The sequence below is a fragment of the Paeniglutamicibacter antarcticus genome, assembly GCF_039544305.1.
GTDB classification, from domain to species: Bacteria; Actinomycetota; Actinomycetes; order Actinomycetales; family Micrococcaceae; genus Paeniglutamicibacter; species Paeniglutamicibacter antarcticus_C.
Map to the genome: position 1 here is coordinate 56,731 of NZ_BAABLK010000006.1, position 92,942 is coordinate 149,672.

The window sequence follows — 92,942 nt, forward strand, 5'->3', positions numbered from 1 at the left end:
CGGGGTTTCCTCGCTTGGTTCGGATGTCGAGCTCAGTCAGGCTGTCGGCTCTTTCTTGGGAGCCGGGCATAGCTTGTTTCCGCTTTTTCGTTGCAGACGGCCCCGGTGATTGGACTCGGGTGGGCCGGAGAGAGCCAAAGGACGGGTGTGGCCAGTACCGTGATCCCCCAGCACCACGGATATGGGGTCCTTGGGCTTGCAGCGCAGCTCGCGCCGTTTGGGCAAGTGGAGATAGTGGTTGACCGGGTGCTTGTTCACCGGCGTTGCGCTCCGGTGCCCGTATCCAAGATGTTGGCCGTTGCCCTGCGGCCTTTGCTTGCCGCCGGGCGGTGGGCCATCGTTGCGTCGGCTTGGTTCCAGTGCCGGAGGCCTGGGCTCCACGGCAACGTACGTGGCGTGGGCCGAACAGGGGGCATTGCCTAAACGTTTGGCTTTCTGGCCAAAGGGATAACTGCGGCTAGACGGACTGGTTGAAAACGTGGCGCCGCACCCACGCATGCATCGCAATTCCCGCAGCGGAAGCGGCGTTGATCGAGCGCGTGGAACCGAATTGCTCGATCGAGAGGGTCGTCTCGGCGCTGCGGTGGATTTCTTCGCTGAGCCCTGGCCCCTCTTGGCCGAAGACCAACACGCAGTTGCGCGGCAATTCGTAGGTTTCCAGCTTTTGCGAATCCGGGAAGATGTCGATCCCGATGATCACAAGGCCTTCACCCTGGGCCCAGGCAACGAATTCTTCCACGGTGGGGTGGTGGCGGACGTGCTGGTAGCGGTCGGTGACCATGGCACCGCGCTTGTTCCACCGCCGGCGTCCGATGATGTGCACTTCCTTGGCCAGGAAGGCGTTGGCGGTACGCACCACGGTGCCGATGTTCATGTCGTGCTGCCAGTTCTCAATGGCGATGTGGAAGTCGTGACGGCGCGTATCTAGGTCGGCGATGATCGCCTCCATTGACCAGTAGCGGTATTTGTCGGCGACGTTGCGCCTATCCCCCGACCCCAGGAGCTCGGGGTCGTAGTGGTCCCCGACCGGCGGCTCGCCTCCCCACGGGCCGACCCCCACCTCCGGGCGTTCTTCATGGACGGGGTCGTATTCGAGGGTCTGAGGCTCAGTGGGGTTCACGGCAGAAGTCACTCCCCAAGGATAGTCGCCATTGTTCCCATGACGGTTTCTCCCGCAGGACACCGCCCCCGGGAAAGTTGTATCGGTGCTCGCATCGCCCCTGATGATGGCAAACTGAACTAAAGCACTTTTGGTCCGTCGGGGATTCTCCCGTCCGGTTACGCGAGGAGGGGCCATGCCCATAATTGACAATGCGATTTACGTTCAGGGCAAGCGCGTGATCCATCCTCCGGACCTCAACTCCACCTTCGAGTCCATGAGCGAATCCGGTGGCATGGGATGGCTTGGCCTTTATCGCCCGAATGAGCAGGAAATGCGCGAAGTCGCGGAGGAACTGGGACTCCACGAACTGGCGGTCGAGGATACGCTCGCCGGACACCAACGTCCGAAACTTGAACACTACGGCGATCACCTCTTTGTCGTCCTGCGCCCGGCGCGATACCTCGACGATGTGGAAAAGGTCGAGTTCGGGGAACTCCACGTCTACGTTGGATCGCGATTCGTGGTGAGCGTCAGGCACGCTGAATCCCCCAAGATCGCAGAGGTCCGCAAGCGTCTCGAGGGGGATCCCGAGCTGTTGGCCATCGGCCCGGAAGCCGTCCTCTACGCGGTACTCGACCAGGTCATCGACGAGTACGAGCCGGTTGCCAATGGGTTGGGCAATGACATCGATGAGATCGAGGACCAGCTCTTTTCCGGGAAGACCGATGTTTCGCGGCGGATCTACGAACTTTCCCGAGAGGTCATAGAGTTCCAGCGGGCCGTTGCGCCACTGGACGGGGTGTTGGAGCGGCTTCGCTCAGACATGAAGCTCGCGGACCTCACACCGGAGGAATCCGTGGAACTTGACCGAAAGCTCATGGATGTCCAGGACCACGCACTTCGCGTGGCCGAACGCGTTGCAGCGTTCCGGGCCCTGTTGACCAACTTGCTCTCGCTTTCCTCGACCCTCGCCTCGCAGCAAGCAACAGAGGCAGGCGTGAACCAAAACGAGCAGATGAAGAAGATCTCTTCCTGGGCGGCGATCCTCTTTGCACCAAGCTTGATCGGCAGCATCTACGGGATGAACTTCGCCAACATGCCCGAGTTGGACTTCAGGTTTGGCTACCCGGCGGCGCTTGCCCTGATGGTGGGCCTCAGCGTCGGTCTATTTGTCATCTTCAAGAAGAACAATTGGTTATAGGCGCCTGCAGGCTTCGTACAGGGCCATGGAACCTGAAAGACTTGGTCATCGCAGGTTATCTATTGAAGGGAACACCCACTCGTGCCAACGCATGAAGCACGCAACGTCCACGACCTTGAATGCTGGCTCACGGACATGGACGGGGTGCTGGTCCACGAGAACCATGCCATCCCCGGGGCAGCAGAGTTGATTGCGCACTGGGTCGCCACCGGCAAGCGGTTCTTGGTGCTGACCAACAACTCGATCTACACCCCCCGCGACCTGCGAGCGCGGCTGTTGACCTCCGGACTTGATATCCCCGAAGCGAATATCTGGACCTCTGCCATGGCCACGGCTGAGTTCCTGCGACGGCAGCGTCCGGGCGGGCGGGCCTTCGTGATCGGAGAGGCCGGACTGACCACCGCCCTGCACGACGCCGGGTTCATCCTCACGGACCAAGATCCCGACTACGTGGTGTTGGGTGAAACCCGCACGTACTCGTTCGAGGCGATCACCAGGGCGATCAGGTTGATTGCCGCCGGCGCGCGGTTCATCACCACCAACCCCGATGCCACCGGCCCTTCCCCCGAGGGGTTGCTTCCCGCCACCGGGTCAGTGGCGGCCTTGATCACCCAGGCCACCAACCGCGAGCCCTACGTGGTGGGCAAGCCAAACCCGATGATGTTCCGTTCGGCGTTGAACCGGATCGACGCGCATTCCGAAACCACGGCAATGATCGGTGACCGCATGGACACCGACATCATTGCCGGCATGGAGGCCGGGCTGTTGACCATCCTGGTGCACACGGGGATCACCAAACCCGCCGATGTCGCATTGTTCCCGTTCCGCCCGGACATGGAGCACACGTCGGTGGCCAGCCTCCTGGCAGAGCTCCAGGAAGGTCCCAGCGGCGAAACCATGGACTCCGGACCGCACGAGGACTGATTGCATCGCGACGTCTCGTGGTGGCCGGACCCTGAGGGTGCGCGGCCGTCCCCGTACCAAGGTCACGACCTGCTAGAGAAGTTCGAGCTGGTCCGCCACGACACGGCCGTCATGGATGACGGTGCGGTCGGTGCCGCGGTCCATCACCGCGCTGGTCACCGTTTCCCCGGCAAGCAAGACAATGTCCGCACGGTCTCCCACATTGAAGCCCGGACGCTCGCTGGTTGAACGCAACCGGCGAAGGCCCGGGTCCATGATGCTTGCCCCGCCCCAGGTGGCGATGGCCGCAGCATGCTCAATCAGTTCGTCCTGTCTGAGCCCATGGGTAAAGGCCAATTGCCACGTGCGCGAGAGCATGTCACAGTCCCCGTAGGGGCTCCAGTAGTCCCGCTGGCCGTCCTGGCCCAGCCCTACACGGATGCCTGCCTCGGTCATTGCTGCCAGGTTGAACTGCTTTCCCTTGGTGGCGGGGGCGATTGTCGCCCACGAGATATCCAGGGCGCTCATCGCCTCCATGACCCGGGCCGTGGCCGCCTCGGAAACGTTTCCCAGCTCGTAAGCGTGCGATAGCGTCACCCTGCCCTCCATACCCAAGGCCCTGGTTCGCTCCAGGATGAGCTCGGTGCTGAAATGCGCAAGATGCCCGGGCTCGTGAAGGTGGATGTCAATGTCCACCTGGTGCTTTTCGGCCAACCGGAACACGATGTCCAGGTGCTGGACCGGGTCCCTGTCCAGTTCGCAGGGGTCGATCCCGCCCATCACGGTGGCTCCGAGCTTCAGTGCTTCTTCCATATAGGCCACGGTGCCCGGTTCACGCAGCAACCCGGCCTGCGGGAATGCCATGATCTGCACCTCGGCGCCGGCTGCGTGCTTTTCCTTGGCCGCCAGGACGGCCTCAAACTTTTCAAGCTTGCAGTTGGCATCGATCTGCGCGTAGCTACGCACCCGTGTGGTGCCGTAGGCAATCATCCGCTCGAGGGTCCCGGCAACCCGCTCGGGCAGTGGCACCTCGGCATCACGCCAGTTGTTGCGGTCGTTGAGCATCATGCCCCAGACACCGGGGCTCCCGGTATGTGCGCGGAACGGCAACCCGATACGGGTCGAGTCAAGATGCACATGGACATCGGAAAACCCCGGAATGGCAAGCCGGCCGCGGCCATCAACCACCCCGGCGTCGGGGAGGTGTGGATCGTGCGGAGTGACGGCGCTGATCAGCCCATCAGTGATCTCCAGGTCAACTGCCTCTTGGCCCCAAGGCCGGGCATTGCTTACAAGCACCGTGTATCTCCCTCTTTTTCTTCTGCCTGCCGTGTCTTTCCGCCAGCATAGAGCCTAGCCGTTCAGCGAAGGCAAGACCCGGGAACCATCCTCGGCGCCGTCACCTAGCTGGTTTCCTGGCCTCTGCTGGCTGCAGCAATGTGCGTCATGGATTTCCAGACAAGCAGCAGGATGATCAATGAGCCGACGAACCCCGCATAGAACGGTGCCCGGTAGCTGAAGGCCTGGCCCAGCACACCGCCCAGCAGTGAACCCAGTGCGATTCCTCCCACGCCACCGAGCATGTACACCGAGTTAACCCGGCCGCGCAGCCGGTCAGGCACCAGGCGTTGGCGCACCGTGGAGGATACCGAGCCCCAGACCAGGGTATGGGCCCCGAAGAGGAACAGGACGCCCATCGCCACCCATGCCTGGTGGGTGAGCACTAGGGCAAGGTGGGTGAAGGTCTCCAGAACCAACCCCGTCCGCAGCAGCGTGGCGTAGCTGAACCTGCGTTCAAGCCATGGGAACAGCAACGACCCAATAATGCCGCCCACGGCACTGGCGCTCAGCAAAAGGCCGTATCCGACGTCGCCGAGCCCCAGCTGCCCAGTGGCATAGAGCACCAGCATCGCCAGCGTCGCCCCGAAGGTGACGTTGAAGGTGGTGATCAAGATGGCCAAGGTGCGCACCGCGAAATGTCGGCGCATCCAGCCAAGGCCCTCGCGGATTTCACGCAACATCGAGGCCTTGGCCGCCGGGACGCTCCCTGCCTGAGGCAACGGGACTGCAACCCGCGAGTAGAGCACCACCGCGATCGCCAGCAATGCCGCGAACCCCGCATAGGGAAGTGCGTAACCGAGGGCAAAGAGCACGGCACCAAGCGGCGGGCCCGCTAGTTGGTTGGTCACCGTGATGGTGCCAAATAGCCGTGAGTTGGCCAGCCCCAGTTGGCGGCTTGGCACCAATGAGGGGATCAGCGAGGTGGACGCGTTATCCGCAAAGGCCTCGGCTGTTCCCAGCACAAATAGGCAGCCATAGAGCACCGGCAGGCTCAAGGCCCCGGAAAAAATGACCAAGGCCAGGCCGATGAGCGCCAGCATCCGCAAGAGGTTTACCAGGATCATGAGCTTGCGCCGGTCAACCCTGTCCACGACGGCACCGGCGAGAAGCCCGAAGAGCACCCACGGGATCTGCTGCGCAAAGGGCGCCAGGGCAACAGCCAACGGGTCGCGGCTGATGGTGGTGACCAGCAGCGGACCTGCGGCTAGCAGCATCCCGTCACCGAGGTTACTGACGCTGGCACCGGCCCACAGCCAGCGGAACGGGACCGGCAGCGAGTTGCTAGAGGACTTGGTGTTCACGGGCTACAGCGTACGCGCTTGTCCCGTTGCGCCATGTCATCTCGCACAATCTTTGATTGCCGCGCCGGGCGATTCCTGCTGGTTTAGTGCTGCGGGTGCTCGGGGTGCAAGTCAGAATGAGGTGCCTGCATTTGGTGAAGCAGCCGGTGGACCTCTGGATTGCTCAGCGTCCAGCGGCGGTAGCGGCCGTCGGTGCGCACACTGACCACTGCTGCCTTGTGCAAGGTGGCCAAGGCCTGGGTCACCGTGTTGGCACCCAACGCGGTAGCGGCGGCCAATTGGCTCACCGAGGAGTCGGGGGCTGCGTGCATGGCAATAAGGATCTTCATCCGGGTGGCGTCGGCACACAGTGCAAAGACGTCGATCCATTCGGGCATGTTCTGCTCGGAACGGGCCACTGCGTCTGCCCCGATCTTGCTCCGGTCCGTTTCCGGCATGTGCGTCGCTCCAGTCCCGTGCTGCTGTCCAGCGTGTTAATATATCGGACATATTTCGCCAACAGATCATCTGTCCAGACAGACAGATGTACTGTGGAAGCATTCCCGTCTCCCTCCTGCCCGTTGACCTGGGTGAAAGGACATGTCCTGAAGGTGACCATACTTCAACGCCCGCTGTCACTAGTCTTCCTTGGCTCCATACTATTGGCCAGCACCGGATGTGCCTCTGCACCTCCCGGGCAGGGCGCCCCAGTCCCCAGCGACTCATTGGCCTTGCTCACCGCGGCCCTGCCCGAAACGTTGAACCCACTGGCGGGGTTCGACAACAACGGCACCGGCAAGGTCAACGAATCGCTGTACACCCTCCAGGGCACCGCCGACCAACTGCCGGATATCGTGCCGCTGCTGGCCTACGGCGAACCAACCGTGTCGAGTGATGCGCGAAGCTGGACCGTCCCGTTGCGCCAGGATGCACGATTCAGCGATGGAACAGACTTTGACGCAGCCGACGTCGTGGCCAGCTACAAGACCGTCATGGACCCGGCGAGCGCTTCGCCGATCATTGGAACGTTGAGCAACCTCAAGGACGTCAAGGCGCTGGACTCCCATACCGTCAAATTTACGCTGCACGAATCACAGGTTTCCTTCAAGACCGCCCTGCTCATCGGCATCGCCCCCTCCGAAAGCATCGAGCCCGGCCAGCGCGTCGAGGACTCCGCGTTGAACCGCGCGCCGGTGGGCACCGGACCCTACACCGTGGATGCGATCTCCCCGGCACGGCTGGTCTTAGTGGCCAACCCGGATTTCCGTGACGGAGAGGCCGCGCTCAAGCGCGTGACCTACGAAGCCGCGCCCGATGACAACGCCCGGGCCCAACGCATGATGGCCGGGGATTTCCACGGCACCGTACTGCCCCCTCGCCTGGCCCAGACGTTCGCATCCAACCCCGAATTCGACCTCGTGAACGCCACCTCCGCAGACTGGCGCGGGCTCTCGCTTCCTGCCGGGAATCCCCTGACAAAGGACCCGAAGGTCCGCCTGGCAATGAACCTTGCGGTGGACCGCGTGTCGCTCATTGACGGTGTGCTGGCCGGATCCGGACGCCCCGCCAACACCTTCGTATCCCCCGAATACGGTGACGCATTCGAGTCCTCGGCGGTATTTGCCCATGACCCGCCGCGCGCGGCTTCCCTGCTTGATGATGCGGGCTGGGACACGGGGGACGATTCCATGCGTTCGAAGGACGGCACTCCCGCCGCATTCACGCTCATGTATAGCCCCGGCGATCAACTACGCCGGGACCTGTCACTGGCATTTTCCGCCCAGATGAAGCAGCTGGGCATCGACGTCTCGGTCGAGGCAGCGACCTTCGACCAGGCCGAGCCGAGAGTGGGCACCGACGCGATCATGCTCGGCGGAGGCGACACCCCCTATGACGTGGACACCCAGCTGTACAAGATGCTGCACTCTTCCTACCCGGCCACCGGCGCCTACTACGACAACCCGAGCAAGTTCTCCGATCCGGCGATGGACCGCGCACTGGAGGCCGGTCGCACCACCCTAGACCCGTCCAAGCGTGATGCCGCCTACCGCGAGGTCCAGCGTCTGTACGTCAGCGAACCGTCAATGGTCTTACTCGCCTTCGTCGACCACACCTATATCCAGCGTTCCTCCGTCTCCGGGTCGTGGCAAGGCACCGGGACCCTGCTCGAACCCCACGACCACGGAACCGCATGGGGTCCGTGGGTAAAGATCGGCCAATGGGCACCCAAGCAATGAGCATGCACCACCGGGTGACGGGTCTTGCGGCCCCGCGTTCGCGTGCCGGTGAGGTCATTGCCCTGCTGGGCTGCCGAGCCTTCGTAGGCTTCCCCGTCACCGTGGGTATCACCGCCGCGGTCTTTTGGCTCGCTTCCCTGGCACCCTTCAACCCGTTGGCCCTCTACATGGGCTCGCAATACGAACAAGCGACTCCCGCCCAACGCGAGGAACTGGCCCAACAGCTAGGCCTCAACGATGTCTGGTATGCGATCTGGGGACGCTGGGCGGCAGCGGCATTGCACGGGGACTGGGGAACATCGCGGGTGTTTGGCCAGCCGGTAGCCCAGGTCCTCTCCGAGCGGTTGCCCTACACTGCACTGCTGGTGGGTCTGGGGTTGCTGACCGCCATCGCCTTGTCAGTGCTTTTAGCCGTGGGTGCCGCACGTCGTCCTGGTTCGCTCGTTGACGGCCTAGCCTTGGGTCTTGTCCATATCGCCCAGGCCATCCCTCCCTTCGTGATGGGATTGGTGGCCATCGCCATCTTCGCGATCCACATGGGCCTGCCGGCCGGCGGCGCGAGCGCTTCAGGAGCCGATCCCACGCCCGGCGGCCTCGCCCTGCACTTGGTGTTGCCAGTGGGAGTGCTCGCCGTGACCCTGCTGCCGTGGCTGGTGCTGAACCTGCGGGCCTCGCTGCTCGAGGCGTTGGACAGCGACGCAGTGCTCGCGGCGCGCGGACGCGGGCTGGGTGAATCCACGGTGCTGCGCACCCACGTGCTGCCGGTGGCGTTGCTGCCGTTCGTGACGGTGGTTGGTGCCCGGATCGGTGAACTCGTCACCGGTGCCCTGCTCATCGAAGCGGTGTTCTCTTGGCCGGGGCTGGCCTCGGCGACCGTATCCGCGGCGAGCGCAGGCGACTTCCCGCTGCTGGCCGCCGTCACGGCACTGACCTGCGCTGCGGTCTTTGCCGGCTCTGCAGTGGCCGATGCCTGCTATCTTCTCCTCGATCCACGGGTAAGCGATGTCTAGGCGACGCGCGCTTGCGCTGCTCCTGCTCGGGACTGCTGCCTTGTTCGCCTTGTTGGTCCCGTTGCTGCAACCGCTTGATCCGCGCGCGGTGGATCTTGAAGCGGTGTTGCAGCCGCCCTCGGCCGAACACTTCTTTGGCACCGACCAATTGGGGCGTGATGTGTGGGTCCGCTCCGCCCAGGGCCTGCGCATGTCCCTGCTTTTGGCATTGGTGGCTTCGGTTTTCTCCACCGTCTTGGGAGTCGGGGCGGGACTGCTGGCGGCGTGGTGCGGCGGCATCGTGGACCGCGTGTCCATGCGTGTTGTCGACGCGACAAACGCGTTGCCGCACCTTTTGTTGTCGGTGGTCGTTGTGGCGTTGTGGCGTGGGCAATGGTGGGCGATCGTACTTTCGATTGCCTTGACGCACTGGACCCAGGTGGCACGGATCGTGCGTTCGAGGCTGCTGAGTGAACGCACCACGGACTACGTGGCGCTGGCTCGGGCCTCGGGCGCCGGAACCGCCGCCATCTGGTTCACCCACCTGCTTCCGGCAGTTGCACCACAGGCGGCCATCGCCTTGGTATTGCAACTGCCTCACGCGATCTGGCATGAAAGTGCGCTGTCCTTCCTGGGCGTGGGGCTACCGCCCGAATCAGCGTCACTGGGTTTGCTGCTCGAAGACGCCCGGGGAGGTCTGCTGGCCGGAGCCTGGTGGCTTCTGGTGTTCCCCGCCGGGATCCTGATCCTGGTCAGCTTCTCCACCACTTCGATGGTGGACACCGCGGGAACCAGCCGACTGCGTCCCGCTCTGGCACGGGCGTTCACTCGCGGTCCGCGGTCTGCGGCATCGGCAGTGGCCCGGACGGCCCGTCCTGAGACCCATGGGCAGCGCCCCGGCAGCCCCGCGATTCTCGCGCAGGACGTGGAACTGTGGCTGTCCTCCAGCGCGAATCCCGGCGTGGGCTCGAGGGTGCTCAAGGGCCTTGATTATCGCGCCGAGGCCGGGTGCATCAACGTCATTCTCGGTGATTCGGGTGCCGGCAAGTCCCTGCTGCTGCGCACGCTGACCGGGCTCCTTCCTGCCGGTGCCCGCTTCACGGGCACGATCGCGATCAACGCGCAGATGCTTGATACCTCGGGGCTGGCCGACGCGCGGGGCACCGAAACGGTGCTGGTTCCTGGCTCGGCCGGCACCGCCCTGAACCCCGTAAGGACCGTTGCATCGCAAATGCGGCAAATGCTCAAGGCCGCCAGCCGACCCTTCGCCCCCGTCGATATCATCGAGGCCCTCGGAGTTGCAGACATCGACAGCTCGTTGGCCAACCGATACCCCCACGAGCTTTCCGGCGGGCAGGCCCAACGGGTGGCCCTCGCCCTGGGTGTCGCCGTCGGCGCTCGTATCCTCTTGGTGGACGAGCCAACCAGCTCCTTGGATGCCCAGACGGTGGAGCACATTGAGAGGCTCCTGCACTCCCAGGCCGGTGCCGGGCGCACGGTTGTCATGGTGACCCACGATGTCGCTTTGGCCCGCCGCATCGCCGACTTCGTGGCCGTGGTCAAGGACGGAGTAGTCGTTGAGTCCGGTCCGACCGACAGCGTCCTGGGCAAGCCCCGGCATCCCGCCACGTGTTCACTCTTGGGTGCGCTGAGATGAGCCTGGAGCTTCGCGACATCGACTTCAGCCATCCGGGTACCGGTCCGGGCCCAGGGAAGCTGCTTGACGGAGTCCATCTGGTGGTGCGTGCGGGGGAAATCACGGGGCTCGGCGCCCCTTCCGGCGCCGGGAAATCGACGTTGCTGCGTATCGCGGCATTGATGAAGCCGGCAGATTCGGGCTCGGTTCTCATTTCCGGACAGGCCTTTTTTCCAGGGTCCTCGGTCCCGGTGGCGGCACGTCAATCCGTGGGAGTGGTACTGCAGTCACCGCGCACCTCAGCCGATCCCCGCTTGCGGCTCGACTCCTTGATCAGCGCGCCACTGGCCTTCCGCGATCGTGCCGTTCGCCCCCGCCCTCAGCGCTACGCGCAACGATTGGCCGAGCTAGCAGAACTGGTCCACTTGGAACCGGCCCTTTTGCGTCGCTACCCGCATCAGGTCTCGGACGGGCAGCTCCAGCGGGCCATGCTGGCACGCGCCTTGGCCTTGGAGCCAGCGGTACTTCTTTGCGACGAGCCCACGGCCCAACTCGACCCGGGAACCACTGCTTCCATCCTCGGGGTATTGGCGGGCCATGCCGCGGCAGGGGCTGCCGTGCTGGTTGCCTCGCACGATTACACCGCCCTGGCCAGTGTTGCCCACACGATGGTGGAGCTCGCGCAGATCAATGGCGCCCCTAAAGATCAAACGGGCCGGTCCCGGGCGTCGTGAGAGCGAGCCTCACCAGGGAGCGTTCCGGAAAGAAGCGGGATCAGGGGCGCGCGGCAGGCCCATGCCCCACGCTGTCCCTTGGCTTGGAAACCTGTTGCCCGCTCCGCAGCGAGAGCGGGCCCCTGGCGGGATTTTGGCCCCAGGATACGGACGGGGGTCGCCAGCCATTTTCCAGTGGCGCATCGTCTCGGTGCTCAACGTGTCATAAAACGGAACCTCAATCCAAGACCTGATAACTTCCAACGTCCCGAGAACGAAGAAACCGGTCAGCAGCCTATCGGTCGGCGAATGAACCCAGGTTAAATACAGCCACAGCAAAGGCCATGGGGGTGTCCTATTTCCGAGAGATTCCCGATGGTGCTCTCCGGGGTATGGCCAGTTCCACCGCGGAGCACCACGACCAACAAGATCGATGCAACCAACCAACAGCTCGGGGCTACGAAGATGATGCGCAACAAGTATCTTGGGAGCGTTCGGCGCATGTGGAATCGTCGCGCATCTTAATCCCACATCATGGCCCCGCGATGTCCACCAGCGCAAAGGCAATCCACCACGAGCCGGTGATTGCCAGGCCTACCCCAATCGTGGAAAGCCCCACGGCAACACCGGCCTAAGGACCCAGCAGGATTACAGCTATTGCGATACCCTCCATGTCGAAGCAGAGCGGTAATTCCAGCCAACCCACAAGGGCGAGTCCCAGGACGTTCAAGAGAATACCTGCCAAGAAAAGGATGGATTTTCGTCTCTTTCGCTGCGCCCGCACCCACAGCAATGATGCACTGCGGGACTGGGCGCGTTGGTCCCGGTCCGACGACCAGAACCGGATCGAGCGTCATCGTCGGGGTCTGCGCGGCATCCGGGCTATGCTCTTCCCATTGGGTTGCTTCCAGGTCCGATGACCCCAGGAAGCGGACGATTAAGCCGACAAGCTTGGGGGCTGGCTCCCGTTCCTCCGATTCGGCAGGCGTCGTAGCCAGTGGTGCGTGCGCGGCACCTCTTGCTGGTCTCCACGGTGCTGCGTTTCCTGTGGAACGCAATCCGGCGAACTACCTCGGCGTAGGAATATCTCCGGCGGCAAAGTGGGGATTGGGCCTAGTATTTGCGCAGATTCAACGGTTTTTGACCTCGCAAGTGGTGGCGAAGGTCGTCAATGACTGCCACCAGGACGGCATTGATGGCCTCGGTGGAGTGTGACAGTGCGCGCACCGCGACGCCGGGTCCCGGCACTTGGCTGATACCCAGGTGCACTTCGCTGCGCTGGGCATCACCGATCCGGTAGGCCAACTCACGGATGCGTTCAACATCATCGCTGCCGATATTCGCATCGATGCCCAGCAGCATCCCCACATGTGTGTAGTCCTGCAGGAACAGCAACGAATCCAGCGAGTCCTTGCCCGGTTTAACCAGCAAGTTATCCAACACCGCCAGCCGCCCGTTCACCGAGACCTCGGTGCGCAGGCGCACCTGGTCATAGCGGAAACGTTTCCCGTCCGGACTCCAACCGGGGGTCAGCACCTCACAGATCAGCAGGCTGGAGTCCTGCTCCATTGCCACCTCGGTGAACTGCCGATAGTCGGCGCCGCGGTAGGCAATGAGCTGGTCGGGAATGTACTCGAGCACCGCACCGGCACCCAGGCGTACCAGCATGTCCTGCCGGGCGTGGGTATCCGGAGTTTTGTACACTTTCGTTGCCGACTGGGTGGTCAGCAGGAGGCTGGTTTCCTCGTCCACGGAGATTTCGATGCCATAGTTGTCCCCACCGAGGTATCCTCCGCCGGGGTTCACGATGGTGTAGCAAACCTGGGCGGTGTCATCGAGGTAATGAGGGCGCAGGATCCGCAGCGCACCCTGGTGGTATTGCCTGGTGGCGATCGCTTTCCCTGCGCGGGTTCCGACCTGAAGGCGCAGTTCCCCGACTAGTTTTCTCCCGGCAAAGGGCGAGGGGCCCAGTTCCCTGATCACGCCCGTCGGGATCGTTGGTGGCATGGCGGTTCCTAGCCGAGGTCCAGCATCAAGACCTCGTGCTTGAGCCAGTCAATAACTGCATCCAGGCCATCGTCGGTCTTGAGGTTGGTGAAGCAGAAGGGGCGATCGCCACGAAATTCCCTGGAGTCGCGTTCCATCACCGTAAGGTCGGCACCCACGTAGGGTGCCAGGTCGGTCTTGTTGATGATGAACAGATCCGACTTGATCATGCCTTGGCCCGCCTTACGCGGGATCTTCTCGCCCTGGGCCACGTCGATGATATAGATGGAGAAGTCAACAAGTTCCGGGGAGAACGTTGCCGAGAGGTTGTCTCCCCCGGATTCAACGAAGATGACCTGCAGGTCAGGGTGCTTGGCCTTGAGCTCCTCGATGGCGGCCGAGTTCATCGAGGTGTCTTCGCGGATGGCCGTGTGCGGGCAGCCACCGGTTTCGATGCCCACGATCCTGTCCAGCGGCAGCACCCCGTTGGCCGCCAATATCTTGGCGTCCTCGATGGTGTAGATGTCGTTGGTGATCGCCGCCATCGAGATCTCGTCGTTGAGCCGCCGGGTGACCCGCTCGATGAGCTGGGTCTTGCCCGCTCCCACGGGCCCACCAATGCCAATGCAAATCGGTTCCATCTTTGTACTCCTTCGAATCGTAGGTTTCCTGAAATCCGTTCGCCGGTTCTCCGGCTAGGACATGAACATCCGGGCACGCAGGTGCTCGTGGCGCATTTGCGCAATTTCCAGCCCCGGTGCCGCGACCCCGAGGTCTTCTTCTTTTAGCGTGAAGATCATTTCCACGGTGTCCAGTACCTGGGCATGCATTTTACGCTGCACCCGCTGTCCGGCGTCCTGTCCGATGGGGATCCCGCGGATCGCGTTCTGCGTCATCGAGGTCACCGTGGAAAACAGGTAGGCTGCCACGGTGTCGGCGCACGGGGCACCTGCACCGCGAGCCCCCAGTGCGAAGGCAATGCCCGGGTGCCCGGCGCAATGCCCCGCAGCCACCTGCCGGCGGTACTCCTCCACTTCGGGCGTCGGGAAGACGCTGGTTGCCACATGCAGCATGCGCGCGCCCATCTTTACCCCGGCCTCGCGGATCTGCCGCGGCACGGCAGCGCCATGGACCAGCGCATCGATGCGTGCGAGCTCGTCACCGCTCGTCGTTTCGTGTGCCAATCGCACCGCCAGCCCGTCGGTGTAGGCCAGCGACTGGGAGAGGAACTTGCCCAGCCACGTGCTGAAGCTTGCTTCGTCGTGCACCATGCCGGTGGACAGGTAGCTCTCCAAACCCAGCGAGTGGCTGAACGCGCCGGTGGGCAGCGCCGAGTCGCTAAGCTGCAGCAGCGTGAGCAGATGGCCCGCCGGGGAGCTAGTGGGTGTGTTCTGCATGGCGGAACGGCACCGGCATCACGCGTTCCTGACGCCGGTAGTCGGTGCCCTGGTGCTTGAGGAAGTCCTCGACGGTGTGGTCGTACTGCACCACCATCACCGCCGCGGCATAGTCCGAATCGGTGTCGAAGAACTGGGCCTGTAGGTGCCTGTTGCCCAGCGCGTGGGCCACCTGTCCCATTTCGAAGACGCTTCCCGGTGCAATGACCAACACGTCGGTGGCCAGCACCGAGATCGTGATGATTTCCTTCTCGTTGCGCAGCAGGATATCCCCGTCTTCGAGGTCCGGCCCGGGAGCCAACCGGATCCCCAGTTCCTTGCCATGGTCGGTCTTGACGCGTTGTATGCGCTTGACCAGGGCGGAGGAAGGCAGCACGACCTTCTCTTCGTGAAGGTGCGCCAGCTCGGCATCGGGGACATCGCGTTTGTTGCCCAAGAGCTGATCGATAATCATGAAACTCCTTGTGGATTGGCGGCTGTGGCCTAAAAGAGGAAGTAACGCTGGGCCATGGGCAGCACGGTCGATGGCTCGCAGGTGGCCAAGACACCGTCGACGCGCACCTGGTAGGTTTCCGGATCGACCTGGATGTCCGGGGTTTCCCCGTTGTACTTCAGGTCGGCCTTCGTAAGTTTGCGGATCCCGTGCACCGGCCGGATGACCTTACGAAGCCGAAGGCGTTCAGGAACGCCCTCCTCGATGGCCGCTTGGGACAAAAATGTAATGGAAGAGGCGTGGACGGCCGTTCCCAGGGCCCCGAAGTTGGGGCGCAGCGTCCGCGGCTGCGGGGTGGGAATCGATCCGTTGGCATCACCCATCAGCGACTGCACGATCAGCCCTCCCTTGATCACCATGTCCGGCTTGACTCCGAAGAATGCCGGGTCCCATAGCACCAGGTCGGCGAACTTGCCTTCCTCGATGCTGCCGATGGTCTCGGCGATTCCGTGGGCGATGGCCGGGTTGATCGTGTACTTCGCCACGTAGCGCTTGAGCCGGAAGTTGTCCCCCACCTCAAGGTCCCCGGGAAGCTTGCCGCGCTGGCGCTTCATGGCATCGGCGACCTGCCAGGTGCGGGTGACCACCTCGCCGATGCGGCCCATGGCCTGCGAGTCGGATGAGGTGATGGAGAAGACCCCCAGGTCATGCAGGACGTCCTCGGCGGCGATGGTCTCGGCGCGGATGCGCGAGTCGGCGAAGGCGACGTCTTCGGGGATATCCGCGTTGAGGTGGTGGGCCACCATGAGCATGTCCAGGTGCTCATCGACGGTATTGATCGTGTAAGGCAGGGTGGGGTTGGTGGATGCGGGCAGCACGTTGGGCTGGCCGGCCATCTTAATGATGTCCGGGGCATGCCCTCCCCCTGCGCCCTCGGTGTGGAAGGTGTGGATCACCCGTCCGGCGATTGCCGCGATGGTGTCCTCCACGAAGCCGCATTCGTTCAACGTGTCGGCGTGGATGGCGATCTGTACGTCGAACTCGTCGGCGATCTTCAGCGACATGTCGATCGAGGAGAGGGTGGATCCCCAATCCTCATGGATCTTCAGGCCGATGGCCCCGGCACGGACCTGTTCAGCCAGCGGGCCACGCGCGCTGGCATGCCCCTTGCCCAGAAAGCCGATGTTCATTGGAAGATTCTCCACGGCCTGAAGCATCCGGGAGATGTGCCAGGGGCCGGGGGTCACCGTCGTTGCCTTCGAGGCGTCCGAAGGACCGGCGCCTCCTCCTATCATGGTGGTGATTCCCGATCCCAGCGCCACGGGAACCTGGTCGGGACTCACGAAGTGCACGTGGGTGTCGATGGCGCCAGCGGTGAGGATCTTGTGTTCCCCGGCGATGATGTCCGTCGCGGTGCCTATGGTGATGTTCACCCCGTCGGTGATGTCGGGGTTTCCGGCCTTCCCGATCTTGAAGATATGACCGTCGCGCAGGGCAACGTCCGCCTTGTAGATCCCGGTGTAGTCGAGCACCACCACGTTGGTGATGACGGTGTCGGGGATGTCCTGGTCGCGGGTGAGCTGGCCGTTCTGGCCCATTCCGTCGCGGATGACCTTGCCGCCGCCGAAGACCACTTCGTCGCCGTAGTTGGTGTAGTCGTGCTCGATTTCCGCGAACAGCTCCGTGTCGGCCAGGCGGATGGCGTCCCCGGTGGTCGGTCCGTACATTTCCGCATAGTGCCTGCGGCTCATCTCAAAGCTCATGCTTGGCCATCCTCCGTGGACTCTTTCGTCGAGGCCTGTTCTTTCTCGGTTTGCTCGTTTTCCTGGGTGGCGCGCCGGACTTTCTCCGGGTGCGAGGGCAGTGAATCATCCACGGGGTCCACGCCGAAGTCGGTGTGGAAGCCAACGGATTCACCACCGAGGTTGGGCAAATCGATGTCGTAGTCGGAGAGGAGTTCGGCCTCGGTCAGCGGATTGATGCCGGCCGAGCCACCGATGGCCTGGGTTTCCACCACGGGGATGGTTACGCCCAGTGGCCCGTTGACCCGGTTCTGGAATCCATAGACATGTCGGCGACCGGCGAATTCAACCAGGTGCACTGTTCGTGCGTCCCCTGGCTCGAAGCGCACGGCGGTTCCCGCGGGGATATCCAGGCGGAAGCCGCGGGCGGCTACCCGGTCAAGATCCAGCTGTGGGTTGACCTCGGCGAAATGGTAGTGCGATCCGACCTGGATGGGGCGGTCCCCGTGGTTGACCAGGTTCAGGATGCGGGTTTCGAGCTCAGCGTTGCAGAGCACGGGTTCATCACGCAGGATGTATTCTCCCGGTTTCATGTTCTTTTCTCCCTGGCCTAGCGAATCGGGTTGTGGACGGTGACGAGCTTGGTTCCGTCGGGGAAGGTCGCTTCGACCTGCACATCGGAAATCATCTCTGCCACGCCTTCCATGACCTGTTCACGGGTCAGGATGGTGGTTCCGTAGCTCATCAGGTCCGCCACCGTGCGCCCGTCGCGGGCACCTTCGATGAGTTCATAGGTGATGACGGCAATGGATTCCGGGTGGTTGAGCAGCAGGCCGCGGGATTGGCGGCGGCGTGCCAGATCGGCGGCGACAACCACCATGAGTTTTTCGTGCTCACGCGGGGTTAAATGCATCAGGGCTCCAGTTCTCAGCAACGGTTATACAAATCACCACCCGTTATCTGCAACCGGCTTCGAAGTTCGCCGGGAGGTCCGTGGATAGGGCAAGAATAGCAGAACGAATGCGGTGAATACGCGCCGTTGCCCCCGCGGCCCGGCCGGTGTGTCCACCTCGGTGAGTGCGAAGCTCAATTAGCTCCGCAGCCCACTTCCCAACGGAACCCTGGCCGTGGGTTCAAGCATGGAGCGCCGCATTTTTCGCCTCGGGTGGCTCCCCGAGGCACCGTGCCCATTCCCGTGTTGCTCGCGGGACCTTAGAGACCCAGCTCGTCCTTGCCGAAGGCGTAGAGGTACGGAACCTGCGCCTCTGCCTCGATGCGCTCCTTGGAACCGGTATCACGGTCAACGATGACGGCCACTGCAACCACGTTCCCGCCGGCTTTGCGGACACCCTCAACGGCGGCCAACGCCGAGCCACCGGTGGTCGAGGTGTCCTCCAGGACGACCACGTTGCGTCCCTCGACGGATGGCCCCTCGACCTGGCGGCCCATCCCGTACGATTTTTGCGCCTTGCGCACCACGAATGCGTCGATTGGTCGCCCCGCATGTCCCGCTGCGTGCATCAAAGCGGTACCGACCGGGTCGGCCCCCATGGTCAGGCCCCCTGCATTGGTGAATTCGATGCCTGCCTCATCGAGCATCTGAAGCATGACGGAGCCGACCAGGGGTGCGGCTTCGTGGTGCAAGGTGATGCGGCGAAGATCTATGTAGTAGTCGGCTTCCTTGCCGGAGGAAAGAATGACCTTGCCGTGGACCACGGCAAGTTCCTTGATGAGTTCGAGCAGGCGTGTGCGAGCAGCAGTGTTGTTCATGTTTTCAATTCTAGTTTGGAGATCGTCCTTGCAGCGATCGCAGCGGCAGCATGTCTTGGTCCGGCATGCATCCACGGCATCCTTCGGCCTGCCCGGTTGTTGCCCCGAACTTGCTACAGACAGGCAGGTGGTCCCCGGGTTAGGCTGAGGGCATGACCGATTCTCGCCCTCTGGGTTACTGGCTTAAATTGGTTGACTCGCTCATCTCCGAGCAGTTCGCCAACTCCCTCGAAGAGCACGGCGTCACGCGCCGGCAGTGGCAATTGCTCAATGTCCTCTCCCGCGGGCCCGCAACCGGCGGCCAGCTCACGGCGGCACTGGCCCCCTTTTTCGGGGAGGCCCCGGCCGAGGACGAACCGACAAGCCCCTCCGAACATCTCTCCGAGCTCGTAGATTCCCATTGGGTTGCCGAGGACGGGCATACCTTCATGCTCACCGAACGCGGCTCGGTCTCCCTTGAGCGGCTGACCGAGATCGTTGATGAAATGCGCGAGGAATCCAGCGCAGGAATCACCACCCAGGAATATTCAACGACCCTTGGATCGCTAAAGAAGATGGCCACCAACCTGGGCTGGGATCCGGACAAGCCACCCGCCGACCTCTAGACCTGGGGTCGTTCACCTCGCCTCCTCACAACGACAAGATAGGCTTGGGGCATGCGTGAACTACAGGCCATCATCATCCATGAGATGGGCGTCAAACCCCAGATCGATCCCGCTGCAGAGGTCCGCTCCCGCATCGATTTCCTCAAGGAATACCTCGCGACCACAGGAACCAAGGGGTTCGTGCTTGGCATTTCCGGCGGGCTGGATTCCACGCTGGCCGGACGCCTGGCCCAGTTGGCCGTTGAGGAATTGCGCGCAGCAGGAACCGCCGCCACCTTCGTGGCGGTCCGGCTGCCCTACGGTACCCAGCTAGATGAGTCCGATGCCCAGTCCGCCATGGAGTTCGTGGCAGCCGACGTGAAGCGGACCATCAACATCTCGGCATCCGTCGACGGATTCGAGTCCGCGTTCCGCGAGGCAGTCGATTCCCCGATCTCCGACTTCAACAAGGGCAACATCAAGGCACGCATGCGCATGATCGCCCAGTACACCCTGGCCGGGGAAGGGAACCTCTTGGTCATCGGCACCGACCACGGTGCCGAATCGGTCACGGGGTTCTTCACCAAGTACGGTGATGGAGCTGCAGACGTCCTTCCCCTCTACGGTCTGAATAAACGGCAAAACCGCGAGTTGCTGCGCCATTTGGGCTCCTCAAGGCTGTTGTGGGAAAAGGTCCCTACCGCCGACCTGCTTGATGGTCAGCCCTTGCGCACCGATGAGGACGAGCTCGGCATCACCTACGAGCACATCGACGACTATCTTGAAGGCAGGGAGATCCCGGAGGAAGCGGCAATGAACCTGGAAGGGAAGTTCCTGCGTTCGCGCCACAAACGCACCACCCCGGCCAGCCCTCTTGACTCGTGGTGGCGGAAGTAGATCGCCGCAATGCCGCATAGGCTGGATCCCGTGGAAAACGCCCCGAACGACCCATCCTCGCCAGTGCTCCCCGGTGGGGACTTCCCGGAACCAACCGGTGAACTGGTCCAGCCGATCATCTTGCTTGTTGACCGCGAAGAACCCTGCCCCGAGGACGAGGGAATTGCTGTCGCGGCCTTGGCATCGGTCAAGGCACTGCTGGCAAACCCGCGCCACCCGTATTGGCGGATTTGGGCGCAAGGGGCATTTGCAAAAAGCGTCCGCCGTGCCGACTCTAAGATGTTCGCCAAGGTCACACTGGAATTCCCCGACCACGAACTGGCCGAAATCGGGACGGCAAGGGCCCTCGGTTTCGCCCCCATGGAAGCGGGTTCGCTACCCAAGCGTCTGGCCAAGCTTCAAGTATCAGGCACTGTGCTGCCGCCGGGAGAGCCGATGGAACCAACCTCGGTTCGCATTGTGCTCGATGACTCCCTGGGCATGAGCACCGGGAAGGTAGCGGCGCAGGCCGCCCACGCACTGTTTGCCTGGGTCCTCGAGGGCAAACCGGAGGAACTTGACGCCTGGCGTGCAGCCGGTTGCCCCCTTTCAATAGAACGCATCGATTCCACGGCGTTCAGGAAGAATGCACGCACCGCCGATGGACCGGTGATCCGCGACGCCGGGCGAACCGAAATCACCCCGGGCTCCGCCACTGCGTTCGTGAGCGTTAGCCCACGAACGCAGAGACGCCCGTGACGGCCCGGCCGACGATCAGTGAATTGATCTCATAGGTGCCCTCATAGGTATAGAGGATTTCAGCGTCCCCGAAAAGCTTGGCCATCTCATAGTCACTGCTCACCCCGTTGCCTCCGAGCAGAGCCCTGCCCTTGGCTGCGGATTCACGCGCGAGCCGGGTGGTCGTCGATTTCGCCATGGCTGCCTGCACCATCTCCAGGTCCCCGCTTTCCTGGATCCTGGCGAGGTCCGACATGAGCGAAAGACTCGCCATGGCATTGCCCAGGATCTCTGCCAGCGGCAACTGCACCAGCTGGAAGGCGGCGATGGGCCGGCCGAATTGACGGCGCGCAAGAGCGTAGTCCCGGGCAACGTCAAAGATCCCCAGCTGCACTCCTGCAGCCTGCCAGCCGACCCATGCCCGGGAGTGCTTGAGCAATTCGTTGGCCGCAGCAAAGTTATTGGCACCGGGAAGCCTGTTGGCCTCCGGAACACGAACATCATCCAAGCTGATGTCAGCGTTTTGCATGATGCGCAACCCAACCTTGTTGGAAATCTTGGTGGCGTTGAACCCGGGCCGGGTGGACTCGACGATGAAGGCCTTGATTGCATCGTCATCGGTGTCACGGGCCCACACCAGGGAGAAGTCGGCCACGGTGGCCGCACCGATCCAACGCTTGGCCCCGTTGATGACCCACTCGTCGCCTTCCCTGGTGGCGGTGGTGGAAAGCCCCCCGGCAATATCGGAGCCGTGGTCCGGCTCTGTCAGGGCGAAGGCACCCAGTGCGGTGAATTGGGTCAACCCGGGCAACCATTTTTCTTGTTGCTCAACCGAACCCAATTCGAGGATCATGCCAATAATGAGTTCGTTATGGATCCCGACCAACGCTGAGAGCGAGGCGTCCGCCCGAGCTGCTTCGACGTAGACGAGCCCCTTGAACAACTCGCTGCTGCCGTCCAGCTGGAGTGCCCCGAGCCCATATGCGGCCATTTCGGGCAAGAGATGGCGCGGGAATTCCTCGCGGTTCCAGTAGTCGATGGATTCGGGGCGCACCCGTTCCTGCAGGAACGCACGAATCCCACTCAACCGTTGGCGTTCATCCGGTTCAACGAGGTGCCAAACATGCATGAGGTCAACGTCGGGAAACGGCAGTTCGCCGGCGTCCTGCAGGGGGCCGGCTTCGGTGGATGTTGCGTGGTTCTCACTTAGTGGCATGAGGTCCGTGGCTCCTGTCCGTGAAATATTCGGCTCGGTGGTGTCGCGCTCTTCCAAACCCTTGGATATCAAAGTATATTTGCTAGTGATTCAAATCACTAGGGCTTCCTACTATTTAGAACCCGGGCGAAAGGACGGCAATGACCGTTACCGAAGAATTCCGTGCCGCACGTGACCGTCTCCTTGAACTGCGCACCGACTACGCCGGAGCCAAACAGGAGTTCCGATGGCCTGAATTCACCGAGTTCAACTTCGGACTCGACTGGTTCGACCAGATCGCCAAGGACCCTGCCCGCGCCCGCACCAACGCGCTGGTCATTGTGGAGAAAGACGGTTCATCAACGCGCTGCACATGGGCGGAGCTATCGGCCCGGTCCAACCAGGTCGCCAACTGGATGCGTTCAATCGGGATGAAACGCGGCGAGAAAATGATCGTCATGCTCGGCAACCGGGTGGAACTCTGGGAAATAATGCTCGCGGGCATCAAGCTGGGCATGGTCATGATCCCCACGACCACACAGATGACCCCCGCAGACCTGCAGGATCGGGTTGATCGCGGCGATGCCCGCTGGGCCTTGGCCGGAAGCGCAGACACCGAAAAGTTCAGCAAGGTCCTCGGGGACTACACGGTGATCCACGTGGACGCCGACGCACCCCAGGACGCCATCAGCTACGCCGACAGCAGCGGTTTTCCAACGGAGTTCGTTCCGGAGGTTCCCACCAAGGCCGACGAAACCCTCCTTCTGTACTTCACCTCCGGCACCACATCAAAGGCGAAACTGGTCGAACACACCCATACGTCGTATCCTGTCGGGCACCTGAGCACGATGTTCTGGATAGGACTGGAGCCAGGGGACGTGCACCTGAATGTCGCTTCGCCCGGATGGGCCAAGCATGCCTGGAGCAACTTCTTCACCCCGTGGATCGCCGAAGCCACCGTCTTGCTCTACAACTATGACCGGTTCGACGCCAAGGCGCTCATGGCCCAGATGGATGCCGAATCCGTCACCAGCTTCTGCGCACCGCCCACGGTGTGGCGACTGCTAATCCAAGCCGACCTCACAGCGCTCAGGCATCCCCCGGCCAAGCTCGTCTCTGCCGGCGAACCACTGAACGCCGTGGTCATCGACCAGGTCGCCCGCGCCTGGGGCCAAACGATTCGTGATGGCTTCGGGCAGACCGAGACCACCGTGCAGATCGCCAACCCTCCGGGGCTCCCCATCAAGATCGGCGCCATGGGCCGCCCGATGCCCGGCTATGACGTCGTGCTCATCAATCCGGGCAGCGGCGAGCCCGGCCCGGAGGGCGAAATCTGTTTGCGGATCGATCCGCTCCCGCTGGGACTGATGAAATCCTACTTCGGCGACGCGGAAAAGACAGCGGATGCCTTCCGCGACGGGGTTTACCACACGGGGGACATGGCCGAGATCGACGATCAGGGGATCATCACCTACGTTGGCCGCGGTGATGATGTGTTCAAGTCCAGCGACTACAGGCTCAGTCCCTTCGAACTGGAGTCGGTGCTGATCCAACATCCGGCGGTGGCGGAGGCAGCGGTGATTCCCTCCCCGGACGCACTACGGCTCTCTGTCCCCAAGGCCTTTGTGGTCACGGCCGAGGGCTATGAGCCATCAGCAGAGATTGCCGAGAGCATCTTGCTCCACTGCAGGGAAAACCTTGCCCCCTACAAACGGATCAGACGCCTTGAATTCACCGAACTGCCAAAGACCATTTCGGGAAAGATCCGCAGGGTGGAGCTGCGCCGAACCGAGGCCGCGCGCTACGAGGGCGCCTCCGAACTCGCAACCGAGGGCGTCGAGTACCGCGACGATGACTTCCCGTCCCTGAAATCCTGATCCGGCACGGGGCTTGGATAAGCTGGGGCACGAGTTCGAATCGGAGTGAAAATTGAGCCAACCACTATCGCGCGATCCCATTCTTGAAGCCCAACGCAATTGGGAGCGCCACGGATGGGGCGACGTTGCCGAACCGATGGCCGCGATCACCGCCCTGATGAGGACGCAACAGATCTTTTTGCAGCGCGCGGAAACAGTGCTCAAGCCTTTTGGCCTCACTTTCGCCCGTTACGAGATGCTCGCGCTGCTCAGCTTCACCCGCGACGGCGCCTTGGCCATGAACAGGGCCAGCGCGCTGCTCCAGGTGCATGCAACATCGGTGACCAACGTCGTGGACCGTCTGGAACGCGCCGGGCTTGTGGCTCGAACCAAGCACCCGACAGACAAGCGAACCACGCTCATTGCCCTGTCCGAACAGGGCCGGGACTTGGCCGCCGCCGCTACCCTTGAACTCAATACGCGGGTCTTTGCCGAGTCAGGCCTCTCCGACCGTGATATCGGCACGATGATCCGGATATTCGCGAAATTCCGTCGGGATGCCGGGGATTTCTCCGACCAGCAAGACAGCGAATAGCGCGCACCACCCTCACACGCCACGGGCAGGGCCGATTTCTAGAAACGTCGATGTGCAGCTGCCCCGATTCGCCGGTGGCACCCGTCAACATTCCAATGGTGTCGCACCCGCACGCCCTTCCCCCAGGCGCAACCAACAAGGACGGTCCGGCTTCGGTCGAGCCTGGCGGAGCGCATCACTGCTCGACCTACATGAGGCGCTCGTTGCGCCGGCGCGCCAGGCCCGGTCCCCTTCGCCGCACTTGGGATCAGGTCAAACGAACTCGCCCCGGAACGATCCCGATGGACGCCGGAAGAACTTGTGCACAGGCAAGACATCGGGCTCAGGCCAGGCCCCTCGCCGCTGTGCGTCGTTGGCCATCCCGGACCGATTCCCCGCCCAAGCACATCCTTCCCATGCCTGGTCTTCGTCTTTCCACTGAAAGTACGTCTATCCGTACTTTTAAGTTCGTGATGTGGTACTACTATATGTAGTGCCTATTCCTTATGCCCCCCACAAGGGGTAGTGCATCACCGAGACACCGGCACGCGAAAGAAGGAGCTCCTATGGGTCCCGAAACAATGGCTCTGGCAGATCCAGGCCTACATCCGACGGCGCTTCAGCCCGAAGGCACTCCAGACCTCGTACTCTTCTCAAGCGCTTCGCAAAACACCCTGCGCTTCGTGGACCGTCTCGATCGACCTGCCGCACGCATACCACTGCGGCCCCGTCTCGAAGCAGGCCTTCAGGTCACCCGGCCATTCGTGCTCGTCGTGCCGACATACGGAGGCGGAGCTCACTCGGGAGCCGTGCCGAAGCAAGTCGCCAGCTTCCTGAACGACCGGCAGAACCGAAAACTGCTACGCGGAGTCATCACTGCAGGAAACACAAACTTCGGCGAGCACTATTGCTTGGCCGGACCGGTAATCTCGGCCAAATGCCAGGTCCCGGAACTGTACCGGTTCGAGCTGCTGGGCACGGATCGCGACGTTGAACGAGTCAATGACGGCCTCACCAGGTTCTGGGACGAAGCCGCAATCCGAGAGAAGGACAAGAAGTGACTATCACCGCCCCCGCCATCGAGAAAACCACGCAAAAGGGGATCGGAGCACGTGCGGACCATCATGCCCTCAACGCGGCACTGAACCTCTTCGCTTCCGATGGCTCAATCCAGTTCGAGAAGGACCACGAGGCACTTCGGGCCTATTTTGCACAACATGTGCTGCCGAACACGCTCCGTTTCGACAGCCTTGAGGAAAAGGTCGCTTTCCTGATCGAGAACGACTACTACGAGGAAGCGTTCATCCGATCCTGGGACTGGGGATTCGTCAAGGACCTCTACCTGCGCGCCACCGAAGCGAACCACAGATTCGCGTCGTTTCTCGGCGCATTCAAGTACTACAGCTCCTACGCCCTGAAGACCTTCGATGGCTCGCAGTACCTGGAGGACTACGCAGATCGCGTTGTGACAACCGCCCTTTTCCTCGGCCAGGGCGACGAAAAGCTCGCGACGAAATTGGTTGATGAGATCATCTCGGGCAGGTTCCAACCTGCCACCCCGACGTTCCTCAACGCCGGTAAGAAGCAGCGAGGCGAGCTGGTCTCCTGTTTCCTGCTTCGGATGGAAGACAACCTGGAATCCATTGGCCGCAGCGTCAACTCCGCCCTGCAACTGTCCAAGCGTGGCGGCGGAGTCGCACTGCTGATGACCAACCTGCGCGAGGCGGGTGCACCGATCAAGCAAATCCAGAACCAGGCCTCCGGAGTCGTGCCGGTCATGAAGATCCTGGAAGATTCCTTCTCCTATGCAAACCAGCTCGGGGCCAGGCAAGGCGCCGGTGCCGTGTACCTGCACGCGCACCACCCGGACATCCTCCAGTTCCTCGACACCAAACGGGAAAACGCGGATGAGAAGATCCGGATCAAGACCCTTTCCCTCGGCGTCGTGATCCCCGACATCACCTTCGACCTGGCGCGCGACAACAAGGACATGCACTTGTTCAGCCCCTACGACGTCGAACGTGAATACGGCATTCCGCTGTCGGACCTCTCGGTGGGTGCCAACTATGCCCAGATGGTCGCTAACCCGCGTATCCGCAAGACAACAACAAGTGCCCGGGGGTTCTTCAGGACGCTCGCCGAGCTCCAGTTCGAATCCGGCTACCCGTATGTCATGTTCGAAGACACCGTGAACCGGGCCAACCCCATCTCCGGATGGATCAACATGTCCAACTTGTGCAGCGAGATCCTGCAAGTCAACACCCCCTCAAGCTATGACGCGGCCATCGGTTACAAGCATGTGGGACGGGACATCTCCTGCAACCTCGGCTCAATGAACATCGCCCAGGTGATGAAGCAGGGGGACTTCGGGGCAACTGTCGATACGGCGGTGCGCGGCCTGTCCAGCGTGTCCGACCAGTCGGACCTCGACGCCGTGCCCTCGGTGGCTGCCGGTAACGCCGCCAGCCACGCCATCGGCCTGGGCCAAATGAATCTCCATGGCTACCTAGGATCCCAGCGCATCAAATACGGCAGCGCCGAGGGGGTCGATTTCACCAACATCTACTTCTACACGGTGACATACCACGCACTGCTGGCCTCCAACCGGATCGCACGAGAGCGGGCTGCCACGTTCGCTGGTTTCGCCGACTCGGCCTATGCCGATGGCAGCTACTTCGAGAAGTACACCGAACAGACATGGGCGCCGGCCACCGAACGCGTCCGCCAGCTTTTCTCCGCTTCCGGCGTGCACGTCCCCACCCAGCACGACTGGCGTGAGCTAAAGGCCTCGGTCCGGGAACACGGGATCTACAACGCGTACCTGCAAGCAGTTCCACCCACCGGGTCGATCTCCTACATCAACAACGCCACCGCCTCGATCCACCCCATTGCGGCGAAGATCGAGATCCGCAAGGAAGGAAAACTCGGACGCGTCTACTTCCCCGCCCCGCACATGGACAACTCAAACCTCGAGTTCTTCGAGGACGCTTACGAAATCGGCTACGAAAAGATCATAGACACCTATGCAGCAGCCACCCAGCACGTCGACCAGGGGCTCAGCTGCACCCTGTTCTTCCGAGACACGGCAACGACTCGCGATATCAACAGGGCCCAGATCCATGCGTGGCGAAAAGGCATCAAATCCCTCTACTACATCCGGATGCGCCAACTCGCACTCGCCGGAACCGAGATCGAAAACTGTGTCTCTTGCACCCTCTGATCACTACAGACAAGGAATAACCACCATGACGACAACCACGAACTCGACGGCCACGAACATGTCGGCTTTCGCAGCCTCCGTCACTCCTCCGGGCTACCGCCTGGATCCCTCCGCCCGGCTGCGCCCGATCAACTGGAACCGGATCATCGATGACAAGGACCCGGAAGTCTGGAACCGGTTAACCGCAAACTTCTGGCTTCCCGAGAAGGTCCCGCTGTCCAACGACATCCCGGCCTGGAAGCGGATGACCCAGGAGGAACGGACCCTCACCATGAGGGTCTTCACGGGGCTGACGATGCTCGACACCATCCAGGCGACCGTCGGTGAGATCTCCCAGATCCAGGACGCACAAACCGAACACGAGGAAGCGGTCTACACGAACATCGCGTTCATGCAGGCAGTGCACGCACGCTCCTACTCCAGTGTCTTTTCCACGCTCGCCAGCACCCCGGAGATCGATGATGCCTACCGATGGGCAGTGGGCAACGACCTTCTCCAGGAACGCTCAAAGAAGGTGCTGCAGCACTACTACGGCAACGATCCGCTCAAGCGCAAGGTGGCATCGACCCTCCTGTCCTCGCTCCTGCTGTATGCCGGCTTCTACCTTCCGTTGCATTTCTCGGTGCACGCGACACTGACCAACACCGCCGACATGGTCAGGCTCATCCTGAGGGACAAGGCCGTGCATGGCTATTACTCCGGATACAAGTTCCAGCGTGGCCTTGAAACCAAGACCCTGGCCGAGCAGGAGGAGATACGCGGGTTCACCTACACGCTCCTGGAAGAGCTCTATGAGCTGGAGCTCCAGTACTCCGGCGAGCTCTACGAACCCCTGGGACTCATGGACGATGTCGCCGTCTTCGTTCGCTACAACGCCAACAAGGCGCTGATGAACCTGGGCTACCCGGAACGGTTCTCCGCCAAGGAGACAGAGGTCAACCTTGAGATCCTTGCGGCGTTGTCCCCGGGGTCCAACGAAAACCATGACTTCTTCTCCGGTTCTGGCTCCTCGTACATCATCGGGAAGGGGGAAGACACCAGCGACGACGACTGGGATTTCTAGAACCCGGAAAGGATGGACACGGCAGCAGGTCTCGGGAACTGCCAAAAGTGCTTGCCGTGGCTCTCGCTACCCGGCACGGAGAAGGGACCCTGGAATCACCCGGACCGCTTCCCACTACGTTTTCACAGGACGACACCGACACAAATGCCACAGCCCAACAAGCGTGGGACTGTGGCATCCGGGAGCACCGGAACGGTTCTCTTCTAGGCTCCGACTAGCTCCGGCAGTGCGAGGATCCCGTCGCGCATGGAAGCAACAGAGTCGGTAAGCGAAACAAATTCAGTGTCGTGCGTGACCATGACGGTGGCCACCGAGAACTCCTTGGTCACCTGCACCAGAAGACGCACGATGGACTCGCTCCGGGTATGGTCCAAGGCAGCGGTGGGCTCATCCACGAGCAGCACCTTCGGCTCTCCCATTAGCGCCCGGGCAATGTTGACGCGTTGGCGCTGGCCTCCGGAGAGCTGGTGCGGGCGTTTCTTGGCGCTGTCGGCCAGCCCCACGATATCCAACAGTTCCAGGGCCCGCACCTTGGCCGGCTTCAGCGGTTTTCCGCGCAGATGGTCGGAAATCATCAGTTGTTCCACTGCTGTGAGCGAAGCGAGCAGATTGGGCTGCTGGAAAATGATGCCTACCTTCTCGCGACGCAACGTGGTCATCTGGGAGTCATTCAGATCGCTGGCCGTTGTCCCGTCGATGATGACCAATCCGCTGGTGGGGCGGATCAATGTTGCCGCGGCGGCAAGCAGGGAGGACTTGCCCGAACCCGAGGGGCCGATCAGCGAGAGCACCTGTCCCGCTCCGACCGCCAAGTCGACGCTGTCCAGAGCCTTGATGGTGCCCTCACCGTCGGGGTATTCAAGGCTTAGATCGATCAGTTGCAGGGGCATGTTGCCGGTTGTGGTCTTCGGGGTGGTGGCGGTGGTATCCATGGAAATCCTTTACGGAGCTAACGGGGAGGAATGGGGAAAGCACGAAGCGGTGCGTGGCGCTTTGAGCGGTACTAGTTGCCGCCCAGGGCAATCAGCGCATCGACCTTGGTGACCCGGGAAACGGCGAGCGCCGCTCCGGCGAGGCCCAGGACTACGACCCCTAAAATCGGCAAGAGCGTAGTGGCTGTGCTGAGCAGGAAGGGCGCGGCCTTGGCAGCAAAGGCGCCGCCGAGTATACCGATGCCTCCGCCGATCCCGGCACCCAGCAGCAACACGATGCTTGCCTGGGTGATGGCGTCCTTCAGGACGTAGCTGCCCGAGCCGCCCAGGGCCTTGAGTACGGCGATGTCGCGGGTGCGCTGTACGGTCCAAACCGTGAGGAACGCCAAGATGACCAGAGCCGAGATTCCGTAGAGGAAGGCCTGCATCATCAGCAGCGAACCGTTTTCGCTCTTGTAGGAGCCCAAAGCGGCGTATGAACCGGTACGCGTCGTGCTCACGGTGGACGCTGCGGCGTTTGCGGCGTCGGTGTCAACGGTTGCGCCGTCCTGGTTGGTGACGGCTATAACGGTTCCTGCCTGGGTTTCATCGCCCAGGTGGGCCAACTTGGTCCACGAATCTTGGTCTGTATAGGCCACCGAGTTGTGTGAGTACCAGCGATCCGCGTCAATTCCGCCGATCCTTAGGTTGACTCCAGCCATCGAGACGGTGTCTCCGATGTGCAGCGAAAGGTCCTTTGCCACAGATTCACCGATGACAACTTCCCCGTCCGCCACGGGTAGGGGTGCTAGGGAACTGCCTGCCGGGATGCCGAAGACAGCGACGTTGGTGGTTCCGGTACTGGTCTTGGACCCGGCAGCCGAACCCTGGAAGCGCGTCTGTGTGATGCCGAGGGCCTCGGCCGAGGCGACGCCTGGACGGTTGGCCCATGCGGTGACCTGTTCGGAGGTGACCTGGCTTTCGGTGAACGAGGCCTTGGGGTCGTTGCCGCTTGCTGCGCCAAAGACGACCGAGTCCACCAGCTTCGTCGCGGAACCAAGGTTCTTCAATGCGGAGGTGGATTGATCGCCTAGGCCGGCGGTCAACCCGGAAAGCATGACCAACAACAGCGTGATGAGAGCGACCACCGAGCCCATAAGCGCGAAGCGGCCCTTGGCGAAACGGATGTCGCGTATTGCAAGAAACACGGTAGGAATTCTCTTTCGGTGGATGGTTCGGGGCATTTGCCACTGGCAAGTCCCCCTTCTCTTATCTCCATCCTCCGTTTTTCCGGTCCCCTGCACATCGACCATACGGTCGATTGATCCAGAGATTCCGCTATTCGGCCATTTCCCCGTTGACCCATGAAATATACCGACGCAACGACCAGTCCACCGTCTCGCGGGCACCCTTCTCCAGGGTGCCGAAGGCGGTGTAGAGACCCTCGAATTCCAGGGGCAGCACCGTATCCAGGATCCGTTCGATGGCCCGGGCAGGCAACGGGATGTTGTTCACGTAGCTGCGCATGGCGTGGGCCGATTTCCTGTCTCCGCCCACCCCTATCGTGTCCCCGGTGAGCAGAACTCCCGCTCCCCCACGACCCGCGGGCCAGTGAACCACCGAGCTTCCGGCGAAGTGCCCTCCGCATTGGTGCATGATCACGCCGGGGAGTAGTACGGCACTTCCCTCCCAGAGGATGATTGCCGTATCCGGTCGGCGGATCCATGGTTCATCGGCACGGGCCACGTACACGGGCGCATGGTTGAAGGCGTGGCTGTATTGGATCGAGGAACCGGTCAGGTGCGGGTGGCTCGAGGCAATCACCGAGACACCGCCGAGCTCTTGCAGGCGCGCGATCGCGGCTTCGTCAATGAATCCGGGCGGCTCGAACAAGAGGTTCCCTGCCTCCGTGCGCAGCAGCAGCCCGCGCTGTCCGATGCCAAGTTTGGGTTCGGTGCGCACGGCGTACAAATCCGTTTCGAGTTCCTCGATGAGAACGCGGTAGCCGCGTTCGACGAGCTGTTCACGAGTGACCCATTGCTGCCCGGCAACAGGAACCCATTGCCGCTCGTCGCTGCATATTTTGCACACCTCCGGTGGCAGCGTGCTATCGGGATGCTCGATCGCACAGGTTGCGCACGTATGGATGGCCATCTGTTCCCCTTCCCAGGTGCCGCGTTGTCCCTAGTCCTGGGACTTCCCCCTGATCTCAGTGATGATTCCGGAGAAGTCGCGTCCGGCTCCTCCTTCGTCGGAGAACTTACGGTAGATCTGTGCGGCCAGCGGACCCAATTGCGCAGCGACTCCGGCATTTTCCAAGGCGTTCAATGCCAGGCCCAGGTCTTTGGCCATCAGCGCCCCGGCAAATCCAGGAACGTAGTCGCGGTTGGCCGGGGAGGCGGGCACCGGTCCGGGGACCGGGCAGTTGGTGGTAACCGACCAACATTGGCCCGAGGCCGTGGAGATCACGTCAAAGAGCGCTTGGTGGCTCAATCCCAGCTTCTCTCCCAGTACGAAGGCCTCGGCCGCACCGATCATGGAAATGCCAAGGAGCATGTTGTTGCAGATCTTCGCTGCCTGTCCGGCCCCGTGACCGCCGCAATGCACCAGTTTCTTGCCCATGACCTCCAGCAGCCCGGTGAGCTGCTCCATGTCGTGGGCCTCGGCACCGATCATGAACGTCAAGGTCCCTGCCTCGGCACCGACGACGCCGCCGGAAACCGGTGCATCCGCCGAGCGGTGCCCGGCGGACAGCGCAAGGGCCGCCGCTTCGCGGGCCTGGGCCACGTCGATGGTGGAGCAGTCAAGGAACAGCGTGTTTGGTTCAGCGATCTCCAGCAGCCCGGGTTCACCCACGCCGTTGTAGGCATCGAGCAAGATGGCGCCGGAGGGGAACATCGTGAGCACGACCGCCGCCCCAGTGGCGGCCTCGACCGCAGTGGATGTGCAGGGAACGCCCGCTTCGGTCGCCGCGGCGACGGCTGCGGGGATCACGTCGAAACCCACCACGTCAAACCCTGCCTTGATGAGGTTCACCGCCATCGGTCCGCCCATGTGCCCGAGTCCCAGGAACGCGATCCTGCCCGCGGTGGCGGGTGTCTTCTCAGTCATGTCCGTATCTCCAGTCCTATTCAACTACGTCGCTCAGGGCGCGTGGGTCCAGTTTGAGTTCTCGATCCCCGAGGGAGGCGAAGCTGGATTCCAGAATCGCGGTGTCGACCTCTTCCAGCTTTGCCGGGTTCCATGCCGGGGAGTAGTCCTTGTCAATGACTTGGGCGCGGATTCCCTCGGGGAAGTCGTGGGATTCCAGGATGCGCAATCCCACGCGGTATTCCTGTTCGAGCGTTTCCTCCAAGGTGCCCAGCTCCTTGGCCCGGCGCAGCGAGGCAAGGGTGAGCTTGAGAGCCGTCGGGGACTTCCTGCCCAGCGTTTCCACTGATTTGCCGGCTTCCTCGTTGCCTTTATCTGCCAGTGCCTGCAGGGCGGCAACGATGTCCTCGACCTTGCTCGATGCGTAGGCCGCATCCATCCAATTCCGCCAGGATTCCAGGTCCGAGGCAGGCGTGGGAAGGATGTAGCTGCGCAGTGCTTCATCGACGGGCGTTTCCTCCAACGCGGCGAAGAGTTCCTCGGCACGTTGGAAGTCGATCAGGTGGTCCGCCAGGCCCAGGTAGAGCACTTCGGCGGCGCCCAGATGTTCTCCTGTCAGCGCTGCGTGGGTGCCGCTTTGCCCCGGGGCGCGGGAGAGCAGGTAGGTGCCTCCGACATCCGGGACGAACCCGATGGTGGTTTCCGGCATGCCGCTTCGGGTCCGGGTGGTGACCAGCCGGTGGCTGCCATGGGCGGAAACCCCCACTCCGCCGCCCAACACCAGCCCGTCCATGTAGGCGATGTAGGGCTTGGAGTAGGCGTTGACCAAGGAGTTGAGCCGGTATTCGGTGGCCCAGAAGTCTTCGGTCGCCGTGCCGCCAGCGGTGACGTCGCGATAGATCGCCACGATGTCGCCTCCGGCACACAACCCGCGCTCGCCCGCCCCGCGTACCAGCACCTGGCTCACCGCCGGGTCGACGGCCCACGCCACGAGGGTCTCGAGCATCGCCGTGGCCATGCCGGCGGTCAACGCGTTGACGGCCCGGGGCCGGTTCAACGTGATGACCCCCAACGTGCCTCGCACCTCGAAAAGGACTTCGGGTTCGCTCATGGGATCAGCTGCCATCGGGCATCACGAAACTTGCACCTTCGCGGATACCCGATGGCCAGCGCGTGGTGACGGTCTTGGTCTTGGTGTAGAACCGGAAGCCGTCGCCGCCATGCTGGTTCAGGTCCCCGAATCCGGAGGCCTTCCACCCGCCGAAGGTGTAGTAGGCAATCGGCACCGGAATCGGCACGTTGACCCCGACCATGCCGACCTGCACGCGGGAGGTGAAGTTCCGGGCGGTGTCCCCGTCCCGGGTGAAAATGGAAACACCGTTGCCGAATTCGTGCTCGGAGGGCAACCGCAGCGCTTCCTCGTAGTCCTTGGCGCGCACCACGCACAGGACGGGTCCGAAGATCTCTTCCTTGTAGATCCGCATGTCCTCGGTGACCTTGTCAAAGAGCGTGGGACCGACCCAGAACCCTTCCTCATGGCCGGGGATGTTCAGCCCGCGACCGTCAATGAGCAGCGAGGCGCCCTCGTCCACGCCCAGCTGGATGTAGTCTTCGATACGGTCCTTGGCGCTCTGGGCCACCACTGGACCAAAGTCGGAGCTCTCGTCCATCCCGTCGCCGACCTTGAGCTTGCCGATGCGTTCGACGAGTTTTTCAATCAGGGAGTCGGCGGTGGCCTCGCCGACCGGGATTGCGACGGAAATCGCCATGCAGCGTTCACCGGCCGATCCGTAGCCGGCTCCCATCAGGGCATCGGCCACCATTTCCAGGTCGGCGTCGGGCATGATCACCATGTGGTTCTTGGCCCCGCCGAAACACTGGGCGCGTTTTCCATGCGCGGCGGCGGTGGCGTAGATGCTTTGGGCGATCGGGGTGGAACCGACGAATCCTATGGCTTGCACCCGTGGATCCTCGAGCAATACGTCCACGGCTTCCTTGTCGCCGTTGACGACGTTGAACACGCCGTCGGGCAGTCCCGCCTCGGTGAATAGCTCGGCCAGGCGCAGCGGCACCGAGGGGTCACGTTCGGAGGGCTTGAGGATGTAGGAGTTTCCCGAAGCCAGTGCGGGCCCTGCTTTCCACAGCGGGATCATGGCCGGGAAGTTGAACGGGGTGATTCCTGCGACCACGCCCAGCGGCTGCCGCATCGAGTGCACATCGATGCCGGTGCCCGCGCTGTCGGAGAACTCGCCCTTAAGCATGTGAGGGGCTGCGGCACAGAATTCAATGACTTCGAGTCCGCGCTGGATGTCCCCCTTGGAATCCGGGAAGGTCTTGCCGTGCTCGCTGGTCAGCAAGGCGGCGAGACCGTCCATGTTTTCGTAGACGAGTTCCACGAACTTGTTCAAGATCCGCGCCCGGCGCTGCGGGTTGAGGTTCGCCCATTCAACCTGCGCGGCCTCGGCCACGGTGATGGCTTGGCGGACTTCCTCGCCCGAGGCCAATGGAAGCCTCGACTGCACGGCGCCGGTGGAAGGGTTGTACACGTCGGAAAAGCGGCCGGATGTTCCCTCGATGTGGGCGCCGCCCACGTAATGGGTCAGTTCACGAGTCATGTGCTTGGTGCTCCTATGCAAAATACGCCAAAACGCGGCAGCTTACCTGTGATGCGCACCACGCCTGATACCCAAAAATATACTCGGACTTCCTACTAAATTGCTAGGGCCGGAGCTCATCCACGATTTCACCGCACACAAACCTGACCCCGTTGGCCGAAGTTGATAGGTTGGGAAGGTGAAGATAGCTACTTGGAATGTAAACTCCCTCCGTGCCCGTGCCGACCGCGTCGAGGACTGGCTACGCCGCTCCGACGTCGATGTCTTGGCCATCCAGGAAACCAAGTGCAAGGACGAGAATTTCCCCTGGGAGCTATTTGAGAACAACGACTACGAGGTGGCCCACTTCGGTTTCAGCCAATGGAACGGTGTGGCCATCGCCTCCCGCGTGGGCCTGGACGACGTGGAGCGGACCTTCGCGCAACAGCCCGCCTTCGGCAAGGGGGGCAAGGACCCGGTCCAGGAAGCACGCGCCATTGGGGCAACCTGCGGCGGGGTGCGCATCTGGAGCCTGTACGTACCCAACGGCCGCGCTCTTGAAGACGAGCACATGCCCTACAAGCTTTCCTGGCTCGAGACCTTGAACAAGCAGGCCGCTGGCTGGATTAAGAAGGACCCCGAGGCACAGGTCGCCCTGATGGGCGACTGGAACATCGCCCCGCGCGACGAGGACGTGTGGGACATCGATTTCTTCCAGGAGAACAACCTCACCCATGTCTCTACCCCGGAACGCGCCGCTTTTGACGCCTTCGTGCAGACCGGCTTCACCGATGTGGTCCGTCCGCACACCGACACCCCCAAGACCTACACGTACTGGGACTACACGCAGTTGCGCTTCCCGAAGAACGAGGGCATGCGCATCGACTTCACGCTTGCCTCTCCGGCGCTTGCCGCGAGGGTCACCGGTGCGCAGATCGACCGCAACGAGCGCAAGGGCAAGGGCGCTTCGGACCACGTCCCGGTGATCGTGGAGCTGGACTAGGACATGGCGCAGGCAAGTGGAGCCGGCCGGCGGGCCCTCCCGCCCAGCTCCTACCTTCGCGTTTTCGAGCCCTTGCATGCTTTTTCGGATGCTGACCAGCTACTGGCGGTGGCCACCGGGCGGATGAACCGCGAGGCGTTGGAGGAAGCCCGGGCGACGGCAGCGCTACGCCGGCTGACCCGGCCGCTTTCTGACCCCTTCCCGCACGAACAAGACGAAGTCTTCCGCAGGCTGGTCACCACTGGCTGGGACGGCACCGTCACCACCATGTACTGCCCCGACCAATTGTCCACGCGCACCATCCTGGCCTCCGAACAGCTCGACGGGTCGATGCGTCCGGCGCTGCTGGAATTACTGGTTCCCAGCGCGGCACGCGCAGCCAATGCTGCGCGGGTGGACCAGCAGCGTTTCACCGAGGACATCGCCCGCTTGCATACCCGCAGCGCCACCTGGGGAATCCCCTTCGGCTGGCTCATCCTGGTGCACGAGGACGACGAAGTGGAGATCATCGAGAACGGACACGACCTGCTGGCCGGCCGGATCTACGCCCCTCTGCACCAGGCACTGGACCGTGTCCGCTATGCGGCGGCAACCCTGGCAATCCACGCACCGGAGATGGACCTGCTCGATGAGCTGGCCACCTTGAGCGAATGGCTGCAGCTCTTTGACAATGAGTCCGTCATCGAACTCGACTACGGACTCATTGCCGCCCTGGTGTGGCCCGATGAATCCCCGCACGACCTGCGCCTGGGTATCGAGTCGCTGGCGGAATCCGACATGACCGGGGCAGCTGCTTCCTACCGCCGGCTCTCGAACCGATGGCTGGCCGTCCGCCAGCTGGCACGGGCCAACTAGCCGAAGATGCCATCCGGTGGCACGGTGCTGTTTTGGTAGTCTCGGGTGGTGACATTCATCCCGGCCCTGCTGCTCTTCGCCCTGTACTTCTACCTGCGCCACAGGGACCGTCGCATGTTGCGCAACGGCGTGGTCCTGGTGGCCGCCTGCTATCTGCTGCTGATCGGGATCACCAACCTGCTCACACGCTGGGTTCCCGGGGCGTCCTATGTCTTTTTGGCAGTACTGGCGCTGGCACCCCTTGCGGTCCTGGTGCTGGCAGCCGCGCTGATCCACAACGGCGTGGTGATGTTCACCTCCGAGGGCAGGCGCCTGGGCAACATGGTCTCGCTGCTGCTGGGCCTGCTGCTCATTGCGCTGCCTGTTATCGCCCTGGCGCTGGTGTTCACCCTGAACTTCGTCGCCATCGATCTGGCCGCACTGCTCTTCTTCCTGTGCAGTTACTTCGGGGTCGTGTTTGTGGTGTTCCTTGCCTATGCCGTTGCGTACGGGCTCATGCCGTTCAGGGACACCCCGAGGGGCATCGTGGTGCTGGGTTCCCGCCTGATCGACGGCAAGGTTCCGCCGTTGCTTGCCAGCCGCCTGGACAAGGCTCTGAAGATCTACAACAACACCGAGCCCCGACCGCTGCTAATCCCTTCCGGTGGCCAGGGACATGACGAGTCGGTCCCCGAGGGCGTCGCGATGGGAAACTACCTGGTGGCTGCCGGCGCGGTGCCAAGCGACGTCGTTGTCGAGGACAAGGCGGAGAACACCGAGGAGAACCTGCTGCTCTCGGCCGAGCTCTTTGCCTCATCCGGCCGCAGCGGTCCGTTGCTTGCGGTGACCAACAACTATCACGTACTGCGCGCCGCGCTTTTGGCCCGCCAGCTGCACATCGATGCCGAGGTCGTTGGCGCCCCCACCGCCCGGTACTACCTGCCCAGTGCGTTCCTGCGCGAGTACGTCGCGGTCCTGGTGGAACACAAGTGGCTCCACGTGCTGCTGTGCCTGCCCTTCCTTGGGTTCACCACCGTGCTGGTACTGGCTGTCATAGCGAATATCGAGCAGCTGCCCATCGGCTAGAGCACGCGTTCGATCCTGGCAAAGCGTGAGCGTGTACCCACCGCCACGTAGATGACTACCGGACCGGCGACTCCCAATGCGTCCTGGACGAGCCGCGCGGCGCGGGCGACGTCCCGGCCCAACGCACCCGGGGCCGTTCCCTTTCGGGGTTGGACCTTGATGCGCAGGCCGGCTTCGGGCTCAAGGTCCCACACGCTGACACTGATCGACACCACGTCGCTGCGCCGGCCCAGGAAATGCCGCAGTGCTTGTTCAACGGCGCTTTGGGAAATCTCGGTCCTCCCCGGCATGGGCCCCTCGGAAATGAACGTGGAAATATAGTCCCCGCCGCGACCCCGGCCCTGGACGGCGATCCACCACAGCATCAAGAGGATGACGCAAATCAGCACGGCGGTCACGACGATCCACAACCAGGAGTCCTTTTGCCCCGTCAAGGTGGTACTGGCCAGCAAGAGGTCAAACCAGGCACCCACGTCGATCGCACTCCGTCGCCAGCCCTCGGCATATCCCGGCAGGCCGGCAACCAGCAGCAGGTTCACTCCGCCGGCCAGCAGCACGAGGCCAACCACGACCAAGACGATGCGATTGAGTAGTCTCGGGGTCTGGTTCATTGGCCTACCACCCCGCGTTCGGCGACCCTGACACGTACCCGCGGTGGCGGTTCCACCAAGTTCACGCGCAGTTCCTCCTCCAGGCCGGCGGCGATCGTTGCCGGGTCAACCGGCGTGCCCGATGTCGGGCTCAGTTGCACATCTACGCGTTCATGGTTCACGGTGACCAGTACTTGTCCCGGCCCGACTCCCGCTTCGGAGCGTGCGCGGCGGGCCAAGACGGCGGCCAACACCTGGTCATCGACGATGAGAATCGAGTCTTCGCACCCCAGTCCGTGCCGTGCGCGTCGTCCTCGGCGCAATCCGTGAAGCAAGAGCACCAACCCCAGGACGGATGTCCCCAGTCCAATCGCTCCCAACGCAACTGGTTCGAGGCTCCCGGGCAAAGTGGAGATCCATTGCCACCAGGTACCTGGGGATGCCACCAGTGCTTCTTGCCCCAGCGCCTTGAGCGCTGCTTCAAAGAGGGCGTAAACACAGACCAAGATGACAAGCACGGCCGCCGTGATGGCAGCAGGAGAACGCCCACTGGTCAATTCGCGCTCCCGGATCCTCGGGACTTGCCCCTGCATCAGCGCTTCCTCCCGGCCGCGGGATCCACGACCCCGGTGATCCGCACATCCACCCGGCTGACCAGGGAGCCTGTTAGAACGGAAAAACGGGCTCCGATCTTGGCCCGTCGGTCGCCCACCAGCTCCAGGACCGTTTGCTGGGATCCGCCGACGGAATCCGCGAACGGCAACGGCACCTGGATGCTCAAGGCAAGGTATCCGGAGTCATCGCGCAAAAACGCGCGCACAAGGCCCGGCGCCACGCCAAAGGCCTCTGCCGCCACGGCACGTGCGGTGTTGGCCAAGGCCTGGGCATTGACACGGGTGTAGCCGGGGCGCGGGGGATCCCCGGGCCCCCGCATCGTGGGAGCAAGCATCTGGCTCATGACGAGGATCGTCGCCCGGTCAACGCATCAAGGATCGCACGAATGTCGATACGGCCTCCGGCGACCCGGGCGATCAGCGCACCGATTGCCATGAACAGTGCCATTAGCAGGAAGCCGCCGATTCCGTGGGACAGGGCTGCCCACGCCAATACCGCTCCCAGGAGCGCACCGATGAGTGTGGGCTTCATGCCGAACCTTCCACGGTTGCGTCTCGTGACTTTCCGGGTCCGGCCGGGGAAACGGGAATGTGCACATCCCCGATTTCTATGTTGACCTCAATGACTTCGAAGTCAGTAAACTCTTGTACTGACTGAAAAACTGCTTCTCGGACCGATGCGGCCAAATCATGAAGGCGAACCCCGTAGGCAGCAGTGAGCACCATGTCGATGGCGACCTGTCGGGTCCCCACTTGCACGCTGACTCCGTGCGCCGGGTCCTGGGATGATCCCACCGCACCCCGCAGGGCTCCCAGGGCACGCGATGTCCCGAGCCCCAAGGAATGCACCCCGGGAATTGCGCGGGCCGCGGCAGCTGCAACCTTGGCCACGGCCAGGTCCGTGATCCTTGTTGTTCCGCCAGCTTCCGTTTCGGGCACCTTGTGCACCGACAGTTCATGATCCATTGGCCCGGTCCTTTCCGCACGCGCCACATGTCCCTCGGCGCATGCCCCCAGCCTACAACCGATTGTGATGGATACCGCAAGAACCGGCAGGTGAGCAGGGGGTCAGCGACTCCGCTCCCCCCGCCGAAGAGCCGAGGCGGCTGCGGCGTTGGCGAAGCAAGGGTTCGCGTCGTTGGCATTGTGTCGATGCCGACTACTTTTTGTTAAAGCAAAAACCCCCTTGGCAACAAGGGGGTTTTAGATGGTGGCTCCGACCGGCGTCGATCCGGTGACCTTTCGATTTTCAGTCGAACGCTCTACCAACTGAGCTACAGAGCCTGGCATCATCAGGCTAGATGATCACCCGATCTTCCGGCGAACCGGAAAACCAAAGCGACCCTGACGGGACTTGAACCCGCGACCTCCGCCGTGACAGGGCGGCGCGCTAACCAACTGCGCTACAGGGCCTTATTTGCGAAGTCTCCCTCGCTCACAAGACAAGAACTCTACCAGAGTTTTTCGCTCGGGTATAATCCATATTTCATGCGTACCCCCAACGGGATTCGAACCCGTGCCGCCGCCGTGAAAGGGCAGTGTCCTAGGCCGCTAGACGATGGGGGCCAGGAGCCTCTGCCGTGAATTTCTCCGTAGCAGTGGACTCCAATAACTATAGAGGTAAATCTTCTGCTGCGCAAAACGAGCCAACAGCACTCCTCACCAACGACTCCCGGTATCAGCAATCCCCTGCGCGACCTCACCTAACCACCACCCATGTGCGGACCGCGGCTCGGTAGAGTGCAGCTCATGGGGTACGAAATGACAGACGATGAGTTTGAGCGCGTGGCCGAGCAAGCCTTGGACGAAATACCGGCGCCGCTGCTGTCGATGATGGACAACGTGGCGATCTTCATCGAAGACACCTATACGCCCGGGCCTGGCGAAGACACGCACAGCAAATTGCTCGGCCTTTACGAAGGAACCGCGTTGACCGATCGCGACTCGGGGTGGGGCGCTGGAGCCATGCCCGATCGCATCACCATCTTCAAGGACGCGATCCTTGAAATCTGTTCGTCCGAGAAGCAAGTGGTTGAAGAGGTAGGAATCACGATCGTCCACGAGATCGCACACCACTTCGGTATCGACGACGACCGGCTGCACGAGCTTGGGTGGGGCTAAATCCGTCGGAGGACAAAAATTCTCAGGTATTTTTTCGCCAGCCGGTCCCACCGATGCATCCTGCCCTGCCAGCCCAGCATTTAGATGCCTTAGAAAGTAACGAAAAGGTCTCAGAAACCCACAAAAACGACCGTTTTTCCGAAAATGCCACTCGACAAGGTTGAAAAGTTCCTGCATTATCGTTATGCATTCGTTGCAATAGCCGCCCCGCCACTCACACCTTCATCTTGGGGATGCAGTTCAGCTCGTGACCATCATCGCTCCCTGGCTCCGACAGGCCCATCCTGTCCGGCGCCGCCCGGCCACGAATTAGATTCATGCTTGGACTGTTAGGCAGAATAGGAACCCTCTTTATGTCCATCCTCAAAAGCGTGGTCGTCCTGACCAGCGCAGCGCTCATCGCCTCCGGCGCATTGACTGCCACTGGCGCGCGGTCCCAGACCTCAATTGGATCTGCACATCAAGCCCCGGCGACCTCGGTACACAACGATCAGAGCCTGCTCTCCATCATCTCCGAGTCCATGGAAACCTCCCGGCTCACCCCCGCCAAGAGCGCCGGATCCCTTGAGCGCCAGCTGGCAGCCGTCCGAACGGCTCTGCTGGATGCCGAAGCCGCTACCTTGGAAGCCACGGAAAATGCCGTGGTTGCGCAGGAAGCTGCAGCACAGGATACGAGCACAACCAACTTCCTGACCGGGACCTCGCTGGTTAGCCTGGGCCAGAGCCAAGCGCAGGTCGAACGGCGCGAGGCATCCGATCTGGCACGCAAGGCCCAGGGCCTATTCGACCAGGCCGAAGAGGCATTGAACACCACGCACCACAGGCTTGTCGCGACATCGGCAGCCCTGCGCAAGACCACGGTCGACCAAGAAAGCGTCCGGCTTGCCAGGATTTCGGAGACTCGTGAAGACGCAGAGCTCATGGCGGCACTTGAAGAATCCGACGCCATTGTTCCCGAGCCCGTCAATGATCCGGCAGTTGACCCCGAGACGCTCGAAAACGCCCAGGCAGCTCTCGGTGCCTTTGGAAGCGCTTCCGTAGCCTCTGCCACCGGGATCCAGGTTCCCACCAAGAAGCTGACCCGTACGGCGCGAATCAACAAGTCCGTCAAATGGGCAAACAAGATCGCGAAGAACAACAAGTACAAGTACCGCTACGGCGCCACCGGCCCGAAATACTTCGACTGCTCAGGATATGTCGGGAAGGCCTACGCCCAAGGCGGCAAGAAGCTCAAGCGCACCTCCAGCTCGCAGTACAAGGCGGCACCCAAGAAGGTGAAGCTCTCGAAAATGAAGAAGGGCGACCTCGTGTTCTGGTCATCCAATCGCGGCCGTTCCTTCTACCACGTGGCTATTTACGTGGGCAATGGAAAGATCGCCCATGCACGCAACCCAAAGGCCGGCATTTCGGTCACCAAGTTGAACTACGCCGGAACACGCAATATCTATAAGTACGCCGGCCGCTACTAAGCAGCATTCGCGTTGGCCCGGTGACCGACATCCCGCCGTGACCTTAGTCGATGCAAGGTCACGGCGGGGTACTAATTGAAAATCAAGACCAAATAAAGAAACGATCTCATCGTTGTAATTCACGATATCTATGTGGCTGCTGTTGCCAGTGTGAATGGATATCGCCTAGGGTGCTATAGGAAGCAGCGATCAGGCCGCACCGGTCAGGCCATGTTTCCCGCATAAATAGCGGGACTTGCAAACCAATCGCGCGGTAAGGAAAAACACGGTATGGCAATCAGGAACACACTGGGCGTCGCTGCGTGCTCAATTGCATTGGCGGCAGCGTGCTTTACGAGCGGACTCCCCGCTGCAGCAGCCCCACTCACCGAATCAAGCGCCGTGAACGTCTTCGCGCAACCCAACAGCATTGGCATCGTGCTACCTACCCAAGCGCAGCTTCTGGCAGCCAAGTCAGATCCCGAGGCCCTCAACGCCTTGGTCGATCGACTTGAGTCACAGATCGAATCCGGACGCCAGTCCATCATCACCGCCGAGGCCGCCGCCTTGGACGCCCAAGACACCTTGCTGAACGCCGACCAGCTTCTCGCTGAACGGACCCAGGCAGCCACCGAAGCCGGTACCGAAGCCGAGAAGGCGACAGAGTTCCTGCTTTCCAGCAAGGAAGAAGTCGGCGCACTGGCCTCGGACCTCTACCGCAATGGCGGTATCAACCCCGGCGTAGTGACTTTGCTGGAGGACACCGAAGACAACGACGTCCTGTACAAGGCCTCCACCATGGACGCACTGAGCGCCAACCGCACAACGACGGTCAGCAATGCGGAAGACGCGACGGCACTGTGGACCGCGTGGCAGAACTACGCAGCAGACGCAGCGGAAGCAGCCGACGCAGCGACCGAAGCGCAGCGCACCGCAGCCACCGAGGCCACAACGACACTCTCGGGATACCAGGCTTCTGTTGCACCCCAGGAAAAGCTCCGTGACGAGCTTATCGGCCAGCTGGCCTACCTGCATGAAGTCGACGCCGCAAAGGAAGCCGAGCGCATTGCCGAGAAAGAAGCTGCGGCCGAAGCGAAGAAGCTGCAGGAACTGATCGACAACCCGGCTAAGGCCGAGCCCCTAGTGATCCAGCTGGACGAGGAATCCGAGGTCAAGCCGCTAGCGGTTCCGCCCAAGGTCCCCAACGAACGTCCGAAGGGTCAAAGGCTGGTTCCCAAGGCGCCGGAACTGGCCGTGGCGATTCCCCCCAAGGTTCGCGAGGAAGAATCGGCTCCCGAGCCGAAACCGGAGGCTACGGAAGCGCCGGCACCGAAGCCGACCCCCAAGCCCGAGGTTCCCAAGGAAACGGTCAAGCCGAAACCAAAACCTGAACCAACGCAGGCGCCTGCTCCCAAACCGACCCCCAAGCCCGAGGCGCCCAAGGAAACGGTCAAGCCGAAACCAAAACCTGAACCAACGCAGGCGCCTGCTCCCAAACCGACCCCCAAGCCCGAGGCGCCCAAGGAAACGGTCAAGCCGAAGCCCAAGCCTTCCCCGAAACCGACGATCGCCCCGCAGGCACCGAAGGAATCGATCAAGCCAAAGCCCGAGCCGAAGCCCGAGCCTCCACAGTCATCGGGCAACTACAACTCGGCCATCGACTGGGGCCAGTCGACTGCCAATGACAACTCCAAGGGATATGTCTTCGGCGCCAACGGCCCGACAAACTACGACTGTTCCTCCTTCACCAAGGCGGCATTCTCCAAATCAGGCATTGGCCTGCCGCGAACCTCGTCGCAGCAGTATGCAGCGGCACCGAACAAGGTTCCGCTGAGCCAGTTGCGCCGTGGCGACCTTGTGTTCTCTTCCTCAAACGGTGGAAGTTCGTTCTACCACGTAGCCATCTACTTGGGCGGCGGACAGGTGCTGCATGCACGCAACCCCGCCAGCGGTATTTCCGTAACACCACTGAGCTGGGTCAACAACCTGCACTCATACGCGGGACGCTATTAACAGGCCCGCACGCACCAAGCCACAAATAGTCGGGGGCGCTGCAACCATCTTGGTTGCAGCGCCCCCGACTATTTGTGCAGAAAACGGTTTACAGTCCGTTTGCCTTGTCCTCGAATTCCTTGCGGGAAGCCAGTCGAGGATCATCCCCGTCCGGAACCACCATTACAGGGCCTTTGGAGTGGTGCAGCACGCCTTGGCTGGTCGAACCCAGCAGCATCCCGGCAAAGCCTCCGCGGCCGCGTGAGCCGGTGACCATCAGCCGGGCGGACTCGGATTCCCTAATCAGGATCTCCACCGGCGCTCCGTCGATCACGTCCATTTCGATCTGCAAGTCCGGGAAGAGGCTCTGCAGCCAAGCCTTGCCGATCCCCATCTGGTGGCGAACGTCCGCAGTAACGGCTTCCTGGTCGACAGTTGCAGGCATCCAGGCCAGTGCGCCGCTGATCGGAGCCAGCGCACACACCACACGCAGGGTCAGCCCGCGCTTGGCAGCCAACTCCGCGGCAACCAGCACCGCAAGGCGTGCCCTGTCGGATCCGTCCACGCCCACAACAACACGGTCCTTGACCTGGGAACCGCTCTCCTCGCGCTTGGCAACGCAAAGTGGAACCACAACGGTCGGGCACTTGGCATGGGCGGGAAGCGCGCTGGAAACCGATCCCAGCAGTCTTCCGACGAAGCCTCCCCGTCCACGGGTGCCAACCACGATCAGCTCGGCTTGGCGGCTCAGGTCCAAAAGCACCCCGGCCGGGTCACCCGATTCTATGTAGGTGCGTATCGTAATGTCTTCGTCGGTGATCGTGGCACGTGCTTGACGCACGACTTCCTCGGCGCCATTGCGGATCAATTGGTCATCCAGCGTGGCATAGCCTGCGTCCATGGAAGACGCGGCGAAGACCGGGATCGTATAGGCCGTCACGATATTCAGGACGCTTCCGCGCCGCTTGGCCTCTTGTGCCGCCCATTTCAGGGCGCAGAGGCCCTGGTCCGAACCATCGACTCCGACAACGACTCCCTCGATGATCTCGGTGTCATCTTCGGGCCTGTTGTTTTCGCTCATCGTCTTCACTCCTACGTGTCACGGTCTGAGTCCTCGCGGGCATCCCCGGTACAGGGTCCCGCCCTTCCATTGTTCACCAGAGCGTGACGTGGGTCTATCCAACGTCATGCGTGGCGCATTTCTCCACAGGTTTTTCGCCTAGTGGCGTAAAGACACACTACAATTCCCCCATGCCCTCTTTGGAAAACCCCACCCTAGAAAAGACGAAGGTTTCGCGCCTGGACCGCTATTTCAAGGTCACCGAACGCGGATCCAACTACTCGCGAGAAATCCGTGGCGGCTTCGCCACTTTTTTTGCCATGAGCTACATCGTCGTGCTTAACCCGCTGATCCTGGCAGGCGCGGACTCCAACGGCGATTCACTTGGTTCGGCGCGCGTCGCGGCCGTCACGGCCTTGGTGGCCGGAGTCATGACGATCCTTATGGGAGCCTGGGCCAAGCACCCGTTCGCGATGGCAGCCGGCTTGGGCGTAAACGCGTTCATAGCTGTCACCGTGGCAACCAACCCTGGGCTCACCTGGCCAGACGTCATGGGCCTGGTGATCATTTCTGGCACGACAATGCTGGTACTTGTCCTCACCGGGTTCCGCACCGCCGTGTTCAACGCAGTGCCCTCCAGCCTCAAGACGGCCATCGTGGTCGGCATCGGCATGTTCATCGCCCTGATCGGCCTGGTCAACGCCGGCTTTGTGCGCCGCATCCCGGATGCCGCAGGAAGCACCGTCCCCGTCGGTCTTGGCTTCGAGGGTACTCTCAACGGCTGGCCCATCTTGGTCTTCATCGTTGGACTGCTACTGACAGTTGCACTGGTCGTGCGCAAGACCAAGGGTGCGATCCTCATTGGCATCGTGGTCTCGGCCGTACTTGCCAACATCCTTGAAGCGGTCTTTAAGATAGGCCCGTCCTTCGACGGCACCACGTTCAACGCGCAGGGCTGGTCCCTGGTGGCCCCCTCGATGCCGGACTGGGCACTGCCAGACCTGTCCCTGATCGGCCAGGCGAACATCTTCGGTGCATTCCAAAACCTCGGCACCACCGCAGCCCTCCTGCTGGCCTTCGTGATCCTGCTCTCGATCTTCTTCGACGCCATGGGCACTATGGTGGGCCTGGCCAACGAAGCCGGCTCCGTTGACAAGGACGGCAACATCCCCGACGTGGATAAGGTGCTCTTGGTTGACGCGCTCGGTGCTGTCGTAGGTGGCGGCGCCTCGGCATCCTCGAGTCAGATCTACGTGGAATCGGGTGCCGGAATCGGCGAGGGCGCACGCACCGGCCTGGCCTCGATCGTCACCGGTGTATTGTTCCTGGCAGCGATGTTCCTGACCCCGCTGATCCACCTGGTCCCGTTCGAGGCCGTCGCCCCGGCACTGGTAGTTGTCGGCTTCATGATGATCTCGCACGTCTCGAAGATCGACTGGAACGACTGGGGCGTGGCCATCCCCGCGTTCCTGACTTTTGTGCTGATGCCCTTCACCTACTCGATCGCCAACGGCATCGGTGCAGGCTTCATCACCTTTGTCTTCCTCCGGACGATCCAGGGCCGTGCCCGCGAGATCCATCCGCTGATGTGGGTGGTGGCCGCAGCATTCGCGCTGTTCTTTGGTATCGGCGTTATCGAGCAGATAGCCGGGATCTAGCAGGGCGGGCTTCACCGGCAATCTTTTCAAGGAGCGGATCCGGGAAAGAACATTTTTCCGGATTCTCTCCTTTTGCCGTTCTGCAGGCAGTTGAAAACCACCGGTTGGCCGAGCAATAGACATCAAGCACTTCGCGGCCCGCTCTTCAACGGGCAGGGCCACGACCAGGAATCCCGACAGCCGCCTGTTTTCCCATCAGGGCCATTGGTGCGTCCGGACGATGCCAATGACCGCATCGTCGCCGCGAAAAAGACGGGAATGCACGGCAGGCTCTCTTGGCGATCAGCCCAGGAAACCCGATTCGTTGGCGTCCCTCATGAATCCGGGCTGTTGCGCTTGCTTTCGCCGGCATATGAGGCCTATGCGACGCCAAGCTTCCACAATGAGGTTATTTCACTCGAGCGCTCGTCGTGGAAGGGGTCCGTGCCATCGGAAGCCCGTCCGTGCACCGGTCGGGTGTCCTCGCGGCCAAGCACCACCAGCCCGGCGCGTTCGATCCAGTCCAAGAGTTCCTCGCGGCTGCGCAACCCAAGGCGTTCGGCAAGGTCGGAGATGACCAACCATCCCTGTCCGCCCGCCTCCAGGTGCCTGGGCAGCCCGGCCAGGAATGCCCGTAGCATCGCCGACTTAGGATCGTAAACAGCGAAGTCAAGCAACGTCTGCGGGGTGCCTGGCAGCCACGGGGGGTTGCACACTATGAGACCGGCGAGTCCCTCGGGGAACATGTCGCGCTCAACGGCGCGGGCGCTGCCGGCCAGCCCGAGCGATTCGAAGGTCTGGGTCGCGCAAGCCACGGACCGTGCCTGCGAGTCGGTACCGAGCACTTCCTTGATCCCTCGTTTGGCAAGGATCGCCGCCAGCACCCCGGTGCCCGTGCCGATGTCAAAGGCCCGTGCCGCCGATGGAAGCTCGGCAACGGCCACCAATTCGAGGTACTCCCCGCGCACCGGGGCGAAGGTACCGTAGTGCGGATGGATCTTGGCATCCAAGGCTGAAACATACAGTCCGGAGGACCGCCATTGCTGTGCGCCGATGGCACCGAGCAGTTCCTGCAGGGATACCGCCGTGGGACCTGGAACCGGACCAAAGGCGTTCATCCAGGCCTCGGCTACGTCGGGGGCCCGGCGCAGAGCCACGACAGGTCCTTCCTCCAGGGGGACCAGCAGCTTGGAGAGCACCTGGGCCCTTTGTTTGCGGGCCTGGCGATACTTGTAGAAGCGTTCTGCGGTGGTGGCAGCCGCGGCCTTGCGCTTGGTCTTGGTTCCGGCGGGGATCCGACGGGCAATCGCACCAAGCAGTTGCCGGGCGTTGTGGTAATCCCCGGCGAACAACATGGAGGTACCAGCGGTGGCCAGTCGATAAGCCTCATCCGCACCCAAGGTGTCATCCACGGCAACGATGCGCTGCGGCGGCGGCTCAGAGTTGGCTGAAGACCAAATCGCCGTATGTTCACTGCCCTGATGGGTCCAGGAAATTGTTGCGGGGGTGTTCATCGCGGTGCTTGCGCTCCTGCTCAACGTAGGGGGTGCGTGAAACTTGTGGCACGGCGGGTCCGCTGCGCAACACCTAGCTTATAGCCGCGGGCAGGCAGGTGCCCGCCGGCCGCTACCCTAAAGCGCGACGGTGTGCCGGGCGAAGGAACGCACCGTGGCATCGTCCCAGTACTGGGCCGGAACACCTCCGCCGAGCAGTTCACGAATGAGGGCGCCGCCGGCAGGGATCGGCACGTTGGAGCCGGCAATGATGACGTTTCCGTGGCGCCGCCCCTTGAGCATTGTGGGGTCCGCAACGATGGCAACGTGCTTGAAGACGGCCCCGATGGTGGCGGCCTCCCTCCGGGCATTTTCCAGTGCCGGGGTATCTCCGCAATTGACCACGTAAAGACCTTCGGCATCCAGCACGCGTGCGGCCTGGGCCGTGAAGCCCAGGGTACTGAGCTCCTTGGGGGTCTGGTCACCGGCAAAGACATCACGGATGACCAGATCCCGCGTGGCCTCGGTGAGCGTGCCCAGCACGGCTCCGGCCTCACCGACCCGGATCCGCAGCAGCGGAGCCCGGGGAAGGTCGAACCAGGCTCGCACCAAGGCCGCGAGCCTGCCGTCGAGCTCCACCACGAGCTGCCGGGCGTTGGGGTAGGTCACGGACATCCAGCGGGCCATCGAACAGGCACCGCCTCCCAGGTGCAAGGCCCGAAGCTTGTGTCCAATGGCTCCGATTTCGGTAGGAACGAAGCGGGACCGAACCAGCGCAGCGATCCACCGCATGTACTCGAAGTCGAGGTGCCCGGGATCGGCAAGGTCGACGTGCGACGAGGGAACGTCGTTGATGCGGAGCAACCAGCCGGTGGGAGAGTACGGATCGCGTTCCAGCTCAGCGGTGCCCGTGTCAATCGGGTAGATGCCCTCCAGTGGCCCGGCCTGCGGTGCGACCAAGGCCTTTGGGACCACCGGTGCGTTGTTTCTTGGGCCCTTGTTCTTTCCCTTAGCCACGATCGGTACCGCGGCGAACCATGCGGGCTTCGTTCAGCCCGGCCCACTCCCCCGCCAATGCCTCGACGCGGCCATCGAGCACGAAGCCGTGTTTTTTGTAGAAGCCTTGGGCACGCGGGTTGTGTTCGAGCACCCACAGCACGGCATCACGGTGTCCAAGTACGGTGTCCATCAATCGGGTGCCAAGGCTGGTTCCGTACTGTCCGGAAAGCACATAGAGCAGCTGCAACTCGATTCCGACCCCGGTGTCCGCGTCGTCCTCCGCCGCCGGTCCTCCGCCTGCGACGCCCACGATGTCCCCGGCGGCATCCGTGGCGATCCATAGTTCCGCCCCCTGCGCCAGGCCCCGGGTCCACCAGTCGGCTTGTTGTTCAAGGGAGGTGCGTGCATTGGCGAAAAAGGAGGCGGGCCGTTGGGTGGCGTAGGTTTCTTCCCAGGACGCCAATTTCATTTCAAGCGCGCACGGAATGTCTTCTGGCGTGGCAAGACGGATGATGCATGGATCGGTATTCACAGGGGTAAGCCTATGCGTTCCGCGGGCCCAAGGGCGAAAGGCACCGGTTCCTCCTAGCGGACGACGGCCAATGCGAATCCGTCCCAGCCCTTGGATCCGACGGTCTGCAAGGCGGTGGCGTCCACCCGCGGGTTCGATCCAAGAACGTCGATTCCGTCCCTTATTCCGTTGACCATGCGCCCGGACTCGGTGAGTGGATCCCCTGGTTCCAGCACTGCGCCTTCACGCACCACGTTGTCCACCACGATCACGGTTCCAGGGCGGCCCAACGTGATCGCCAGGTCGATGTAGTGACCGGTGTTTTCCATGTCGGCGTCGATGAAAACCATGTCAAATGGTTCCTCCGGCTCGGCCAGCAACGCATCGAGGGTGTCCAGTGCGGCGCCAATACGAATATCAACACGGCCATCGATGGAGCTGGCCTTGAGGTTGTCCGCGGCCACCCGTGCATGGAGCGGTTCGTATTCACACGTGGTCACGTGTCCGTCGGGCCCGACCCCGCGTGCCAGCCATGTGGTGGAATAGCCCCCGAGGGTGCCGATTTCCAGCACGCGCCTGGCACCTGAGATCTGAGCCAGAAGCATCAGGAACTTGCCCCGCGTCTCGCTGACCTCGATGTGCGGCAGCCCGGCCTCGTGGGCGTGCTTCCTGCCTGCTTCCATCTCCGGCTCGGAGCCATGCAGGCTTTCCACCAAGTATTTGTCCACGTCGCTCGGGGACGGTTTCGCTTCCTGGGTATCCATGATCGTCACTCCTGTGAGTGGATCGCCTTTTCGAGCCGCTCGAGCTTTCCGGTCAGTTCTCCGGTGTAGCCGGGACGGATGTCCGCCTTGAGCACCAGGGAAACGCGTGATCCGTACGCCGCGACCGCCTCGGTGGCGCGCTTGACGACATCCATGACCTCGTCCCACTCCCCTTCCAGCTCGGTGAACATGGAAGAGGTGGAATTGGGCAGGCCCGAGTCCCTGACAACCTTGACGGCGGCGGCAACGGCTTCGTGGACCGATCCGTCGGCGTTGTCTGTGCTGGGGGCAACTGAAAAGGAAACAATCATGCTTCCACTTTGCCACTGCGCTGCCGACATGTCACTTGACGCGATCGCGAAAGCGTCTTAAATGGGCAGGGCCCGTGACGCTTTGTCCTGCCCGACGCAGTGCGTGTCAATCAGCTCTCTAGCCCCATCCCAGGTAACGCACCAAGGCAGCGGCCCCCGCACCGGCGATGACGACAACGAGGAACGGTGCACGCAACAGCAACGCGATGACAGCGGCAGCCAGTGCGGCAAGCCGGGCATCGAAAGACACCGCGGTTCCGCTGGCCACTGCGTTGACGGTGGTCAAGGAGGCCAGCAGCCCAATCGTCAGTGCTCCTGCGGCGCGGGTCACCTTCTTGTTTTCAAGGATTTTTTCCGGGACCAGGTACCCAAGGATCTTTATTCCGTACGCTGCTGCGCACCCCGCAAGGATCCACCACCACACGGCAGTCATTCATCATCCTCCAAGCTGGTCTGCGGTTCGACATCGGGTTCAAGCCCTTCGGAGGCCGGCCCCCGGCCAAAGTAGCCCCAAACACCGGCAACGAGCGCTGCTATCAGTATCGGGACGCCCGGCGGCACCAACGGAATGGCCAGGATCGTGGCCAACGCGCATACGCTCGCTATGGCAACAGGTTCCGCTGATTTCAGGCGCGGCCACAGCAGCCCCAGGAACGCCGCGACAGCGGCACCATCAAGGCCCCAGGCTTTGGGATCCCCCAAAGCATCGCCCAGCAGCGCACCCACCACGGTGAAGATATTCCACAAAACATATACGCCGATCCCGGCAACCCAGAAACCGCGCTTTTGCTCGTCTGGATCGCTCTGTCCGGAAGCGGTCGCGGCGGACTCGTCGATGGTCACTTGGGCTGCCAGCAGCTTCTTCACGCCGCGCGGCCTGAGCATGGTCTTGATCTGCATGCCGTAGACCGCGTTCCTCACACCCAATAGCGTGGCAGCACCGAAAGCCGCCCCGGGACCTCCGCCGCCGGCGATCACGCCGATGAACGCGAATTGCGAGCCTCCGGTGAACATCAACAGGCTCAAAGCCATGACCTGCCAGATGCTCAACCCTGCAGCAACGCCAAGTGCACCGTAGGAAATTGCGTAGAGGCCGGTCGCAACGGCAATGGACAAGCCGATCTTGGTGGCTGGAGTCATTTGGGGTGGCACGGCATCAAGCTTAGCCATCGGCACAGGCCCTTCACGCTTCGTGACCCATCCGCTGCCCACCACCGTGCCAGGTCCACGGGCAGGCATTGCGGCGATCGGGCATCAAGGACCAAAGCTAGTCGAGGTGGAGATGTTCCCTGATAGTTGCCGGGACGTTGCTGGTGAGCTGCGTGACCCCGCGACCCACGAGGTAGCTGGCGTCCTTTGGCTCATCCACGGTCCAGACCCTGAAGATCGCGCCGCGGGCCAGCCACTGGTCGGTCAACTGCGGGTATTTGCGCATGTATGCCACACCTGGACCTGCCATTTGCGGGGACCCGGAGCTCAGCAGGTCTACTCCCGCGGTCATGGCCTGAGCCAATACCGCCGCCACTCCGGCCCGGTCGCTCTCCCCCGCCTGGACCAGTTCGTCGATCCATTCCTCATCGACTTCGGTGACCAACTGACAGATGTGTTCCGGGGACACCCGTTCCATCAAGAAGCGGACCGAGCCGGGGTCAAAGCTCATGAAAGAAACATAGATGTTCTCCAGCATCGAGGTTTCTGCGTCCCACCCCCGTTCCTTCAGCACCTTGAACATCGCTTCTTCCAGGCGCCGGCCAAAGGGGCTCGGATGCTTGACCTCAACGGCCAGGCCCACTTCTTTGCCTGAATCGCGCAGGAGGCCGATCAGCTCGTCCAAGGTCAGCAACTGTTCGTGGAGACTTCCGTAAGCTGCGGGGATATCCGGGTTCTTCCAGGAGGAAAAATCAAGGGATTTCAGCTCGGCCAGGGTTTTTTCTCCGACCCGGCCGCTGGAATCCGAGGTGCGATCCACTGTCGGGTCGTGGTGGCACACCACGAAACCGTCGGAACTCAGGTGGATGTCGCATTCAATGCCGTCCGCTCCGTCCGCCAGCGCCTGCAGGTAGGCGGCACGGGTATTTTCCGCGTAGGACTTCGATGAACCGCGGTGGGCGTAGACGAGGGTTCGCATGCAATTTACGCTACCGCCACGGGCGCGGTCCTGCTTGGGACGCCGCGCCTGCCATTTGGTGAACTATCGTTGGAATCTGTTCCGACCCGCATGCCCACGCCAAGGGAGCCACCGACATGACCTCAACCGGATTCGGCCTTGCCGCCGAGCATGATGCAGCCAAGGCGGTCGCGCTGCGCAAGATGAAGCGTCTGGCAACCGGGCTGTTGGCGACCATGGCGGTGATCTTCACCGTCGCCTTTGCCCTGCAGCAAAACCATCCCTGGCTCGAATACGTCAGGGCCGCCGCCGAGGGCGGGATGGTTGGTGCCTTGGCCGATTGGTTCGCCGTCACTGCCTTGTTCAAGCACCCCATGGGGCTGAAGATCCCGCATACCGCGATCATTCCCCGCAAAAAGGACCAGATCGGCGAGAGCCTGGGAGAGTTTATCCAGGAGAACTTCCTCTCGCGGGACGTCATCGACACCAAGCTCAGCCAGTTCAACGTCTCACGCAACGTCGGCGTCTGGCTGGCCAAGGAGGAATCAGCCACCAGGGTTGCCCAGGAGGTCGCCACGGTGGCCGGAGCCGCCCTAGAGGTCCTGAATGACAAGGACATCCTCGCACTGCTGGAATCCCTGGCCAAAAAGCACATGCTCGCCCCGGAATGGTCCTCGACCTTGGGCCGGATCATGCACCGTGTGGTTGCCGACGGGCACCACAAACCTGCCGTGGACCTGTTGGCCGAACGCGTCGAGCAATGGGCGGCCGGGAACAAGGACATGATCGTTTCCCTGGTTGCCGAGCGCTCCCCCTCATGGGTTCCGGCGATGGTTGATACGTTGATGGGCGAAAAACTCCACCGTGAACTGATCAAATTCGTCCGCGCGGTGCGCTTCGACCCTCGGCACTCGATGCGCATGAGCATCGATGCCTGGCTGGAGAAGTTTGCCGCGGACATGCAGGTCGATCCGGAGATGATTGGCAAGGTCGAGGCGTTGAAGCACTCGCTGCTCGGCGATGCGCAATTGCGTGATTTGGCAGCCACCAGCTGGTCCTCGATCAAGGCGGCACTCATCGAATCCATGCAGAATCCCTCCTCGGAGCTGCGCAAGTCGCTCATAGCGGCGATCAGGGATCTTGGAGGGAGGCTGCGCGACGATGAGCTGCTCGCGGCGAAGATCAACGGGTGGGTGTCCAATGCCGTTGGTTACGTCGTGGAAAACTACAGCGGCCAAATCACCTCGCTGATCACCGAAACGGTGGCCCGATGGGACGGCAAGGAAACCAGTGAAAAGATCGAACTGCAGGTCGGACGGGATCTGCAGTTCATCCGGATCAATGGAACGGTCGTGGGTTCGTTGGCCGGCCTGGCCATTTTCACGGTGGCCAACGCGGTGCTCCGCTAGCGCTCCACCGCCGGTGCGCCCACTTCACGGCGTCGGCGTTCCGCTTCGATTCCGGCTTCGACCTCGGCCATCGCGCCAACGCGCTCACCCTCGCTGATGAGCTGGCCGGGAATGGTTGTGGGCAAGGTGCCAAAGGCCAACGCTGCTGCCTCGATGACTTTCTTGCCCAGAAAACGGTTGCCGAAGCCGCCGACCGCCGCCCCGATGCCAAAGGGAACCATCCGCCCAAGCATCGAAGCCCCCTGGGTGGCAAGCATCTTTCGCAGGAACGTCCGTTGCATGGTTGATTGGAACGTCGACCACAGGTTGGGAGACTTGCTCTTCCCGCCCTTTCCGAAAACCGCGGCCCAGCCCTTGACGGGCCCCGCCCCACGTCCGGCTGCCTGATGGGTCAGGGCGGCGATCATCGAGCTTCCCTCGTCGCCCATCAAGATCGCCATGACAAGGACGCGCGCCTTGTTCGGGTCTTCGGTGGTGATGCCGTGCAGCTCGGCCAACGATTGGGCGTAGAGCGCGCTGGCTTCGAGGAAGGCAACGGTTGCCGTGGCCGAGAAGCCCAAGGCGGCAACCGTGCCGACGCCGGGTATGACTGCGGTGGCGCCGACCGCGGCTCCGGATCCGGTGATCGCCAGCAGGTAGTCGCGTTCGACGAGCCTGGCGAGCTGCTCAGCGGTGTGCGAGGGATGCTTGCGGCGCATGCGTTTCAGGTAGGCAAGGACCAATGGCCGCTGCACGCCGACAGCCTTCATGATGGCGCCTTGGACCCCGGGGGCGGGTTTGCCGTCCGGGCCGATGACACTTGAGGTTATGGGGTTCTTTTTCATCCTGCTTTTACTCTAATGTGCCCACCAAGCCCGGGGAAAGGGAATTTTCGCTGGGCATAAGTGCAGTGACGATCGATGACCTTGGGCAACAAGTACTGGCATGCATCGAAAAACCCCTGATTCACAAGCCGAAAAGCAGACCCCGGGTTGGGCAGGGCGTACCGTCGAGCTCCAGGTGCGACCCGTGGTTCATCAGCAGAAGGAAACGACAATGAACTTCGCAGAAATGCTCTGCCCAATGGCCTTGGTGTTCCTCATGTCTTTCCTGCCTCGTTGTGCTGTTCCACATTGTTGCTGATCTTTTCCGTGACTCACGCGCCGCGGCAGCGGGTGCAAGGCCCCGTGGATCCTGCTGCTCATCGTTCTGCCGGTGTCGGCCTCGCTCGTTTACCTGGTGGGTGTGAGGCGTGGCATTGCGCCAACAGGTCCGCGTGGAAACCGTGGCGGACAGCCCCGAGGACTGCCTCCGGACGCTGACACGCGCACCGGCCCCGTCCAAGCGGACCTCCGATGCCAAGGAGCTGCTGGATGCCGAAACGATTTCGGGCGAGGAATTCACTGTGCTCAAGGCCAAGGCGCTGGCCCAACTCTTCGCGGGGCAGGCAGCTGGACTTCGGGCGGATTCAGCTCGTGCCCCGGGGTTGGGACGGCCCCGATGTCGAGATCGTCTTCGCACCGCCGGGGCATCTGCATACCGGGTTCAGGCTCCGGCGAGCGCCGGGGTGCTCGAGCCCATGGTTTCTCCGGACTTCACTGCCGCCCGCACAGCGATGAAGAGGACTATCACGCCCGCCGTCAAAGACATATGCCCAAGGCCGGCGATCCCGGCAAAGGCTGCGGAACCCGCATCGCTGCCCAGCACCACAAGCGTTCCCTTGACGAGCATCATCCCGCAGGTCACCGCGACGCCGGGCGTCCAGAGCCAGTAGAACCAGGTAAATGCGCGCGGCTCCGCCTGAGAGAGCGCGAAGACCTGCTCCAGGGCAAGGACCATCAGAAGGAAAATGAAGCCAAGCACCAGCAGGTGGGTGTGCACCAGCGGAAGCTGCGAGGCCGATCGGTCAGTGAAGGCGTGGGCTTTTGTCAGTTCCCGGTAGTAGAGACCCGAGAGCACCCCGGTGACCCCAAAGGCAAAAGCGCTGTACAACAGGCGCATCATGGCGGTGTTCTTCTTTTAGCCGGCACCGGGTGATCCGTGGTGGCCTTGGCGCGGCCCCGCGCCGGGGCCACGCCTCGCCATCAACCGTGCCCGGGTCTAATCCAGGGCACGATCAACCGTCCGGTTGATCGTGCCCCGAAACCACGGACATCACGCGCCAGCCGCGGCAGGGAGGTAGTGCGAGAGGAAGCCGCGTACGTCCCGGTACTCATCGGCACCGAATCCATGGCCCATCTCCGGGTAGGTGCGTGAGGTCAGCGCCGTGTTTTCCGTGAGCCACCCGCGTGTGTAGGTGACCGCGTCGGGGTTGATCACCACGTCGTGGCGGTCCCTTCCCCAAAAGAACGGAATGGTTGCTCCGGGCTCGGGCTCCGCGTCGGTGAGCGAAAGCAGCTCGTTGGAAAGCACAAAGCCGCTGAGCCCGACGATCGTCTTGTAGCTCCGGGGCCTCAAGCGGTGCAAGGTGGTGGCCATCGCCATTCCCTGTGAATGGCCCAGCAGGCTGATGGAGCGGTAGCCTCGCGCGTATCGATCCTGCCAGTCAAAGACCTGCTGCGCGGCAGAGATAACCTGGGCAAAGTCGTTGGCCAGGAAATAGTCCAGCAGGAACCAGCCCCTGTCCCCTCCCACATCCATGGGCCCGCGCAACGCCACACCCGTGGCATTGCGCGGAAGCTGCTTGAACCAGTCCCTCATTCGCTCGGGGTTTGACCCGTAGCCGTGGAGCACCATGACCAGGTCGGTGCCGGCCCGCGTGTCCTGCGGCCGGGAGTAGATTCCCTCATCCATGGGTCCACCGTAGCGGCCCGTCGGGATACTTCACCGGCGGATCGGCAACGTGTTGTAGATTGGTCAAACCAGTGGTGACGCAAGTCACCGTACACATTTATCGTGTCCCAGGAGCCGTCACGTGCCCACCAGGTCTGTCGCACCAACGTCCCGCCACGCCGCAAGCCGCGAATGTTTCGCCGCGTACGACAACGCCCTCGCGGAGGCCGGCATGCTCTCGCGGCCCGTCGGCCTGCTCGACCTGGGTGACTTCGACGCCAATGCCAGCGATCTGGCCCACCGCGCGGCACCCAAGCCCATCCGGGTGGCCTCGAAGTCATTGCGCATCCGGGCGGCCGTGCAACGCGCACTGAACCACCCTGGATATTCGGGCGTGCTGGCCTTTAGCCTCTACGAGGCCATCTGGCTGGCTGAATCCGGGATCACTGACGTTGTGGTGGGCTACCCGTGCACCGATCCGGTCGCGTTGAGGGCCCTGGCAGCCAGCGAAACCGCGCTGGAACAAGTCACCTTGATGGTTGATGACACCGCCCAGCTCGACGCGATCGACGCCGCAGCGCCAAACCACCCACCCATCCAGGTCGCCGTGGAACTCGACGCGGCCTACCGCCCCGTACGCGGGGTAGCCCTCGGGGCAGCCCGTTCCCCGCTGCGCACCGCCGCCGAGGTGGTATCCCTCGGTTCAGCCATCATCCGGCGGCCGAACCTGCGGTTGACGGGGATGATGGCCTACGAAGGCCAGATCGCCGGGGTGCCCAACGCCTCGCGGGGGCCACGCGGAATGCTGGTGCGGGCAATCCAGCGAGCCTCCGCGCGGGACATCCGCGAACGACGCGCTCAGAGCGTCGCCGCGCTGGGGGCCCTGGCGGACCTGCGGTTCGTCAATGGCGGAGGAACGGGGTCCCTGGAGTCCACTGCTGCGGAACCCGCCATCACGGAGGTTGCCGCTGGTTCCGGGCTCATGGGACCCGGGCTTTTTGACGGATACCGGGGATTCCGCCCACACCCGGCACTGCATTTCGGATTGCAGGTGGTGCGCAGGCCTGGGCCGGACACCGTTACGGTGCATGGAGGGGGATGGATAGCTTCCGGCCCGGCAGGAAGCGACCGGCTGCCCGCTATTTCCTGGCCCACCGGACTGAGATTCCGTGGCGCCGAAGGACCCGGCGAAGTGCAGACACCGTTGATCGGAGCGGCGGCGGCCGGGCTGGGGCTGGGAGACACCGTGTACTTCCGCCATGCCAAGGCCGGAGAACTCGCCGAGCACCTCAACGAGGTTGCCGTGTATTCATCAGGGCGCGTCATCGACTGCTGGGCGACCTACCGCGGGGAAGGCAAGGCCTTCCTGTGAGCCGGCCCCGGTTCCCGGGCCTCGACAGGGGCGGGGTGTGGCGCAACTGGGCGGCCACCGCCATCGCACGACCAGCAGCCACCGCCCGGCCGCGCAGCGAGGACGAGATCGCTTCCCTGCTCGTGGCAGCGTCAGCCGCCAACAGCGCACTGAAGGTCGTTGGCGGCGGGCACTCCTTCACCCCGATTGCCGCGACCAACGGGATGTTGGTGAATCTTGACCTGTATACCGGAATCATCCACGTGGACCCGCGTTCGGGCAGGGTGCGCTTCCGCGCCGGCACGCGCCTGCGCGATGTGGCCGGTTTGCTCAAGCCCTTCGGGTTGGCCCTGGCGAACATGGGGGACATAGACCACCAGTCCTTGGCCGGGGCAATCAGCACATCCACACACGGCACGGGCCTGGGATTCACCGGGTTTTCCGGCTCGGTCACGGCCTTGCGGCTGCTGCTTCCCGACGGCACGGCTATTGACTGCTCGGCCGATTCGAATCCCGACCTGTTCCAGGCCACTCGCGTGGGCCTGGGCGCGCTGGGAGTGCTCACCGAAGTCACCATCCAATGCGTCCCCCGGTTCAAGCTGCGCGCGCGCGAGGCCCCGGAACCGCTGGCCGGCATGCTGGAGTCCTTCGTGGAACGCTGCGCCGTCACCGACCACCTTGAGTTTTACTGGTTCCCGCACACGGATCTCGCCCTGGCAAAGACCAACACCCGCATCCCCGATACCGAGCAGGCGCATCCGGTGCCTTGGCGCGGGCGGATCATCGATGACGAGCTGATGGGAAATGCGGGCTTCGCGCTGATGTGCCGGTTCGCGGCAAAGCATCCCTCCGCGGTGCCGCAGCTGAATCGGTTTGCCGCCAAGACGCTGGCCGTTCGCGAATACATCGACCAATCCGAGAAGGTCTTCGTGACCGCGCGCAGGGTGCGCTTTCGCGAGATGGAGTATGCGGTCCCGCTCGACGACCTTCCCTCGGTCTTTGCCGAGGTCAGAAACGTGGTGGAGGCCTACCCGCAAAAGATATCCTTCCCGCTGGAGGTGCGCGCCGCTGCCGCCGATGACACGTGGCTGGGAACCGCGGCGGGGCGGCCGAGCGCATACATCGCCGTGCACCGTTATGCGGGGGAAGCCTCCGGGGATTTCCTTGGAACGGTGGAAAAGGTCTTCACCGGCATTGCCGGGCGGCCGCACTGGGGCAAGCTGCACACCCGGGATGCCGCGTTCTTCCATTCCGCCTACCCGAGGTTCGCAGACTTCCTGGCCCAACGCGATGCGATGGACCCCCAGGGAATCATGCTTAACGCGCATCTGGGCCATATCCTGGGCCGCCGGGCGGCTCCGGCCTTCGACGCCGGTGCGGCCGATTCGCGCCACGGGTGAACGGCGTCGCATACTTGGGCGCATGAGAATCGATTCGTTGGATGTGTCGCTGATCGAGCTGTTCACCGATTTCCCCGGCATCGGTGTCATGGAATGCTCCAAGCGCCTCGGCGTCGCCCGGGGAACCGTGCAAAACCGGCTGAACCGGTTGCATGATTCCGGGGTGATCACCCGCATCGCCCCGCACATCGACGCGACGGCCATGGGATACCCGGTCACAGCATTCTGCTCACTGCAGATCCAGCAGAACCTTGGCCAAGACGGCATGGCCGAGAAACTTGCGCAGATTCCCGAGATCCTTGAGCTGCACACGGTCTCCGGCTCGAGCGACTTCCTCGTCAAGATCGTGGCCCGCTCCACGGCCGACCTGCAAAGGGTGCTCGATTCCATCTCCGCGACCGAGGGCATGGGCCGCTCCTCCTCAACGGTGGTCTTGGCCTCCCATTTCGAAAACCGGACCATCCCGTTGGCACGCGAGGCCGCACGACGCAATCCGGAGTCTCCAGGCGATCCGGCGCCAGGGTCGCGAGACACCTCGATGCGCAACGGCGGCGGACCAACACCGACTCGAACGATCCCCGGACAGAATGTACAGTGATTGGCGCCCTGCCCTGAACCTTATGTACATCTTGTGGGGTGTTCTGTGTCGCGGTTGACCTATCCGGGTCCAACTCATTAGCTTATGTGAGTCGCGTCACCGGAGACGTGCGAGCAACATTTCTTGGAAGGCCCCCACCATGAGCATTGTCCAGCGCAGTTCCCTGAGCGCCATCCCCGCCTACAAGCAGGGCGCCACACCGGGTGCCGGAGAGCAGGCCTTCAAGCTCTCCTCAAACGAAAACCCCTACCGGCCCCTGGCCTCGGTCACCGCCGGGCTGGCCCTCGAACTGGGAACCATCAACCAGTACCCCAACGCCGCCGCCCCCGAGCTTCTCGGCATTCTGGCCCATCGCCTTGGCGTGGAACCATCGAACATCGCCTTGGGCTCCGGATCGGTCGAGGTTGCCGGTCAGCTGATCCACGCGACCACCAACCCGGGCGACGAGGTCCTCTTCGCCTGGCGCTCCTTCGAGGCCTACCCCATCCTCACCCACGTGGCCGGCGCAACCCCGGTGATGGTGCCCCTGGATCGGAACGGAGCCCACGACCTTGTCGCAATGGCAGAGGCCATCACCGAGCGCACCTCCCTGGTGTTTATCTGCAACCCCAACAACCCGACCGGCACCGTGGTGAACACCGCGGCAGTTGACGCGTTCATGGCCAAGGTCCCGTCCCGCGTGCTGGTGGTCATCGACGAGGCCTACGTCCATTTCAACATCTCCGGCGACTCGGCAATCGGCATGGACTTTTTCCACCGTTACCCCAACGTCGCCGTGCTGCACACCTTCTCCAAGGCCTACGGGCTGGCTGGGCTGCGCATCGGCTACGCGGTGGCCCCGTCCGAGGTTGCCGCAAATCTGCGCAAGACCGCCATCCCCTTCGGCGTCACCTCGCTGGCCCAGCGAGCAGCGGTACTCAGCCTGGAACATGAAGGCGAGCTGCAGGAGCGCATCGACGAACTCATCACCGCACGCGAGGCCCTGCTGGGCCAACTGCGCGCCGCGGGAATCAATGTCACCGACTCCCAGGCCAACTTCATTTGGCTCTCCACGGGGGAAGCGACGATGGAGGTGGACGCTGCGCTGCGTGCCGCAGGCATCTGGGCACGCGCCTTCGCCGGCGACGGGATCAGGATCTCCATCGGGTCCCCCGAGGCCAATGCGACAATTGCCGGTGCCGTCATTTCCGCCCTTCAGGATGCACCCGCACATGTCTAAGGCCGTCAACGCCCCGAAGTCCGCGAGCCTGAATTCCCGCCAGATCACCATGATGGGCATTGGCGGGGCCATTGGCGCCGGCTTGTTCATTGGATCGGGCCAGGCCGTGGCGATGGCTGGCCCCGCCGCCGTCCTCGCCTTCGCGCTGGCCGGGCTCCTGGTCATCCTGGTGATGAACATGCTTGGCGAAATGGCTGCGGCGAACCCCTCCTCGGGCTCATTCTCCGTATACGCCACCAAGGCGATGGGCCCCAACGCCGGGGCGACCATCGGCTGGCTGTACTGGGTCCAGGGCATCATCGTTATTGCCGCCGAGGCCACCGGTGCCGCAGCCATCGTCGGGGGCTGGTTCCCCGGGGTTTCCCAAGGCACCTGGTCGCTGATCTTCGTTGGGGCACTGACCGCCGTGAACCTGGCCAACGTCGCGCGCTTCGGCCAGTTCGAGTACTGGTTCTCCTTCCTCAAGGTCGCCGCCATCATTGCCTTCCTAGGCATCGGGGTGGCCCTGGTCTTCGGGCTCCTTCCCGGGGTCGAAGCCACCGGGTTCTCCAACCTGGTCGCCCATGGCGGCTTCCTTCCCAACGGGGTCGTCGGGCTGTGCGCCGGGCTGCTGATGGTGGTCTTCGCCTTCGGCGGCATCGAGATCGTGGCGATCGCCGCGGCCGAAAGCGATGACCCTCGGACTTCCATCCGCAAGGCCGTGCGCGGTGTGCTCTTCCGCGTATTGGTCTTCTACGTCGGCTCGGCACTGGTAATGGTCTCGGTCCTGCCCTGGTACTCACCGGAGCTTGCCGCCTCCCCGTTCGTCGCGGTGCTCACCCTGGCGAACATCCCGTGGCTCGACACGATCATGGCACTGGTGGTGGTCATTGCCCTGCTCTCAGCCATGAACGCCAACATCTACGCCGCCTCCCGGATGCTGCTTTCGCTCTCCGAGCGCCGGATAGCACCCAAGGCCATCCAGGTGCGCAGCCGGGGCAACACCCCGTACGTGGCTGTTATCGCCTCGGTGATCCTGTGTTCGGTCGCAGTGGTGATGAACTACGTGGCTCCGGATCTGGTTATGCCGATGCTGCTCAATGCCGTGGGTTCCACGCTGCTGGTCACCTGGGCATTCATTGCGCTCTCACAGCTGATCCTGCGCGTGCGGGCGGACAGGGACCCTGAGATCCACCTGCCGGTGAGAATGCCGGGCTTCCCCTACCTTTCAATCCTGGCGTTGGTGATGCTCACGGGAATCGTTATTCTTGCACTCTTCGATCCGGCCAGCCGCACCCAGCTGGCCGCCACGCTGGGACTCACGGCGGCCATCGGGGTGCTCAATGCCCTGGCCCAGCGCCGCACCAGGGTCCGTGATGCGCTGCAAACTCCGGTTGGCGCCGCCGCGGACACGGAGAAGGCCAAGGAGCCTTCACCGGCCCAGGAGAAGGTCCGCTAGCATCAGGGGCCCCTCGCACAGACGAACGGCCGCACCCCCTCAGGTAAGGGGATTGCGGCCTTTCGCCGTCTACGCCCTCTAGGCCTGAAGGTCCAGCTCGATCCAGACCAGCCGGTGGTCGCTGCTGGCCGGCGGCCAGCCGGAGACCAGTCCGGCCTCGGCATGCCCGGTACGCGGCCAGTAGACCCCAGAGCCGCGCACGCCCAGCGTGGCTGCCGGCAACACGTAGTCAACGCGCAGCACACCTGCGCCCTCGCGGCCGAAGTCCGCGGTTCCCAGCACGCTGCCGATGACCCCGGCGAGGCCTCTGGCGGAAGTCCCGTTCTCCCTCGGTGCGGAGGGAAGCGGATCGACCAGCAGCGGGTTGGCCAGTAGCGCGCTGATGGCCGCGGGGTCCGAATCCCCCGAGGACGGGTCCGAGTTCAGGTCTCCCAGCACCACGAAGTCGCTTCCCGGTGCCAGCGGCCCGCGCTTTCCGGCATCGTCGTAGATGTAGCCGCCGGCCCCGTCCTGCGCCCCCAGGTAGTCGTTGATGAGCCGGATTTCGTCGTGGTTGCGTGTCTTGTTGCTTTTTTCGGGTCCGTCAAACACCGGCGGGGTGGGGTGGGCGGCAATGACATGGATCGTTTTTTCCCCAACGGTGATCGGCACGTCCCACATCGATTTGCTGGGCAGGGGAAGGATCGAGCGGACCAGTTCGGGGTAGTACTGGGTGGGCAGCTGCGAGTGAGGCATGTCCTGCCACAGAAAGTTCTGGAAGGTGCGGATGTTGGCGGTGTCCATGGGGTACATGGAGAAGAGCACCATCCCGTACTGGCCCTCGAAGTCGCCGTAGCCCAAGGCATCGGAGGGTCCTCCGACGATGCCGTTGCCATCGAGGTCTGCACCACTGGGTATTCCGGTGTTTGCCGGTGCCACGTAGACGTGGGGGTAGTTGATGGATGGTTGCCCGCCCTGGGACCTGGCCAGATAGTTGTCCTTGAACGCCTCCGCCGCGGCGCCCTTGGCGTCATAATCGAATTCGTTGAGCAGGAGCACGTCCGGTGCGGTGCGCTGCACTATCTGTGCCACCGCCTGGGCCTGGGCGTCCAGGGGCGTAGCGAGGTCGTTGGCCAGCTGCCCGGGCCGCTGGCGGTTCAGCGAGGCGTTGAACGTCGCCACGCGAAGCCCCCGGGCGGTGACGCCCGGGGGCTCGGCATACGGCATGGGGGCGCTGTGGTCCAGATGCATGGCGGCGGGCCTCGCTTCAGTCATGGCGTTGGCGTGCACGGGAGCGAGCGCCCCTGGGCCCAGCGCTGCCAATGTTGCCGCGGCCACTGCCGCACAGATCGAATATCGCACCTTTTCAACATTAGGGGCCTACCCTACTTTCCGGTAGGTCAGTATTTTATCAACTCGCCGGTTTTTCATCCGGCGAACCCCGCTCTCTGCTGCGCCGGGCGGATACCCGAAGGCTTAGCCCCGAACGAGGGCCGCCGCCTTGCGGTTGGCCTCCAAGACTTCCTCCATGTACGGGGCACGCACCTCGGGGGAAATCCGGCAGTCGACAAGGTAGATCCCGTGCGCACCGTCGGCGACCCAGTCCCGCAGCCCGGAGAGGTCTTTGAGGCAACGGACCTTTTTCGATTGGGCTCCGAGTCCGCGGGCCACCGCGGCGAAGTCGACCTCCGGGATCAGCATGGGCCCCTCATGCAGCCCGATCGAGCCGTACTGGTGGACCTCGGCACCGTAGGCTGCGTCGTTGTAGATCACGATGATGCCACTGCGCACCGAGCGGATGACCGATTCCAGGTCCGCCAGGCCCATGAGGAACCCGCCGTCGCCGCTGGCCAACACGATCGTGGATTCCGGTGCCGCGGCGCCGGCGCCCACGGCGGAGGCAAGGCCCAGCCCGATGCTTTGGTAGGCGGTCCCGACCAGGCTCAGTGCGTGCGGGCCCGGAACGGACCAGTACATGGGGCCCCATCCGATGAAGTGCCCGCCGTCTTGGACGATGACCCGGTCTTCGGGGATGATCCCCTCCAGCTCCCGTGCTACGGCGCGTGGATCGAGCAGTCCGTCCGGTGCCGTCGCCTCCCCCGGCGCATGATCGTTGGTCTTGGCCAGACGTTCGGGAACCATATCGACCCACCGCCCTCCGGCATCGCGTTCGTGGACCCGCCCAAGCAGGGCATCGGCGAGAGCGGCGGCATCGGCGCGGATGAATGCGTCCACCCGGGGGTTGGTCGCCGATTCGGTGACATCGACCTGGATGACGCGGGCACCGTCGTTGAACAGGTGCCCGAACCGGGTGGTGAATTGGTTCAGGCTCGCCCCCAGGACAAGGACGACGTCGGACTCGTGGACCAAGGCCGCGGTCTCCGCCGAGGAGAACCCTCCGGTGATCCCCAGGTCCCCGTGCCGTTTGGCCAGGAGGTTGGGGGCAAGGACGGTGCTGGAGCTCAACGCACCGAGGCGGTCGGCGAGCGCGGTGATCGACTGTGCGGCACCGGCAAGGCGTGCCCCGCGGCCGTAGAGCACCAGCGGGCGTTTGGCTTCATTCAAGGCGGAGGCGGCCTGGGTGAGCATTTGCTCGGCGGCGAGGGGGTAACCGGGGTCGAGCCCGAAGTCCTCCAGTGACATCGCGGATTCCTCTGCCGCGGCATCCGCGACGATGTCGTAAGGAATCGAGAGGACCACCGCGGTGCGCTCACGCAGGGCGTGTGCGACTGCCTCGAACGCGATGGCCATGGGGCGCTGGCTGTCGACGGTGAAGGTCGTGGCACCCGCAGCGCTGCTGATTGCCGACTGGTCGATGTCCCAGGGGCGGGCTCCGGTGGAGGGCTGGTCCCCGGTCACCAGCACCATCGGGATCCGGGCCTTGGCGGCCTCGGCCAGCGGGGTGATCGCATTGCTGTAGCCGGCGCCGTAGGTAGTCGTGGCGATGGCCAGCTTCCCGGCGACCCGGAAGTAGGCGTCGGCGGCGGTGACTGCGGCAGATTCGTGCCGGACGGCGGTGAAGCGGAAGCCGGTGCGCATTGCAGCGTCCAGGAAGTGGGCGTTCCCGTTTCCCATGACACCGAAGATCTCTGAGGTGCAGGTTAAAAGGGCACGGGAAACGACAGCTGAAACTGTAGGCATTTTGTGTCTTTCGAATGTAGCAAGATAATTCAAGGCCATATTCGTCTTCGGGCAACAAACCCGGGTTTCGCCCATTTTTAGAGCGACGGCGGAAACTACAGAAACGCTCCGCCTGACATGGCAAGGATATCCGGGCCATGGCTCACCGTGCAACACCCATGGACTCGCAATGCAGGCATCCGGGCCTCGGGATTCGGGGAACACGAGTCGTTGACACGCATACTAGTTAGACATACTGTCTAGTTATGACCTCCATCCAGGACCCCGGCCAGGCAGGTGCCGAATGGCCCAGCGACTGGCTTCGCGCAGCACTGGGCCTATGCACCCTCCAAGCTCTGGAAACCGGCCCCACCTACGGATACGCGATCATCGCCGCGCTTGCCGAGGCCGGACTCGGCAAGGTGAAAGGCGGAACGCTTTACCCGCTGCTGACCCGTTTCGAGACCGCTGGTTTCCTTGAGGTCGAATGGCGGCCAGGGGATGGCGGGCCGGGCCGCAAGTACTTCTCACTCACGGACTCGGGGCAAAAGGAACTGGCACGCCAACGTACGGCGTGGCACTCCTTCACCCAGGTCACCACCACCTTCCTCGCAGGGAACAAAACACCATCAGCAACCAGGGAGCAGCAATGAAGACCACCCAGGAACAGAAATGGCTCGACACGCTCACCATTGAGCTGCGGCTTCGCGATGTCTCCGGTCCCGGGATCGGCGACACCCTAGCCACCGTGAAGGAATTTCTTGCTGATTCGGGCGAAAGCGCACAGGAGGCATTCGGGTCACCCGCCGAGTACGCCGCAAGCCTGGACTTGTCCACGAGCACCGAACCCATCTCCGTGAAGAGGACGGTGTTCCGATCCGTCATCGGACTTTTGGCTTTCCTGATGTTTTCCCAAGCCGTCGCGCCATGGGTGGCACGTGAACCGTTGGACCTCGGTGGTGCCCAACTGGCATGGCTCGCATTCCCGGCCGCCGCGGCAGCCTTCATCCGGCTATATCTCGATAAGTTGGTACGTCACCTCTGGATGGCCTTTGCACTCATCGTGGTTTGCGGGACAACGGGAGTCCTTTCCGCCCTCAGCGCCCCGAAGGCGCACGCCGACGCATGGTTTTCCATCAACCCGGGCCTGGTGCTGGTGGTAACAGGCGCAATCATGGTTTCTGCTTCGACCCTCAGCACCATCTCCTTCGCCAAGGACGGCGACGACAGCATCCAGGAGCCGTTCAGCAACCCGGCCCAGGAACGAAAGCAGAAGGCCACCTCCAGCATCCTGGGAATCCTGGTCTCATGGATGCTCCCGATCGCTTCCCTAGTCTTCCTCGGCGTCGGGTTCCAGATGCGATAAGGGGCCGAGCCTCGTTGCGCCAAGGCCGCCAATGGAACAAAAAAGCGGTTTTGACTTGTATTCCAACAAGTCAAAACCGCTTATCTGTGCGCCCTGCGGGGCTCGAACCCGCGACCAATGGATTAAAAGTCCAGTGCTCTACCAACTGAGCTAAAGGCGCGACTGGCACTTAGCCAACAACTATATTAGCGGATAACTCGTCCCTTATTGGACAACCTTGCTAGATTCAACACGTGTTCGAATACCTGAGGTTTGCGATGGTCATCCTTGCCATGGTCTTGCTGGCCAGCGGATTGCTCGCGCGGGCGGGCATAGGCTTGGGTTGACTTCCGCTCGTTGCGGTGATCAGGGCCGGCGTGCAACTGGCGGCAGTCACGTTGCTGTTGCGCGGAGTCGACTCGGTTCCGTGGACCGCGGTGCTGTTCATCATCCTGATGCTCGCCACGGCGTCACTGACCACCGCCCGACGGGCGGCGTCCCTGCCCCTGGGCGCTCGCTCCGCGGTCATCGGCACCACCAGCGGCGCGGTGCTGTCCATAACCATCATCCTTGGCACCGGCCTTGTCTCGCTGGGCCCTACGTCAGTCATCGCCGTGGCGGGGATCGTTATCGGCGGATGCATGACGGTCTCCACGCTCTCGCTGCGCCACTACCTGGCCAATGTGCGCACCCGGCGCGATGAGGTCGAGGGTTGGCTGGCACTGGGTGCGCTGCCACGAACAGCCACGGACCTTCCGCGGCTGATCGCCGTGCGCGAGGCATTGATCCCCAACCTCGACCAAACCAAGTCCACCGGGCTGGTGACCCTGCCGGGGGCCTTCGTCGGCGCCCTCTTCGGAGGGGCCTCCGCCCTGGAGGCCGCCCAGTTCCAGCTGGTGGTGCTTGCGGGCCTTGCCTTGGGCGGGACCGTCACAGCCCTGGTGGCCACGCATGTAGCTTCCGGGTCGGTTTCCCTACCCGCCGATGGGTGAGTACCCAGCCGCGCAGAGTATCCTCGTGCCCATGCAGTTCCACCCAGCCTTGGCTCCCCCCGCAACGACCTTCCGCCACCACAAGCCCAAGCCCTTCGCTCCGGTCGACTTCGATCCCTTCGAGGGCGGCGCAGATCCGGCGCGTGTCTCCGAGGCGGCGCACCTCTCCGCCCACGCCCTGGTGCAGGCAGGAACCCTCAACCAGGATCCGGATGTCCGTGAACGGTTGGTGCGCCTTTCCGAGGACGAGGGACTGGAAGCCATTGCCGAACTGTGGTCCAAGGCTCCTGCCCGCTCCCTTCCCGGGGCCCTGTGGCGGCTGTATGCCATCCGTGCCGCAACGATCAACAATCCCGAAACCATGGCATCTTTCTTTACCTCCGGGGCCCACCAGGCGCAGGTCGAACGCGTGGTGGCAGGCGCCGCGGAACCGCCGGGGGCCAAGGAGCTGTCCGCGATGACCAGTTCGATCCTCACGGGCGCCTTCGACGGCGAGTTCGACGTCGCCCTGGAACGCACCGCCGCCTATTGCCGGGTCATTGCCCTGGGCCAGGCAGGGCAGGCCGACGATGCGGAGTTCGCCCATCCGGAACGAGCCACCCTGATGACTTCCCGGGCGCACTCCCTACTCAAGACAGCCGAGGACCTTGAATACGCTGCTGCTTCCTGGCGACGCGGGGAACTGGACTGAGGCTTCCGCGTTTGACGCTGATCGCGAAGACCGCGCCACCGGGTTGACAGGAAGACCCGTTTCCTAGAAAGCTGTAAGCACGGTGCCGGACCGCGGCAGCCCCGGGCTCCAAAATTCAGCCGCTACGAGCGGCCTTCCGCCGAGAGGCGCTCCCGGTTCGGCACCGTACACTTTCCCGGCCGCACGCGGCCGGCAGGACACGCTTCACGACGCCACGGTCGGGCTTGTTAACCTTCGATGCGTAAACTGGGCAACGTCCCGCTTTTCCGTTTTCCAGCCGGTGGTATTCCTCGTGAAGTTTAGCTTGTTCCCTTCGGACACGCGCGGTATCGATCTGTTGCGAGACCTGGCCACCGAAGTCCATCTATGCGTTGGCGTGCTCTCGGAAATGCTTGGCTCCGACGTCGAGGCCACCGTACTGCTGGAGGCATTGAACGCCTCGGAGGTCAAGACCACCGATCTCCATTACGCGGTGCTCACCCACCTGCGCACCAGTTACGTCAATCCCTTGCCACGCGAGGACGTCTACACCTTTTCCCGGTTGCTGCACGAGTCCGTCGAACAGCTCAGCGGTGCCGGCGAACTGATCGCCCACCTGGGCAACCGGCAACTTTCGCACCGCGCCGCCGAACAGCTCGAACTCATCGGAAGGCAGGCCGAGCTGACCACCCAGGCACTGGCCCAGCTCCAACGCCTGGACGACTTGGAAGACCTGTGGCTTGACCTTGTAAGAATTTCCAAGCGCGCGCACCGCACCCACCGGACCTGGGTGGGTGAAATCGGGGAGCTGAGCAAGGCGGGAACCATCATCCGCCATCGTTCGGTGGCCGAGCAGTTCCTTGCCTCCTCGCAATCCCTGCGGGCCGTGGCTGACCACCTCGGACGCGTCCTGGTCAAGGAATCCTGAGCGAGACGTGTTGAGCGGCCAATCCTTCATGATGTTCGTGGTGCTCCTGTGCACCTGCGCGTTCGCGTTCCTCAACGGGTTCCGCGACGCCTCCAACTCCATAGCGGTCGCCGTGCGCAACCGCGCATTGACCCCGACCTACGCCGTCTTGGTGGCAGCGTTTTTCACGTTCGTCGGCACCATGGCCTCCACCAGCTTCGGCGTCTACCTGGTCTCCGCAGTGGAACTCGGCGTCCCGGACGGCATCCCCGGCCTGGCGCTGTTGCTCTCCGGGCTGCTTGCCGGCGGCGCCTGGGGACTGTTTTGCTGGTGGCGGGGACTGCCCATTTCCTCCACCCACGCGCTGATCGCAGCCCTTGCCGGCGCCAGCGGCGCGTCCGCCCTGCTGGGTAACGACGGCGTGCATGACGCGTGGCGAATGCTTGCCGGCGGCGTGCTGTTGCCGCTCCTCTTCACCCCGCTGTTCGCCTTTGCCGCCTCCTGGGTGCTGGTCATCCCCGTCACCTGGCTGGTGCGCCATTCAACGGCTTCGGACGTCAACGGGGTATCGAGGGCAGGGCAGGCGGTTGCGGCCTGTGCCGTGGCACTGGGCAACGGGCTTCAGGACGGACAGCGCACCGGCGCCATGCTCACCCTGGCCCTGGTCACCGCCGGTGCCGCCCAGCCCGGGGCCATCATGCTCGGCCCCCAGCTGCTCGGTGCCGGTTGCCTGGCTGCCGGGGTGCTTTTCGGCGGCTGGCGCATCGCCCACACCCTTGCCTACAGGCTGGTTAACATCGACCCGTTGCGTGGCATGGTGGCCCAGACCGTCTCCGCGGCGATGCTCTTTTTCGGTGCCATGCTGATCCACTTGCCGATCTCCACCACCCAGGCGGTCACCAGTTCAATCGTCGGGGCCGGAACCAACCAGCGCTTCGAATCGGTCACCTGGCAGCAGGTCAACAAGGTGTTGCGGAACTGGCTTGCGACGCCACTGGTCTGCGCACTTCTCGGCGGGATCCTCTACCTTGCCATGCACCCGTTGGTGAGCTGAGGCGCGAGAACCAGCAGCCCCCTTCTGCTGTCGCTAGCGGACCAAGGTGCCTTCGGGCATTTGCAGCTCCAGCTCCACCGCGATCCGGCCCATCGCAGCCCACGTCTTGGCGTTCACGCCCACCAACTGCTCCCGGGAGTCCCCGCTGCGCAGCGATGAGCCCTCGCCCGGTACCCGGATCGGTGCGACGCCCTCCTGAAGCGGGCTCGATTTCACGTGGGCGATGAACTCCTCTACCTGCGCGGTGAAGCCGTCCAGCTCGCGTAGCTGCGCCACGTCGATCGCGATAATAAGGGTTCCCTGGTGGTCGGCCGTTTTCCGCTCCGAGACGGTCTCGGAGCCAGTCAGCGCCCCGCCAAGGGCTTCCACCAGCAAGGACAGCCCGAATCCCTTGAAGCCGCCAAAGGTCTTGAGCAGCCCCTCGGGGCTTACCCATTCGCCGGGCAGCTCCGTGCCGCGGTCGCGCTCCTCGGCCAATCGGCCGGAGGCAACCGTACTGGTGGCGAAATCAATGACCAGGTGCGGTGCGCTGCGCCGCGGCACCCCGGCGGCCAGCGGATTGGTCGAGAGGCGTGCCTTGGTGCCGCCCGGGGGCAGCACGACCTGTCCGGCACCGTTGTTGTTCCCGAAGACAAGGGTGGCAACTCCGGCGTTTGCCGCTTCCTCGCAGAAAGGGGCAAGCCTGCCGGCGTATTCACTGTTGCGCACCGCTACAGCGGCGATCCCGTTCGCCTTGGCTCGCTCGATGGCCAGCGCGGTCCCATCGCGCAGCGCAAAGTGCCCGTAGGTGCCGTTCCCGTTCATCCGCACCAGGGAACCGGTGTCCAGCTCGATCGAGGCCGTGGCACCGGGCTGCGCGAATCCCTTCAGCGCACGGTCGAGATATTCGGGAAGCCTGCGCATTCCGTGCGATGGATGGTTGGCCAGCTCGGAGTCGATCAGCTGGTCGGCCATGTAGGTGGCATCGGGCCCGGAGGCCCCGACGGCGGCCATCGCCGCAACGATGAATCCATGCAGGTCACCTGCCTTGCCCTGGTATCGGGAAACACCGGAATCTTGGTTCACGCTTTTTGTCCTTCTGCTTGTGGATCGGGGTTCGATGAACAGCCTACCCACGCCAGGGACCGCCGAACGGCGTACGGCCCAAACCCGGTTAAACGAAGCGACGGCGGGGCTGCGCACAAGAGTGCTGCGCGTGGCCCCGCCGTCGCGATCCCCCTCCAGGGACCCCCCGGAAGATCCCGCTTCCGGTACCGCCGATGCGGGACCATCGGTCCCGTCGGCGAATCCTTGTACTGCTTTGCTTCCCCGGTGCGGGGTTATCCGAAGCGGCCTGAGACGTAGTCCTCGGTTGCCTTCACCGACGGGTTGGAGAAGATCTGCGCGGTTTCCGCGTATTCGATCAGCTTGCCCGGCTTTCCGGTCCCGGCGATGTTGAAGAACGCTGTCTTGTCACTGACCCGCGCCGCCTGCTGCATGTTGTGGGTAACGATGACCACGGTGAAATCGTTCTTCATCTCATTGATCAGGTCCTCGATCGCCAGCGTGGAGATCGGGTCCAGGGCCGAGCACGGCTCGTCCATCAGGATCACGTCGGGTTTCACTGCGATGGTGCGGGCAATGCACAGGCGCTGCTGCTGTCCGCCGGAGAGCCCGGAACCGGGCTTGTCCAACCGGTCCTTGACCTCGTTCCAGAGGTTGGCCCCGCGCAGCGACTTCTCCACCAGGTTCTCGGCGTCGGAACGGGAGATCTTCTTGTTGTTCAGCTTCACCCCGGCGAGCACGTTGTCCTTGATGGACATGGTGGGGAACGGGTTGGGACGCTGGAAGACCATGCCGATCTGGCTGCGGACCGTCACCGGGTCGACTCCCGCCTCATAGAGGTTGTCTCCGTCCAGCAGCACCTCTCCCTCGACGCGGCCGCCGGGGATGACCTCGTGCATGCGGTTGATCGTGCGCAGGAAGGTCGACTTCCCGCAGCCTGAGGGTCCGATGAACGCGGTCACCGACTTCGCTTCGATCTCGATGTTGACGTCCTCCACGGCCAGGAAGCTGGAGTAGTAGACGTTCAGGTCCTTGACGTCGATGCGCTTAGACATATGGTGATCCTTAGGGAGTTTGGGTGTCTTGTCGAAAAGGTCGGAGCCGTTTGGCTCAACGACCCTTCTTGGGGGCGAACAGGCCGGCAACCAGGCGGGCGCCAAGGTTCAGCACCATGACCATGGCGATCAACAGCAGTGCGGCGGCCCAGGCGCGTTGGATCGATGGATCCACGTTGGTCGGCGAGGTCGGCGTGAGGATCTGGTAGTAGATGAACGTCGGCAGCGTCGCCATCCAGTTGGCAAAGACGTTCACGTTAATGTTGTTCGCCAACCCCGCGGTGACCAGGATCGGGGCCGTTTCGCCGATCACCCGGGCAATGGCCAGGGTCACGCCGGAAGCAATGCCGGAGATCGCGGTGGGAACAACGACCTTGGTGATGGTGCGCCATTTGCGCACCCCCAGTGCGTAGGAGGCCTCGCGCAGCTCGTTGGGAACGATCTTGAGCATTTCCTCGGTGGACCGGACCACCGTGGGGATCATCAGCACGCTCAGGGCCACCGCGGCAACGATTCCCATGCGGGCGGTGGGGCCCAGCAGCACCGCGAACAACGCGGTGGCGAACAGGCCGGCAACGATCGAGGGGATCCCGGTCATCACGTCGACGAAGAAGGTGATGGCCCGCGCCAGGGGTCCGTTCTTTCCGTATTCGACGAGGTAGATGGCGGTGAGCATGCCCACCGGGACCGAGATCACCGATGACCACAAGGTGATCAGCAGCGTGCCGATCACCGCATGGTAAGCCCCACCCAACACCGGTGTGCCGTTTTCGACGCTGGTGTTGTCGATGGCACCGGTCACCCCGTTCATGGAGTGGAACAAAAAGTGCATGTTCATGCCCGGCAGTCCCTTTTGAAGCACCGTGTACAGCACGCTGACCAAGGGGACCAGCGCGAGCAGGAACGCGGCGTAGACAAGGTTGGTGGCCAGGGCGTTCCGCCCGCGGCGCTTGCCCTCCACCGCGGTGATGATGAGGGTCGAGGCCACGACGAAGATGATTGCGGTGTAGATCGCAAGGGTGGCTACCGAGAAGCCGCCCAGGGTCGAGCCGGCGGCGCCCAGGATCAGCGAGCCGGCAGCGATGGCCGGGATGCCCCACCGGGGCAGGTGGCCCTTGGCCAGGGAGTTGCGCTTGCGGGCCATCGGCGGCCGGGGGCCCTTGTTGCGTGAATCGTTGGTGTTCTTGCTTGTGGTCACGGTACTCATCAGTTGGCTCCCGAGAAATCCTTGTGGCGGGCAATGATGGCCCGGGCGATCAAGTTGACCACCAGTGTGATGACGAACAGCACCAGGCCTGCGGCGATCAGCTCGGAAAGGCGCAGGCCGAAGGCCTCGGGGAAGTTCAACGCGATCTCCGCGGCAATCGTCTGGTTGCCGGATTTGATCAGCGACGGGATCATTCCGCCGGTGGAGAGCACCAGGGCAACGGCCATGGTCTCGCCCAGGGCACGGCCCAGGCCGAGCATCACGGCCGAGATGATCCCGGGCCGTGCGAAGGGAAGCACCGACATGGTGATCATTTCCCAGCGCGTGGAACCCAGGGCCAGCGCGGCCTCCTCATGCAGCTTCGGGGTCTGCAGGAAGATCTCGCGGCTCAGCGAGGTGATGATGGGAAGGACCATCACGGCCAGCACGATGCCGGCGGTGAAGATGGTCTTGCCCGTCTGCGAAGCCGGGCCGGCGAAGATCGGGATGAAGCCGAGGTTCTCGGCCAGCCATGCGAAGGAGGGAACCAATGCCGGTGCCAGCACCAGGTATCCCCAGGCGCCGTAGATGACCGAGGGGATCGCGGCCAGCAGGTCGATGACGTAGCCAAGCCCCGCGGCCAGGCGCCGCGGGGCGTAGTGCGAGATGAACAGGGCGACGGCGATCCCCACGGGGGTGGCTATCAGCAGCGCGATACCCGCTGCGATGACGGTGCCAACGACAATCGGGAAGATGTAGCGCCCGAAGCCCTCACCGCCGGTGACCATTGCGGGGTCCGCGGTAAAAGTGGGCAGCGCCTGGATGAACAGGAAGACCGCCACCGCAAGGAGGGTTACGAGGATCAGGATGCCTGCGCCAAGCGCGGCACCGGAGAACACCTTGTCTCCGGCTTGGCCCTTGGATCCGTTGCGCCGAAGCGCGTTGGTTGTCATATGGGTGAGCCTTTGGAAGTTGTGCACGCGGTTCTAGGGGGATCGTGTGGCCGTGTGCGCGGGGATGGTGGAGGGGGCAAGTGCGATGTTACTGTGCCCGCCGGGGAATATCGATTGCTCGAACTCCCCCGGCGGGCGCAAACACAAGCTAGGAACCGACCTTGATCGACTCGATCGACTTGATGGCCGCTTCGCTCATCTTGGCAGAGAGCGGCGCGTTGCCGGCCGAAGCGGCTGCTTCCTTCTGGCCGGCATCCGAGAGCACATACTCACCGAAGCCCTTGACCAAATCCGCGGTTGCCTGGTCCTTGTAGCTGGAGCAGAACACGTGGTAAGAGACCAGGATGATCGGGTATGACCCGGATTCGGTGGTGTCGCGCTTGAGGTCAAGGGACATATCCAGCGTGCTGCGCCCGGACACCGGAGTGGCGGCCTCGACACCCTTGGCAGCGGCCTCGGAGGAGATCTTGGTGTATTCCTCGCCGACCTTCACGTTCACGGTGCCCAGCTTGCCCACGGCGGAGTGGTCTGCGTAGGTGATGGCTCCTTCGGTCGCGGTGGTGGTTGCCACGACGCCCGAGGTGCCTTTGGCATTTTCGCTGGCCAGGTCCTTGGGCCAGTCCCCGGAGACCTCGTAGCCCCACACGTCCTTGGCCGTGGCGGCAAGGTAGTCGACGAAGTTCTCGGTGGTACCCGATTCGTCGTTGCGGTGCACCACGGTGATGGCCGTCTCCGGAAGGGATGCACCCTCGTTCAGCGCGGTGATCGCGGGGTCGTCCCACTTGGTGATTTCGAGCTTGAAGATCTTCGCGATCGTTGCCGCGTCGAGATTCAACGTCTCCACCCCGGGCAGGTTGAAGGCCACGGCGATCGGGGAAACGTAGGCCGGGACGTTGAAAGCACCCTCGGGGCCGCAGACCTGCTTCGAGGCCTCGAGCTCCTCGTCCTTCAGGTAGGCGTCCGAACCTGCGAACTGTGCACCGCCGGCCAAAAACGCCTTGCGGCCGGCACCCGAGCCGTCGGGGGAGTACTGGACCATGGTTCCGGCGTTGGCTGCCTCGAACCCTGACTTCCAGGCCTCCATGGCGGACTTCTGCGAGGATGCCCCGGAACCGGTCAGGGTGCCGGACACCGCCGCTGCGGAGGAACCTGGGTTGGAGGCGGCCGTGTCGGCAGTTGCTGTCGGGCTGTCCGAGCCGCAGGCTGTCAGTGCGAGGGCGGCGACTGTAAGAACAGCAGCCACTGGGCCAATGCGATGAAGCTTCACGAGTAGTCCTCTTTCAAATGCCTGTCGGTGATGGAACGAATCGTCCTTGTTCGTACCCGGCAATACGCACGCCGGCGTCTTGCCTCACTTCGAAGCTAGGCCCCGGAAGTGACCAGCTGACGCTATGAAGGTGAACACAAGATGAACAAAACCGTGGCTGCCGGGTGTTTCGCCTCATATCCCGCGCCTGGTCCTTCTGCGCCCGGAGCGTGACAGACTGGTCCCCATGGGTATCGCATCTTCGGCGAGTGGGGCATGGGCGTTCATCAAGCGCCGCAACCGTGCCGGTGCCCACCGGGCGCGCACCTCGTTGCCCAAGATCATCCAGATGACCGTTTCAGCGATCCTTGCGTATTGGATCGCCGAACACCTGCTGGGCCACGACGCCCCGATCTTCGCGGCGACCAGCGGCCTGCTGGTCCTGGGGTTCGGGACACAGACCACGGTTCGCCGAGGTCTCGAGGTCTCTATCGGCTGCACCTTGGGCGTGGCCATCGGGGACCTGCTGCTGACGCTTTTCGGAAGCGGCCTGTGGCAGGCCGCGCTGGTACTCTTCGTTTCATTGCTGCTTGCCAGGTTCCTTGATTCGGGTCCCATCTTCACGACGCAGCTGGGTTTGCAGTCGGTGCTCGTTGTGCTGCTGCCGCTCGGTGCCGCCGGCCCGTTCAGCCGTTCACTCGATGCGCTGATCGGCTCGCTGTGCGGCCTGCTGATCCTCATGAGCTTCCCCCGCGATCCACGCCGCACCCCCATGGCCGAACTCGGCAAGCTTCTCGCGGAGCTCTCCGGGGTGCTGCAGGAATGCGGGCGCGCGGTCGGCTCCTCGGATTCCACCCTGGCTTTCCACGCACTGATTCGCGCCCGCGGCACCCAAAAGCTCATGGATTCACTGCCGGCCGCGCTGAACATCGCCCGGGAGGTCGCCACACTCGCTCCGGCGCACCGTCGGCACAGAACGGACCTGGACCGGCTGAAGGTCGCGGCGGACAAGACCGACCTTGCGGTGCGCAATTCACGCGTCCTGGCCCGTCGGCTGACCACGGTGATCACCCATGGAGCGCTGACCGATCGCGGTGTCGAAGCCGTATCAAGCCTGTTGATGGAACTGGCCGAGGCCGTTGACGCTTTTGGTTACGCGGTCCTGGAAACCAGCGAGTCCGGGTACCAGCGGGCGGTGGGGCGCGCCAAGCGCGAGCTTTCCGAGTGTGCGGCCCGGCTGGATCCCAAGACGCTGCAGGTCAGCGGTCTGCAGGGAGAGGGGATGGTCTTGCTGCTGCGCCCGCTCGTCGTTGACCTGCTCGAGGCAACGGGCGCCAGGCACGATGATGCCGTGGCGACGTTGCCGCGCCTGTAGCGAAACCCCGGGGTTCGCGGAGGCGAAGTGTCGGTTCCGGGCACTATTATCTTGCACATGGCAAAGAACCCCCGTAGCAAGTCCACCCCCACGTACCGCTGCGCGGAATGCGGGTGGAGCACAGTGAAGTGGGTGGGCCGCTGCGGGGAATGCCAGGCCTGGGGCACGGTGGAGGAAATGGGCGCAGTCAGCGCCAAGACTACCGCAGCAACCACGGTCGCCTCCCCCGCGAAGCCGATCGGCGAGGTCGATGCCAGCGCAGCTTCCTACCGCAGCAGCGGCGTGGAGGAACTCGACCGGGTGCTCGGCGGCGGTTTGGTGCCCGGCGCGGTGATCCTGCTGGCCGGGGAGCCGGGGGTGGGCAAGTCGACGCTGCTGCTCGATGTGGCCGCCCGCGTTGCACGCACCGACCGCAGGGTCCTGTACATCACCGGCGAGGAATCGGCCGCACAGGTCAAGGTACGGGCCGAACGCATCGATGCGATGGCCGATACCCTCTATCTGACCGCCGAGACCGATCTGGGCATCGCCTTGGGCCAGATCGAAAAGATCGATCCAGAGGTGTTGGTCATCGATTCGGTGCAGACCCTGGCCTCGGCCGAGGTCGACGGGACCGCCGGAGGTATTTCCCAGGTCCGCGAGGTCGCCGCATCCCTTATCAACACCGCCAAGCGCAGGAACATGACGACCATCCTGGTAGGCCACGTGACCAAGGATGGCTCGATTGCCGGACCGCGGCTCCTTGAACACCTCGTGGATGTGGTCTGCCAGTTCGACGGCGAGCGCCACTCCCGGCTACGCCTGCTGCGGGCACTGAAAAACCGCTACGGCCCCACGGACGAGGTCGGCTGCTTCGATTTGACCGAGGGCGGCATTCAGGGCCTTGCCGACCCCTCGGGGCTTTTCGTCACCCGCACCAAGGACCCGGTCCCCGGAACCTGCATCACCGTTACCCTTGAGGGCCGCCGGCCCTTGGTCGCCGAGGTCCAGACCCTGCTCTCTCGGGCCGCTGCAGCCAATCCACGCAGGGCCACCAGCGGACTGGATGCGGCAAGGACCCAAATGATCCTCGCCGTCCTCCAGTCCCGCGCGCGGATGGATCTAGGATCCTTGGATTCCTATGTGGCCACCGTGGGCGGGGTGAAGCTCAGCGAACCGGCAACCGACCTGGCAACTGCACTCGCCTTGGCCTCGTCCATGCACAACCATCCGCTACCTCCGCAGTTCGTGGCCTTTGGCGAAGTCGGCCTGGCCGGAGAGGTCCGGCCGGTACCGGAGATCGGAAGGCGCATCATCGAGGCCGAACGGCTCGGGTTCCGCTACGCCATGGTCCCCGCTTCGCCGCACCCGCCCAAGAATATCCCCGACTCCATCCGTGTGTTTACCGTCTCCTCGGTGCTCGAGGCACTGGACATCGCCTTCGAACAACGCGTCAAGACCGGCCAATGACCCGCCCTTGGTAACAAAGGGATACCGAAGTCGGCAAGGAATGCTCGATTGGGCGAATCGAAGCCCTGCAATGGCCCTACGATAGGTAGAACTCCGCTGGAAGGAAATGGCCCATGTCGAAAAGCCCCGAAGATGCACTGCGCGCCACGTTGGCTCGCGTTGCACCCGGCACGGAGCTGCGCGACGGCCTCGAACGCATCCTGCGCGGCCGCACCGGTGCGCTGATCCTCTTGGGCCAGGACAAGGTGGTCGACTCGATCTGCTCAGGCGGCTTCGACATCAACATCGCTTTCTCCCCCACCCGGCTTCGCGAGCTGGCCAAGATGGACGGGGCCATCGTTTGCGACAAGGACGGCTCGAAAATCCTGCGTGCAGGGGTCCAGCTGGTCCCCGACCATTCCATCCCCACCCAGGAATCGGGAACCAGGCACCGCACGGCCGAACGCGTGGCGATCCAGACCGGTTTCCCCGTTGTCTCGGTCTCGCAGTCGATGCACATCATCGCCCTGTACGTCCAAGGGATCCGCTACCTGCTCGAGGGCTCCGAACCGGTGTTGGCGCGCGGAAACCAGGCACTGGCAACCCTGGAGCGCTACCGCTCGCGCCTTGACCAGGTCACCGGTGCATTGTCTGCGGCGGAAATCGAGGCCGTTGTCACGGTCCGCGATGTAGCAGCGGTGCTGCAGCGACAGGAAATGGTCAGGCGCATCTCCGAGGAGATCGCCCAATACGTCCTTGAGCTGGGTGCTGATGGACGATTGCTTGCCCTGCAGCTCGACGAGCTCTCGGCGGGGCTGGGCCCGGGGGCGGACCTGCTGTTGAAGGACTACTCGAATCTGGGCCGCGCGGAGCTGGACATCGAAGCGGCGCTAAGGAAGCTTCAGGCCCTGGACAGCACCGATCTGATCGACCTGGGCAAATTCGCTTCGATCCTGGGCATCAGCCCCGGCATTGATTCACTCGAGGCCGTCGTGACGCCCAAGGGCCACCGTTTGCTGGCGGGGATCAAGTCGGTGCCGCGGGCGGTGTCCGACCGGCTGGTCAACAATTTCGGCGGCTTGCAGCGGCTGATGGCGGCCAACATTGAGGACCTGATGGCAGTGGACGGGATCGGCGAACAGCGTGCCCGCACCGTGCGCGAGGGCCTCTCCCGCGTTGCCGAGTCCTCGCTGCTCGACCGTTTCCTCTAGGCCGGCCGGTCCAACGAACCCGTCTCTGCGGCCTACTTCAGCTCGAACTGCGTGGTTTCGCTTGTCAGTTCCCCGAGTTTCGCGGTGAATCCGTACCAACCCGGTCGTGGCTTGGCGGTCACGGACTTGCAGCCCGGTGCACTGCGCACCCGGGTCCAGGTAAAGCGTGCGGTTTCACTGGCACCGGGCTTGATAGTGATTTCCGTGTCGGTGGGGTCCTGCACGCAGTCCGAGGTGGCGAAAATCCGGTCTTTCCCGCTCATCACGGAAAAGTCCTGTTGGCTGGTTCCCACATTGACGTTGCAGTCGAACTTGCCCTGATTCTCGATGGTCATCACCAGCACTGGGTTCTCCGCCGGTCCGTGCGTGTCGTGTGCCGTGGAGGCGGTGATGCCGATGTCCCCTTCGAGGCAGCCCGTGGGCTCCACGGACGGCTCCGCCGATGGTTCTCCGGAGGCACCGCTCGAACCGCCGGCGACTCGTTCCGGCCCTGCCCCGTTGGCACCGGGATCGCTGGGGCGCAGCAGCGAGGCAATACCGATTCCGGCCCACAGCAAAAGCCCGGCAACGACCACCATGGCGATGAGCACCGCCAGTCGACGACGCCGATAAACCCGTGCGGAGGGTCGGGTGGATCGGACCTGCTTTTGTGCCATGCCTCAAGGCTACGAAACCAAACGTTTTCCCCTCGACTCCCACGCCGCCAGCTAGAGTGATATCGCTAGCATTCGTCTTCGAGCCAAAGGATCTCCGCTCATCGTGCCCCACCCCGAGCTGCCCCTGCTCCACCGGGAAATCACCGCGTGGTACGCCTCGAACGCCCGCCAATTGCCGTGGCGTGAGGAATCGGCCACACCGTGGGCCTTGATGGTCTCCGAGTTCATGCTGCAGCAGACTCCTGTGGTGCGCGTGCTACCGGTCTGGGAAGCATGGATGAAACGCTGGCCCACCCCGGCCGCGTTGGCGGCAGACCCTGTAGGGGAGGCGGTGAAAGCATGGGGCAGGCTGGGCTACCCGCGCCGGGCGCTGCGCCTGCATGCCGCGGCGTTGGTGATCACCACCGAGCACGGAGGCAAGGTCCCGGGCAGCGAGGACCGATTGCTTGCGCTTCCGGGGGTCGGGACCTACACGGCCGCGGCCATCGCCTGCTTCGCGTTCGGGATTCCCACGGTGGTGGTCGACACCAATATCCGTCGGGTCCATGCCCGTTTGGTAGGAGGCAAGGCACTGCCGGAACCAAACCAGAACGCCGCCGAGCTCGCCTTGGCCCAGCGCCTGCTTCCGGAGTCCTCCCCCGCAGACGCAACCGCGACCAAGCTGGCCAACGCTTGGAACATCGCGGTCATGGAACTCGGCGCTCTGGTCTGTACTGCACGTGCTCCGCGCTGCCACGGCTGTCCGGTCATGCAGCAATGCGCGTGGATCGCCGTGGGACGCCCTGAACCCCATTACAAGCCCAAGGGCCAGCCGTGGCATGGCACCGACAGGCAGGTGCGTGGGGCCATGATGGCCGTGCTCCGGCATTCGGAGGCCCCCGTGGACAGGGCAGACCTGTTAGGGGTCCCTGATTTGGCCGTGGATACAGGTCGCAGGTTGAATCCGGCCCGTGAGGCGGGTGAGCGCCATCGAGCGTGGACCGATCTGCATGCGTTGCCGGCGGCATCGGAACAACGCGAACGGGCATTTGCCTCGCTACTAGCCGACGGGTTGGCGAAACAGGGTGCGGACGGCGTCAGTCTCCCGCGCTAGGTGAATCGCCGGCAGACGGCTTTCCTCTGCTAGACGTATGTGATCATCCGGGTATTGCCCAGCGTATTGGGCTTGACCCGAGCCAGGTCGAGGAATTCGGCAACGCCCTCATCGGTGGAACGCAGCAGCTCCGAATACACCTCGGGGTCAACAGCAGACTGTTCTGCCATCACCAAGAACCCGTTGCGAAGGAAGAATTCGACCTCGAAGGTCAGGCAGAAGACCCGTGAAACCCCCAATTCACGCGCTTCAGATAGCAGTTTTTTCAGCAGACGGCGGCCCACCCCATGACCCCTCCATTGCGCGTTAGAGGCCAGTGTGCGGACCTCGGCGATGTCCTCCCACATCACGTGCAATCCTCCACAGCCAATGACGTTGCCCTCCGCGTCCTCGGCTACGAAGAATTCCTGCAGGTTCTCGTAGTAGGCGACTGCTTCCTTTTCCAGCAGCACGCGGTCCTCGGCCAACGGCCTGACAAGCTCCCGGATACATTTCACATCGCTGGTCCTGGCGCGCCTGACGATAAAGGATTTCATCTAAGTATCCTATGCCCGGCCGCTGCACCGACTGTGATTCATGTAGCTGGCCCGCAAGACTCCCGAAGTTAAAAAAATGTCTGGGGAGACCTCCAGACGGAGGTCTCCCCAGACATTTTCTGCGGCATTGTGCCTAGCTTTCGATGGCCACCGGAGCGGCTTCGCCCTCAAGCTGCGGGGTTGGGTCCTCGCCGTGGAAGGTGAACTTCGCTTCGTCGCCTTCCCCTTCGACATCGACCTTGATGTGCTGGCCGGAGACCAACTCACCAAAGAGGATCTTCTCGGAGAGCTGGTCCTCGATGTCGCGCTGCATCACGCGGCGCAACGGCCGGGCGCCCATGGTCGGGTCGTACCCGCGGGTCGCCAGCAAAATGCGGGCCGCCGGCGACAACTCGATGGTCATGTTCCGGTCGTCCAAGCGCTTCTGCAAGCGGGCCAGGAACAGCGCCACGATCTCCACGATCTCGTCCTGGGTCAGCTGTGGGAAGACCACAACGTCGTCAACACGGTTCAGGAACTCGGGACGGAAGTGCTGGCGCAGCTCTTCCTGGACCTTCGCCTGCATCCGGTTGTACCCGGTGCGGGTGTCGGTGGCCGACTGGAAGCCGGTCATTACGCCCTTGGAGATGTCGCGGGTGCCTAGGTTCGTGGTCATGATGATCACGGTGTTCTTGAAGTCGACCACGCGTCCCTGGGAGTCGGTCAAGCGACCGTCTTCCAGGATCTGCAGCAACGAGTTGAACAGGTCCGCATGGGCCTTTTCAACTTCGTCGAAGAGCACAACAGAGAACGGACGGCGACGGACCTTCTCGGTGAGCTGGCCGCCTTCCTCATATCCGACGTATCCCGGAGGAGCACCGAAGAGACGCGAGACCGTGTGCTTCTCCGAGTACTCGGACATATCAAGGGTGATCAGTGCGTCTTCCTCTCCGAAGAGGAATTCCGCAAGCGCCTTGGCCAGTTCGGTTTTGCCGACGCCGGTCGGACCGGCGAAGATGAACGAACCTCCGGGGCGGTTCGGATCCTTCAGTCCGGCGCGGGTACGGCGAATGGCCTGAGAAATCGACTTGATTGCCTCATCCTGGCCGATGACCCGCTTGTGCAGCTCGTCTTCCATGTTCAGCAGTCGCGTGGATTCCTCCTCGGTCAGCTTGATGACCGGGATTCCGGTGGAGTTCGCAAGAACTTCCGCGATCAGGTCGGCATCGACCTCGGCAATTTCGTCGAGCTCACCGTTCTTCCAGGCGGTTTCCTTCTCCCCGCGGGCTTCCTGGAGCTTGCCTTCCTTGTCGCGCAAGGCAGCTGCACCCTCGAAGTCCTGAGCGTCGATGGCCGCTTCCTTCTCCAGCCGGACGGTGGCGATTTCCTCGTCCATGGCCTTGAGCGCAGGCGGGGCAGTCATGCGGCGAATGCGCAGGCGGGCTCCGGCTTCATCGATCAAGTCAATGGCCTTGTCCGGCAAGAAGCGATCGGAGATGTAGCGGTGAGCCAGTTCGGATGCTGCCGACAATGCCCCATCGGTGATGGAAACACGGTGGTGTGCCTCGTAGCGGTCGCGCAGTCCACGCAGGATCTGCGTGGTCTCCTCCACCGTGGGTTCCTTGACCTGAATCGGCTGGAAGCGGCGTTCAAGGGCCGCGTCCTTCTCGATGTGTTTGCGGTACTCGTCAAGCGTGGTCGCACCGACGGTCTGCAGCTCGCCGCGGGCCAGCATCGGCTTGAGGATCGAGGCCGCATCGATGGCTCCCTCGGCAGCTCCGGCACCCACCAAGGTGTGGATCTCGTCGATGAAGAGAATGATGTCGCCTCGGGTACGGATTTCCTTGAGGACCTTCTTCAGGCGTTCCTCGAAGTCACCTCGGTAGCGCGAACCGGCAACGAGGGAGCCGAGGTCAAGGGTGTAGAGCTGCTTGTCCTTGATGGTTTCGGGGACATCGCCGCGCACGATGGCCTGGGCCAGGCCCTCGACTACGGCGGTTTTACCGACGCCCGGTTCACCGATGAGGACGGGGTTGTTCTTGGTGCGGCGGGAGAGGACCTGCATGACGCGTTCCATCTCGAACTCGCGCCCGATGACGGGATCGAGCTTGCCTTCTCGGGCCGCTGCGGTGAGGTTTCGGCCGAACTGGTCGAGAACCGCCGAACCCGCGGGGGTTCCTTCGGTCTGGCCCCCGGAGCTGACTCCCGCACCAGCGGTTTCCTTACCGCCCTGGTATCCGGAGAGAAGCTGGATGACCTGCTGGCGGACCCGTGACAGGTCAGCGCCAAGCTTCACCAGGACCTGGGCTGCAACGCCCTCACCCTCGCGGATCAGGCCAAGCAGGATGTGCTCGGTACCAATGTAGTTGTGGCCCAGCTGCAGCGCTTCGCGCAGCGAAAGCTCAAGTACCTTTTTGGCACGAGGCGTAAAGGGGATATGACCGGAGGGAGCCTGCTGTCCCTGTCCGATGATCTCTTGGACCTGCTCACGCACGGCACCGAGGGAAATGTTCAGCGACTCAAGGGCCTTGGCCGCTACTCCCTCGCCTTCATGGATGAGGCCGAGCAAAACGTGCTCGGTTCCGATGTAGTTGTGGTTGAGCATGCGCGCCTCTTCTTGGGCAAGCACGACAACGCGACGGGCACGGTCGGTAAATCTCTCAAACATGCGGCACACTCCTAGCTAACACGTATTTCGATGCTACGCATCAAATTCGGACAAGTGTTGCATGTTCGCCCAAGGGATAACATTGTTCACCCTCGGCGTTCAGAAACGGATTAAACAACTTCGGGGGATCGCATCCATTGACATGGATGCGATCCCCCGAACGCTATCTGCATTCCCCACAGAGTATGGAAGCCCGTGGCCCCCTGGAACCGTCAGGTACCGAAAGTGTTACTTGGACTTTGAACGCGGTTTTTTTGCCATCGCTGCGTGGTAGGCGGCGATAACGTCCGCCTGAAGGCGTCCACGAGTGTTGACCTTGACGTTGTTCTCCTTGGCCCAGGCGCGGATGGCCGGCGCTTCCTTCGGGGTGAACTGCTTGGAGGTTCGTGCAACCTTGATATATGGCTTAAAGGCCTCACGAAAAGCATCTGCATGTTCCTCGTTGAGGTCAATTTCATAATGCTGTCCACCGATGCCGAAAACGATCGACTCTGTTGCCTCGGAACCATCGATATCATCAATCAAAGCGATTTGGACCTGACGTGCCATTATCGGCTCCTCATTGTGTAGGGAATTAACCTGAACCATTAAACGACATTAGTTCACGCTTACACCCACATCATAAACACAAGAATGCATCATTCAGCAAGTAGAAATAGAAGCAATCAGTTAATTATCTGATTTTGGACTTTTGTTGTCCTTATGCTGAGCGGACAGTCTGATCTGTTCGTCTACTTTGGCTTCTGCAGCACGCTCGCTGCGATCCACATTGGAAACAGCACGGATGACAAACCAAAAGACCAGAGCAACAACAATCGTCGGCACAAGTGCTTCAATATACGGCATTTTAGGCCTCCGGCTTAAGCAGTGGGAAAAGAATGGTCTCGCGGATTCCAGTATCGACAAAGAGCATCACCAAACGGTCAATTCCCAAGCCAATACCACCCATCGGCGGCGCACCGTATTCCAGCGCACGCAGGAAGTCTTCGTCCAGCTGCATTGCTTCGTCGTCGCCGTCGGCTGCCATGCGGGCCTGTTCGGTCAGACGCGCGCGCTGGATTACCGGGTCGATCAACTCGGAGAAGGCAGTACCGCGCTCCATGCCACCAATGACTAGGTCCCATGCTTCGATGACACCGGGCTTGCTGCGGTGCGGTCGTGCCAGCGGCTGGGCCGCCGGCGGATAGTCGTACACGAATGTGGGATCTATGAGTGTGGGTTCAACTATTTCGCCAAACAACTCGATAACGAGCTTTTCCGCATCCCATTTCGGATCGACATTAACATCGCGTTCTTCGGCAATTTTGCGTAGCGTTCCTGCAGAAGTTTCAGGGGTGATTTCCTGGCCGACTGCTTCGGAAAGCCCGGGGTAGACACCAAGCCAAGCCCATTCCCCGTCGAGGTTGATAGTGCCCTTGGAGGTCTCAAGCCGACGCCCGGCGCCGACTGCATCGGCGGCGTTGAGAATCATCTCCTTGATCCGCTCGGCCATCACGAACTGGTCGGCATAGGCCTCGTAGGATTCCAGCGTCGTGAATTCCGGGGAGTGCGTGGAGTCCACGCCTTCATTGCGGAAGATTCGTCCCAGCTCGAAGACGCGGTCGATGCCTCCAACGACTGCACGCTTGAGAAACAGTTCGGTGGCGATGCGCAAGGTCATTGGCTGGTCAAAGGCGTTCAAGTGCGTTGTGAACGGACGCGCCGAAGCGCCACCGTGAATGAGTTGGAGCATCGGGGTCTCAACCTCGACGTAGTCCCGTGCATGGAGGGTGTCGCGCACCGCACGAACGATGGCCGCTCGCTTGTAAACCATTTCGCGGGCTTCATCCCGCACGATCAGGTCGGCATAGCGCTGACGGACGCGGGTCTCCTCACTGAGTTCTGCGTGCAGGACGGGCAACGGTCGCAGCGCCTTGGAGGCCATCTGCCAATCAGTGGCCATGACCGAGAGCTCACCGCGACGGGATGAGATGACCTCGCCGGTGATCAGCACATGGTCGCCCAAATCGACCAAGGCCTTCCAGTCGGCGAGTTTCTCTTCGCCAATGTTTGCCAGGGAGAGCATGGCCTGGAGCCTGGTTCCGGTGCCTTCGGGCCCGCCTTCCTGCAAGGTCGCAAAGCAAAGCTTGCCGGTATTGCGCATAAAGACAATGCGTCCCGCTATGCCCACGATCAGGCCCGTGGTGATATCCGGTTCAAGTTCGGGGAATTTTGCCCGGATCTCGTGCAGCGAGTGAGTGCGCGCAACGCCCACTGGATAGGCTTCTTCTCCGCGGGCCAAGAAAGCGGCACGCTTGTCCATGCGCACCTGGCGCAGGTTGTTGGTCTCGGTGCGGTTGGCTACTGGGGCAGTTTTTTCGGCAGTCACAATATCTAATTCTAGTCCGAATAATCTGAGTACGGGCTGGGAGGTGCCCAGCACCACGCCATCGCCCTTTTACGACCCCGATTAGGATGGATTCATTATGGAAGAAAACATCCTACCGACCGCCGACGGTGGCTCCTTGGCACTGTATTCGTATGGCAATTCCCAGACACCCGGGCACCGCCGGATCCTCGTTGTGGGCGGGGCGTTCCTGACCGCAGCTATTTATCGGCCGTTCGCTGCTACCCTGAGCTCCAGGCTCGGTGACGGCTGGACCGTGGATCTCTACGATCGCCGAGGCCGCGGGAAGTCAACTGAGCAGCCTGCCGATTACTCCATGGACACCGAGATTTCCGAAGTTGCCCTGATGCTCGAGTACACCGGGGCGCAAAACCTCTTTGGGCACTCCCTCGGAGGCGCCGTGGTGCTCAACGCGGTACGCAGCTTCTCTGAAACCGCTTCGAAGGCCCACGGGGCCGTGCCGGCACGTTTGGCGGTTTATGATCCGGCCATCAACCTCGATGCGTCACTCGACACGACATGGTTGAGGTCATTCACCGCAGACGTGGCTGAAGGAAGAAACAGTCGTGCATTGGCACGCATGGAACGCGCGATGCAGTTTTCCCCTACGTTAAGCGAGGTTCCCCAGCCCATCCTTGCTGCGTTGCTTGCCTGCACGTCGAAAACGAGGGCAGGCAAGCTGGCACGCACGCTGTTGCCCAGCGGTGTAGGCGAGCTTAGGGCGGCCTTGGAGGAATCCCAGCCTGCAAACAGTTTCTCGGTGCTTCCGCGGAATACCCATTTCATGGCTGGGGCCAAAAGCGCCAAGTACTTTCGTTCAACTGCGCGCCAGCTCCATGCGGTGGTTCCAGGATCCAGTTACCTTGAAACCCCCAAGGGCACCCACGGAGCTGTTCCGGCCGCTTTCAAGGGGTTGCTCGATGACATCGGTGACTACTTCACCCAGTCATAGGCAAGAGCCGGCGATACCCCTGTCGTCCCGATCCCGGAGCGCCGGACAACAGCGGCATACTTGGTTACCAGATCCGGACACGGTCCTCAGTGTCCAGCCACATGCCGTCCCCCGGCTTGGTGCCAAAGGCTTCGTGGAACGCATCCATGTTCTTGGTCACTTGGTTGCAACGGAATTCGCCGGGTGAGTGCGGGTCGGTAGTGATACGGGTGACCATCGTTTCAGGACGCATCAGCGTACGCCAGCATTCGGCCCACGAGTAGAAGAAGCGCTGGTCGCCGTTCAGTCCGTCAATCTCCTCGTCGGTTTCCAGGCCACGAGCGACCAGATCCAGCTTGTAGGCCGTGTAGGCGATTCCCAGGCCGCCTAGGTCCCCGATGTTTTCTCCAAGGGTGAGCTTGCCGTTGACGTGGTGCTCGGGGGCCTCCGGTGGCACCAGCGCATCGTATTGGTCAACCAGTTTTTCGGTGAGTTTTTCGAAAGCTTCCCGGTCCGCGTCGGTCCACCAGTTCTTCAGCTCTCCGGTCCCGTCGAACTGTGAACCTTGGTCATCGAAGCCGTGACCGATCTCGTGCCCGATAACTGCCCCGATTGCTCCGTAGTTTGAGGCCGCATCACGGTCGGCGTCAAAGAACGGAGAGCGCAGGATGGCTGCTGGGAACGCGATTTCATTGAGCAGCGGGTGGTAGTAGGCATTGACGGTCTGCGGGTACATGAACCACAGTTCGCGATCTACGCCGTCGTCGATCTTCTTGAGTTCACGGATGAATTCGAATTCGTTGGCAGCAGCGAGGTTGGAAATGACGTTGTCGGCAACGGTTGAAATGCTTGAGTAGTCGATCCACTCGTCCGGATAGCCGATCTTGGGACGGAACATGGACAGCTTCTCCAACGCCTTGTCCTTGGTTTCGGGGCCCATCCAAGTCAGCTCGCCGATCGATAGGCGGTAGGCAGCAATGAGGTTGGCGACCAGGGCATCCATCTCTTCCTTGCTGCGCTGTGGAAAGTGCTCGGCAACGTAGAGTTGGCCAATGTCCTCGCCGACAGCACCCTCGGTGAAGGCCACCCCGCGCTTCCATCGTTCACGCAACTCCTGGACGCCTGAGAGCTTGGCCGAGTAGAAGGAGAAGTTCTCATTCACGAATGCACTGGAAAGGTACGGAGCGTTGGAACGGATCAGCCGCACGGCAAGCCAGTGCTGCCAGGCTGTTAGGGGCTCACTGCCAAGGACCTGCTCAAGGCCCTTGAGGTAGCTTGGCTGCCACACGTCCACCTCGCTGTGATACTTGCCGTCGATACCTGCGCCTGCAAACCACTTAGCCAGCGAGGGGCTGTGCTCAAGAAGCGTTGCCGAGGTCATGAGGTTGTAGCGGGCCTGGGCATCGCGGCATTTCACGCGATCCCAGTGGTGCGCAGCCAGCGCGCTCTCCAAGGCGACCACGTCGCGTGCGGGCCCTTCGGTGTCCGTTATCTCAACGAGGGCCAGCAGCCGTCCCAGGTGCACCTGATATTCGCCCAGGAGTTCGGCAAACTGCTCCTCGCGATAGTAGGACTCGTCGGGCAGTCCCAACCCACCTTGGATGATCGTCAGTAGGTTGCGCTCCGGAGAGCCGGCATCCGAGCTCGCCCCGGCCTGGATGAATCCGGAAACACCCCGACGGTAGAATGAACCGCTAAGGCGGACCAGTTCTTCGATGGTGGTTGTGGCGTAGATGGCGGCGAGATCGCCGCGGATGGGGTCAACACCACTGGCCTCAATACGTTCTTCATCCATGAAGCTGGCGTAGAGGTTTGCGATGCGAATTTTGCGTTCGTCGACGGTACCGTCGGCGGCATGAGGATGCGTTTGGGCGTCTTCGATAATGGTCCGCACCGCTGCTTCGGAGTCATCGCGCAGCGCCATGAAGGAGCCGTAGCTTCCTTGGTCAGCAGGTATCTCTGCGCTGGAGAGCCAGGCGCCATTGGCGTGACGATAGAGGTCGTCCTGCGGGCGGACATTCTCGTCGCGGTGGTTCTCGCTCTGTTTCGGATCCCCGGCGCTGGTTGCAACTGACGAGTCGGTGCTCATTTTGGTCCTATCCATTCATCCGTGCGCATACAACGTACGTCACGGATCTGGCTGGCACCGGCTCGAAAGCGGGGCGGGATAGTAAGAGCCAAGACTCGGACGGCGCATGCGGCGTGTTCTACATCTCAAAGACTCACTGTACGCGTCTGAAGCAACAATTTGACATTCTTCCACTGAGTTATTCCGCCGGTGAAACGATCCGGGGCCGGCACAGGCACGGAACCCACAACTGAGCCACAATCACGCGAAGCGGATTGAGGAGACCCCGTTGGCGCATCCACCGGAATCCAAGCCATCCGCAGCGTTGGCGCGATGGAAACCGGGTCTGCTGCCAAGGACAACCGAGGAAGGCATCCGATTTCCCATTGCGCTTGGCTGGGTACCTTGAACGAACGTCTCGTGGATCCATTGGTAACCATGAATAGAAACCTATGGCGGACAGGTCAGACCGGATGGCAAGTCGGATCCGCTCGTGCCACGCATCATTCCCCGAGGAGGCATCCTGACGTGACCTGTTTTCATGGAGGTTATTCACATGTGCTGTGGATAACTTCTACGAGCGCGTTACCGATTGATTCGTAAGGATCAGGGGTTAACGCACAAAGGCACCCGGTGACAGCCGGATGCCTACAAACAGTGAATCTCCGTCCCCTGAATCAGGATGAAGGCGCGCAACTCGCCTGAGCTCCAGCTACAAAGGGCGAGCGCGTGGAGCTTGGATACGATGTCCGTTTTCTCGTTCCACGGGTTAAACATCGGAACCCCCGAACACACAGTGTTCAGGGGTTCCGGGACAAATTGTCCGGCGGTGACCTACTCTCCCACACCCTCCCGAGTGCAGTACCATCGGCGCAGTGGGTCTTAGCTTCCGG

87 protein-coding genes, 4 tRNA genes and 1 pseudogene are annotated in these 92,942 nt (G+C 62.8%); 38 read left to right on the forward strand and 54 right to left on the reverse strand.

Annotated features, from left to right (window positions below; translation table 11 throughout):
* Positions 1-457: 457 nt before the first annotated feature.
* Positions 458-1,120, reverse strand: a complete 663-nt coding sequence (locus ABEA12_RS01750; protein WP_345466069.1) for a TrmH family RNA methyltransferase — start codon at positions 1,118-1,120, stop codon at positions 458-460.
* A gap of 175 nt (positions 1,121-1,295) precedes the next feature.
* Here ABEA12_RS01750 and ABEA12_RS01755 point away from each other — a divergent pair, with 175 nt between their 5' ends.
* Positions 1,296-2,303 carry a magnesium and cobalt transport protein CorA gene (locus ABEA12_RS01755; RefSeq protein WP_210102148.1) on the forward strand — a complete coding sequence of 336 codons (1,008 nt, stop codon included), beginning with the start codon at positions 1,296-1,298 and terminating at the stop codon, positions 2,301-2,303.
* Positions 2,304-2,438: 135 nt separating this feature from the next.
* A complete protein-coding gene (locus ABEA12_RS01760) occupies positions 2,439-3,227 on the forward strand; it encodes an HAD-IIA family hydrolase (protein ID WP_210102691.1) in 789 nt (262 codons plus the stop codon).
* A 72-nt stretch (positions 3,228-3,299) separates the two neighbouring features.
* Here the strand turns inward: ABEA12_RS01760 and ABEA12_RS01765 are convergent, their stop codons facing one another.
* From ABEA12_RS01765 to ABEA12_RS01775, 3 genes are all read right to left on the reverse strand, one after another.
* Positions 3,300-4,505 carry an amidohydrolase family protein gene (locus tag ABEA12_RS01765; protein ID WP_210102149.1) on the reverse strand — a complete coding sequence of 402 codons (1,206 nt, stop codon included), beginning with the start codon at positions 4,503-4,505 and terminating at the stop codon, positions 3,300-3,302.
* A 104-nt stretch (positions 4,506-4,609) separates the two neighbouring features.
* Positions 4,610-5,848: an MFS transporter gene (locus tag ABEA12_RS01770; RefSeq protein ID WP_210102150.1), complete on the reverse strand. Its 1,239-nt coding sequence runs from the start codon at positions 5,846-5,848 to the stop codon at positions 4,610-4,612.
* 83 nt (positions 5,849-5,931) lie between these two features.
* Positions 5,932-6,285, reverse strand: a complete 354-nt coding sequence (locus ABEA12_RS01775; RefSeq protein WP_210102151.1) for an ArsR/SmtB family transcription factor — start codon at positions 6,283-6,285, stop codon at positions 5,932-5,934.
* A gap of 153 nt (positions 6,286-6,438) precedes the next feature.
* On the opposite strand from ABEA12_RS01775, the gene ABEA12_RS01780 reads away from it, so the two are divergent.
* From ABEA12_RS01780 to ABEA12_RS01795, 4 genes are read left to right on the forward strand one after another with little or no spacing between them, the layout of a single operon-like run.
* Positions 6,439-8,064, forward strand: coding sequence for an ABC transporter substrate-binding protein (locus ABEA12_RS01780; protein WP_345466074.1), 1,626 nt, complete (start codon positions 6,439-6,441; stop codon positions 8,062-8,064).
* Positions 8,046-9,074, forward strand: coding sequence for an ABC transporter permease (locus ABEA12_RS01785; protein WP_345466077.1), 1,029 nt, complete (start codon positions 8,046-8,048; stop codon positions 9,072-9,074). The genes ABEA12_RS01780 and ABEA12_RS01785 overlap by 19 nt, the downstream gene beginning before the upstream one ends.
* Positions 9,067-10,710, forward strand: a complete 1,644-nt coding sequence (locus ABEA12_RS01790; RefSeq protein WP_210102152.1) for an ABC transporter permease subunit — start codon at positions 9,067-9,069, stop codon at positions 10,708-10,710. The genes ABEA12_RS01785 and ABEA12_RS01790 overlap by 8 nt, the downstream gene beginning before the upstream one ends.
* Entirely contained in the window at positions 10,707-11,423 is a 717-nt protein-coding gene (locus ABEA12_RS01795; RefSeq protein ID WP_210102153.1) for an ABC transporter ATP-binding protein, read from the forward strand. The genes ABEA12_RS01790 and ABEA12_RS01795 overlap by 4 nt, the downstream gene beginning before the upstream one ends.
* 1,092 nt (positions 11,424-12,515) lie before the next feature.
* Here the strand turns inward: ABEA12_RS01795 and ABEA12_RS01800 are convergent.
* The 8 genes and pseudogenes from ABEA12_RS01800 to pyrE all read right to left on the reverse strand — a co-directional run bounded on the left by ABEA12_RS01800 (position 12,516) and on the right by pyrE (position 18,730).
* Positions 12,516-13,409, reverse strand: coding sequence for an urease accessory protein UreD (locus tag ABEA12_RS01800; protein ID WP_210102154.1), 894 nt, complete (start codon positions 13,407-13,409; stop codon positions 12,516-12,518).
* Positions 13,410-13,417: 8 nt separating this feature from the next.
* On the reverse strand, positions 13,418-14,029 hold the full coding sequence (ureG, locus tag ABEA12_RS01805; protein ID WP_210102155.1) for an urease accessory protein UreG: 612 nt from the start codon (positions 14,027-14,029) through the stop codon (positions 13,418-13,420).
* A gap of 54 nt (positions 14,030-14,083) precedes the next feature.
* Positions 14,084-14,785: an urease accessory protein UreF gene (locus ABEA12_RS01810; RefSeq protein WP_210102156.1), complete on the reverse strand. Its 702-nt coding sequence runs from the start codon at positions 14,783-14,785 to the stop codon at positions 14,084-14,086.
* Positions 14,766-15,239 (reverse strand): urease accessory protein UreE, encoded by a 474-nt coding sequence (gene ureE, locus ABEA12_RS01815; RefSeq protein ID WP_210102157.1) that lies wholly within the window; start codon positions 15,237-15,239, stop codon positions 14,766-14,768. Before ureE ends, ABEA12_RS01810 begins: the two co-directional genes overlap by 20 nt.
* A 29-nt stretch (positions 15,240-15,268) precedes the next feature.
* A complete protein-coding gene (gene ureC / locus ABEA12_RS01820) occupies positions 15,269-16,981 on the reverse strand; it encodes an urease subunit alpha (protein ID WP_210102158.1) in 1,713 nt (570 codons plus the stop codon).
* Positions 16,982-17,250: 269 nt separating this feature from the next.
* Positions 17,251-17,553 (reverse strand): annotated as a pseudogene (locus ABEA12_RS01825) (urease subunit beta); the annotation flags it as partial.
* Between the two features lie 17 nt (positions 17,554-17,570).
* A complete protein-coding gene (locus ABEA12_RS01830; protein WP_210102160.1) occupies positions 17,571-17,873 on the reverse strand; it encodes an urease subunit gamma in 303 nt (100 codons plus the stop codon).
* 299 nt (positions 17,874-18,172) lie between these two features.
* On the reverse strand, positions 18,173-18,730 hold the full coding sequence (pyrE, locus tag ABEA12_RS01835) for an orotate phosphoribosyltransferase (protein ID WP_210102161.1): 558 nt from the start codon (positions 18,728-18,730) through the stop codon (positions 18,173-18,175).
* Positions 18,731-18,882: 152 nt separating this feature from the next.
* Here pyrE and ABEA12_RS01840 point away from each other — a divergent pair, with 152 nt between their 5' ends.
* Genes ABEA12_RS01840 through ABEA12_RS01850 form a run of 3 tightly spaced genes read left to right on the forward strand, consistent with a single transcriptional unit; the run spans position 18,883 to position 20,949 of the window.
* Positions 18,883-19,335, forward strand: a complete 453-nt coding sequence (locus tag ABEA12_RS01840) for a MarR family winged helix-turn-helix transcriptional regulator (protein WP_210102162.1) — start codon at positions 18,883-18,885, stop codon at positions 19,333-19,335.
* A gap of 51 nt (positions 19,336-19,386) precedes the next feature.
* Positions 19,387-20,211, forward strand: coding sequence for an ammonia-dependent NAD(+) synthetase (nadE, locus tag ABEA12_RS01845; protein WP_210102163.1), 825 nt, complete (start codon positions 19,387-19,389; stop codon positions 20,209-20,211).
* Positions 20,212-20,241: 30 nt separating this feature from the next.
* Entirely contained in the window at positions 20,242-20,949 is a 708-nt protein-coding gene (locus tag ABEA12_RS01850) for a peptidyl-tRNA hydrolase (protein ID WP_210102164.1), read from the forward strand.
* Here ABEA12_RS01850 and ABEA12_RS01855 read toward each other — a convergent pair.
* A complete protein-coding gene (locus ABEA12_RS01855; protein ID WP_345466162.1) occupies positions 20,921-22,057 on the reverse strand; it encodes an acyl-CoA dehydrogenase family protein in 1,137 nt (378 codons plus the stop codon). The genes ABEA12_RS01850 and ABEA12_RS01855 overlap by 29 nt on opposite strands.
* 227 nt (positions 22,058-22,284) lie before the next feature.
* On the opposite strand from ABEA12_RS01855, the gene ABEA12_RS01860 reads away from it, so the two are divergent.
* The 5 genes from ABEA12_RS01860 to nrdF all read left to right on the forward strand — a co-directional run bounded on the left by ABEA12_RS01860 (position 22,285) and on the right by nrdF (position 28,836).
* Positions 22,285-24,000 (forward strand): AMP-binding protein, encoded by a 1,716-nt coding sequence (locus tag ABEA12_RS01860; protein WP_210102166.1) that lies wholly within the window; start codon positions 22,285-22,287, stop codon positions 23,998-24,000.
* 52 nt (positions 24,001-24,052) lie between these two features.
* A complete protein-coding gene (locus tag ABEA12_RS01865) occupies positions 24,053-24,574 on the forward strand; it encodes a MarR family winged helix-turn-helix transcriptional regulator (protein ID WP_210102167.1) in 522 nt (173 codons plus the stop codon).
* Positions 24,575-25,134: 560 nt separating this feature from the next.
* Positions 25,135-25,614 carry a class Ib ribonucleoside-diphosphate reductase assembly flavoprotein NrdI gene (nrdI, locus tag ABEA12_RS01870; protein WP_210102694.1) on the forward strand — a complete coding sequence of 160 codons (480 nt, stop codon included), beginning with the start codon at positions 25,135-25,137 and terminating at the stop codon, positions 25,612-25,614.
* On the forward strand, positions 25,611-27,773 hold the full coding sequence (gene nrdE / locus ABEA12_RS01875) for a class 1b ribonucleoside-diphosphate reductase subunit alpha (protein ID WP_425571712.1): 2,163 nt from the start codon (positions 25,611-25,613) through the stop codon (positions 27,771-27,773). Before nrdI ends, nrdE begins: the two co-directional genes overlap by 4 nt.
* Positions 27,774-27,831: 58 nt before the next feature.
* The gene (gene nrdF, locus ABEA12_RS01880) at positions 27,832-28,836 is read left to right on the forward strand and encodes a class 1b ribonucleoside-diphosphate reductase subunit beta (RefSeq protein WP_210102696.1); all 1,005 of its coding nucleotides are present in this window, start codon (positions 27,832-27,834) and stop codon (positions 28,834-28,836) included.
* A gap of 203 nt (positions 28,837-29,039) precedes the next feature.
* Here the strand turns inward: nrdF and ABEA12_RS01885 are convergent, their stop codons facing one another.
* The 6 genes from ABEA12_RS01885 to ABEA12_RS01910 all read right to left on the reverse strand — a co-directional run bounded on the left by ABEA12_RS01885 (position 29,040) and on the right by ABEA12_RS01910 (position 35,452).
* Positions 29,040-29,768, reverse strand: coding sequence for an ABC transporter ATP-binding protein (locus tag ABEA12_RS01885; RefSeq protein ID WP_345466089.1), 729 nt, complete (start codon positions 29,766-29,768; stop codon positions 29,040-29,042).
* A 71-nt stretch (positions 29,769-29,839) separates the two neighbouring features.
* The gene (locus tag ABEA12_RS01890; RefSeq protein ID WP_210102168.1) at positions 29,840-30,955 is read right to left on the reverse strand and encodes an ABC transporter permease; all 1,116 of its coding nucleotides are present in this window, start codon (positions 30,953-30,955) and stop codon (positions 29,840-29,842) included.
* A 130-nt stretch (positions 30,956-31,085) separates the two neighbouring features.
* Positions 31,086-31,901, reverse strand: coding sequence for an MBL fold metallo-hydrolase (locus ABEA12_RS01895; RefSeq protein WP_210102169.1), 816 nt, complete (start codon positions 31,899-31,901; stop codon positions 31,086-31,088).
* 30 nt (positions 31,902-31,931) lie between these two features.
* Positions 31,932-32,858 carry a 3-hydroxyisobutyrate dehydrogenase gene (mmsB, locus tag ABEA12_RS01900; protein WP_210102170.1) on the reverse strand — a complete coding sequence of 309 codons (927 nt, stop codon included), beginning with the start codon at positions 32,856-32,858 and terminating at the stop codon, positions 31,932-31,934.
* A gap of 16 nt (positions 32,859-32,874) precedes the next feature.
* Entirely contained in the window at positions 32,875-33,948 is a 1,074-nt protein-coding gene (locus ABEA12_RS01905) for an enoyl-CoA hydratase/isomerase family protein (RefSeq protein ID WP_210102171.1), read from the reverse strand.
* Between the two features lie 4 nt (positions 33,949-33,952).
* Positions 33,953-35,452, reverse strand: coding sequence for a CoA-acylating methylmalonate-semialdehyde dehydrogenase (locus ABEA12_RS01910; protein WP_210102172.1), 1,500 nt, complete (start codon positions 35,450-35,452; stop codon positions 33,953-33,955).
* A gap of 178 nt (positions 35,453-35,630) precedes the next feature.
* Between ABEA12_RS01910 and ABEA12_RS01915 the strand changes: the two genes are divergently transcribed.
* From ABEA12_RS01915 to ABEA12_RS01925, 3 genes are read left to right on the forward strand one after another with little or no spacing between them, the layout of a single operon-like run.
* Positions 35,631-36,434 (forward strand): exodeoxyribonuclease III, encoded by an 804-nt coding sequence (locus ABEA12_RS01915; RefSeq protein WP_210102173.1) that lies wholly within the window; start codon positions 35,631-35,633, stop codon positions 36,432-36,434.
* A 3-nt stretch (positions 36,435-36,437) separates the two neighbouring features.
* A complete protein-coding gene (locus ABEA12_RS01920) occupies positions 36,438-37,289 on the forward strand; it encodes a DUF8083 family protein (protein ID WP_210102174.1) in 852 nt (283 codons plus the stop codon).
* Positions 37,290-37,337: 48 nt separating this feature from the next.
* Entirely contained in the window at positions 37,338-38,354 is a 1,017-nt protein-coding gene (locus ABEA12_RS01925; protein WP_210102698.1) for a YdcF family protein, read from the forward strand.
* Here ABEA12_RS01925 and ABEA12_RS01930 read toward each other — a convergent pair.
* From ABEA12_RS01930 to ABEA12_RS01965, 8 genes are all read right to left on the reverse strand, one after another.
* Positions 38,351-38,965: a hypothetical protein gene (locus ABEA12_RS01930; RefSeq protein ID WP_210102175.1), complete on the reverse strand. Its 615-nt coding sequence runs from the start codon at positions 38,963-38,965 to the stop codon at positions 38,351-38,353. The genes ABEA12_RS01925 and ABEA12_RS01930 overlap by 4 nt on opposite strands.
* Entirely contained in the window at positions 38,962-39,537 is a 576-nt protein-coding gene (locus tag ABEA12_RS01935) for a hypothetical protein (RefSeq protein ID WP_210102176.1), read from the reverse strand. Before ABEA12_RS01935 ends, ABEA12_RS01930 begins: the two co-directional genes overlap by 4 nt.
* A complete protein-coding gene (locus ABEA12_RS01940; RefSeq protein WP_345466101.1) occupies positions 39,537-39,902 on the reverse strand; it encodes a hypothetical protein in 366 nt (121 codons plus the stop codon). Before ABEA12_RS01940 ends, ABEA12_RS01935 begins: the two co-directional genes overlap by 1 nt.
* On the reverse strand, positions 39,899-40,090 hold the full coding sequence (locus ABEA12_RS01945) for a hypothetical protein (protein WP_210102177.1): 192 nt from the start codon (positions 40,088-40,090) through the stop codon (positions 39,899-39,901). The genes ABEA12_RS01940 and ABEA12_RS01945 overlap by 4 nt, the downstream gene beginning before the upstream one ends.
* Complete coding sequence (locus ABEA12_RS01950) at positions 40,087-40,524, reverse strand: Asp23/Gls24 family envelope stress response protein (protein WP_210102178.1); 438 nt, start codon at positions 40,522-40,524, stop codon at positions 40,087-40,089. The genes ABEA12_RS01945 and ABEA12_RS01950 overlap by 4 nt, the downstream gene beginning before the upstream one ends.
* A gap of 242 nt (positions 40,525-40,766) precedes the next feature.
* Positions 40,767-40,842 (reverse strand) — tRNA-Phe (locus tag ABEA12_RS01955).
* 55 nt (positions 40,843-40,897) lie between these two features.
* Positions 40,898-40,971 (reverse strand) — tRNA-Asp (locus ABEA12_RS01960).
* An 80-nt stretch (positions 40,972-41,051) separates the two neighbouring features.
* Positions 41,052-41,124, reverse strand: a tRNA-Glu gene (locus tag ABEA12_RS01965).
* A gap of 195 nt (positions 41,125-41,319) precedes the next feature.
* On the opposite strand from ABEA12_RS01965, the gene ABEA12_RS01970 reads away from it, so the two are divergent.
* From ABEA12_RS01970 to ABEA12_RS01980, 3 genes are all read left to right on the forward strand, one after another.
* Positions 41,320-41,679: a metallopeptidase family protein gene (locus tag ABEA12_RS01970; RefSeq protein WP_345466105.1), complete on the forward strand. Its 360-nt coding sequence runs from the start codon at positions 41,320-41,322 to the stop codon at positions 41,677-41,679.
* A 353-nt stretch (positions 41,680-42,032) separates the two neighbouring features.
* Positions 42,033-43,148 carry a C40 family peptidase gene (locus ABEA12_RS01975; RefSeq protein WP_210102180.1) on the forward strand — a complete coding sequence of 372 codons (1,116 nt, stop codon included), beginning with the start codon at positions 42,033-42,035 and terminating at the stop codon, positions 43,146-43,148.
* 270 nt (positions 43,149-43,418) lie between these two features.
* Positions 43,419-45,140: an NlpC/P60 family protein gene (locus ABEA12_RS01980; RefSeq protein ID WP_210102181.1), complete on the forward strand. Its 1,722-nt coding sequence runs from the start codon at positions 43,419-43,421 to the stop codon at positions 45,138-45,140.
* A gap of 88 nt (positions 45,141-45,228) precedes the next feature.
* Here ABEA12_RS01980 and ABEA12_RS01985 read toward each other — a convergent pair whose 3' ends face one another.
* Complete coding sequence (locus ABEA12_RS01985; protein ID WP_210102182.1) at positions 45,229-46,200, reverse strand: universal stress protein; 972 nt, start codon at positions 46,198-46,200, stop codon at positions 45,229-45,231.
* A 170-nt stretch (positions 46,201-46,370) separates the two neighbouring features.
* Here ABEA12_RS01985 and ABEA12_RS01990 point away from each other — a divergent pair, with 170 nt between their 5' ends.
* A complete protein-coding gene (locus ABEA12_RS01990) occupies positions 46,371-47,837 on the forward strand; it encodes an NCS2 family permease (protein WP_210102183.1) in 1,467 nt (488 codons plus the stop codon).
* A gap of 359 nt (positions 47,838-48,196) precedes the next feature.
* Here the strand turns inward: ABEA12_RS01990 and ABEA12_RS01995 are convergent, their stop codons facing one another.
* The 8 genes from ABEA12_RS01995 to ABEA12_RS02030 form a co-directional block, all read right to left on the reverse strand.
* Positions 48,197-49,330, reverse strand: coding sequence for a methyltransferase (locus ABEA12_RS01995; protein ID WP_210102184.1), 1,134 nt, complete (start codon positions 49,328-49,330; stop codon positions 48,197-48,199).
* Between the two features lie 117 nt (positions 49,331-49,447).
* Positions 49,448-50,329 (reverse strand): spermidine synthase, encoded by an 882-nt coding sequence (locus tag ABEA12_RS02000; RefSeq protein WP_210102700.1) that lies wholly within the window; start codon positions 50,327-50,329, stop codon positions 49,448-49,450.
* A complete protein-coding gene (locus tag ABEA12_RS02005; protein ID WP_210102185.1) occupies positions 50,319-50,840 on the reverse strand; it encodes a GNAT family N-acetyltransferase in 522 nt (173 codons plus the stop codon). The genes ABEA12_RS02000 and ABEA12_RS02005 overlap by 11 nt, the downstream gene beginning before the upstream one ends.
* 53 nt (positions 50,841-50,893) lie before the next feature.
* On the reverse strand, positions 50,894-51,583 hold the full coding sequence (locus ABEA12_RS02010; RefSeq protein ID WP_210102186.1) for an O-methyltransferase: 690 nt from the start codon (positions 51,581-51,583) through the stop codon (positions 50,894-50,896).
* A gap of 5 nt (positions 51,584-51,588) precedes the next feature.
* Positions 51,589-51,894 carry a thiamine-binding protein gene (locus ABEA12_RS02015; protein WP_210102187.1) on the reverse strand — a complete coding sequence of 102 codons (306 nt, stop codon included), beginning with the start codon at positions 51,892-51,894 and terminating at the stop codon, positions 51,589-51,591.
* Positions 51,895-52,012: 118 nt separating this feature from the next.
* The gene (locus ABEA12_RS02020; protein WP_210102188.1) at positions 52,013-52,327 is read right to left on the reverse strand and encodes an AzlD domain-containing protein; all 315 of its coding nucleotides are present in this window, start codon (positions 52,325-52,327) and stop codon (positions 52,013-52,015) included.
* Positions 52,324-53,064 (reverse strand): AzlC family ABC transporter permease, encoded by a 741-nt coding sequence (locus tag ABEA12_RS02025; RefSeq protein ID WP_345466114.1) that lies wholly within the window; start codon positions 53,062-53,064, stop codon positions 52,324-52,326. Before ABEA12_RS02025 ends, ABEA12_RS02020 begins: the two co-directional genes overlap by 4 nt.
* Before the next feature lie 97 nt (positions 53,065-53,161).
* Positions 53,162-54,022: a glycerophosphodiester phosphodiesterase gene (locus ABEA12_RS02030; protein WP_210102189.1), complete on the reverse strand. Its 861-nt coding sequence runs from the start codon at positions 54,020-54,022 to the stop codon at positions 53,162-53,164.
* Positions 54,023-54,138: 116 nt separating this feature from the next.
* Here ABEA12_RS02030 and ABEA12_RS02035 point away from each other — a divergent pair, with 116 nt between their 5' ends.
* Positions 54,139-55,410, forward strand: a complete 1,272-nt coding sequence (locus tag ABEA12_RS02035) for a DUF445 domain-containing protein (RefSeq protein WP_210102190.1) — start codon at positions 54,139-54,141, stop codon at positions 55,408-55,410.
* On the opposite strand, the gene ABEA12_RS02040 is transcribed toward ABEA12_RS02035, so the two are convergent.
* The 3 genes from ABEA12_RS02040 to ABEA12_RS02050 all read right to left on the reverse strand — a co-directional run bounded on the left by ABEA12_RS02040 (position 55,407) and on the right by ABEA12_RS02050 (position 58,182).
* A complete protein-coding gene (locus ABEA12_RS02040; protein WP_210102191.1) occupies positions 55,407-56,234 on the reverse strand; it encodes a hypothetical protein in 828 nt (275 codons plus the stop codon). The two genes, ABEA12_RS02035 and ABEA12_RS02040, sit on opposite strands and share 4 nt — an antisense overlap.
* A 700-nt stretch (positions 56,235-56,934) precedes the next feature.
* The gene (locus ABEA12_RS02045) at positions 56,935-57,393 is read right to left on the reverse strand and encodes a DUF2871 domain-containing protein (RefSeq protein WP_210102192.1); all 459 of its coding nucleotides are present in this window, start codon (positions 57,391-57,393) and stop codon (positions 56,935-56,937) included.
* 150 nt (positions 57,394-57,543) lie between these two features.
* Complete coding sequence (locus tag ABEA12_RS02050; RefSeq protein WP_210102193.1) at positions 57,544-58,182, reverse strand: alpha/beta hydrolase; 639 nt, start codon at positions 58,180-58,182, stop codon at positions 57,544-57,546.
* A 211-nt stretch (positions 58,183-58,393) separates the two neighbouring features.
* Here ABEA12_RS02050 and ABEA12_RS02055 point away from each other — a divergent pair, with 211 nt between their 5' ends.
* The 5 genes from ABEA12_RS02055 to ABEA12_RS02075 all read left to right on the forward strand — a co-directional run bounded on the left by ABEA12_RS02055 (position 58,394) and on the right by ABEA12_RS02075 (position 64,167).
* Positions 58,394-59,533, forward strand: coding sequence for an alanine racemase (locus tag ABEA12_RS02055; RefSeq protein WP_210102702.1), 1,140 nt, complete (start codon positions 58,394-58,396; stop codon positions 59,531-59,533).
* Complete coding sequence (locus tag ABEA12_RS02060) at positions 59,530-60,912, forward strand: D-arabinono-1,4-lactone oxidase (protein WP_210102194.1); 1,383 nt, start codon at positions 59,530-59,532, stop codon at positions 60,910-60,912. Before ABEA12_RS02055 ends, ABEA12_RS02060 begins: the two co-directional genes overlap by 4 nt.
* Positions 60,913-60,934: 22 nt before the next feature.
* Positions 60,935-61,510 carry an Lrp/AsnC family transcriptional regulator gene (locus ABEA12_RS02065; protein ID WP_345466126.1) on the forward strand — a complete coding sequence of 192 codons (576 nt, stop codon included), beginning with the start codon at positions 60,935-60,937 and terminating at the stop codon, positions 61,508-61,510.
* Positions 61,511-61,649: 139 nt separating this feature from the next.
* Entirely contained in the window at positions 61,650-62,729 is a 1,080-nt protein-coding gene (gene hisC / locus ABEA12_RS02070) for a histidinol-phosphate transaminase (RefSeq protein ID WP_210102195.1), read from the forward strand.
* Entirely contained in the window at positions 62,722-64,167 is a 1,446-nt protein-coding gene (locus ABEA12_RS02075; protein ID WP_210102196.1) for an amino acid permease, read from the forward strand. The genes hisC and ABEA12_RS02075 overlap by 8 nt, the downstream gene beginning before the upstream one ends.
* Before the next feature lie 78 nt (positions 64,168-64,245).
* On the opposite strand, the gene ABEA12_RS02080 is transcribed toward ABEA12_RS02075, so the two are convergent.
* Together ABEA12_RS02080 and ABEA12_RS02085 are read right to left on the reverse strand one after the other, a co-directional pair.
* Positions 64,246-65,508, reverse strand: coding sequence for an endonuclease/exonuclease/phosphatase family protein (locus ABEA12_RS02080; protein WP_345466131.1), 1,263 nt, complete (start codon positions 65,506-65,508; stop codon positions 64,246-64,248).
* Between the two features lie 114 nt (positions 65,509-65,622).
* Entirely contained in the window at positions 65,623-67,287 is a 1,665-nt protein-coding gene (locus ABEA12_RS02085; protein WP_210102197.1) for a thiamine pyrophosphate-binding protein, read from the reverse strand.
* Positions 67,288-67,532: 245 nt separating this feature from the next.
* Here ABEA12_RS02085 and ABEA12_RS02090 point away from each other — a divergent pair, with 245 nt between their 5' ends.
* The gene (locus tag ABEA12_RS02090) at positions 67,533-67,919 is read left to right on the forward strand and encodes a PadR family transcriptional regulator (RefSeq protein ID WP_210102198.1); all 387 of its coding nucleotides are present in this window, start codon (positions 67,533-67,535) and stop codon (positions 67,917-67,919) included.
* Positions 67,916-68,632, forward strand: a complete 717-nt coding sequence (locus tag ABEA12_RS02095; RefSeq protein WP_210102199.1) for a hypothetical protein — start codon at positions 67,916-67,918, stop codon at positions 68,630-68,632. The genes ABEA12_RS02090 and ABEA12_RS02095 overlap by 4 nt, the downstream gene beginning before the upstream one ends.
* Before the next feature lie 87 nt (positions 68,633-68,719).
* Here ABEA12_RS02095 and ABEA12_RS02100 read toward each other — a convergent pair.
* A tRNA-Lys gene (locus ABEA12_RS02100) sits at positions 68,720-68,792 on the reverse strand.
* 181 nt (positions 68,793-68,973) lie between these two features.
* Between ABEA12_RS02100 and ABEA12_RS02105 the strand changes: the two genes are divergently transcribed.
* From ABEA12_RS02105 to ABEA12_RS02120, 4 genes are all read left to right on the forward strand, one after another.
* Entirely contained in the window at positions 68,974-69,603 is a 630-nt protein-coding gene (locus tag ABEA12_RS02105) for an ABC transporter permease (protein WP_345466136.1), read from the forward strand.
* Between the two features lie 31 nt (positions 69,604-69,634).
* Positions 69,635-70,294, forward strand: a complete 660-nt coding sequence (locus ABEA12_RS02110; protein ID WP_210102201.1) for a hypothetical protein — start codon at positions 69,635-69,637, stop codon at positions 70,292-70,294.
* A gap of 292 nt (positions 70,295-70,586) precedes the next feature.
* Complete coding sequence (locus tag ABEA12_RS02115) at positions 70,587-71,201, forward strand: hypothetical protein (protein WP_210102202.1); 615 nt, start codon at positions 70,587-70,589, stop codon at positions 71,199-71,201.
* Between the two features lie 7 nt (positions 71,202-71,208).
* The gene (locus tag ABEA12_RS02120; protein ID WP_210102203.1) at positions 71,209-72,234 is read left to right on the forward strand and encodes an inorganic phosphate transporter; all 1,026 of its coding nucleotides are present in this window, start codon (positions 71,209-71,211) and stop codon (positions 72,232-72,234) included.
* Positions 72,235-72,267: 33 nt separating this feature from the next.
* Here the strand turns inward: ABEA12_RS02120 and ABEA12_RS02125 are convergent, their stop codons facing one another.
* From ABEA12_RS02125 to pstS, 5 genes are all read right to left on the reverse strand, one after another.
* Complete coding sequence (locus ABEA12_RS02125; RefSeq protein WP_210102204.1) at positions 72,268-73,299, reverse strand: Ldh family oxidoreductase; 1,032 nt, start codon at positions 73,297-73,299, stop codon at positions 72,268-72,270.
* A gap of 254 nt (positions 73,300-73,553) precedes the next feature.
* Positions 73,554-74,333 carry a phosphate ABC transporter ATP-binding protein PstB gene (gene pstB / locus ABEA12_RS02130; protein WP_210102205.1) on the reverse strand — a complete coding sequence of 260 codons (780 nt, stop codon included), beginning with the start codon at positions 74,331-74,333 and terminating at the stop codon, positions 73,554-73,556.
* 55 nt (positions 74,334-74,388) lie between these two features.
* Positions 74,389-75,540, reverse strand: coding sequence for a phosphate ABC transporter permease PstA (pstA, locus tag ABEA12_RS02135; RefSeq protein ID WP_210102206.1), 1,152 nt, complete (start codon positions 75,538-75,540; stop codon positions 74,389-74,391).
* Positions 75,540-76,472 carry a phosphate ABC transporter permease subunit PstC gene (gene pstC, locus ABEA12_RS02140; RefSeq protein ID WP_210102207.1) on the reverse strand — a complete coding sequence of 311 codons (933 nt, stop codon included), beginning with the start codon at positions 76,470-76,472 and terminating at the stop codon, positions 75,540-75,542. Before pstC ends, pstA begins: the two co-directional genes overlap by 1 nt.
* Positions 76,473-76,620: 148 nt before the next feature.
* Positions 76,621-77,739 (reverse strand): phosphate ABC transporter substrate-binding protein PstS, encoded by a 1,119-nt coding sequence (gene pstS, locus ABEA12_RS02145; protein ID WP_210102208.1) that lies wholly within the window; start codon positions 77,737-77,739, stop codon positions 76,621-76,623.
* A gap of 226 nt (positions 77,740-77,965) precedes the next feature.
* Between pstS and ABEA12_RS02150 the strand changes: the two genes are divergently transcribed.
* The 3 genes from ABEA12_RS02150 (at position 77,966) to disA (ending at position 81,732) form a co-directional block, all read left to right on the forward strand.
* Entirely contained in the window at positions 77,966-79,093 is a 1,128-nt protein-coding gene (locus ABEA12_RS02150; protein WP_210102209.1) for an FUSC family protein, read from the forward strand.
* Between the two features lie 57 nt (positions 79,094-79,150).
* Positions 79,151-80,542 (forward strand): DNA repair protein RadA, encoded by a 1,392-nt coding sequence (gene radA / locus ABEA12_RS02155; protein ID WP_210102210.1) that lies wholly within the window; start codon positions 79,151-79,153, stop codon positions 80,540-80,542.
* 113 nt (positions 80,543-80,655) lie between these two features.
* Positions 80,656-81,732 carry a DNA integrity scanning diadenylate cyclase DisA gene (disA, locus tag ABEA12_RS02160; RefSeq protein ID WP_210102211.1) on the forward strand — a complete coding sequence of 359 codons (1,077 nt, stop codon included), beginning with the start codon at positions 80,656-80,658 and terminating at the stop codon, positions 81,730-81,732.
* 32 nt (positions 81,733-81,764) lie between these two features.
* On the opposite strand, the gene ABEA12_RS02165 is transcribed toward disA, so the two are convergent.
* The gene (locus tag ABEA12_RS02165; protein ID WP_210102212.1) at positions 81,765-82,388 is read right to left on the reverse strand and encodes a hypothetical protein; all 624 of its coding nucleotides are present in this window, start codon (positions 82,386-82,388) and stop codon (positions 81,765-81,767) included.
* A 103-nt stretch (positions 82,389-82,491) separates the two neighbouring features.
* Here ABEA12_RS02165 and ABEA12_RS02170 point away from each other — a divergent pair, with 103 nt between their 5' ends.
* Complete coding sequence (locus tag ABEA12_RS02170; protein WP_345466147.1) at positions 82,492-83,481, forward strand: HhH-GPD family protein; 990 nt, start codon at positions 82,492-82,494, stop codon at positions 83,479-83,481.
* A gap of 29 nt (positions 83,482-83,510) precedes the next feature.
* On the opposite strand, the gene ABEA12_RS02175 is transcribed toward ABEA12_RS02170, so the two are convergent.
* The 5 genes from ABEA12_RS02175 to lysS all read right to left on the reverse strand — a co-directional run bounded on the left by ABEA12_RS02175 (position 83,511) and on the right by lysS (position 88,981).
* Positions 83,511-84,017 (reverse strand): amino-acid N-acetyltransferase, encoded by a 507-nt coding sequence (locus tag ABEA12_RS02175; RefSeq protein WP_210102213.1) that lies wholly within the window; start codon positions 84,015-84,017, stop codon positions 83,511-83,513.
* A 133-nt stretch (positions 84,018-84,150) separates the two neighbouring features.
* Entirely contained in the window at positions 84,151-86,664 is a 2,514-nt protein-coding gene (locus ABEA12_RS02180) for an ATP-dependent Clp protease ATP-binding subunit (protein WP_210102214.1), read from the reverse strand.
* Between the two features lie 228 nt (positions 86,665-86,892).
* On the reverse strand, positions 86,893-87,213 hold the full coding sequence (locus ABEA12_RS02185) for a histone-like nucleoid-structuring protein Lsr2 (protein ID WP_210102215.1): 321 nt from the start codon (positions 87,211-87,213) through the stop codon (positions 86,893-86,895).
* A gap of 120 nt (positions 87,214-87,333) precedes the next feature.
* Entirely contained in the window at positions 87,334-87,510 is a 177-nt protein-coding gene (locus tag ABEA12_RS02190) for a hypothetical protein (protein ID WP_210102216.1), read from the reverse strand.
* A 1-nt stretch (position 87,511) separates the two neighbouring features.
* On the reverse strand, positions 87,512-88,981 hold the full coding sequence (gene lysS, locus ABEA12_RS02195; protein ID WP_425571716.1) for a lysine--tRNA ligase: 1,470 nt from the start codon (positions 88,979-88,981) through the stop codon (positions 87,512-87,514).
* Between the two features lie 148 nt (positions 88,982-89,129).
* Between lysS and ABEA12_RS02200 the strand changes: the two genes are divergently transcribed.
* A complete protein-coding gene (locus ABEA12_RS02200; protein ID WP_210102218.1) occupies positions 89,130-90,002 on the forward strand; it encodes an alpha/beta fold hydrolase in 873 nt (290 codons plus the stop codon).
* 64 nt (positions 90,003-90,066) lie between these two features.
* Here the strand turns inward: ABEA12_RS02200 and ABEA12_RS02205 are convergent, their stop codons facing one another.
* Positions 90,067-92,070 (reverse strand): M13 family metallopeptidase, encoded by a 2,004-nt coding sequence (locus ABEA12_RS02205; RefSeq protein WP_210102219.1) that lies wholly within the window; start codon positions 92,068-92,070, stop codon positions 90,067-90,069.
* Positions 92,071-92,942 lie beyond the last annotated feature (872 nt).

Excerpts from the sequence above, each read along its gene's own strand:
- ABEA12_RS01755 (WP_210102148.1), top strand. The coding sequence starts at position 1,296 with ATGCCCATAATTGACAATGCGATTTACGTTCAGGGCAAGCGCGTGATC.
- ABEA12_RS01760 (WP_210102691.1), top strand. The coding sequence starts at position 2,439 with ATGGACGGGGTGCTGGTCCACGAGAACCATGCCATCCCCGGGGCAGCA.
- ABEA12_RS01775 (WP_210102151.1), bottom strand. The coding sequence starts at position 6,285 with ATGCCGGAAACGGACCGGAGCAAGATCGGGGCAGACGCAGTGGCCCGT.
- ABEA12_RS01785 (WP_345466077.1), top strand. The coding sequence starts at position 8,046 with ATGGGCACCCAAGCAATGAGCATGCACCACCGGGTGACGGGTCTTGCG.
- ABEA12_RS01790 (WP_210102152.1), top strand. The coding sequence starts at position 9,067 with ATGTCTAGGCGACGCGCGCTTGCGCTGCTCCTGCTCGGGACTGCTGCC.
- ABEA12_RS01795 (WP_210102153.1), top strand. The coding sequence starts at position 10,707 with ATGAGCCTGGAGCTTCGCGACATCGACTTCAGCCATCCGGGTACCGGT.
- ABEA12_RS01800 (WP_210102154.1), bottom strand. The coding sequence starts at position 13,409 with ATGCCACCAACGATCCCGACGGGCGTGATCAGGGAACTGGGCCCCTCG.
- ureG (WP_210102155.1), bottom strand. The coding sequence starts at position 14,029 with ATGGAACCGATTTGCATTGGCATTGGTGGGCCCGTGGGAGCGGGCAAG.
- ABEA12_RS01810 (WP_210102156.1), bottom strand. The coding sequence starts at position 14,785 with ATGCAGAACACACCCACTAGCTCCCCGGCGGGCCATCTGCTCACGCTG.
- ureE (WP_210102157.1), bottom strand. The coding sequence starts at position 15,239 with ATGATTATCGATCAGCTCTTGGGCAACAAACGCGATGTCCCCGATGCC.
- ureC (WP_210102158.1), bottom strand. The coding sequence starts at position 16,981 with ATGAGCTTTGAGATGAGCCGCAGGCACTATGCGGAAATGTACGGACCG.
- ABEA12_RS01830 (WP_210102160.1), bottom strand. The coding sequence starts at position 17,873 with ATGCATTTAACCCCGCGTGAGCACGAAAAACTCATGGTGGTTGTCGCC.
- pyrE (WP_210102161.1), bottom strand. The coding sequence starts at position 18,730 with ATGAACAACACTGCTGCTCGCACACGCCTGCTCGAACTCATCAAGGAA.
- ABEA12_RS01840 (WP_210102162.1), top strand. The coding sequence starts at position 18,883 with ATGACCGATTCTCGCCCTCTGGGTTACTGGCTTAAATTGGTTGACTCG.
- nadE (WP_210102163.1), top strand. The coding sequence starts at position 19,387 with ATGCGTGAACTACAGGCCATCATCATCCATGAGATGGGCGTCAAACCC.
- ABEA12_RS01855 (WP_345466162.1), bottom strand. The coding sequence starts at position 22,057 with ATGCATGTTTGGCACCTCGTTGAACCGGATGAACGCCAACGGTTGAGT.
- ABEA12_RS01860 (WP_210102166.1), top strand. The coding sequence starts at position 22,285 with ATGACCGTTACCGAAGAATTCCGTGCCGCACGTGACCGTCTCCTTGAA.
- nrdI (WP_210102694.1), top strand. The coding sequence starts at position 25,135 with ATGGCTCTGGCAGATCCAGGCCTACATCCGACGGCGCTTCAGCCCGAA.
- nrdF (WP_210102696.1), top strand. The coding sequence starts at position 27,832 with ATGTCGGCTTTCGCAGCCTCCGTCACTCCTCCGGGCTACCGCCTGGAT.
- ABEA12_RS01885 (WP_345466089.1), bottom strand. The coding sequence starts at position 29,768 with ATGGATACCACCGCCACCACCCCGAAGACCACAACCGGCAACATGCCC.
- ABEA12_RS01895 (WP_210102169.1), bottom strand. The coding sequence starts at position 31,901 with ATGGCCATCCATACGTGCGCAACCTGTGCGATCGAGCATCCCGATAGC.
- mmsB (WP_210102170.1), bottom strand. The coding sequence starts at position 32,858 with ATGACTGAGAAGACACCCGCCACCGCGGGCAGGATCGCGTTCCTGGGA.
- ABEA12_RS01905 (WP_210102171.1), bottom strand. The coding sequence starts at position 33,948 with ATGAGCGAACCCGAAGTCCTTTTCGAGGTGCGAGGCACGTTGGGGGTC.
- ABEA12_RS01910 (WP_210102172.1), bottom strand. The coding sequence starts at position 35,452 with ATGACTCGTGAACTGACCCATTACGTGGGCGGCGCCCACATCGAGGGA.
- ABEA12_RS01920 (WP_210102174.1), top strand. The coding sequence starts at position 36,438 with ATGGCGCAGGCAAGTGGAGCCGGCCGGCGGGCCCTCCCGCCCAGCTCC.
- ABEA12_RS01930 (WP_210102175.1), bottom strand. The coding sequence starts at position 38,965 with ATGAACCAGACCCCGAGACTACTCAATCGCATCGTCTTGGTCGTGGTT.
- ABEA12_RS01935 (WP_210102176.1), bottom strand. The coding sequence starts at position 39,537 with ATGCAGGGGCAAGTCCCGAGGATCCGGGAGCGCGAATTGACCAGTGGG.
- ABEA12_RS01940 (WP_345466101.1), bottom strand. The coding sequence starts at position 39,902 with ATGAGCCAGATGCTTGCTCCCACGATGCGGGGGCCCGGGGATCCCCCG.
- ABEA12_RS01945 (WP_210102177.1), bottom strand. The coding sequence starts at position 40,090 with ATGAAGCCCACACTCATCGGTGCGCTCCTGGGAGCGGTATTGGCGTGG.
- ABEA12_RS01950 (WP_210102178.1), bottom strand. The coding sequence starts at position 40,524 with ATGGATCATGAACTGTCGGTGCACAAGGTGCCCGAAACGGAAGCTGGC.
- ABEA12_RS01970 (WP_345466105.1), top strand. The coding sequence starts at position 41,320 with ATGACAGACGATGAGTTTGAGCGCGTGGCCGAGCAAGCCTTGGACGAA.
- ABEA12_RS01975 (WP_210102180.1), top strand. The coding sequence starts at position 42,033 with ATGTCCATCCTCAAAAGCGTGGTCGTCCTGACCAGCGCAGCGCTCATC.
- ABEA12_RS01980 (WP_210102181.1), top strand. The coding sequence starts at position 43,419 with ATGGCAATCAGGAACACACTGGGCGTCGCTGCGTGCTCAATTGCATTG.
- ABEA12_RS01985 (WP_210102182.1), bottom strand. The coding sequence starts at position 46,200 with ATGAGCGAAAACAACAGGCCCGAAGATGACACCGAGATCATCGAGGGA.
- ABEA12_RS01990 (WP_210102183.1), top strand. The coding sequence starts at position 46,371 with ATGCCCTCTTTGGAAAACCCCACCCTAGAAAAGACGAAGGTTTCGCGC.
- ABEA12_RS01995 (WP_210102184.1), bottom strand. The coding sequence starts at position 49,330 with ATGAACACCCCCGCAACAATTTCCTGGACCCATCAGGGCAGTGAACAT.
- ABEA12_RS02010 (WP_210102186.1), bottom strand. The coding sequence starts at position 51,583 with ATGGATACCCAGGAAGCGAAACCGTCCCCGAGCGACGTGGACAAATAC.
- ABEA12_RS02015 (WP_210102187.1), bottom strand. The coding sequence starts at position 51,894 with ATGATTGTTTCCTTTTCAGTTGCCCCCAGCACAGACAACGCCGACGGA.
- ABEA12_RS02020 (WP_210102188.1), bottom strand. The coding sequence starts at position 52,327 with ATGACTGCCGTGTGGTGGTGGATCCTTGCGGGGTGCGCAGCAGCGTAC.
- ABEA12_RS02025 (WP_345466114.1), bottom strand. The coding sequence starts at position 53,064 with ATGGCTAAGCTTGATGCCGTGCCACCCCAAATGACTCCAGCCACCAAG.
- ABEA12_RS02030 (WP_210102189.1), bottom strand. The coding sequence starts at position 54,022 with ATGCGAACCCTCGTCTACGCCCACCGCGGTTCATCGAAGTCCTACGCG.
- ABEA12_RS02035 (WP_210102190.1), top strand. The coding sequence starts at position 54,139 with ATGACCTCAACCGGATTCGGCCTTGCCGCCGAGCATGATGCAGCCAAG.
- ABEA12_RS02040 (WP_210102191.1), bottom strand. The coding sequence starts at position 56,234 with ATGAAAAAGAACCCCATAACCTCAAGTGTCATCGGCCCGGACGGCAAA.
- ABEA12_RS02045 (WP_210102192.1), bottom strand. The coding sequence starts at position 57,393 with ATGATGCGCCTGTTGTACAGCGCTTTTGCCTTTGGGGTCACCGGGGTG.
- ABEA12_RS02050 (WP_210102193.1), bottom strand. The coding sequence starts at position 58,182 with ATGGATGAGGGAATCTACTCCCGGCCGCAGGACACGCGGGCCGGCACC.
- ABEA12_RS02055 (WP_210102702.1), top strand. The coding sequence starts at position 58,394 with ATGCTCTCGCGGCCCGTCGGCCTGCTCGACCTGGGTGACTTCGACGCC.
- ABEA12_RS02065 (WP_345466126.1), top strand. The coding sequence starts at position 60,935 with ATGAGAATCGATTCGTTGGATGTGTCGCTGATCGAGCTGTTCACCGAT.
- hisC (WP_210102195.1), top strand. The coding sequence starts at position 61,650 with ATGAGCATTGTCCAGCGCAGTTCCCTGAGCGCCATCCCCGCCTACAAG.
- ABEA12_RS02075 (WP_210102196.1), top strand. The coding sequence starts at position 62,722 with ATGTCTAAGGCCGTCAACGCCCCGAAGTCCGCGAGCCTGAATTCCCGC.
- ABEA12_RS02085 (WP_210102197.1), bottom strand. The coding sequence starts at position 67,287 with ATGCCTACAGTTTCAGCTGTCGTTTCCCGTGCCCTTTTAACCTGCACC.
- ABEA12_RS02090 (WP_210102198.1), top strand. The coding sequence starts at position 67,533 with ATGACCTCCATCCAGGACCCCGGCCAGGCAGGTGCCGAATGGCCCAGC.
- ABEA12_RS02095 (WP_210102199.1), top strand. The coding sequence starts at position 67,916 with ATGAAGACCACCCAGGAACAGAAATGGCTCGACACGCTCACCATTGAG.
- ABEA12_RS02110 (WP_210102201.1), top strand. The coding sequence starts at position 69,635 with ATGCAGTTCCACCCAGCCTTGGCTCCCCCCGCAACGACCTTCCGCCAC.
- pstB (WP_210102205.1), bottom strand. The coding sequence starts at position 74,333 with ATGTCTAAGCGCATCGACGTCAAGGACCTGAACGTCTACTACTCCAGC.
- pstA (WP_210102206.1), bottom strand. The coding sequence starts at position 75,540 with ATGAGTACCGTGACCACAAGCAAGAACACCAACGATTCACGCAACAAG.
- pstC (WP_210102207.1), bottom strand. The coding sequence starts at position 76,472 with ATGACAACCAACGCGCTTCGGCGCAACGGATCCAAGGGCCAAGCCGGA.
- ABEA12_RS02150 (WP_210102209.1), top strand. The coding sequence starts at position 77,966 with ATGGGTATCGCATCTTCGGCGAGTGGGGCATGGGCGTTCATCAAGCGC.
- radA (WP_210102210.1), top strand. The coding sequence starts at position 79,151 with ATGGCAAAGAACCCCCGTAGCAAGTCCACCCCCACGTACCGCTGCGCG.
- disA (WP_210102211.1), top strand. The coding sequence starts at position 80,656 with ATGTCGAAAAGCCCCGAAGATGCACTGCGCGCCACGTTGGCTCGCGTT.
- ABEA12_RS02165 (WP_210102212.1), bottom strand. The coding sequence starts at position 82,388 with ATGGCACAAAAGCAGGTCCGATCCACCCGACCCTCCGCACGGGTTTAT.
- ABEA12_RS02175 (WP_210102213.1), bottom strand. The coding sequence starts at position 84,017 with ATGAAATCCTTTATCGTCAGGCGCGCCAGGACCAGCGATGTGAAATGT.
- ABEA12_RS02180 (WP_210102214.1), bottom strand. The coding sequence starts at position 86,664 with ATGTTTGAGAGATTTACCGACCGTGCCCGTCGCGTTGTCGTGCTTGCC.
- ABEA12_RS02185 (WP_210102215.1), bottom strand. The coding sequence starts at position 87,213 with ATGGCACGTCAGGTCCAAATCGCTTTGATTGATGATATCGATGGTTCC.
- ABEA12_RS02190 (WP_210102216.1), bottom strand. The coding sequence starts at position 87,510 with ATGCCGTATATTGAAGCACTTGTGCCGACGATTGTTGTTGCTCTGGTC.
- ABEA12_RS02200 (WP_210102218.1), top strand. The coding sequence starts at position 89,130 with ATGGAAGAAAACATCCTACCGACCGCCGACGGTGGCTCCTTGGCACTG.
- ABEA12_RS02205 (WP_210102219.1), bottom strand. The coding sequence starts at position 92,070 with ATGAGCACCGACTCGTCAGTTGCAACCAGCGCCGGGGATCCGAAACAG.